This is a genomic window from uncultured Vagococcus sp. (assembly GCF_963518325.1).
Classification (GTDB): domain Bacteria; phylum Bacillota; class Bacilli; order Lactobacillales; family Vagococcaceae; genus Vagococcus_D.
Genome location: NZ_CAUQJB010000004.1, coordinates 173,015 through 288,357 on the forward strand (window position 1 = coordinate 173,015; position 115,343 = coordinate 288,357).

The following is a 115,343-nucleotide window of genomic DNA, read 5'->3' on the forward strand; positions in this document are numbered from 1 at the left end:
AGAAGGCTAAAGCCGAAATCTGAGCCAATGCATTGGCAATCGCGTATAAAATCATGAAGACATCGCCTACTCCATAAAAATTCCCCAAGCGCTGGAAAGCCTCATAAGCACCGTTCACCATTAAATCCTCAGGAATATGATTGGCATCAAACAACATGCCCATAGCGATTGAACCTAAGAGAGCGCATAAGGCCACCATTCCCGCCAAGAAAATCATCCCTTTTGGGAATTCCTTTGACGGATTTTTAGTATTGTTGACATAAGGTGAGATCTTTTCGCAACCACCTACAGCAAAAACCAACATCGATATCGTTGTCAAATACCCAAAGTTAAATTTAGGTATGTAGGTGGCAACAGATGTCATATTAGGTGTCGCCACCTCAGCCCCAGTCATGCCTGGAGCTGACACTGCTAAAATAATAAAGAGAATTGACATGACAAACATTGCTGTTCCAGCCATATTCCCAATCATTTTAAGTGTTGTTAATCCTTTCGACGCAATCCATAAAAATAATAAAAAAATGGCCAAACAAATCATCGAAATCTTAAAAGCCCCTACTGTTGTAACAAAAGAACCATTCCCTTTAAATAACCAGCTCAATGCCACTAAAATACCTTGGGGTTTTTGAGCTAAATACGGCACGTGAACTACCCAATAGGTCCAAGCTGCAAAAAAAGCTAACTTCTTGGTGGACGTTTCTTTAATCCACGATGATACGCCTCCGTTTGACTCCTTAAAGGTCGAGCCTAATTGCCCCACACTTAAGGCATAAGGAACGAAGTATAAAATCATGATTAAAATCCATGAAACAACAACGGTTAACCCTTGTTGAGCGTAGTTATTGACAACATTCCCCAATCCCCAAACCGAAACAAATGCCATTAAGGCGATGTTGTACCAACGTAATTGCTTTTCGTTCATCTTTTCCTCCTTTATGATAACTATTTTTTAATGCTATTCTTTCAAAGAATACTCCTCTTTATAAAGGTTGGTCAACGGCAGAATCGTCTTTTTAATTAATGTCTCATGGAATTAGCCTTGAGTTTTAATTTAGAGGTAGTTAACCTGCTTCTGGAAACTAACAATCGATTAGGAGGCTAATCATTAATTGATTAACCAACCTCTCACAGCAGTGTACGTACCTTTCCGTATACGACACTTCGGGAAAAACTGCTGTTTGGCTGCTGACTTCTACTTTATTTTCTCACTACGGCTAGATTCTCTATTGAATGGTCCTTTCGGTTTACCTATCTCTAATTGCTCATTCAGATAAAGTGATTTTCTTATTTTCTATCTTGCGCTTTCATGGTTACCATTTCAGGTCAGACACACATTTACCATCCCCCCTCGCTCCTTGTTATTTTCACAACTTATCCTCACTACTATGACTTCTGCTGACTCCTTGCCATTCATCTTAATGTCCACTAAGATTGTCATGAGCCGTCCACCGACTTCCCATCACCCTCGCAAGACATCCCCCGTATGCCGTCACAACTTTCACGTCATCTCATCTCTTGATTTACCCAACACATTTTTTTGACAGTTATTGAACTTTAGATTCTTTGGCAACCTCATCCATGTGCCTAGTCTCTTATCACGTTTCTGTTTGTAAGTGCAGAGTTTCGCCTTAGACTTCTTTTTATCAGATGTGTAGTCGACTTGCACCGCCTAGTTACTACCCATGCAAGGCACACAAAAAAAAAGAGACGTCATTTCTGACATCTTTTTTTTATCTATCGAACAATATCGATTATTTGATTATCAATAAATAACTCAACTTGTTTACGAGTAACAATCGGGCTATCTCCTAAGGTCGTATGAGCTAAAACACTACTAGCAGTTGCGAATTCGACCATTTTAGAAACTGGCTCGCCCTCTAAAACTGCTACAATAATTCCAGCTGCAAATGCGTCACCTGTCCCGACTCGATCAAGTACAAAAAGAGGGTATTCTTTAGAGTAAGCTAATCCATCTTGAGAATAAACAAAACCTGTTAGATATCGTTGATTGTCTCGATTTTTTCTCAGAGTCCCCACAAAATAGTCAATGCCATAGTCCTCCATAAAGGCTTGGGATAAATCTTCAAACCGGTCACTGCCTATTTCCCGGTCCACCTCTAGCAACTCTATTAAATCGCGTTTCGACCCAATCACGATATCAGCAAATGGCAATATCCGTTGGTACTGCTCCCGAAGCCACTGCCGATCATGACCTTTATTCAAGCTTGGACGATAATTAAAATCAAAACAAACTAGCTTACCCGATTGCTTGGCTTGCTCTGCCAAACGAAAAGCAGCTTCCCGAGTTTCTTCCGTTAAAATCAATGAAATTCCACAAATATGAATTAAATCATGATTTTCCAAAGCATTATCTATTTCAATAGTAGTCCATTGACTGATAGCAAATGAACTATGGATTCGATCGAGGTAGGTAACTTCTGCCGGACGATTACCAAAACCTTGTTCTAGAATGTAAATCCCCATATGCTGTCCGCCTTGTTTCACCAAATCGTCGAAAATGCCTAATTTACGAATTTCAGCTTTGGCTGCTTCACCAAGTCGGTTATCTGGTAATTGTGTCAGTAAACTTGTTTCATGACCAAAATGGCTAACCCCACTTAGAACATTTAATCCTGTGCCAGTAAAATTAAGTCGCGCATCTTTAGTTTGTTCTAACAACTGGTAATTATCCATGGCGATTCGCAGCATCACTTCACCAAAGGCTAACACTCTCTTTTTTGCCATCACTATCAATCCCTTAACCTAAGATTTTTTTAACGATATTATATAAGGTCGCAACATCCTCTGGTCGAGTATCTCCAGTTGTCGAATCAATAATCGAGCTATAGATGTGAGGAATGATTTTTTCCACACCCGCATCAACAGCAATTTGAACAATTTCTTCAAAGTTTTCTAAATCAATACCACCCGTAGGTTCCAAATAAAAATCATATTTGGCACAGGCTTCTGCTACGGCTATGTACTCTTCCTTATGAGCTAATCCGTTCATCGGAAAATACTTAATGGAGCTGCCACCCATGTCTTTTAACATTGCAATAGCAGTTTCAATACTGACTTCCCCAGCCGGTGTCTGGCTGCTCAATGGTCCTGTCGCTATATTAACGTAACCGACTTTCCCTGTTGGTGAGACCAAGCCGTTGACAATTGTTTCACTTTGACCAAGAAGCGCCCGTGACGGCCCTACACCTGTAAAAACCTGGTTAACATGCTGGGGCTGTAAGACACCAGAAAGGCGGGTCACCATATCACTTTGATTCGGGTCACCTGCTCCTAAACCAACTGACAAGGCGTTGTCAGTTGCTTCCTGATAAAGCTTCATATCCTCTATCGCCGCCATATCAGAGTCGTAATTCTTTGATAATACCCCTAAAATCACGTGCCCTTCAGCCGCTTTATAGCAAGCTGCTGCATTCTCCACGGAGTTTGCTAAAACATTTAAACTAATACGATTGTCATAATAATTTGGAGTTTTTTTCATCATTAATTCCCTCTTTCATCAATTCAGACTAATATTTCGTCTAATCTCGTTACAATTTGTGCCATTTCTTTTACATTAACTGAGCGAATATCAAATTCAATAATGCCATTATTAGCTCGATATTCACGCGTATAAACGGCTGGACTAGTTGCTTTCAATTGTTTAATGACTTCTTTAGCCGACAGCTTTCCTGAAACCATGACCTCAGCACGATAAATATCTCTTCCTGCCCCATCTTGAACTTCTTTCGCATCAATGTTAGGCAATTCGTTTAAAGCTCTTAAAAAGGGTGCTAAGCGTTCTCTCATGGATTCCCCCGTTTCTGATCCAAATGTGAGATAATCTTCAATTGCTTGAGTGAACCCAAGAATATTCTCTTTACCAATTTTCATGGATCGTCCGAGGCCTTTGCTTTGCAGCCGTACCCAGTCAATATAGTTTTTTTTGCCTACAACTAGACCTGAGCTGGGGCCTTCAATTGCCTTTGCCCCACTGTAGATGACCAAGTCTGCCCCAAGTTGGCTGTATCCCTGTAAATCCTCTTCCGCTGCCGCATCGACAATTAAAGGTAAAGCATGTTTATGAGCAACAGCCACAGCTTCAGCTACGGTCAACATACTCTTCTGAACCGTATGATGGCTTTTTATATAAAGAATTGCGGCTGTCTGATCAGTAATCATCATTTCGATATGTTCGGCTGCACACATATTAGCGTACCCCGCTTCCACCAACTGACCTCCACCTTGAGCAATCATTACATCTACACCTGTCCCATAATCTACATTATGACCTTTTGGTAAGATAATGTCTCGTTTTTCACCACGGTCAACATAGGGATGGTACAGATGAAATAAGTCACCACGACCAATTAAACCTGCAACACTTTGAGCAATTCCAGCAGAAGCACTTGAGACGATAACTGCATCCTCAGTTCCTAATAAATTAGCAATATAGGCTCCAGTTTTTTCAATTAAGTCGCCCATTTCATAAAAACGTTCGCCAGCTAAACGCTGAGCCTTTTGAACTCGCTCCGATACTTTTGAAACCCCTAGGATTGTCATTTTACCTGAGGCATTAATCACTTCTTTTAAATCGTATTTTTCGTAACTACTTAACGTCATAAACGATTCCTCCTACAATTGCTTTTTGTGGAATAATTCGCGTGTGGCTCACGCGTTGATTACCATTTGAATCCGTCAGTATTTTATCTTGTTTAGCGATATTAAAAATAGTCAAATCACCGTCAAATCCTTTAGCGACGTGCCCCTTTTTAGTTAAACGGAAAAACTCTGCTGGTTTAGCCGTCACTTTATCGATTAAATCTGGCAACTGATAGCCGACTTCTAATAATTTTTCAATGGTCGTGGCTAAATCATGTACGGGGCCATCTTCTCGATTGCGATGATAGATGTCAGTACTAATCGTCGCCGCAATCATCTCAGCCGCCAAAGCAACTTCCGCCACATGGAAATTAAAGCTATCCGTTCCATGACCAATATCAAAAATAACGCCTTTACGATAAGCATCCCAGACAAATGTTTTGATTTGATCATCGCTAGCCAAGATTCCATTTTCTTTGCCATTAAAACAATGAGTCACAATATCGCATCGGTCTAGTCGACTTAGAATTTCTGATAATTCTGGAGGTGCCGATCCTATATGAACCATCAAAGGCAAATCCCCATTGTCTTTTTGGATTTCCTTAGCCATTTCCAAGGGAATGATCCCATTATTGCCAACAACAGTTTTACTCATACGGGCTTTTAACCCAACAATAAAATCGGGATATTGACGCAAGGCCTGATGCACTAAATCATGATTAATCTTCGTCAAATCAGCCAGTTCATCCTGGGCAACAATCCCCCATTCAGAAATATTAATCAGAGCTAGAACATTGGTTTTAACTGATTTAGCCGATTGATAAAAATCACCGATATTTTTAGGTCCTGTGGAACCAGCGTCGATAACCGTTGTCACACCTTTGCTAATACCAATTTCATCGGGAAAATCATAATAAAGGCTCATTTTTTCATAGCAATGAACATGCCCATCAATCCAACCAGCTGATACATAGCTTTCCCCTGATAAATCTAAAACAACTACTGCTGCCCCTTCTAGCGTCTTATCAACAGCGACTATTACGCCATCTTTTATCGCAATTTCAATTTGTGACTCATCAATTAACTTGCCATTTTTTACGAGTAAATCATAAACCATCTAATCGCTCCTTCTATTTTAGACGGAATTTACTCCAAGGCAAGATAAAATCTAACATGACTAACTCGTCTTTTGTAATTGTTCCAACTAAATTTTTTCGTTTATCTGTATGCGGTTCTAACACTATTTGCAATTCATTTTTATATTTGCCAAAGTCATCATTTCCAATCACAACATCACCCCGTTTAAATGATGTTTGATTGTCATGGGGAGGATTTCCCATCTTGGCAAATCGCTTGCGAACTTCTGTCGATCGAATCACCTGGCTTGTTATGTCCCCCCGGCGAAAATGTTGACTCGTTTCAACAATTTCTTTTTCCACATCATTAGCTTCCGATGCATAATCAACCTTCAGCTCCAACTGATAAGGATTCACCTCGGCCATTGCTCGCAACTCTTCATCTGAAGCATAAGCGTTGCCGATTACCACATCGTCAATCAGACCAGTGGCAAACAGATGTTTTGTTTGAATCTCAATTGGCAAATGACGGTGCATTTCCAATGTTGGCAGTCCATCATTGATGTTCCAAGGACCTATTTCTCCCACTTGTGAATTAACGAAAGCCGCTGTTTTTAACCCCTGTTGTTTGAATCGTTCACTACATTTAACAAAAAAATCATAAGGAAGAGCCGTTCCTTCTTGAGGATAAAAATTGTGACACCCATATAAAAATGGCTTATTGGCTTGATAAGTTAAAATATTATCCAAGTAAGCCACATCATTGCTCATATTTAATTCAATTGCTAAACCAAAGGAATTAAAGGTCAGCATGGCTTCTTTATTCCCATCAAAGCCCACATCCAAGCGAATGCCATCTGCTCCTAATTCATGAAAAAAGCTTAAATCATCATATGAAATTGCCAAATCCTCAAAAATAGCAGGGGCAATATCTAAAATTGTTTCATAGCCCAAGCTTTTCGCCAGATTAATAATTCGTTGAAATTTGTCTCTGACTGCCGCTTTGCCATCTGTTACCTCTAACATACTCATAAAAATGCGTGAAAAACCAAGTTCTGCTGCTTTTTCCAGATAGCCTTTGTCTTGTTCAAAATCACTGTGATCTGGATAGATTGACACTCCTAAACGTCTTTTCATCCCTTCATTCTCCTATCTATGGCTTGTCGGTATCGAAATACCAAGTAACTAGCAATAAAAATTGTCCCCGCTCCACTAATAAATTTAAGCATCGGGGCCACAATGCCCACAACCGCTAAAATAGCAATTAACCCAATACTAATTAACATAACAAGAGGATACTTTTTTTTATCCATTACTTCCAAAAACCTCAATTTAATCGGACGTTTTTCTAAGAGATAAAGACTTCCTCCAAAAATTAGCATAAGAAAGATAAAACTCAAATAAGTCATCGTCGCCCTCCTTTTGTCCTGTTGGTCCGGTGTCCGCTATCGCTAAATGCTAAAGCATTAAGCTTGGTTTTTTAGTAATCAAGGTTATTGCATCAATACTAACTATTATACACTAAAACATTATAATTTTTACTAAGCATTTGCAAGAATTGCGGACTCTGCCTCAATTTCAAGTTGCTGTTTTTCAAAAGCTTTAAAAAATGGGTAATAAATCGCCAAACTAATAAAGAAATTAACAAAAACTAAAATTGCTGCTGCTATACTAAAATCAGTACTCATCCACGCCGCAATTGGCGATGGGATTGTAAAAGGCATCCGGTTGACCATCATTGGCACAATATTAGTAACCGTTAAGAAATAAGAAAGCGTTGTGGTCACAAGTGGGGCCACAATAAACGGAATTCCCAAAATTGGATTCATGACAATTGGTGCTCCGAAAATAACTGGTTCATTAATATTAAACAATCCTGGTAAAAATGATAAACGGCCTAAGCTTCTTAAGGAATCTGATTTGGAAAACATCATTAAAATCACTAAAGCTAGAGTCATACCAGCCCCACCTATCCAAACATACCACTGTAAGAATTGTTCAGTAAAAATATTAGGCATGTTGTGCGCATTGGCACCATCCGCAAAAGCCTCAATATTTTCAGCTATTGAAATATCCCAAAAGGGACGAATAACAGGTCCCATAATCGCTGGACCGTGAATTCCCAATACCCAGAAAAAAGTAATTAAGAAGACGGTTAGTAACCCACCAAACAAACTATTTCCCGCTAAAATATCTTTTGCTGGCATCAACAATGTACTTAAGAACGAACTGATATCAAAGTTTAAGATATAGCGAATAAACCAGAAAAATAAGATAACAACTGCTGTTGGCAGTAATGCAATAAAAGAATTGGATACTTCTGGCGGTACGCCTGGAGGCATTTTAATGGTGATATTACGTTTTTTCATAAAATTAAAAATTTCAACCGCAATAATTGCAGATACCATTGCACCAAATAAACCAGCCGCACTTAGGTTAGCAATATTCATGTAACGTCCAGCAGCAATAACATCTGGCACTTCCTCTAGGACTTGAACTGGCTTCACTGACGAAATTAAGAATGCCAATACTGCTAAGAACCCACTTGACATAGCGTCTAGACTGTAACTGTTAGCTAAGTTAGTCGCAATCCCATACGTAGCATATAAAGACATAATTCCCACTGTATAACGAAAGGGTGTATCTAGCAATGGTTTATAAGGCTCGATCATTGCCGCAATAGACGGAATGGGAAAATTCAGGAAAATCGTAAAAAATGACCCAACAATTATCAATGGCATAGTCGCGATTAACCCTTTCCTAATCGCCATCATATGTCTTTGTGAGCCGATAACGTTCGCAATTGGCATCACTTTTTCTTCTAAAAAATCCATTAATTTATTCATATTTTTGCTCTCCCTATGTTAAATTGTATTCTTTTATCCACGATATTTATAATAACATTATAATGTTTAAAAGTAAAATAAAAAAAGCAAAAAGTTTCCTTTTTGCTTTTTTTAAATTTCAAACTCAATTTCGTAGGGATGTATCTCCGTATTATACAAAGAAACGGAGACTTCAATCACTTGATCATCATCATTATAAGAGGTTCTAACTCGTTTCATCACATGAGTTTCTTCCGTCTCTAACAGATGTTTTTCCTCCGCCCCTAAAATACTGACTGAAAACTGATCTTCGAAATGATCAACTAGATAATCGTTTTCTGCCAGTATTCGATACATAGACGCCTTTTCAATTTTATCTTTCATCGCTTTAGTGACATTACCTGGTAAATAGTGATTAAAAATAATATAGGGAACCTGATTGATCAAATACATTCTCGTCACTTTTGTGGCACGATTCCCAAAAAAAGTGTAAAACTTATGATCGCTATCCAAGGTCACTTTTTCAATCTGAACAATTCTTTTTTCTAAAGACAACCCTTTTTTCTCTAAGATGGACGAAAAAGAATCCCCCTTTGAGAGTTTGTTGAACAAGCGATTGCTAATAACCGTTGTCCCTTTGCCACTTTTCTTTTCAACATAGCCTTGTAAGGCTAATACTTCTATGGCCTTACGGACCGTAATTTTGCTGACCTCAAACAAATTTTCAAAATCATTCTCTGTAGGCAACATCGTCCCCACTGGGTATACATTATTTTGAATGTCATTTTTAATTTGCTCGGCAATATCAACATAAAGCACACTTTTACGTTTCATAGTTTAACCTCATATCATCTGTTTTTTCTGCTACAACACCCAGACCTCATCTTCTATTATACAAAAAAAGAGAGAAATAATCTCTCTAAATTAATTATTTAATCAAATGATTCAGTGGATTCCACATGATCTTCAATGATTCGCTCAAGAATTTGGTTCTCAGACTGAATCACATCAAAATAAGCTGCTTTTTCCACTAAGTTCTCGTAATCAGCCGTCATAATTGTCACTCTTGGCTTCATCCATAAAAACCCTTGCCTTACTTTCACTCGCTCATTGATCATTTTACATTCATCCATCATAACAAATAATTCAATATCCTTGGTGGAATGTTTTAAACGATTGACTCGCTCACGTTCGTATTTCATTTCACTTTCATCAATCGTCATTCGCTCACTAATCACAATCAATCGTTGATTAATTTGCCACGTATGCTCCAAATAACGTGCTTTTTGATAAAGTTGATCATACTCTAAGACATCGATATGTTTCTTCTGGTACCAGTCTTCTTTACGTTCAACATAAGGGATTTCCCCCTCAATGACCGTTAAGCTATTTTCCGTTACTTGACGCTCTAAACGGCTCACAAGGTGCTCAAGTTTGTCTTTAGCCACCCGCATCCGCTCTTTTGAATCACGTTCACGTCGAAGCGCTTCTTCGTAATACAACGCCTGTTTGTTCAAATCAGTGGTTGTTGTTGATACTTCATATTGTTCCTGAAGAGCAACTGCCCGTTCATTCAATTCGCTGATTTCTTCCTGCAATTTTTCATTAGACGCTTTCAAGCGAGCTTGTTCAGCTCTCAAATAGTCATTTTCAACTTTTAATTTAGCTTCGTCATCTGTTAACCACTGGTCATCCTCATCGACTTCCTCAATCGTCACAAGTGGTTCTGACTCTTCAGCACGTTCGATAAAAATAGGTTCAGCACCTCTGGAAATTTCAACAACTGAATCAGCTTCAACTTCTGTCTGATCATCTGCCAATAGTTGGGACAGATCCAACCCATCTGTTCCTTCATTTTCGAATGGTGGTTGCTCTTCAACCACCTCCAAAATTGGCTCAATTTCTGTAGGGGCCAACTCCCACTCGTCTGGCAGGTCGGATTGTTCCTCATGTCTCACGCTGTCAGCTACTATATCGGATAAATCCTTTTCCCATGCCTCAATAATATCAATGCCTTCTGAAACCCCTTGTTGGATCAAAGATTGAGATAAGGTCGTTCCAAAAGGAAAACCTGACAGATTAATAACCAAAGGAATAAACTCGAAAGAATACTCCCCTTCCGATTCTGCTATTTTTTTACCAAGTGTCCACACCATTTGTGGGTAGTAACGAGTCAATTGATCTAAAAGCTCATCCCATGACAAATTGTCTTCTGTCAACCGAATTCTGACACTTTTCTCCAGAGAAACAGCTTGAAGAAGCTGAGTAAAGCGTTTCTCAACTTCTTCTCTAGGATATTTACTTTTAGGATTCGTTTTTAAGAATAGACTCTCGCATTTCTCTAATAATTTCAACAACGTATTTTCTTGAAAGAGAATGCTACCTTCCTCAAATGTTGGATGTTGGTAGACGGATACTTCAATTTTCTTGCTCACCAACTTCATCCTCTCGTCCTAAATCTGACTATTCAATGGACTGTCAATAATCAAGACTTGTCCTTCTGTTAGAATACTATCTTGTAAATTATTCCATTCGATTAATTTATTAATCGGAATCCCAACTTTTTTAGAGATATCCGTGATAGACTCATTTTTTTCAACGTAATGAGTTTTATCAGATTTTACTTGCTTGCCAGCAATCTTAAAGGTTTTGCTCTCGAATAAAACCGATGGTACAGCATTAGACATAGCCGTTCCCATTTGACTGACTTTTAATAAAGCCAATTGTTTCGTTTCTTTTTCAAGTTGCAATTCTTTTTTTAATTTAGTTTGTGCTAAAAGCGACTTTGTTGAAGCGGCAGTGGCAACTTTTACAGCTGTTGCTTGTTTATCGGTCACTTCTTTTTCAACATACTTTTCTCGTTTTACAACAATCAAACTTGCTGGTTCTAATTTGGCTTCTTCTGTCATTTTGTTCAATTCCTTAATACGACTCATGGTGACACCGTATTTTTTAGAAATATCCCATAATGTTTCATTTTCGGCTACTTTATGGCGAGTAACTTTCACTTTTGTTTTGACTTTTTCAAGATTATCAAAACGTTGTAAATCATACGTTTCAATCAAACCATTTAATTTTTGATTATAACGAGTATCAGTTGCATAACGACCCGTTAAGAATAAGGTAGCCTCCTGATAGGTTTTCGCTTCCGTTTTCCAAGTACCCTTATACAAAGGATTAGTAGAGCCTACCCCTTTAATTAAACGGGCGTAATCCTCAAGAGATTCTTTGTAACCAGGATATTTTCTAAATTCAGCAGTGATCGTATACATACTACCTTTGCCATCATCCTCTAGAGTCGGCATACCAACCGTTGCACCTTCGTACTTCCCTTTAATCCCAAACAGATTAAAGTTAGGTTCTCTAGCCAAGGTACTATTACCAGACGCACTTTCCAAAATTGCTTGAGCAATCATCACTGAGGCATAAATACCGTTCTTATCAGCTACCTGACTGGCATCCTTACCAATTTTGTCAATAAATTCTGACGTACTTTGATTCTTGCTGTACGTAATCGAACCATCTTTAATTGCGCTACCTGAGGATGAACTTGTACCAGTAGCCGTCGAGCTACCAGTGCTTGTAGACGTTGCGGGTTTCGAACTGCTGCCAGGAGCCGGCGCACTGCTTGACGGCGTCGTACTCGGTTTAGTTGAACTAGGCGGCGTTGTAGACGGCGACGTACTACTTGTTGGTGGTGTTGGCGTACTCGTACTTGGTTGTGTTGACGAACTTGTACTGGTACTCGGATCAGTAGACGATTGAGAACTGCTTTCGCTAGTCTCAGGAGGATTAGTCGAACTCTCAATCGGCGGCACCTCTACGGTACTTGTTTCACTTGTCAGCTCCGAACTCGATACAGCTGCCTTTGATGAAGATTCAGTTGTTGGATTGGCATATAGTTCTAAAGCCGGTGTCCCCGCAGAAATTACCAACATCCCTACACTTGCTTTTGCACCTATCTCTCGAAGTAACGCACCTTTTGTTTTTTTGTTCGACATATTATAAGTTCCTCTTTTCTCTAGTTCCTATTCACCACTGCTTTCGATGTCTGAAAGAATAGTTAATTTTCTCAATAATTCTTCAAATATCATTTCCGAATCGCTCTTAGTTGAGTATATTTTTTGATATAATGTGCGTGCATCTTGTGAAATATTTTGTAAATCACGTTCAGCATCACTGACAATGCGACGTGAATCAAAATTGGCTTGATCCACAATCTGACGAGCTTTCGATTTTGCTTCTAACATAACTTCAGCAATATCTTCTTTTGAAATCCCCTCATCCTCTTGAAGTGAAAGTTGTTCTTTAGATTTCGTTAACTCACTACGAAGCTCATTAATTTGATTTCTTAATGCTTCTTTCTCTTGCTCAAATTCAGGACTTGGCTGAGCTTCCGCTTGAACATTCAATAATTTCTCAGTTAACTGATCAATTTCTGTTTGCTTAACGTTTATTTCCCGTTGGAATTGACGAGCATTAGCTTCCGCTCTGGCGACACCATCGTTAGTTTGTTGAAGTTTAATGATTAATTCATTGTTTTCCTGACGACTCTTTTCTAATTCAGCTTGAATCGCAGCATTGTCTTCTTCCACTTGTTGGAAATGTTTTGGTAACGCTTGGACCGATGAAAATTTCAACGCCAATTCTTCTTTTTCAATTCTTAATTTTTCAAGCTCTTTATTCTTTTCTGCTAACTCTTTTTCTAGTTGGCTGTTATTTGACGAGCCTGATGATTTAGGACTTGATTTTTCTGGTTTATCATCCTCATCATCTTCGTAATAATAATCATCATAGTAATCATCATCATCATAATAATAATCATCATAATAATCGTCGGCTTTTTTTCTTTTTCTAAACACAGTCACTCCACCTCTCTAATAGTTAGCAACAAATCACATTGCTCGTTGTTCTAAATAGTTTTATTTAAATAACTCCATTTTTTTCATTTTTGCGGAAGTTATTTCCCTTGTGTATAGTTAAAACTCATGGAAAAAGAATAGTCTCTTGAAGTTCTTCACTAAAGGCAAGAAAACAAACAAATATCTTCACACAAAACCTATAAATACACACTTAAAATTATAGCATACCTATCTGATTATGCAACCTATTTTTAACTCTCACTATTTTAAACGGACCTTTTTAAAAGGAATATTAACATCCTCATATTAATTCGTCCTATGTTATTTTTTCTTATCCCTTAAGTCTCTTGATGATATTCCTTATAGACCTCTTGTTTTTTTAACCCTCTTAACTTAGCCACTTGCTTAATTGCCTCTTTTGAAGACTGTTGATTTTCAGTCATTTCCACTTCAATATGTTCCAAAACCGATAAGCCAGACCAGTCATTTTCTGATTCTGCAACGATTTCACCATCAAATCCTGCTACTAAAATACAGCACTCACCTTTGATTTCATTATCTTGTAAATAAGCCAAAATGTCTAACAAACTACCTCTAATATACTCCTCGTGAAGTTTAGTTAACTCTCGACAAAGGCTCCCCTGACGATCTTCCCCAAAGACCGCTACCATATTAGTAAAGGTTGCTTTTAATCGGTAAGGCGATTCATAAAAAATCAAGGTTTCTCGTTTCTCTTGCAAAGCCTCTAATTCTTTTAGTTGGAGATTTTTTTTACGACCTAAAAAGCCGTAAAAGGTAAACTTTTCTGCTGATAAACCCGAAGCAATCAGTGCAGTCACGCCGGCAGTTGCCCCTGGTAACGCCACCACTGGTAAATTGGCTTCAATACACGCCACCACTAACTCATGCCCCGGATCACTGATGGAAGGCATCCCTGCATCACTAACTTGAGCGATACTCTCACCTGCCAACAACCGCTCCACTAATTTAGGAATCCGCTCTTTATAATTGTGTTCATGAAAACTAATTTGAGGGGTTTCCACTTGGAAGTGATTCAATAATTTTTGAGTATTACGGGTATCCTCACTTGCAATAACCCCGACTTCTTTTAAAGTATCAATCGCTCTAAAGGTCATATCCTGCAAGTTACCTATAGGCGTTGGCACAAGGTAAAGAAGACCCGTTTCAATTGCTTTATCATAACTTTTCTGTTTGTTTATCATCGTTTTATTCCTTATATGTTATTAGTATACCCTGCATAATGCACAAATGGGTCTCAATTTTTACCGAAATAACTACTAAAAAGGAGACGGGAATCAGTTTTCCTACGTCTCCTACCTTTTAATCACTGGGACTAGATTACTTGCGCTCGCCATAAATGACATCTAAGCAAAACGCACATTCTTCATCATTATCACGTCTTGACCCATAACAGACATTACATACATGAAAACCATCTTCATATATTTTTTCTAAATTTAATCGCGATTTAGATAACTCTTGTTTTTCATCTGGACCGTTATTAATTGCTTCAATTTCAATTAAGCGGGCGCGCAAATGGCGGTTTTCAATATCCAAACTAACATTTTTTTCTGTTAATTCGTCAATAGCGTCTTTCATTGCGGTCAAACGTAACAAACTATTTTTGACTTCTGTCTCTAAATGACCAAATTCATCATACAATGTCCGTTTATCCATTAGATTCTTCCTTTTCAGCAAGGGCTTTTGCCTCTTGTTGTTTAGCAAATTCCTTTATTTCATCATAATCATAATCAACCGTTAATTCACGACCAAAAAGTCTTACTTTAATCACATGATCCAATAAATTTAGACCAATCACCTTGCCACGACCCTCTGGGGTCACAACTTCTTTACCATAGTCAGGTAATTCCCGTCTTGCTTCTTCATACATATCATTTTCATACTTTAAGCAACACATTAAGCGCCCACATAAGCCTGAAATTTTTGTTTGGTTCAAGGATAAATTTTGATCTTTCGCCATCTTAATCGACACTGGGATAAAATCACCTAAGAAAGTCGAACAACATAATTGACGACCGCAAGGACCAATTCCTCCTAAGATTTTAGCTTCATCCCGAACACCGATTTGTCGCAGTTCGATTCGTGTTTTAAAGATTGAGGCTAAATCCTTGACCAGCTCACGAAAATCAATCCGCCCCTCTGCTGTAAACTGGAAAACCATTTTAGAACGATCAAATGAATATTCCACTTGAATGAGTTTCATTTCCAACTCATGCTCTATAATCTTCTTCTTAGCAACCGTAAACGCCTCTCTAGCATCCGTTAGATTCTTTTCTTCTTTTTGAATATCTTCTGCGGAAGCCGTTTTTAAAATTGGTTTGAGCTCATCAGGTAAATCAGTTTTTTCAAATTCCTTTTTAGGAATTGCCACTAAACCAATTTGCTTACTTTGTTGCGTTTCAACCAATACTTTTTGATTATATGAATACTCCTCTTTACCAGGAGTAAAATAATATATATGGCCAGCAGGTCTAAATCTAACACCAACAACTTCTACCATTATGCCCTCCTTCTACCTAATAGGTTTGACCGACAAGCCTTTGACAACATCCTTAAGTTGTATAAATCAAACTGCTAATGAGCCTCCACCCTTGGTATCTGATACGACACTATTCCCTTAGTGGTTCTCGTTAGCCATCTAACAAATTAAGCGCCAGTTGTTCACAGACGTTTTGGAAACTGACATTCGCTTCCCATTTTCTGCGGCTAGCCAAGGTGTTTTCAACACCAGCCAATAACTTTTTACGCGACCATTTGCTTTTAACAGTCTGTGATTTAACACCTCTAATACTCTGAGATAACAACTGTCGCAGATGTATCAGCACTAAATCAAATAATAATGCCTGTTGAGATTTTTCTTTAAAGAGCTTTGTAACCTGTTGTTGAACAAAGACGAAAGCAAACGGATTGTCTTCCACTAAATAATTAACCCATTTAATAGACGTCTCTTTAGCTTCATTAAACCATTCCTGTTGATAAATTTCAATAGCTTTTTCAAGACTGTTAGTCAACTGAGACAATAGTTTGCCATCACTTTCGGCAATTCCCTGAGAGACTAACTCTAAAGCTAGCAGCTCCTCAGAGAGAGGTAAAAAGTGTAAGACTTGGCATCTAGACTGGATTGTTGGCAAGATACGCGCTCTCGCCGTTGTTAAAAATAAAATAACAATCTGACCGTCTGGTTCTTCAATAAACTTTAATAAACTATTAGCGGCACTGGTGGTCATTTTTTCAGCATCTTCAATGATTAAGACTTTTTGTTGCGTCTCCATCCCACTTTTCACGAAGACTTCTTTAATTTCTCTAATTTGATCCACTTTAATACTTTGACCGTCTGGCACAATCGTATTGACATCAGGATGTTCCCCTTGCACAATTCGCTGACAATTTAAGCACTCACCACAAGGTTGACCTATTTCAGCTAAACAAAAAATCCGCTGACTCAGCCATAGACTCATAGCAACTTTCCCCGTTCCCGCTTCACCTTCGAAAAGATAGGCATGAGCCAGACGATTTTTAGTGGCACTAGCGGCCAACTGCTTAAAGACAATCGGTTGTTTTTCTGCAATTGACATCTTAGAAACGGTGGAACCCTTCAACTGGCATCACGAAAACGGTGGCTCCGCCAACTTGTACCTCGATTGGATAAGACATATGACTGTCCATCGTTGCATCCAAACTAACTGGCGCTGTGACAAACTGTTCACGAGACTGACAAACATCCTTAATCAAGTCCAGAGCTTCATTAACCCGTTCATCTTCAATCCCGATAATAAAAGTGGTATTACCAGATTTCAAGAACCCACCTGTTGTGGATAATTTTGTTGCGCGTATATCCGCATCAATAAATTCATTTGATAAACGGTTACTGTCTTTATCTTGGACAATCGCTAAAATTAATTTCATCCTAATTCCTCCTTATGTTGAAGGCTTCCACCTTCACGTACTGTCACAGAATTTACTCCTAATGCTTTGACACTACCACCTAAAAGACTTGGGGAAAATGTTCTTTGATGGCGGCTAGACAATACGCAATGACTGTTTCCAATGATTCTCTGGCATCAATCATCACAATTCGTTCTTGATTTTCTTCCGCTATCTTTAAATAAGCATGTCGTACTCGCTGATGGAAGACAGGACTTTCTGTGTCCAAACGGTCTAAGTCCTGAGCTGAGCGCCCCTGTTTGATACGACTTAGCCCCGTGTCAGAATCCACATCCAAATACAATGTCAGATTCGGTTCAACCCCTTCAATTGCAAATTGATTAATTGAAGCCACAGCATCCATGCCAATCTTTCTGCCTGCCCCCTGATAGGCCAATGAACTGTCAACAAAACGATCACATAAAATCAATTTACCACTTTCAATAGCTGGGATGATTTTTTGCACTAAATGTTGTCGTCGAGCAGCTGCATATAATAAGGCTTCTGTTCGCTCGTCCATCTCCGTATTTTTCGGATCTAAAATGATCTGGCGGATTTTTTCGGCAATAGGAATGCCTCCTGGTTCTCGGGTCAAAACTAAAGGAATCCTTAGCTCTCTTTCAAGTAGCGGTCCCAACTCCTTAATGACACTCGTTTTACCTGCACCATCAGGCCCTTCTATTGTTATAAAAATACCATTCACTTAATCTGCCTCCATCATCTATCTACTGTCTATTTTACTTGATTCTTTTGGATGTGTCTAATCTCACGCTAAATCTCTCGTCGACCTTCAACAGCCTTTAGCAAAGTAATTTCATCAGCATACTCTATATCACTGCCGACTGATAACCCATGAGCCAAACGCGTCACTTTAATCCCCGCCGGTTTAATCAAACGGGAGAGATACATAGCCGTGGCTTCTCCTTCAGTAGTCGCATTAGTCGCGATAATCACTTCCTGGATTTCATCGTCATGAAGTCGTTTAATTAATGGTGCGATGTTGATATCATCAGGTCCCGTACCATCCATCGGTGATAGCACACCGTGCAAGACGTGATATTGACCACGATATTCCCGCATTTTTTCCATAGACATCACATCTTTTGGTTCTTCCACAACTAAAACAATACTCTTATCGCGACTGTTATCTTGACAAATTTCACAAGTTTCTTCTTCGGATATATTGCCACAAATCTCACAATAATGCAGATCTCGCTTGACACTAATCAAGGATTTGGCAAATTCATTGACATCCTCTTCTCGCATGTCTAGAGTAAAAAATGCTAAACGCGCCGCAGTTTTAGCACCTATCCCTGGTAATCTCATATAACTCTCTATTAATTTAGCGATTGGTGTTGGGTAATGCATCTAACCCCTTCTTTCTTTAAAGCATCTGACGCCTAGTGATTAGCTTTTGTTCTTTAGAAAAAAAAGGAAGTCGCCTTCCCGTTTTATCTTTAGAATCCCGGCATCCCTTTAGTGTATTTCCCCATAGTTGCTTCTGTTTCTTTTTCAATTTTGACTAAAGCGTCATTAACAGCCGTAATAATTAAATCTTGCATCATTTCCACATCATCTGGATCAACCACTTCTGGCCTAACCGTTAAATCAACCATTTTACGGTCTCCAGTAAAGGTGACTTCCACTAATTGATTGGCGGCTTCCCCTTTAAACTCTTTGGCGTTTAACTCGTCCTGAGCAACCACCATTTCTTTTTGCATCTTTTGTACTTGTTTCATCATGCCTTGCATATTTCCCATTCCACGCATCATTATTCTTCACTCCTAAATAGTTAGTTTTTCAATTAATCGTTAACCACTTCAACAACACTTTCGCCAAATAATTCAACGGCTTCATTAACCACCGTATTTTCATCTTCCTCAGGCGGAACGAGTTCCACTTCCCCTATAGGCAGAGCATCATTCGTCGAGTTAGCCATCATTTCATCTTGATGCTGACTCAAAAAGTCCCGTCTTAAGCCAGTCCAACTTTCTTTTGGAATACAAATCAATGTGGGCTGATACTGTAAAATACGATTAAAGGCTGAACGAACATTTTCTTGTAACTCCGCGTCTTCACTGGCACGTTGACAGACAATTTCATAATCAAATGACAGGACTAAACCAGTCTCACTGGCAGCCACTGGCTCACTGGCCTTTAACATGGCCCGCTGAGTGACCGTCAGCAGTTGTAGGACTTCTTCCCAGCCATCTTGGATTTGTTGCAACTGATCCCGAGTCGCTTCTCGCAAGACCTGATACACTCGCTCTGTTGGCAATCGATAGGTCGATTTCTTAGGAGTTGGCTTATTCCCGCCAGCTGGTTCCTTAGCTGGTCCATCTTTTTTTAAAGCCGCCAAGTCACTCGACAATCGCTCAACTTCTTGCTTCAATTCAGTAAGGGCCACAGAAGCCACTTCATTATTAGGCTCACTGGTGACCACAGATGCTCTGGGCTTTCTTAAGGTAGACAGCTTGACTGTCGCGACTTCCAAATAAATATTTGGGTGATTGGTAAAGCGAATCTCATTCTGAGTTTCACTTAATAGTTGAATATACTGGTAAATCGTCTCTGGGGCCAACTTCTCACCTAAAGCCTTAAAGCCTTCCGTCAGCTGACCACTTTGATTGACCAATAAGTTAGGCGCCTGTTTATACATCAATAAATCTCGGCAATACAAGAGCAAATCTTCTAAAAAGCGACTGCCTTCCTTGCCTTCACTTAACAACTTGTTTAAGACAACTAACCCTTCTTCAGTTTGGCCTTCAGTACAATGCTGAATAAAGGTGTCCATCATTTCAAAGGTTAAACTTCCTGTCACCTGAAGAGCGTCGTCAACGGTTAAGCGTTCCTCCCCAAACGACAAGGCCTGATCGAGAATACTTAAAGCATCCCGCATCCCACCTTCAGCCGCTCGAGCGACTACAAAAAGACTTTGCTCTTCATAGCTAATTTCCATACTTTGCAAAATTTCTGCCATATGATCGACAATATCCTGGGTACTGATCCGCTTAAAATCAAAGCGCTGAGTCCGAGAAATAATCGTTAAAGGAATCTTATGAGGTTCTGTTGTGGCTAGAATAAAAAGCACATTTTTCGGTGGCTCTTCCAAGGTTTTTAACAATGCGTTAAAAGCCCCTGTAGAAAGCATATGCACTTCATCGATAATATACACTTTATAATCAGCCTGAGTTGGGGCATATTTGACTTTTTCACGAATATCGCGAATTTCTTCCACACCATTATTACTGGCTGCATCAATTTCGATGACGTCATTTAACCGTCCTTCGGTAATTGCCTGGCAGGTTTCACACTCATTACAGGGCTCACCGTCTTGACTGTGTCGACAATTAATCGCTTTGGCAAAAATTTTAGCGGCACTGGTTTTACCGGTCCCACGAGGCCCTGTAAATAAATAGGCGTGAGAGGTTTTATTCTGAACTATCGCATTTTTGAGTGTTTGAGTAACCGTTTGTTGACCCACAATTGTGTCAAACCGTTGGGAACGCCACACTCTATATAAAGCTTGATACGTCATTTCTTCTGACTCCTCTCAAAAATCGCTAGTTCTCATTATACGTTAGAATCACTAAAATTTCCACTCTTTCATCAAAGTCATACACTGATTTAAGGAAGTCATTTTCAATACTTTATTCTTGGTTTCAGACTGTTCTGTGATACAATAAAATCAGAATTATTTGTTATTAGAAAAGCGACTCACCAAAGGCGACATGGCAACTTTGTCATTCCCTAACACAAACAAAAGGAGCGATTCGAATGGGATTAATTAAAGCAGCAACAAGTGCCGTAGGCGGAGGATTAGCCGATCAGTGGCTAGAGATTATTGAACCAGGTGACATGAGTGACCAAACCGTCATGACTGAAGGCGTTACGGTTCGCAAAGATGACCGTCGTGGTTCAAATAAAAAAGGCACAAGCAATGTCATCACAGACGGTTCTGTGATTCACGTTTACCCTAACATGATGATGTTATTAGTCGATGGTGGTAAGATTATCGATTATTCATCGGAAGAAGGTTATTACACTGTCAAAAACGACAAAGCTCCTTCTATGTTTGGCGGCAACTTAAAATCAGCGATTGCCGAATCTTTTGACCGTTTTAAATACGGCGGCGTGACACCACAAACACAAAAAGTCATCTATATTAACTTGCAAGAAATTAAAGGAATCAAATTCGGCACACCTACGCCGATAAACTACTTTGATAATTTTTACAATGCAGAACTCTTTCTAAGAGCCCATGGTAATTACTCGATTCGCATAACAGACCCTATTCTTTTTTACGCTGAAGCCATTCCTCGTAATAAGAGTAAAGTCGATATTGGCGAAATTAATGAACAATACTTATCTGAATTTTTAACAGCCTTGCAAACCTCCATTAACCAAATGTCGGCGGCTGGTGAACGAATCTCATTTGTCACCTCTAAGAGTACCGAACTCAGCAAATTTATGGCCACTGTTTTGGATGAAGAATGGCGAGCAAACAGGGGAATGGAGATTGCCTCAGTGGGCGTTGCCAGCATCTCTTACGATGATGAGTCAAAAGCACTGATCAACATGAGAAATAAAGGTGCCATGCTTGGAGACCCTAATATTCGTGAAGGATTCGTTCAAGGATCCATTGCCAGCGGAATTGAAGCAGCTGGTTCCAATGCTGCTGGTAGTACCACCGCCTTTATGGGCATGGGTGCCGGCATGAACGCAGGCGGCAGTTTTATGGGCCAAGCCAGTCAAACCAATCAACAACAAATGAAAGACCAAGCTGAAAAAGCGGCTCAAGCCGAAACAGCTGATACTTGGACTTGCCCAAAAGATGGTACTAAAAACACCGGAAAATTCTGTTCTGACTGTGGCGAAGCAAAACCAGCTCCAGCTACTTCAGGGATTCAAATGAAATGCAGCGCCTGTGGTGAGGTAGTCACAATCACCTCCGCTATGCCAAAATTCTGTCCAGAATGTGGTCAACCTTTCCAAGGTCTCCCTCTATAAGCAGAACACATACCCAAGCCCCAACTGATACATTTGAGCTGGGGCGGGTTAACCAATAAAGAAGGGAGTACTAGTATGAGTGAGGTTATTTCCCATAAGTGTCCCAACTGTGATGGGCCACTATTGTTTGACCCCAAAACCCAAAAATTCCACTGCGAATACTGTCTCAGTGTCTTTACTGAACCAGAAGTGGAAGCTTATGAAAAAAAACTAGCCGATTTAGGCCAAAGAAATGACTCAGTGACTAAACCTGAAACAACTGTAGTCCCTCCAGGTCCTGACGCCCACTCGGAAACAGATCAGCCGATTCCAGAAGATCAGCCGATGGATTTGTTTTCCTGTCCAAGCTGTGGAGCTGAAATTGTGACCGATACAACAACAGCCGCCACATATTGTTATTACTGTCACAATCCAGTCGTCTTAACTGGTCGTGTCAGTGGAAAATTTTTACCTCAGTCTGTCTTGCCCTTTGCCATTGAGAAAGACGAAGCAGTCACTCAGTTTTTAGCCTGGGCTCGCAAGAAAAAATTTATTCCTAAAGACTTTTTTAATAAAGACCAAGTGGAAATGTTAACCGGCATTTATTTCCCATACTGGGTGGTTGACGCCAAGTTAAGCGGCTCTTTAAGGGCCAATGCCAATTCAGTCACGGTCTGGCGAACTGGCGATTACGAATATACACAAACAAAAAAATATCGGGTCTATCGGGAAGGCAATATGACCTTTAAAGAACTAGTTAAAAACGCCTTACAAAAAAATGCCAAAGTCAAAATGGTCGAATCCGTACAGCCTTTTCCAATGGAAAAAGCCGTCCCATTTAAAACTCAATACCTATCCGGTTTTCAAGCTGAAAAACGAGATTTGGAATTCGAGACCTTGCAACAAGATATCCATAACGAGTTAAAACAATATAGCAGCCATTTATTACAAGACACCATTTCTGGCTACACCACTGTTTATAACAATCAAGTCAATCTGGACTTGGATGGTGAAACTCATCAATATGTCTTACTACCTGTTTGGTTGCTAACGTATCGCAATGATAACGGCACTGACGATTCAAAAAAACTTTACTATTTTGCGATGAATGGTCAATCAGGGAAACTTAGCGGCAAATTACCCGTTGATAAAACCAAATTAACTCTTTTCTCACTAGGTATTGGAGTTGCCGTCTTTCTACTTGTCCTGCTGGGAGGGTATTTTATATGAACTATTTACTGAAATCCTTTTGGGGAAGTTTAGCCATGTTAGCCTTATTAATCCTGATTAGTCCGGCAGTCCACGCCAGCGAGGAGATATTTGATCAAGCCAATCTATTCTCAGATAGCCAAAAAACTGATATCTCAGAGAAAATCGCTGTCTTTAAACAAAATACAGGGATGGACGGAATCGTCGTTACAACAAATGACGCCGGTGGCAAAACGGCTAAGGATTACGCCGATGATTTTTATGATGAACGACAGTTTGGCGTTGGCACAGATCGCAGTGGCTTTCTTTTCCTGATCGATATGGATAACCGAACCTATCATATTTCTACCAATGGAAAAATGAAGGAACTCTTAACAGAATCTCGTACGAAAAAAATGCTGGATAATGCAGAAGAAGACATGATCAATGGTGATTACCATCTCGCGGCATTAAGCATCTTAGATGATGCCATCAAGTACAGTGATCGCTATCAATATGACAGTGCCACTGGTGACTTTAAACGTGTCCGTAAACTAACACCAGTAAAAACCGTGATTGCAGTTGTTGGTGCTATTGTCGCTAGCATAGCTAGTTATTCTTCTGTTTATGGCACCTATAATTTAAAGCGATCCACTTACAAGTATTCTTATCGTGAGAAAGGCAATCTCAAGCTGAGTCAAAAAGAGGATCAACTGATTGATACCTTTACAACAACACGCCATATCCCCAAGCCTACTAATACTGGCGGTGGTGGTGGTGGCGGTGGTGGTGGCGGTCACGGCGGTGGCGGACGTAGCTTCTAACAAAAAAAGTTGAAGGAAGAGCTTGCTCTTCTTTCAACTTTTTTCGATTAAATGAACCATTGAGGCAACCTCTATATCTCATTCTCTCAGTTATCATGAGTAATGGTTTTACCTATTGACTTAGATAAATTCCCGAAGACCTTCCAGAAAAAAAAAGTGTCCTCAATCGCTTGAGAACACCGATAAATGATAATTTAATTCAGGCACATGATAAGACTTGATATGTGCTGCTTCCTTCCAGACCTGACACGCTTACCAAATCCATCATTGCCCTAGCCTTGCGGCAAATACTATTGTACCTTATTTTTTTCTTTATGGCTACCCTTTTGGTCATATTATTTTTATTATTAGTTTACCAACTCCGTGAAACCTCGAAATGATGGGCTTTTCCCTCTGCTTCCGTCACAATATCTTGCGGGAAATCCATGACTTTTAAAAGTTTTAAAGCATTTCGGGTTTTGGCTGGACCAGGATACAGCACATAATCAAATTCAATCCCCTCTGCTTCTGTCACCTTTTCTTCAAAATGAATGTTATCGCAAACCTCACTTAGCATTTCCGTTAATTCAATATCATGGGTAGCCACAAAACCTAAACTATTACTTTTAGCCAACCATTCCACTATCGAAGACGATGCAGAAATCCGCTCAATCGTATTAGTCCCTCGTAATATTTCATCGACAAAACAATAACAAGTTTGACCTTTTTTCACCTGCTGAATAATTCGCTTAACAGACTTAATTTCAGCCACAAAATAACTATCACCTTGAAAAAGATCATCTTCCAAAGCCATTGAACTAAGAACATGACCTGACTTCATTTCCCAAGACTTGGCACAAGCAAGACCAATTGTCTGACTTAAAATCGCATTTAGGGCGACTCCTTTAATGTAGGTGGACTTACCTGAGGCATTTGACCCCGTTACTAAAGTAGATCGATGCCAGTTAACTGGATTAACAACCGGCTCCCGCAACAAAGGATGATACATATCAACAGCCATTACTTGAGCAGTTGATGAAAATGTCGGTTGGCTCACATAAGGCATAATACTCTTAAAATTCAAAACAGCAATAGCCGCATCAATATTTCCAATAATTTCCAGAAGCTCAATCGCCTCTTGTTGGTTGCTATCTAATTTCTTTAACACCAGATTATAAGAAATAAATGGCAACATAAAAGCGATATTAAGGTATTCAAAAAATATTTCAGCCTCGGAATTGGCCTTGACCCGAAAAGCAAACCCCATAGTGGCGATTAACTTTAACTTTTTCGCTAAGCCTTGAAGAGATTCTTGGAAGGGCTGAGGAACCTTAGCAATATTAGCACTTTGAGCAATGAGGCAAACCAAGTAGTTCATACTCATCAATTCTCTTTGCAATACCTCTTTTTTTTGTAAATAAAAAACCACATTGATCAGTATCCCCACAATAGCCACTAGAACGAAAGGACCGATTTTCGTTATAAAAAATAACAAAAGCGAAACCAAAGGCAAGCCACCCAAAATATAATAGATCAAAGGGTTACCTAACTGATTTTCCCGTGGATTATTCAAATAATGCCAAACAAAATTTTTATCCCGCTTTCCCGCCCGCGCTAACTGATATTGCATATCAGCTCGCTCTTGGGGATGCTCAGAAAAATAGGCCATCAGCGACTCAAATTCTTCTCCTTCTTTGCCCTCCAAATTAAAACTACGCATTTTCTGATACAAACGCTCTGCTCCCACACTTGATTTTGTCCCATTCACTAATTCGAATACACGAATCATGTCTAAATCGTGCCAAGTGATATCATCCACTGAACTTTGACTTGGATTTAACTGATGATAAATCTGCCAAGCCTCTTTCAAACTTTCTTCTTTATCAAAGTTAGTTACCGGTGGCACCTTTTGCCACTCACGAGCCACTCGCTCTTTTAATAACAAGCGCTCACGGATGGATAAAAAAATAATCAAAACTATGACAAACCCCACTGCTCCGACCATAAACACAATTTCATTAGTCATTTAATCACCCTCCAGCTTTAAACGTTTTTTTTCTGCCCGTAACTCTTTAAAAAATGTGGTCAAGATATTGCCACATTCGCTTGCCAGTATGCCAGCTTCCACATAAGCCTGATGATTAAAACGAGAATCTTCTAATAAATTCAACAAAGTCCCTGCTGCTCCAGCTTTCGGATCAGTTGCCCCATAATAAACTTCGGCTACCCGTGATAAAATCAATGCGCCACCGCACATAGGGCAGGGCTCCAACGTGACAAATAACTGACAGTCTTCTAAACGCCAGTTAGCCAAATTCTGACAGGCCTGCTGAATCGCAGCCATCTCTGCGTGAGTGGTGGCATCCTGAGTCGTTTCACGTAAATTATGCCCTCGGCCGATGACCTCCCCTTGGTAGACTATCACCGCCCCAATTGGAACTTCCCTTAAAGCTCTGGCTTTTTCCGCCTCTTTTAGAGCCTCTCTCATAAATTTAAGTTTATCCCCTTCACTGACTGTTGATACTCGCTCCATATTTTTCCCCACTCCAGACCATATTTATTCTATTGTACCAAAAACTACTGAGAACGAGGAATAAATTTTTAATTGACCGAAAAGTTAAGACTCCCAATTCACCTTTTTATGCTGTCTCCTGAGAAATACTATGTTAAACTAACTATATACAACCTACATAAATGAAGGAAGCTAGGTAATTGATTCGCAACGATTCATTAGTGGGCTGATAAACTGTTGAAATGATTGGTGATAATATGGATAAACTACAATTGCAAGAGATTTATAACATTGGTGACGTGGTCCCCTCACCGATGGACAATGATCTTTATTTAAATATTCCCCTAGACGGTAACTGGTTAGCCTTACCAAAGGCTCAGCTAACTACTACGGAAATCAACCTATTAACCGCACTCTTTCTCGAAAAAAATGACGTGACCATCAATGATGAAAAACACCCTTGGTATGGTTTCTTGTTCGAAGGCAAGCCTATTGAAAACGTGGCAGGTTCTTATCGAATTATTCAGTTTAACTTAGTAAATCCCAACCAAAAACAATCGCGGAAAGAATGGCTAGACGCTTTTGTCAGCATGTTTAACAAAGTAGCTGATGCTTTTTTCCTAACGGAGTGTTACGGCATTATTGTCGAGGAAAAGAGCAAAAGTTCTTATTCCTTGGAAGAGTTAGAAGGAATCTTATTGACACTGGAAAGTGATTTCACCTTTAAAACAAAAGCCTTTCTTGGCAGTTTCCTCAATGTCAGCGATGGCTTTCCTCGTTTTTTTCAAGAAGAAAAACAAATATTTTTGGAAGAATTGCCTAATATCAAAAGTAAATCGGCTTTTTCACTGTCCCAAGTCGCCCTGCACTTCTTCACAAAAAACATGGTAAAAAAGAGCCTAATCATGCAAATATTCAAGAAAAAACTATCAATTGACAGTGAGATGCAAGACATCATCACCGCTTTATGGAACAACCAAGGAAATATCAGTTCCACCGCTAAAGAATTATTCATGCATCGAAACACACTGCAATACCGTTTAGAAAAATTCCACGAACAAACAGGCCTGTCCCTGAAAAGCATGGACGACCTTGTACTAAGTTACCTTTTAGTTGCCTAAAAAATAGCGATGTCACTCAATGTTAGAGTGACATCGCTATTTTTATGCAAATGATTCGACAAAATCAACTAAGTGTTTTTTGACATCTTCTGTTACTTCCCGCACATTTTTACCAGTCACACTAATTTTATTGCGACTGTCTTTGACCTTGCTTAAAATACCGACGACTGACTCAATTTCGGAATCTGATAAATCATCGACTATGCCAAGCAGTTTTTCACTACCGTCTAATTTGTCGTTAACAAACTTCTTAACCTTGTAACGATTTTGTGTTTCTTTCACCGTTTTAATCACTTTATCGGAGACAACGACAGCTAATGTCGTCCCAACAAGTGCCGTAACACTTAATCCAAGCAATAATTTTGTTGATGTTTTCATTTATTCAGCCCCTTTAATTAGTTTATGTAGTAATTATAACATTAAACACTTAAATCACCCACTAATCTCTTCTATTACCAAAGAGCATCACCAAACGTAACAATTGCAGCAAGGTTGAAATCGCTGCGGCTACATATGTTAAGGCAGCTGCCACAAGAACTTTACGAGCCATTGCCATTTCCTCGTCATCCAAGAAGTGATTACTTCTTAAAATAGCTAAAGCTCTGCGCGAAGCATTAAATTCAACTGGTAGTGTCACCACTTGAAACAGAAATGCTGCTGCAAAACAGATAATTCCAATATTTATCAACGTCTGACCGAAAAAGAGCCCGGCAATTATTAATGGCATGGAAACTGTCGTGCCAATATTTGCGACCGGCACAATGGCCGAACGTAATTTTAATGGAAAGTAACTACGGCTATCCTGAACCGCATGGCCACACTCGTGAGCGGCTACCCCAATCGCCGCCACTGAAGTCGAATCAGCCACGGTTTCGGATAAACTCAAGACCTTATTATGGGAATTATAGTTATCGGTTAAATCTCCAGAAATTTTCTGAACGGCCACACCGTCTACCTCAGCTGCTCGCAATATTAGTTGAGCAACCTGTGTTCCAGTGTATCCTTTTTTATTGCTATATGCTGCATACTTTTTGAATGTACTGTTAACATATGCTGATGCAGCCATTGACAGTCCCATTCCAATTAATACTAAAATGATTGTGCTATCAAAAAAACCAAATCCCATTGGCATAAACATCTTAATTAGCCCCCTTATTTCTTTCTATAATCTTAGTTTATCATGATTGTCTAAAACTTACTTGAAAAATGTGTGAAAGCTTTGCGAAATTATGTTTTTTATAGTCTGCTGTATGAAACTGCTAGAAACATATTTAATAACACCCTCTTAACTAATTTAACATTTGAATTAATTTTCCTTTGTCATTAATTAAGGTTTATTAATCAAAAAAAGAAACCTATTAAAGGTTCCTCAGACTAAATCTTTTTCACAAATTCTGACTTCAACTTCATTTGACCAAAACTACCGATGCGGCATTCAAGATTATGATCGGCATTATCTTTAGGATCAATCAATCTAATATTTTTAACCGTTGTACCCTGTTTAATCGCCGTTGAACTCCCTTTAACTTTTAAATCTTTCACTACTGTAATCGTGTCTCCGTCTTCTAAAACGTTGCCGTTAACGTCTTTCACGACTAACCCAGCTTCTTCTTCAAGAGGTTCATCGGCTGACCATTCATGGCCACACTCTGGACAGATAAATAAGCTGCGATCTTCATAAGCATAACTGGATTGACACTCAGGACAATTTGGTATAGACATTTTTTTTGCTCCTATTCATTAATCATTTTACTAGGAATAGCGTATCATATTTACAAGAAAATGCAAAATCCCTCCGAAAAATAATAAAATTTTTCTCATTTAATCCAAAAAAGATGCCTTTATTTTATCGATTATGAGAATAATGTTCTTCTATTTGAGCTTATTTTCACTGAAAAATAGAATTACCAGCGAAAATAAAAAAACACCGTAATAAAACCTTTTTTGTATAACATAGCTCTTTCAAATCTAGTTATATAACACATCTCTTAAAAGCAAAAAAATATCTTAGACAAATTATCCATAAAGAGCTTAGAAAGTCAGCAATAATCGTTCACTATACACCCTTTTTAAACGCCAACAACGATCAAAATTCTCGTTCATTTAAAGATTAATATTAACATTTCCCCCTTAAATAATGTTATACTTACAAAGTACGTGTTATTTTCATCAGCTCATTGCAGTAGTTTTAGCTCGTAAAACAGTCTATTTTTCTACTTATTCAATTAGCTTGATATAACACAGTTCCTGCATTGATTTTCTCATTAAATAACAGGATAACACATCAGTCTAAGGAGGATACCATGAGAGAACTACTCGACTCATCAACAAAAAGACGACTCGAAATCTTAGAGCAACTCAATCGCTCTTCGGATTGGATCAGCTCAAACGAACTAGCGAATACCAATAAAGCTTCTTTAAGAACTATCAACAGTGACGTCCATTTCTTAAAGGAAAATTGGTTTCCCCATCTAATTATCGAAACGTCAAAGAAAAACGGCGTTCGTTTAAGTACCCCACCAAGTAGTCATGCCTCGGTGGTATATAACAATGTAATTGAAAACTCAGAGGCTTTTCAGTTACTTGAAAAAATCTTTTTCAACCCAGACATCAACATTGAGGATTGGGAGGAAGAGATGTTTATTAGCGAGTCTTCCTTGTACCGTATTTCAAATCAATTAACCAATTCATTGTCTCATTATGACTTAGTCCTGCAGAAAAGACCCTGTCGAGTCGCGAATGAAAATGAATTGTACGTTCGTTATTTTTACACAACCTTTTTTTCAGAAGTATACGGCATTCACGATTGGCCTTTCGCCATTGACCGCCGCAAAACAGTTATTATGGCCAAAGAGATATTCGAAAAATCAGGTTATCAAGTGGATGAAACCATGCACTTGAATCTAGCTTATATTCTAGCGGTTAGTTTGGAACGGATTAGTCAAGGTTTTTATACGACGATCACCCATCCAGAACGAATAACAGATGTTCACAGAGCCAACTTCTACCAGGCTGAAGATAAAATCAATGACATTATTGCCGTTCTTGACTTGAGCCTTAACGATCAAGTTTTAGACGACATGATTAATTCGATCTATTTTATTAAAGCGTTAATGATCGATCAGATTGACATTCATTCATTAAAAGAAAAACTAGCCCGCTTTTTAGAATTGATTAAAGACGCTCTTGATTTAGAAATAGATGACCACAGTCGCCTTAATATCAAAAATGTCCTGACCTTTACTTACTTGGAGCACTTGATGTACCCTTTTGATGATTTCATCTTATTTGATCGTTATGAATTTAATGGAACAGCCATTCGCAATAATTTTCCAGCCTTTACGAAAGTTGTCGAAAAAGGACTAAAGGATATGGAAGAAGAAATGAACTTTCCTTGGTTAAGTCGATTTAAAAATAAGGTCATTTATTGGATCATGGTTAAGTGGAAAAGATTACCCACCATACTTGAAAATAAAAAAGAAAAAGCTAACTTGATGGTCTTCAGTGACTTAGGCGAAGAGCATGCAAATTTACTTGCAGAGATGATCATTAAAAACTTTGGTACCAAAGTTAAAATCAGTGTTTATCAGGGATCTATTATCTTTTTGGAAGATGAAGACCGCAGCCAGTTAGACGGATACGATTATTATGTCACAACCTTCTTTGAAGAAATTATACCGGCTGATAAAATTATTGTAGTCGATGCCATTCCTTCTGATCAGGATTGGGCTAAAATTCGTCGAGCCATTAACAAAATAAACAAAATTGACCCAGCAGTTTTAGATTACTTAAAAGCTAACACATAATCTGGAGAAGGAGCTGTTCTCTTGCAACTATTACCAAAAGAGCTAACCTTTGTGAATGCCATTTTGATCAATATCTCGGTAATTATCAGCACGATATTGTCATACTATTTTGTCTCTTTGCACTTAGGAACAAAAAAAGCACGGACAAACCTTTCCTTTGTCTCTGGCGATCTTTTCTCCAGAGAAAGGCTTGGTACCAATTTAGTAACGGGCCTCGCTCTAGGTGTTATTAGCTTTGTTTTATCCATCAATCGAATTCCCCTGTTTGGCGAGAGCAATGGCGTAGACATGCGATATGTAATGATATTTTTTGCGGTTCTTTACGGCTCAGACGTTTTAGGGATTATTACTTCGGTTACATTGATTGGCCTAAAATACTTTAGTTATGTCCACTCAATGCCTGCCATAACCTTTAACGAATACTTTAACAATCTAGTTTTTACCATTCTTTTGTTATCCCTTTGCATCTACATGCGTCATAAAAAAATATCTATATGGCCAGCAAACTTTCTGTTCCTATTTGTCTTTATGTTATTACGCTTATTTTTATTTTCATTTTACTTCGCGCCTTTTTTTCAGCTACGCAAACTAACAGAATTTGCTGTTTACCTCATTATGTACTCAGTCATTTTTATCGCTACCACCTTTATTATTAATGCAGCAGTCTCAGCTTCTCAATCCGTTCATGTTTATCGAACAGCAGCCATTTACGATGGCTTGACTGGTGTTTATAACAAAGAGTCCTTTCATTTCTTTTTAGATTATGTCGCGAATAATATATCAAAAAAAGAAAGTGGCAACTTGTCTTTGGCTGTCATTGATGTCGATAACTTTAAACAAGTCAACGATAACTTTGGTCACCCTGTCGGTGACTTAGCCCTTAAACATGTGGCTAAGATAATAAGTCAGGGACAAATTGAGTATCGGCACTATATTTGTCGAATTGGTGGCGATGAATTTGCGATCATCCACAATGAAACGCCTGAAGAAGCCGAAGCTTTTTTCAACCAAATATTTGAAAATTTGACCCAATCACCTTTTATCTTTGAAGACACGCTGATTGAGTTGGAAATTTCAGCTGGCTTAACCCATTTTGACATTGACCAACACTTTAACATCGAGCGAGCGTTTCAGGAAGCCGATGAAGCCCTTTATCAAGCCAAAAACAATGGTAAAAAACAATTGGTCATCACCCATAGTAAAGGTTAACGCTACTCGAATTAACAACCTTGATTTCAAAAATAATAAATAAGAAGCTGCGACAGCAGCTTCTTATTTATTATTTTTCTTGCGTATATTTATAAGCTGTTCCTAAAGAAATATTGCATTCTTCAGCAATTTGGCGCAAGGTGTATTTATTATTATTGTATAAGAACAGGATACGTTCGACCGTTTCTTCAGAAATTCTTGGACGACCACCAATTCGCCCATTTCGACGAGCTTCTTCCAAACCACGAGATGTTCTTTCACGAATAATCGCTTTTTCCATTTGTGCCATGCTTGTAATCATCGCTGTAAAGATTGAATCATCCAACTCTTTAAGGGCTTCATCTTTTTCTAAGACAATTAATTCAATCCCTTTTTCAGTTAACTCAGCAATAAAATCCGCTAATTGAATGATCGATTTACCAAGGCAAATTAATTCGAAGACGATTAACTTGTCCCCTGATGACAGTTCCTCAACTGCAGCCTCTAGTTCAACATGAGGGTGTGCAACTTGTTGTTGACCATCTGTTTCTAATACAATACGGTCACAACCATATTTCCCCAAACTTTCCAATTGTGACGACAAGTACCCTTTATCCTCGCTTGTATGTGCATATCCGATTGTTTCCATGATAATATCCCCCTATATTTTTATTAATTTAACGTTTTTTATAAATAGAACTTTTAATTTCCCTTACCACACTACTTAGTATAGGGAAAGAAATGGTACAATACTATGCCACTCTTTGCACATGATTATGAAATATCTGAAAATATGGGACTTTAAATAAACTAAGTACCTGTCACAGAAGGGTTTCGATGTATAATATCAATCTTTTCATAATGATATGCACTATTTGAAACCAGTCATTTTTATCACAATATTCTTAAATTAACTAGACTTACTTACTATTTTTTAGTAAAATAAGACTGGTTCAAACAAACAGAATGTGAGGAAAACAATGACAAAACTATTAGCAATTAAAGCACACCCTTTAACACCAAGAGAATCAAAATCAATGAAAGCTCTTGAACAATTTATTATGGCTTATGAAAAACAAAACGGTGAAAACACTGTTGAAATATTAGATGTTTTTGAATCGGATATCCCAGAAATCGATAATACTCTTTTATCCGCCTGGGGTTTACTGCGCACTGGAACAGATTTCTCCGCATTGACTGAGGCTCAACAATCGGCTGTAACTCGTTTTAATGCATTAACAGAGCAATTTTTAGCGGCAGATAAAATCGTCATTGCCAATGCTTTGTGGAACCTCAGCGTTCCCACGCGCTTAAAAGCATGGATTGACACGGTTAATGTGGCGGGTAAAACCTTTAAATATACTGAAAGTGGACCTGTTCCCTTAACAGAAGGAAAAAAAGTATTACATATTCAATCCAATGGCGGTGAATATGACGGCAAAGACTTTGCCTCTCAATACGTCAAGGGCATCATGAACTTTGTTGGCGTCAAAGACTACCATCAATTATTTATTGAAGGGGTAGATCACCATCCAGAGCGTGGTGAAGAAATTTTACAAACAGCCCTAGACAGTGCCGCTGCACTTGGCGCTTCCTTTTAATTAAACAAAAAAACTCTCTATTTTGTAGAGAGTTTTTTTGTTTAATTTTTAAATGAATGTATGGGTGCCGGAATCCGTCCACCACGTAAAATGAAATCAGTTGATCCATATTTATTAACTGCCATCACCGGTGCACGTCCAAGCAGCCCACCAAATTCGACCATCTCACCGACTTTTTTACCTTCAGCTGGAATTAGCCGTACTGCAGTTGTTTTATTATTAATCACACCAATTGCAGCTTCATCAGCGATCATCGCCGCAATCGTTTCAGCACTTGTTTCGCCCGGTACAGCAATCATGTCCAGTCCGACCGAACAAATCGCCGTCATCGCTTCTAACTTTTCTAAATTCAAGGCACCATTGTTCACAGCGTTAATCATGCCAATGTCCTCAGAAACTGGAATAAAGGCACCAGACAAGCCACCAACATGACCACAAGCCATAACGCCACCCTTTTTAACCGCATCATTTAATAAGGCTAAGGCTGCTGTTGTTCCATGGGTCCCCACTGATTCGAGACCCATTTCTTCCAGAATATGCGCCACTGAATCACCGACAGCAGGTGTCGGTGCCAAAGACAAATCAACAATCCCAAAAGGAACATTTAGTGCTTTCGAGGCTAGCTGACCAACTAATTGCCCGGTTCGGGTAATTTTAAAGGCTGTTTTCTTAATGGTTTCCGCTACCTCATCAAAACTTTCGCCTCGAACTTTCTCAAGGGCACGTTTCACCACCCCTGGACCACTGACCCCCACATTAATCACACAATCGCCTTCGCCAACTCCATGAAAGGCTCCTGCCATAAAGGGATTATCCTCAACAGCATTCGCAAAGACCACTAATTTCGCACACCCTAAATCCGACATCGCCGCTGTTTCTTTAATGACATAACCCATCTGGCGAACAGCATCCATGTTTATGCCAGACTTGGTACAGCCAATATTAACTGACGCACAAACCCGTTCCGTCTCTGCTAACGCCCGCGGAATCGAATTCATCAGCACGTCATCACCGGCAGAATAACCTTTTTGAACCAAGGCCGAAAACCCACCAATAAAGTTAACCCCAACTGCCTTGGCCGCTTCATCTAATGTTTTGGCATAAGCTACATAATTACTTTCCCCTGAAGCAGCCGCCACCATGGCAATAGGTGTCACAGAAATCCGCTTATTAATAATTGGTATGCCATATTCTTTTTCAATTTCTTCCGCCACCTCAACTAATCTAGCTGCCTTGGTAGTAATTTTATGATAAATTTTCTGACGAGCCTTTTCCTCATCACTTTCGATACAATCAAGAAGTGAAATTCCCATCGTAATCGTACGAATATCAAGTTTCTCTTCTTCAATCATGCGAATTGTTTCTAATATTTGATTGACTTCCATTATCTCGGACCTCCCTATTTTATAACTTATGCATGGTATTAAAAATCTCTTCACGTTGAACACTGATTTTAACTGCTAGCTTCTCGCCTAAGGTATTTAACTTTCCTTGAACCTCACTAAAACTTGAAGAGACACCCGTTAAGTCAATCATCATCATCATCGTAAAATTAGTTCCCATAATCGTTTGAGACACATCTAAAATATTGATATTTTCTGCCATTAACTCCTGGCTCACGTGAGCAATAATCCCTACTTTATCATTGCCTATTACTGTCAAAATTGCTTTCATCATAACCGCTCCTTTTTCTAATCATTGTATCACAGTTTTGCCACCGATTACTCATTTATAATGAATTAATCTTGAAAAATTTCAGAAACAACAGCTATACTTTCACACTAAATAAAAAATAGCTAGTATGGTGGGTTCATACCAGCTACAATTATGACCTGATTCTCACTTTAACGAAACGGATTATAAAAACGACCACCGTTATTCTTAATTAACCAAAAAGAGATCCCTAATAAACTGACAGCCACGACTATGGCCAAATAATCTCCTTTGCCATAAGACTGAGCCATATACCAGGTTCTTTTTTTATGTTTACCAAATCTTCGCAGTTCCATCGCCGTGCTAATCACCTCAATGCGCTCAATACTTGATAAAACCAAAGGAAAGACAATCGACAAGGTCCCCTTTAACCGCCTCAATAAAGATGCTTTTTTTGATAACTCCACACCACGAGCCTGTTGTGCCATGGATATATCAAAAAAATCCACTTGTACATCAGGTATATAACGGAGAGCCAAAGCAACAGCATAACTAATTTTATAACTGACCCCTAGCTTATTTAAACTAGCCGCAAATTCACTTGGGTTAGTCGTTAAAATAAAAATCAAGGCAATTGGAATGGAGCTGACATATTTAAGAAATAAGTTAAACTCATAAAACAACTGCTCCTGAGTTAAAGTAAAACGACCAACTCCTTCAAAAATAACATGTCTAGTCCCATAAATCGCCACTCCGTATTCCGGTGAAAAAAGATAGACAGCCAGGATATTTAAAAGTGAGAAGACCATGATGAACTTCACGACAAAGGAAATATCTGACCAACGAATCTTTGACCATTTAAACAAAACAATCGAAAATACACTCATAAAAACCAGAAAACGCGTATCATAAGTTGTCATCGTCGCAATTGACAATAAAATAAGAACAATTAATTTGGAAGCACCACTTAAACGATGGATAAAGGTCTGATTTGGAATGTACCCCAATAATTGAAATTGGTTCATTTTAATCTCGCCTCCCGATCGTAACTAATAAATTTTTCCGTAAAATTAATCGGATCCGCTAACCCTATGCGGGAAGCAAAACGAAACAGACTGGTTTCCTTTAAAGACGCCCGCTCAATTAACTGTGGGTTCGTTAAGACCTTAGTTGGCGTCGTATCGGCAATAACGTGCCCCTCGCCAATTACCAGTGCACGCTCTGTATATTCCAACATTAAATGCATATCATGAGTGACCATTCCCACCGTCACCCCTTGATCGCTTATCCTTTGGAGAAACTCCATCATTTCTGTATAATGACGTAAATCTTGTCCCGCTGTCGGTTCATCCAGTAAAATCATCTGAGGATTTAAGACCAAAATTGACGCAATCGTAACTCGCTTCTTTTGCCCAAAACTCAATGCCGAAATAGGCCAATTACGAAATTCATACAACCCACATACCTTTAAGATAGCAGCAACTCGTTCCTTAATCTCAGCTTCTGCCACGCCACGCAAAAGCAATCCTAAACCAACCTCATCCACAATCATTTTTTTAGAAATCATCTGATTGGGATTCTGCATCACAAAACCCACATAATCTGCCCGCTCTTTAATCGACTGTTTCATAAAATCTTGTCCTGACCAGGTCATCTCTCCTTGCGGTTGAATAAACCCACAGATAGCCTTGCATAACGTCGATTTCCCTGCCCCGTTTTTGCCGACAATACTTACCATTTCCCCTTGATACAAAGTGACAGATAAGTCATTAAACACTGGTTTTCCATTCTTGCCATATTTGAAGTTAAGGTCTTTAAGGCTTAGCAACGGCTTCTTACGACTTTCTGTAACAGGAAGAGAGACTGATGTGGACCAAGCTTCCATCGTCTCTCTGATAAAAGGGGCCTCAACTGACTCGAGGGAGTCCAGATCCGTGGTTTTCAGCAAATCAACACCTGCGTATTTCATGGCGCTGACATACAGGGGTTCACGAATTCCCACTCGTTCCAATAAATCAGACTGAAGTAATTGAATAGGAGGTAGGTCGGCAATTATCCGCCCCTCATCAAAAACTATCACACGATCCACATGACGATAAAGGACGTCTTCCAAACGATGTTCAACAATAACCACCGTAGTTTTGTTATCAGCACAAATCTCATCCAGTAATACCATCGATTCCTTCCCAGTTTTCGGGTCTAGATTTGCCAAGGGCTCATCTAGTAATAAGACTGGGATTTGATCAATTAAAACTCCGGCCATTGAAACTCGCTGCTTTTGCCCTCCAGAAAGCTCTTGAGGACGATGACTTAATAAGCTTTCTAAAGAAACGGTGGTCGCCATATCAAGGACCCGCTGTTTAATAACAGACTGCTCGACACATTCATTTTCTAAAGAAAATGCCACATCTTCCGCTACAGTTAACCCGATAAACTGACCGTCCGTGTCCTGTAAGACTGTGCCAACCTCAAAGGATAACTCTGCAATCTGACTGTTTTTAACAGATGTTCCATTTACAATCACCTCTCCAGTTAGCTCACCCTCATGAATGTGGGGAATCAATCCGTTAATACAATTGGCAAAGGTTGACTTGCCGCTGCCACTTGGTCCCACAACCAGAATTTTTTCACCTTGATTAATACTGACAGAAATATCATGCAAGGTCGGGCTTGACTGACTATGATATTGAAAGCTAACATTTTTAAACTGAATCAAAGGGTTCATTCAATCGACTCCATTATCTTAATATAAATATCTCCTTACTTAATTAGAAGGCTTGTTCTCTTGGTTTAACTGCCTAATCATCAGACCTAACAGAGTTCATCTAATATGAAAAGAAAGCTGAATGATGACCATTCAACTTCCTCTATTATAGCCTCTTACTCTTTCGTAAGGCTACCTTTTTTTGTTCGTGATTGAGCGTAAGCTTTCATCAGCAATGTACCGATCACTCCAACAGCAACGGTATTACTGATCCCAGCAATCACCCCTTGAGTAAAGACCTTATTGGCAGGTTCACTGTAAATTAAAATATCCAAGACCGGTGCCAATACAGACCAGACAGCTACATTAGCTACTGCTTGTAAGAGGTTAAAAGTAATCATGTTTTTTGTTGTAAACTCACCATGTTCCAAATCAAATCGCTTACCAATCCAGCCATAAGCAAACCCAACTGCCCCCGAACAAATAATCCAACTCCACCAAGCACCGTAAGTCGTTAAATCCTTAATCGTATGGCCGATAAAGCCGATTAGAAAGCCAGCTAATGGCCCAAATAAACTTGCCATCAGCGCTAAAAACGGGTAACTTGTTTCGATATTCGTGTTAGGAAATCCAGTTGGAATAACCACAAAACGGCCTAAAATAACAAAAACTGCCGCACCAATTCCCACCGCCACAATCGTCTTAACCGAAAACTCTTTTTTCATCCTTAAGCCCCTCCACATCCACTTAATTTTACCTTAATCTTCAAATATAACTTTTGGCGCTTTTCTAACTTGCAAGCTCCAGTCAATACCGGTGCCAATATGATATAACTTGGAGAAGGAATCCTGATTGACTGCGACACCCACATTGACAAGGGAATTAATATACACCAGCGGTTCTCCAATACTAACATCCGCAAATGATTTGGCAAACAATAAGATATTTTGATACACTTTATTTCCCTGATGATAAATTGTGACTTGTAAACTATCTCCTGGTTCAACGCCCACATCCTTTAAATAACTAGAAGGGATATTCGACCACAAAGAACCAAAGCGGACATCTAAAACATCAATACTGCCCGTTAAGATACTGCCATTTTTTTCTGCTTCAACTAAAGGTAAAGCTTTAATCGACTCAGCAGGAAGTAGCGCCCCTAACTCCTCAAACGTAATTTCGCCAACTGCCAAACGAGCACCATTATAAGCATAAATATCACGACCATGGAAAGTGTGGCTCTCTTCAGAGTGAGGCAAACGACTTTTCACCTCGTCTATGCCACGGATTTCCTCAATGCCCTCATAATGCATAATATGAGTAATTGAGCCATTATCTGGTGTAATAATATAATGCCCAGAACGGGTCTTGCAAACAATACTGCGGCGATTGCTCCCAACACCAGGGTCGACTACTGAAACAAAAACGGTGCCCTGAGGCCAATACTTCACCGTTTGATACAAACGATACGACGCCACCCAAATGTCATAAGGAGGGATGTCGTGAGTCAAATTTTCAACTCTAATCGTCGGATTAACTGTATGAGCAACACCATACATAGCACTTACAGCACCGTCCTCCAACCCAAAATCAGTTTGCAACACTAAACAATTACCCATCGTCCACTCTCCACATTATCATATTTTGTTAGAAATAATGTACCATATAAAAGCATCTCGTACAACTTTAATACCAACATTAACTCATTTTACCACTTCTTAATTTGTTTTTCACCCTTTTATCACAATTAAAGATTAAAGGTTCATTAGATTACCCTCCAAACACGAACGATAGGTTTCTTTACTAAGGAAACACGACTTAAGACTGAGGACAAGGATCAAAACATTGGCTATAGTTAATAAAAAAGGTCTTAACCTTTGATTTTTACTAAGGAGGACACCAAATGACAGCCATTGTTATCTCAAAAGCTCAAAAAGACACTATCCCAATTACCCAGGGCGCTTATCAATCAATTGATTTAATGAAGTATCTGGCAGCACTGATGGTGATTGGTGTTCATACGAAGCTTTTTATGCCTTTCAGTGACACCTTAAATTTTGCCTTTGCCAATGTTTTAGCCAGAATTGCCGTTCCCTTCTTTTTAATTACCTCTGCTTACTTTCTAAAGCGAGGGACGGACCATAAAATAAACTACTTAAGAACTTACTTACTGACCTTGCTAAAAGGATATTTACTTTGGAGCACTCTCTATCTCCCTATTGGCCTTAATTGGATTTCTGACCATTATGACCTGCCTTTTTATCTCTATCCAATTGCGTTAGTGGTCGGTCTTTTCTATGTGGGAACTTATTACCACCTCTGGTATATTCCCGCATTAATCATCGCTGTTTTAACCGTTAATTGGGTACTAAAAAAGACCAACTACCCAACACTTTTCGGACTTGCCCTCCTATTGTATGGCTTGGGCTCCCTGGAAACCTATTATGGCGTCATTAAAAACCCTACCTTGCTAGCAATCATCGATCACTACATGGCAACCTTCATTACTACCCGCAACGGTCTATTTTACGGAGTTATCTTCGTTGCCATCGGTTTCTTTTTATGGGACTATCAAGACAAACTTAAAGAGCTTCCCTATACAAAAGGATTAATCTTGTCAATCGCATTAATTACAGTGGAAGCCTGTTATATTTTTGATAAAACGCGCTTGGATATGAATTTTTTGCTGTCTTTAGTTCCCTTATCATTTTTTCTGTTTATCTTCTTAAAAGAAAAACTCCTGCCATTTAAAATAAATTCCTGTCGACTTCGTGATTACTCCAAACATTATTATTTCATTCACGCCTTTTTTCTCGTACTGCTTCCTCCTTTGGCCAAAATCATCGGTCTCAACGGACTCTGGAACAGCCAAGGTCTCCTGCGTTTTGCTTTAACCCTCTTTGCCACCCATTTAAGCTGTCTGCTGTTAATTTACTTGAAGCAGCAATCAACACTCCCGAAGCTTAATTCATTGTTAAAATACATGTAATCAAAAAAAGACCTGCCCTGAGCTTTGCGCCAGGTAAGCAGGTCTCTCATTGGGCCCCAACTTAGGTCCCTTTTCTTAAACTCTCAACGGCCACGTTTAGCCAACAACCGTCACTGCTTGCTTACTCAATAAATACGGACGTAAATAGCCGACCGTGTTCGATAAAGGCAAGACATCCTCACTTAACTTAATTGACAACACATGAATTAAATACTCTCTTCTTGTCTGAATTCTCTCCCACAACTCAGGATAGTTTGTCTGTAATTCTTCTCTTAAAGACTGATCTCCAATGGCCACACACTCTTCCATACTAGCACCGGCATACCCTGGAACACTGGGAATGATGTCCACTTGAAACATCATGCCACTCTTTAATGTGACTTGTGAACCAGCATAAATAGGACTACCTAGCCACTCCTCATCTGCTACAAAATGACCTGGATTTAGACTCCACCCATACTGACTCTTCGGTAAAACCTCTTCAATTGTTTGATACAACTGACCACCAGTTAAGCCAACCTTGATTGTTTCCAACCAAGTCATGACTCCTTTAGCATAAGGAAAAGCCACTCGTTCCAAATAATCCTGTTCCCCTTCTGGTAAATCACTCTGGTGTTTGGCTACATAACCAGCACGGCTTGATAAGCCTCCTTTAAAGGCCGTAGTTAAAGATACTCTGTCCCCTAACCGCATCTTTTTGTGTGTTGGATAAAGATTAGCCTTCTCAAATCGCTGACCTGTTGCCGCAATCGTCACCACTGAATGATTTTGACCCTCAGCCGAAAGCAAGGCCCCCAACTCGCTTTCTCTCTCGCCAACTTTAACCGCATTTAGCGCTGATAACATACAGGTTGAAGCCAAGTTAGCACCATACTCATAGTGGGCCAATTCATTGGCATTGGCTACCGTTCGAGCACCAATTGTCTCTCCGATAAATAACTCTGTTCCATTAACTAAGACCTCCTCACCCGATACCGTCTTTTCTAAAGCTCTGACCACATAATGAGGCAGATCAAATAATTTCTGGTTTCCTTGCAAAGAACTTTTGAATAACTTCCAACCGACTACTCCCACTTTCGAGGCCTGATCCACGCCTACTTCTTGGAAGATGTCTTCCAAGAGACGCTCACCATCCATTGGCTGATTGGGTAAGGAAAAATAGGGCACATGAATCACAGTATTTTCCAAACGGGCATAACTAGCCATCTTAACATTTTCGTTTCCTAATAACAGATAGGCTTGACCATCCGCTTTTAAGATCAGCAACGCTTCCTCGAAACGAGGGATAAATCCCGTTAAATACTCAAAATTAGACCCATGCTCCTTATCCCCATAGACAACTACCATATCCAATTGATTTTTGGCCATACCTGCTACAATCTTTTTCAACCGCTTGGCCATCGTCTCATCAGACAGTGTCACCTGATCCACCTTTGGAAATACAGTTGGTTCTGCTACTAACGACAATTCTACTTTCATACTAACACTCCTCACTTATGATTAAATCCACATTATATTGCGCCAGAACCATACAAAAATCAGTATCTGGTTGTTTATCAGTAATCAACACATCGATTTCTTGTAACCCACAGATTTTAAAGAATCCCTTTGTGTTCATTTTAGTATGATCAGCCAAAGCCACTACTTTCCGCCCCTGCTTAACCATTGCTCGTTTGACAAAACCTTCTTCTTCCGTATGAATGAACAGGCCCTTAGGCGACATGGCAAAAACACCTAATAAGGTAACGTCCGCCTTGTATTGCGATAATTTCTCAATGGTCTCTGCCCCGTAAAGAAATAATTGATCATTGTGCAACTGCCCTCCTACGACTGTTACCTGTTTGTTGTCTTGTTGAGAAAACAACATGGCATGGGTCAATGAGTTGGTAATCGGCTGGATTTTCTTTTTCCTCACCAAGGGAATCACTGCCTCCACCGTTGTCGAAGAATCAAAGATTACAGTGTTATTCTCTGCAATAAGCTTCTCTGCTTCATGAGCTAAAGACTCCTTGATTTCTTGCAAAGACGATGATCGATGAGAATAATCAAAAATCAACGCTTCTCGTGTTGCTAACATCGCCCCTCCATGAACCCGTTTAATGATTTCTTTATTTTCAAGCTTTATTAAATCACGACGAATCGTGTCTTTCGAAACATTGAGCGCTTGAGCCAAGTCATCAACAGTGGCCCTGTTCTCCCTCTCAATTATTTGAGTGATTGCTGTAAGTCTTTCTTCAATTAACACATGATCAACTCCCAGAATAAGGATAGCATGGAACATCACCGTTTGCAACAAAAAGCATTATTCAGTTTATTTTAAAAATAAAAATGCACAAAAACGCATAATTTCAATTTGCGCTAATAGTATCTAATCCCCCAAAAAACCACTGTACTTCCTAACTAATTTGCTTTACCATTAGTCTAATAAAGGAGTTAACTAAACTATCAGATAATCAGGAGGTTAACATGAAAATTGCTATTGTTGAAGATGACGAGTCGAATCGCCAAACCTTGCACCGACATATCTCGGACTATGCCCAAGAATATCGACTTTCCCTTACGGTAGATAGCTATCCTGACGGCATTGATTTTATTAAATCAGCTGTTGCTAACTACGACATCATTTACCTTGACATTGAAATGACAACACTGGATGGCTTAAAGACGGCCAAACAAATTCGCCAAACAAATGAACGCGTTATCATCGTATTTATCACGAACTTTATCGACTACGCTATGGAAGGCTATCAGGTTGATGCCAGTGATTTTTTACTTAAGCCTTTAACCTATTTCAATTTCAGCAAACACTTTAATAAACTAAATAAATTAATAAATCAGCGACACAATCAGTGTATCTCGGTCAAACGTAACGGCGGTATCCAAAAGCTATCACTAAAAGATATTTATTACATTGAGAGCCAAGGGCACTATTTACATTTCCACATGAAAGATGAAACGGTTTCAATTATTCACTCGATAAAAAAAATCGAAAGCAAACTATTGCCTGCCCATTTTTTTCGTTGTAATAATTATTATCTTATCAATTTAAGCCATGTTGAAAAACTAGAAGACAATCACGTTATTGTTAAAGGCCAGCGACTTCAATTTAGTCGTCCTCGAAAGAAAGCCTTTATTAACGCTTTAACCAGCTATATTGGAGGCACGATGTGATGTCTGAAATAATTCCAAGAATCCCACGTCTCTATACAGCTTTAGCCGAATCATTGGCTTGCTTGGTTTTTATTTGGCCCATGATCAAACGACATGCCCCTTCATACTGGCAAGCCCGTTTGTTAGTGATGACTGGTGGGCAATTGTTTTTACAGAGCTTAGTTAATGGCTGGCCCTGGTCTTGGTGGTTACCAGGGATGTACTTAAACGTTTTTTGGATGTTTCTAACCATCCGCTTCACTGCCACCTTATCTTTTAAACAAGCCATCTATCTTTGTGCAAAAGCCTTTATAGCTGCAGAATTTAGTACAACACTGGCTTGGCAATTTTATTATTTAATTTTCTGGTCCCCGGTAAATACTCAGAAACTTCCAGGCTATTTTTTCCTTCTCATATGTTTAGTTGTTATGTACCTCATTTTTTATCTTCTGGAAAAGAGAATTGGTCATGCCAATCTATTCTTGCCCCTTAAGAAAAAAGATATCTTTATCAGTATACTAACTGCTATTATCATCTTTACTATGAGTAACGTCAGTTTCTTAATTAGCGCAACCTATCCATTTGGGGATAATACTTCCCTTTTTGTTATTCGCACACTCGTCAATCTAAGCGGTATTTGCATCATCTACATGCAAGCTTATCAACGTTATGAAGCCTATTTAAAAGCGGAATTAGGCTCCATTAACCGAATCTTTCAATTACAATATGAACAGTATCTAGCTTACAAAGAAAGCAGTCAATACCTTAATCAAAAATTTCATGATTTAAAGCATCAAATTAACGTTATTCGCGAAGAAAGCAATGCAGATCAACGTCATCGCTATCTCAATCAGATGACCCAGAATCTCAATCAATTCGAAGCGACCATTACAACTGGAAATGGTAGTTTAGATACTATTCTGACTCGTAAAAACACTCAGTGTTTAGCTAACCAGATTAGCTTTACTTGCCTCGTTGACGGCCAACTGTTGAACTTTATGGATGTTATGGATATTTGTAGCATTTTCGGTAACGCCTTGGATAATGCTATTGAATCAGTTATGAAACTATCTGATCCTGCTAAACGTATTATCAATTTACGGCTCTTTAAACGTGCTCATTTTTTAATGATTGTTTTGGAAAATACTAATAGCGAGACCTTAACATTTAGTCAGGGATTGCCACAGACTACTAAGTCAAACACTCTAAATCACGGATATGGTTTAAAGAGTATGGCTTATATCGTTGAAAAATACCAAGGCAACCTTACGATTGACTGTGACGATGACTGGTTCAATTTGAAAATTTTAATCCCACTCAATTAAAAGGAGTCATCTTTGAACTCAAAGATGACTCCTTTTATTAATTTTGACGAGCTAATTCTTTTTTCTTTCTTAACTTCTTGCTATTAGTAAATGCCATCATACCGAATCCTAGTGTCCCTATCAACAAGACATTAAGCCCACTGTATAATAATATCCAATTCGGTACTTTAGTTTCCACGACGTCATATGCATGGCTGTTAACCATCGTATAAAGAATGTTGTGACTGGCCTTGCGCATGTTTTGCTGGCCCCAATTAGTAGCCGTCGTTTCCTTTTTTAGTTTCGTTGGCAATAAATACAAAACTAAGTCATTACCTGCCGCCAAACTTTGATCAATATTCATATATTGCGGTTTATAATAATCTGTAATGACGCTTCCTCTAAACCCCCACTCGTCACGTAATACCCGTTGCAATAACGCTTCAGATACGCCAACCCATTGAGCACCAAGCCGATTATAAGAAGACATAATTCCTCTAGTTTCGCCTTCCTTCACGGCAATCTCAAATGGTTTTAAATAAATTTCCCGCATGGATTGCTCAGTCGACCAAGTTGCTGCCCCAGTTGGATATTCATAGCGCTTAGTTTCCTGATCATACATGGCGAAATGCTTCATATAAGAGTAACTGCCCTTTTGACTGGCCCCTTTAACCACTTCCATTCCTATTTTGCCTGAAAGTAAACTATCCTCAGAAAAATACTCAAAGTTTCGGCCAGCAAATGGAGAACGATGAATGTTAACTCCTGGTAAATACAACCCCGTGATATTGGAGGCCTTAGCTTCATTTGCAATGGACTGGCCCATTTGATTCGCTATTTCTTGATTCCAAGTGGAAGCCATCACGACTTCACTAGTATACTGATTTCCCTGAGCACCACTGATTAAATGATTGATCCCTGCCGGACCATCACTGTCAAAGGTTGCTGGTTTCTTAATCGAGTTAATCGCCACCGTAGAGAATCCTCCATAAGAAATAAGCTTTTCCATATCCTTGACTGACAACTGTTCTAACAACTGCTCCCATTTAGGATCATCGAAAGCCACCCCTCTCAGCTCATATAATGTTAGACCATGCTTAGCTTTAACAATCGGTTTAGCCTCTTTATCTTCCTTAATAGAAAAATCTTGTAGGGCAGCCAACAACTCTTTAGACGCTTTTTTTGGTTTTGCCATCTCTGTTGGCAAAGTGCCTTCCCAATTCGAACGAGAAACATAAGTCACCTCTCCCAAATTATCATCGAACTGGTTCGTTGCCACAACCTGATCACTAGCTCGTTTATTCTCCTGATTGTAAACAATTGTTTTAGGGACAACATAACTTTTAGCCTCAATAACCTCATGGGCATTTCCCATCAATTTGATCTGATAATCCCCTTTTTCCAACACATAAGCCTGTTCTTTTTTATCGTCATAGCTAGCCATGTCTTCGACTGCCAGTTGAAGATTAACAGATTCACTTTCACCTGGATTAATCTTCTTAGTCTTAGCAAACCCTGCTAAAACTACGTGAGATTTCTCAATCCCACCAATTATATAAGGCGCCGTATAATAAAGCTGAACGACATTTTTCCCAGCTATTTTGCCAGTGTTTGTCACGTTGATCGTTAAACTGATGGTGGTATCAGTCGACTGATAGTCAGTGATTTCCTGCTGAAATTTACTGTAGGATAGCCCGTAACCAAATGGATATTGCACGGTTTCCCCATATAATTTTTCATCAGTCTGACCCGTTTGGTTATCTACAAAACGAGTCTCATAATATCGATAGCCTACGTAAATTCCTTCAGCATAATCAATGTACTTATAATGCCACGTCTCTTTTTTATTTTTAAAGTCTGAATTTTCATATGGAAACTCACCAATATTAAAATAAGATGGAGCACTTGTTGCATCATAAGCATAGGTATCCGCTAGTCTTCCAGAGGGATTGATTTCGCCTGACAAGGCTTTTCCCACAGCATTGAAGCCAACAGAACCTGGATTTCCAATCCACAGTGCTCCGGCAATTTTATCATCCTTTAAAAAACCTAATTCCATCGGATAAGAAGAGTTAATCAAGACAATCACCTTACCAAAATTTTCTTTCACTAAATGTAACATCGCCTCTTCATCATCTGTTAACTCCAAATAATGTTTCCCTGCTGACCCACCAGAATACCCTGCCATATCTGTCGTAATATCTGCACCTTCCCCACTATTACGCGAGAAAACTACTAAAGCAGTTTGGCTAAATTCTTTGGCATCAATGAGTAGACGCTCACTATACTCAGAGACGACTGGCTCATGGCTATTAAAATCACCACCGACTAACTTATGAATATTAATTTTTTCGCGAGGGACAAACCGATCATCATAAAATTTAGTCAAATCATCGTTAACCTTAAAACCAGCGTTTTCCAGCCCCTCTTGCAAATCCACATTATCATTCTCAGCGCCTCCCCCAGAGCCAGAACCGCCGTATACCACCGATCTCGAACTATAACCAAAAACATTGAGGTTTCCTTTTTCAAGAGGCAAAGCCTCTTTCTTATTTTCCAATAAGACAAGCCCTTCTGATTCAATCATTTCCGTCAAAGCAGAAGCTGACTGACGAGCTTCTGCTACCAAATGTTGATCAACTTGTTGCTTGGAAAATGAGGTGTTGATGATTAAAGAAAAATGATTAATGGCCAAGTTCAGTACCACAACAACTACTAGTAAAAAGGTCGTAATTGGAAATAGTACTTTACGGGTTAACTTTAATTTAATTATTCTGTATACGGAGAATGCTATCAGCACAACTACAACTGTGATCACAACCATCGTGATCATCGACACTAGTTGTTGAATATTAATCCCGTAACTTGGCGCCTTTTCTCCGGTTTTAGCCGCAAATACTTTTGCTGTAGAGAGCCACCCACTAATAAAAGACATCAGACAACATCCTCTTAGTTTTCTCTTGTTCATTTGTTTCATTTTCACAACATCCCTTCCGTAATGATACTAAAAAAGCGTTTGCATTTAATGTTATTTCCTTTATGACCTCCTCTGACATTTGTCTCTTACTACCAAAGTAAGTGTAACAACTCCCCTACGGGAAACGAAAGGATTATTCACAACCTGTCACAATCCCTTCATTTTTTGTCTATTTTCGGTTTAATTCAATATTCCCCCTTATCAACTTAGTAAAACTCCGTTATAATAAAAGAAATTAAACTAAAAGGAGACAAACTATGACCCATTCATTTGCTACTGAAATTAAAGCTTATACCCAAACAGACTCATTTAAACAGCTGAGTCAACTAGAAGAATTCACAGATATTGAAGCAATGCCAGGTGCAACTATTATGGAATTCTTGACGATGTTTTCAGATGCCATGTCTACCTTCGAGAAAAAAACATTAAAAAAGTGGGATGCTGACAGCCTGACAAAAGTCTTAACACATTGGTTACCTAAACACGCTGACTTGCCTAATCTGGAGGTCCCCCTATTTTTAGTCACTCTTAACTCATTTATTGCTTTCTTAGATGAGAAAAAAATAATCCCAGGACCTCCCTTATTAATGGCCGTTGCGAAATCGAGCCCTCTGATGCTGGCTCGGTCAGAAGATGAGAACTTTTGGAGTCCGAAAAAAAGAACTGAATTCGCAGAATTTTTAGCCTATATGGATGAAGAAATAGATGCCTTATTTGGAGATGAGTTTGGTTTATTAGATGAGTTAATGGAAGGAAATAAATCGCCAAATCCCCACCACAAACGAAATAATGTGGTCCCCCTGACTAATACTCCCAAGAAAAACAGCTTATGCTTTTGCGGTAGCGGAAAAAAATACGAAGACTGCCATGGCGATGATATACTCTTATAAAGAAAATGAACCCCTTAGACTAATAGCTAGCCTAACGGGTTCATCTTTATTTTAGTGCCTATGATTATTCAATTTTATCTTACCCAAGTTCCCTATTTGCATCAATTTTTCTCCGCTAGTAAATCAACTACCTCCTGCAAGACTGCTTCACCATTTAAGGTTTCATAATCTTCTTTGGCGATTAATTTGTAAGGAACAGCTTTCACCATGAGGTAATCCTTTAAGCGAGCCACTTCATACTTAGATTGGGGGCCAATTAACAAAGCATCTAACACTTGATGTTGAATGATCTGCTCCGCAATAATCGCCGGTGCAGAATAAATGTGAATCTTTAGGCCTTTGTTATCTGCGGTCATCTGCATATTTTTGACCAATAACCCCGTTGTAATCCCAGCAGTACAAATTAACAAAACCCTTTTATCTTGAGTCTCAGTCATTCCTTTCACCCCATCTATGAGATTTTTTTCTTTTTATTGTAAATATCCAAAACAACTGCCAAAAGTAAAATTAAACCTTTAATCGCTTGCTGCCAGTCAACACCAATTCCTAGAATCGACATGCCGTTATTTAGAACGCCCATTACCAGCCCACCAACAATTGCGCCCATTACCGTTCCGATTCCACCAGAGGTTGAGGCGCCACCAAAGTAAACAGCTGCCATGGCATCCAACTCCATAGACACTCCCGCTTGTGGTGTGGCCGCATTAAGCCGTGCCGCTAATATCAAACCAGCCAAAGCAGCCATGGCTCCCATATTAACAAAAACTAAAAAGGTTATTTTTTTCGTTTTAATCCCTGATAATTCTGCCGCTTTACGGTTACCGCCTGTGGCATAAATCTGACGGCCGGCAACTGTTTTATTAGTCAAGAAGCCGTAGACTGCCACAATCACACCCAAAAGAATCAAAATAATAGGATAACCTTGGTAAGAGGCAAAAATATAGGTGACCACTAACACGACTAGAGCAGTAAATATGCTTTTAAACAAAAAGGCGTTTATCGACTCCACTTCAAATAAATTTTTTTGACGTTTATCTCGAGCTCGCCATTGGCCAATAATCAGCAAAGCCGCTAGAAGAGCACCAATGACCATTGTGATGTAATGAAGATGCTCTCCACCTATTACATCAGGTAAATAACCTGTGGAAATTTTCTGAAAAGCAGTTGGAAACGGGGCCAGAGATTGACCTCCTAAGACAACTTGGGTTAACCCACGAAACATCAATAGTCCGGCCAAGGACACAATAAAGGCGGGAATACCTACATATGCCACCCAAAAACCTTGCCAAGCACCAATAACAGCTCCCATTAGCAAGCAAATGGGGACGGCTAGTAAGGGGCTCATTTTAAAGTTAACCATTAAATAGCCGGCAATCGCCCCTACAAAAGCCATAACAGAGCCGACCGATAAATCCACATGACCTAACAAAACAACTAGCAACATGCCAGCTGATAAGACTAAAATATGACTGTTTTGCAAAACTAGGTTGGTAATGTTTAATGGTCGCCAAAAAATCCCATCCGTTAATAATTGAAAGGCTACTAACAAGAAGACTAAAATAATGACCATACTGTATTTACTAAATATTTCAACAGCCTTCTCTTTAAGGCCAATTGTGACTTGTTTTTTTTCCCGTCTTTGCTCCATTTACTTAGCACCTTCCTTTTCAGCAGTCATCAGACTCATCAGTCCCTCTTGATTGGCCTCTGCACGTAAGACCTCGCCTGTCATTTGTCCTTCATTCATCGTATAAATCCGATCACACATGCCAATAATTTCCGGTAATTCAGATGAAATAATGCACACCGCCTTACCTGCTGCTGCCATTTCTTCAATTATCGTATATATTTCATATTTGGCTCCAACATCTATCCCACGAGTTGGCTCATCCAAGAATAAAATATCCGGTTCCGTCATCAACCATTTTGCCAGAACGACTTTTTGCTGATTGCCACCACTTAAACTGCCAACATTTTGAAAAACGGAATTCGTTTTAGTGCGCATCCGTTTCCGGTAGTCCTCGGCCACCGTCACTTCTTTTTCTTTGTCTAAGACTCCCTGATGACTAATTTTATTTAGACTAGCTAAGGTGGTATTCTCACGAATATCCATTAGTAAATTTAATCCCAAGGCTTTGCGATCCTCAGAGACATAAGCTAAACCATTTTCGATAGCCTTGGGCACGTCTTTGACCGAAATCTCCTTGCCTTCTTTTAACACACAACCAGAAATATGGCTACCATAAGAGTGACCAAAAAGACTCATGGCAAATTCGGTCCGCCCCGCTCCCATCAAACCAGCAATGCCAACAATTTCCCCTCGACGAATTGAGAAATTTATTCCTTTATTCACTAAGCGAGTGTTATCAATGGGGTGATAGACAGTCCAATCCTTTACTTCGAAATAAGTCTCACCAATATCAGGAACACGCTCAGGATAACGGTTAGTCAATTCACGGCCCACCATGCCACGAATAATCCGTTCTTCAGACAACTCATCATTGTCTAAGGTTTCAATCGTTTGACCGTCCCGCAAGATCGTAATTCGGTCAGACACACTGACAATCTCATTTAATTTGTGGGAAATGATGATTGACGTAATCCCTTGTCGTTTAAACTCCTCAATCAAGCTAAGTAAATTGGCACTCTCTTCCTCATTAAGAGCCGCCGTTGGCTCATCAAGAATCAGCAATTGAACCGATTTTGAAAAGGCCTTAGCGATTTCGACTAATTGCTGCTGCCCTACGCCAATTTGGGAAACTAAGGTATTTGGATTCACTCTTAATCCCACAGTCTTCAATAAATTTTCCGTCTTCTTTTCCGTTAAATTCCAGTCAATCACCCCGTGATTAGCTTGTTCGTTTCCTAAAAAGATATTTTCTTTGACAGAAAGATAAGGGCTTAAAGCCAGTTCCTGATGAATAATCACGATCCCCTTAGCCTCACTATCCCGAATATCTTTAAATTGACAGACATCGTTATTATAACGAATCTCACCTTGATACTGATCATAAGGGTACAGCCCACTTAAGACATTCATCAAAGTTGACTTTCCTGCACCATTTTCACCACATAAAGCATGAACTTCTCCCCGCTTGATTTGTAAATTAACATCATTTAAAGCACGAATACCCGAAAACTCTTTGACAATATGTTTCATCTCTAAAATATAATCAGCCATGTTCCTCTCCTTTACTTGAATTGCCTTTTGATCAAAGGTGGGCTGGAACTTATGTTGCGTTCACAGCCCACTTGTCCCTCTATTTTGCTAAGTCTGCTTCAGAATAATAATCTGTTTCAATTAACTCGACTTTATAGTTTTCTTTATCAACAGAAACTGGATTAGCTAAGTTTGTAGGCACGACTTTTTCACCGTTATCATAGGTTTCCGTATCATTAACAGGGACTTCTTTCTCCGTTAACAGTGCTTCAATCATGTCAATCGTATTCTTAGCCAGAACACGTGTATCCTTAAAAATTGTTTGGGTTTGTTCCCCAGCAATGATCGACTTGACCCCCGCAACCGTCGCATCTTGGCCAGTTGTCACAGGCAAAGGTTTATCACTATCCCCATAACCAACACCTTTAAGCGACGATATAATCCCCAAACTGATCGGATCATATGGCGACAGTACCGCATCCAATTTTTTATCCGAATAATTGGCACTTAGTAAGTTATCCATCCGGGCTTGAGCCGTTGAACCATCCCAGCGCAAGGTTGCGATCTGGTTAAAGTTGGTTTGCCCTGAAGGAATGACCAGTTGCTTACTGTCAATATAAGGTTGGAAGACTGACATGACGCCATTATAATTAATTAGCGCATTATTATCATCAGGAGAGCCACCAAATAACTCAATGTTAAAAGGCCCCTTCCCTCCTTTTAAATCCAACTTATCTTCTATATAAGAAGCCTGCAAAACGCCAACCCCAAAATTATCAAATGTTGAATAATAATCAACATAAGGTGAATTCATCAATAAACGATCATAGGCAATAATTTTAATATTCTCTTTATGGGCTTTGTCCAAGACATCTGTAAGAGCTGATCCATCGATGGAGGCAATGACAATAACGTCTACGCCTTTAGTAATCATGTTTTCAATTTGAGCCACTTGGTTTTCTACTTTATCCTCGCCATACTGCAAATCCGTTTTATAACCTAATTTCTCTAATTCATCCACCATATTATTACCGTCACCTATCCACCGCTCTGCTGATTTAGTTGGCATGGCAATGCCAATATACCCTTTCGACTCTCCTTTACTATTGCCCCCGCCACTACAAGCAGTTAAGAGCAATCCTGCCATAATCGCCAGCGCCAGCGTAATTCCTCGTTTCAACTGTTTCTTCACCATTCATTCCTCCCATTATCTGTTAAGATTAAGTTGCCTTTCTATTAACACCCTTAGAATAACAAGTATTCGCAACCGTTTCCATAGGGTTTGTTTTGAATTAGCTTGATTATTTTATTAATCGCTTACAGTCATTTTACAAATCTTGATTTTTTTTTGAATTCATTGATATTCTTTCGAATCACTCCAAAGCACATGAAAGCGGTTTTTAATCCTCACTATATTTGTTACAATGAGGCTGTAACAAGCATTTACCATGGGACCACTAACTAACAACTCATCATAAAGGAAGTGACTTAATGAAGAATAAACTAGTGAGCCTATTGTTCCTCCTATGGCTCCTGATCACTTTAGTTGCCTGCAAACCAAAAGAACCTACCGTTCAAAATAACATTGTCATCGGCTTTTCTCAATCTGGAACAGAAAGCTCATGGCGCAAAGCCCACACAACCTCTATTTTAGATGGTCTGAAAAAAAATAAGTATCAAGTCATCTATCGCAACGGCTTAATGGATCAAGAACGGCAGATTCAGGACATTCGCTCCTTTATTGCTTATCGTGTCGATATGATTGTCTTTACGCCATTGACGAAAGATGGCTGGGAACCCGTCCTTAAAGAAGCTGAACAAGCCGGTATTGACGTCATTTTAGTTGACCGAGATATTAACTCGGCTAGCAGTGACCTCTACCTGTCTCATATCGGCCCCAGTTTTAAAGCTGAAGGCAATCGTGCCGGCATTTACGTGAACAACTACTTTAAAGAGCAGCCTGAGCGGAAGATAAACGTTTTAGAGTTAAGTGGGTTAACGAGTGCGTCTCCTACAACCTTACGTAGTGACGGATTTCGGGAAGCCATTGGCCGCGAACAAAACATTACCGTCATCCAAACAGTCTATGGCGATTACACCAGAAATAAGGGCAAAGAAGTCATTCGCAATCTAATTAAGCACAATCAATTAAAGGAAATCGATGTGCTATTCAGCCATAACGACGAGATGACATTAGGGGCTTTGGATGCGCTGAAAGAGACCGCTATTCAGCCTGGAAAAGACTTGATTATCGTGACAATTGACGGACAGGAAAATATCATTGAAGAACTGCGAGCCGGCCGAGTCAATTGTGTCGTAGAATGCAATCCCCAAGCCGGCTATTACGTTGCCAGAGCCATTGAACGCCGGTTAGACGGTGATAATAAGCAAATTCCCCATGAGATTTATATGCCCGAAACCGTCTTCTCTGATCAGGGCGACCTTGATTCTATTCCAACTCGAAATTATTAAGAAAGGGGTCTCTATGTTAACCTCTAAAAGTATCCGACAAATTTTCCAACGCCAAAGTACCTTGATTCTGATTGTGGCTATTTTGCCCTTAATATTTAATACCATCTTTTATACTAAACAGCTTTATATGTATCAAAAAGTTGTTGAAAACATTAATGCAGCCAATGACATTTCTTCCATTGTTAAAGATGAAATCCCCGTCAAAATGCGCGATCTGGCTTACGGTCAAACAAATGCCAATAGCCCCGAAGCGGCAAATATCTTACTCAACGTTCGCAATGATATTAAAGAAATCGAAAAAAATACAACCACAGGTGGCGAAACTAGCATTCTCGAAGTGACTTATCGAACTCTGGATACCATTCAAACTTATTTAGATGACATGATTGATAATCTCCAGACAGAACAACCTGTGGCAGAAAATGAGGCTGTTCTGGCCCAGATTGATTCGGTTAATCAACTATTGGATGATGTCCTACAAGATTTTGTCAAAGTAGAAATCGAATTGGCTAGCCAGAAAAATGAACAAATCGCCACCTCCGTCGCTACGCTCCTTAAAGTCCAAGTGGCGATTTTTATTATCATTCTGTTTTTTATCGGTTGGACCAAATACTCGTTAAACAAGCACGTCCAACAACCGATTGATACCTTAGTCAACATGGCAGATAATTTATCAAAAGGCGACTTAACTTATCGAGCGGCTGCCACTGAGGTCTCAGAACTAAATGTCCTAACAACCAGCATGAACCGCATGGCCAGTGATTTGGACCGCTTGATGACTGACAATGCCGAAAAGCAATACCATTTAGCCCAAAGCGAGTTAAGAGTACTTCAAGCTCAGATCACTCCTCATTTTATTTACAATACTTTGGACGCTATCATCACTCTGACAGAACAAGGAGATATGCCACGGGTTAAAGAAACCATCTATGCACTGTCTGACTTTTTCAGAATCTCTCTTAGTCGAGGCAAGGATTGGATTAGTGTTGAAAAAGAGGCCCGCCATGTCAGTGATTATTTAACTATTTTAAAAACCCGCTACGGTGAAAGTTTAATGCCAATCATCAACGTGCCAGATTCCCTTTACCAATACGACGTTTTAAAAATGATTTTACAGCCACTAGTTGAAAATGCGGTCTATCACGGGACAAAATTCGTCAGGCGACAAGGTATTGTCGAATTAATAGGCGACCATGATTGCGATTTCCTCTATTTTCAAATTAAAGATAACGGCATTGGTATGACGCCAGAGACCTTGCAGGAAGTCAAAGATGAATTGGCAAAAGGCATCGACACCGATTTTGAGGAAGGCTACGGTCTTTACAATGTCAACAAACGGATCTTGCTTTATTACGGCAGCACAGCCCACTTATCAGTCGAAAGTACTTATCGAAAAGGAACCATTATGACCATAAAAGTGCCAAAAGTTAGTCAGGAACTTACAGAAGGAAGTTGACCATATGTATAAAGTTTTTATCGTAGAAGACGAACATTTAATTCGCGAAAATTTAAGAAAACTATTACTCTCTTACAGCGAGACCTATCCGGTCAGTTTTGCCGGTGAAGCCGCAGACGGAGAACTGGGTTTAGCCGCTATGTTGGATGTCAAACCAGATATCTTAATCACGGACATTCGCATGCCTTTTATGGACGGTTTAACCCTTGCCAAAGAAGCAAAAAAGAGTTTACCTTGGATCAAAGTTATTTTTATCAGTGGCTTTGATGACTTTGACTACGCAAAATCTGCGATTCAACTAGGAGCCGAAGAATACTTATTAAAACCGATCAAAGAAGAAGAACTACAAGAAACCCTCAACAATCTCATTACTAAATTGGACAGCCAAAAAGAATTGACCACTACTAATAATGATCAACCCAATAGATTCATTTTTGAGCTTCAAAAAAACCATTTTTTAAATGGCATATTCAAAGGAGAACTGGCTATTCAAGACGTGATTCAGGAATCCCAACACTTTAATCGCAACTTATTAGGCAATAAATTTACCGTCTTGTTAGCCACCAATAAATACGACGCTGACTTTGCCGATTATAATCGTTTTTCCGACTACTTAAACTTGCTTTTCGGCGAAGATCCGGCCATTATTTTTTCTAGCATCTCATCTGAATACATTAAGTTTCTAGTATTTCAACCCGATAAACAACAACTTCTTGAAAAATGCTATCAAATCGCCAATACCTTAATTCACGAATTAGAGCAAGACGATACTTATAACATTGTCGTGGCCTTTGGAAATGTCGTGGAACGCATCAGTGAAATTAAACAGGCCTTTCAAATCACCGAACACTTGATTCAGACTTACGGTAGCCTACGAACAGAAAAAATCATCAGTTACGAAGACGATATTTTAGACGGGGAAGTCTCACCAACCAATCCTTTTAAACTTGATATAGCGGATAAAATTGCCTCACTTGATCCCACAAAAATCGAAACCTTTATTTATGAGTTAAGTGGGATTCCCAATGACACAGAGGAACGGAATCGACTTTACCGCTTTTTTGTCTTAATTGAGCTGGTCAACTTAGTTCAAAAAAAAGAACCTCATCTAAGGGAAATCGATTTGGTACAATTGAGCAATATCGAATATTTATCGGCTGTTGCCACGACTATCGATCAGTTTCAATTATTAGCCACTTCCCTTGTGACCCATTTAAATGAGCATCAGATTAATCCTAAGATGGTGAAATACCACAGTGTTATTCAGAAAGCACTGACTTTTATTCATCATCATTTTACCGATCCAGATATCTCACTAAACACAGTGGCAAATGAAGTGGCTTTAAGTCCCGCTCATTTCAGCACCATCTTTTCCCAAGCCATGGACATTACCTTTATTGAATATTTAACCAATGCACGACTTAATCACGCAAAAAAATTGTTGAAAGAAACGGATGACCGTCTAGGAACCATCGCTTTCGCCATCGGTTACAATGACCCTAATTATTTTAGCTACCTATTCAAAAAGAAAGTCTCTATTTCGCCCAAAGAGTACCGCAATCAAATCAACCAATAAAAGAGGACAGAGGACTGATGACGACCCTCTGCCCCTTTTTTTCTTATTAACTAGCTCACTGTCACAATATCTGTTGCCCACTCTTTATAAAAACCCTGATCATTTGACACCAGTAAAACTGGTCCTTGATAACGAATCAGCGCTTCTTTTAAGACCCGCTTGGTTTCAACATCTAGATGAGTGGTCGGGTCATCTAACAGTAAAAAATTACTGGGAGTTAAAGCAAAGACAGCCAAACGAACCTTTGCCTGCTCTCCTCCACTTAAAGTACTCACTGCCTGATCCACATGATGGGATTGGACCCCCACCCTTACTAACTCCTTTCTGATGTCCTCAATGGCTAACTTAGGATGAGCTTCTGCCACAATCTGAAGCGGCGACAAACGATCATCACGCCAAGCTGACACTTGTTGATAATAACTAATTGCAGCTTGAGGTGATAACTTAATGTCCCCCTTTAGAACAGGTATATCTCCTAGGATTGTTCGCAGTAGAGCTGTCTTACCTATGCCACTGGCACCCGTCACCACCAGCTTGCTCTTATTGCTTAAGTGGAGATTAATTTCAGATAATAATGCCTGATCATAACCCACTGACAAGTTCATAGTTTCCAATACCTGTTGTGACCGGTTAATCTTCTCGTTAAACTCAATTCGAATGGCTTTTTTGACCTGTAAGGGTTCCAGCTTATCCATTCGTCCCAATTGTTTCCTACGCCCCTGAGCCATCTTAGTGTTGATACCCGCAATGTTTTTACGAATAAAAGCCTCCGTTTCTTTAATTTTCTTTTGCTCTGCTTCAAATTGACGGGTATAATCGGTCACTAAATGTTGTTTCTGCCTTAAAAAATCCTGATAGCTCCCCTTATACTTTTTAATCACACCAAAATCGATATCGCAAATCGTCGTTGAAATCTCCTGTAAAAACAATTCATCATGAGAAATAACCACAAATGCACCAGAAAATTGTTGTAAATAAGTCACCAGCCATTTTCGGTGAGGCTCATCTAAATAATTGGTTGGTTCATCCAATAACAAAACATCTGGCTGAGTCAACAATAACTTGCCCAAGATAACTTTTGTCCGCTGACCTTCATTTAGATCGGCAATCTGAGTCTCCAATCCCAAATTTAATAACCCTAGGCCCTTAAGGGTTTGTTGCACCAGACTGTCTATCTCATAAAAGCCACGACTTTCCAATTGAACTTGATAAGTTGCCGCCTGATCCAAATAATCAACAGAACCCCTTTCAGCACTTTTTGTGTATAAATCTAACATGGCCTTTTCCAAGTCAAATAATTCAGCAAAGACCTCGTAAAGATAATCTTGGACCGTCAAACTAACGTCGATTTCTGCGAATTGATTGAGATAGCCATAATTGATCCCTTTTTGCCATCGAACCATTCCTTCATCAGACATAATTGATCCTTTCATTATTTTCATTAATGTGCTTTTACCGGCGCCATTTTTACCAACCAAACCGATATGTTCACCCTTAAATAATTTAAATTCAGCTTCTTTATACAACGTATGGTCACCAAAAGAATGCGTTATATTTGTCAATGTTAGTAATCCCATTTCTCATTTCTCTCCTTCTTAATAAATCAACACACAAAAAAGCAGAGGTGACCTATTGGCCATCCTCTGCTTTTATCTGAAAAATAAAACACAAAGGACCTAAGACAATGCCGTGTCTTAGATCCTTCATCTAATTATTCTTCAGATAATCATCACTAAATAAGGCTAGCTTTCTAGCCCTTTTAACGATCATTAGCTGATGAATAAGAGAAATCCACGATTTCTCCATTAGGCTCCGTACAACACTTCATCCGATAAAGTTGTAGGGAGCTGAAATTCGATATAAATAAACAAAAACCCAGTTTCATTGTGAGCACCTTCCTTAAAAAGTACTATAACACAGTGATTTTTTGAAATCAACGTATCAACTATTAGCAAAATGTCAAGAATTACTCACCTATTTCTCATCAATTGAACCATTCAACAGCCAGCACTGCTCATTCACTTCTGTTTAAAATAGCTACTAAAAACCAATTTTTGTGCCATAGTTCGGTAACAAAAAAACAATCAATTTCCAAGTAATCAGGAAATTGATTGTTTTTACAGCACTCGTAATCCTTACAATATTGGTGAAAACAACCGGGAAATCTGTTGCTTAAAGATTAACCAGGCAGACATCGCTTTGACGGTTTCCGTGGTCATTTCTGATGATACTTCCATATCTTTCTCAAAAATGTCTGACAACTCTTTGACAATGGTTTCATCGTACAAAACCGCACTGGCTTCAAAATTCAGCTTATAGCTGCGAATATCCTGATTGGCCGATCCCACGATACATGTATCATGATCCATAATCAAGGTTTTAGCGTGCATAAACCCACCTTCATAGACTTGTATCTCAATGTTTTCTTTAATTAACTGCCGAGCATAGTATTGAGTCGCTCGATAGATAAATGGATGATCTGGTTTATCAGGAATCATAATCTTAACATCCACACCTGAGCGAGCTGCTATTTTCAAAGCGGCTAACACACTGTCATCTGGAACCAAATAAGGCGTTTGAATCCAGACCCGCTTTTTGGCCGTAGTAATCAACTTAATAAAAGCCAACTTAATCTGTTCATGTTCATTGTTTGGACCACTGGCAATGATTTGGATGGGAGTCTCTCCCTCCTCAACTAAATCTTTGGCATCAAAAAAATAGTCTTCTTTATACTGCAATTGATCCACAGGAGAGGTGGAGACATTCCAGTCCATCAAAAAACGGATTTGTAGCAAGGAAGCTACGGGACCGTGCATCCGCAAGTGAGTATCTCGCCAATAACCAAATTTTTTCGTTACCCCTGCATACTGATTGGCCACATTAAAGCCGCCAGTATAACTAACCTTACCATCAATGACCACAATTTTACGGTGATCATGATAGTTTAAACGCAATTTCAGTAAGGCACGTTGTGAGGTGATAAACGTTTGAACCAAACCACCTCGACGACGTAACTCAGCAAAATCCTTATTTTTAGTGCCAAGAGAGCCGTAAGCGTCATACAATAATCGAACTTCTACCCCTTGGCTGGCTTTTTCCTCTAACAATTTTAAAATACTCATGCCGAGCTCATCAGTCACAAAGGCATAATATTCAATATGGATCGAATGGGTCGCAGCGTTGATGTCTTCTTTCATTCGCGCAAACTTTTCAGCCCCATCTGTGATGATTTCCACCTTATTCTGACGAGTAATTGGCATATTATTTAGAGAGGAAAAGAAGGCAAGAAAATTCGGATCCACCTCTTGAGAATGTTCATGCTCATACAGCCGGGTTCCCGATTCCTGAAAAGCCTTAAATTTTTCCAATTCATCAAAATCATTTTTTTGCAACTGAAACATTCGTTTGTCACCTAAGCCACGGCCAAAAAATAAATAAATCGCAAAACCAATGACTGGCAAACTAATTAACACTAACAACCAAGCCCAGATAGCCGCCACATCCCGCGGTTTCATTAAAACGGTAATAACCGCAATCACGGCGTTAATCACATATATTGCTGTAATAATACTTATTATCATCCTTGCTCCTCCAAATATAGTCTACCTCTTGAGTATAAGGGTTATTCACGATTTGGTCTAGTTTGAACCTACTGTTTTTACATCCTACTGCTATTTTCTCCCGCTAGCGACCAAACACCCTTTTCAACTCTTTAAGCTTACTTTAAGTTCCAACCGATAAAGTAGGGGCAGTTAAGTAACCAATACCAAATCAGGAGGTACCCCTATGTCAATCACTCTTTTAATTCCTGCACTCGAACCAACCGATAACTTTCTCCGTCTTTTAACCGGCTTGCGCCAATTGACTGATGACCCTATTCTGATTGTCGATGACGGCAGTGGACCAGCTTATCAAGCTCTCTTTCTAGAACTAGCAAAAATCGACAATACCACCATTCTTTACCATCAAACTAACCTTGGCAAAGGAGCAGCTCTTAAAACGGGATTGGCCTACCATCTGGCACATTTCCCATTCTCGGCCGGTGTGGTCACAGCTGATTCAGATGGTCAACATAGCCCAAGGGATATTGTCGCCCTGTCCCGTCTTATTCGACCTAATGAGAGAGTCTTGGTCCTGGGCTCCCGCCACTTCATACGGAAACAGACGCCAGTCAAAAGTTACTGGGGCAACCGCTTGACTTCAGCCGTTTTTTACGGCGTATCCGGCATTAGTTGCCATGATACCCAGACAGGTTTAAGAGGTTTGCCACAAATCATTATTCCAGACATATTGGAGATTCCAGGTAGCCGCTTCGAATATGAGATGAACGTCTTACTCAATCTAACTAAGAATCAAATTGTGATTCATGAAATGCCCATTGAGACCATTTACTTAGATCATAATTCCGGGAGTCACTTTCGGGTCATCCGTGACTCAGTAAGAATTTACCAGCCGATCCTCAGCTACATCCTATCATCCATTAGCTCAGCTGGACTCGATATTTTGCTGTTCACCTTACTGATAAAAGTGATGTTTACCAATCACAGCTGGGCCTCCTTACTTTTAGCCACTACCTTCGCCCGAGTTTTATCCGGCTGCTTCAATTTTTACCTGAATCGCCAAGTCGTTTTCAAAAGTCAAGGAACACTCCACAGAGAAGCTGGTAAATATTTCCTGCTCTTCTGTAGTCAACTACTCCTGAGCTGGTTGTTACTCCAAGGTTTTTCACAATTTTCGACTCATCTGATTCCCTTAAAAATCGCCATTGATTTTTCACTTTTTTGTTTAAGCTTTATTATTCAAAGGCGACTGGTCTTTCGCTAAACTAACTGGAGGTATACCATGATACACTTATATAAATGGCTCAAAAGCCCCTTCCGACTGGGAGTTATTTACAGTCTCTGCTTAATCTTAAGTATCGGCTACGTCTTGCTAGATACCTTTGTCATTCCCAAGGAACTAGTCACTACAACTGCCAATGCTGACAGTCGTACTGCCACCAGCCAACCAACTGATGGCAACTCAGCAGGTAATACGACAATTACCGATACCAGTTATCAAGATGACCATCTCTCAATCAACATTACCACGGAACGGTCTCATGACACCACCTTTTACGTAGTAGACATTCAAGTCAGCAGTCCTGACTACTTAAAAACCGCCTTTGCTCAAGGCAGTTATGGACGAAACATTAAAGAAACAACTTCAACAATCGCCGAAGAACAAGACGCCATACTTGCCATAAATGGAGACTATTATGGTTTCCGCGATACTGGTTACGTTCTGAGAAACGGCCAAACTTATCGGGACACGCCTTGGGAAGGAACAGATGCCTTGGTCATTGATCAAGCTGGTAATTTTACGACTTACAACGAAGATGAGACCCGTTTATCCGATATAACCACTTCTCAACAGGTTGAACACGTTCTTTCATTTGGGCCTACACTAGTTAAAAGTGGACAGATTGCTATCTCACCCACTACTGAAGTCGCTCAATCTAAAAATAGTAACCCCCGGACAGCTATCGGACAAATTGATGACTTACACTACCTTATGATTGTCTCTGACGGACGAACCGATGAGAGTGAAGGTCTCTCTCTCTATCAATTGGCAGAAGAATTTGCCACTCGGAATGCCACCCTTGCTTACAACTTAGACGGAGGCGGTTCTTCAACCCTTTGGTTTAACGGCCAAGTCATCAACACTCCGACAGATGGTCGCCAAAGTAGCGAACGAGCCGTCAGTGACATTGTGTATATCGGCTATTAATCTATAAAGGAGCCCTACTATGAATCTAAAAAAACAAAGTCTGATCTATGTCATTGCCAGTTTAGGGTTGATTGCTACCAATTATGTCTACAGCCTTTTCAGTCATGGCGTCAGCTCTGAGTCCATGAGCGGTATGTGGCATTATACCGCCATAATGGCGATTATGTCAGGGGCCCTTGGACTTCTTAATCACAGTCAATCGACGAGCCAATTACGCCTAACGGCTTTTCTGATAAATTGTGGCGTTGCTGCCCTTGTCAGTGGCCTCCTATTAAAGGGGATCGTGGAAATCGCTGGAACTAACTCCGACTATATCCCGTATTTCCAGTATAGCGGTTGGGCACTGATTGTTAGTGGCACTATCCTTGGCTGCTACCAATTATTACAAACAAAAAAGCATCATTAGTGGTATTAATAGGACAACTGGTATAAGATGCTTATAATGACTTACTAAATATTAGCAATCTACTAAGGAGAAAGAAAGTGAAAAAAACTGTTTCAAAAAAAGGGAAACGAAATCGGTTAATCGCCGTTTCTCTTCTCTTACTGACCATCGGATTTAGTACTTCCCATGTCTGGCAAAAAGTAACAGGTAGGGAAGTGCTGAAAACGAGCAATTCAGCCGCTGATTCCCCAAAAGAAACGACTAAAAATAATAATACAAGTGCTCAGTTAGATGTGCCACTCATTAACCAGCTGGACGCCCCTAGTCTATTTAATGGCTGTGAAATAGCCAGCCTCGCCATGATGCTAAATTATGCCGAGATTGAAGTCACAAAAAATGAACTAGCAGACGCCATTCCCAAGGTGGCTTATCTCGATGCAGATGGTCATTACGGAGACCCTAACAACGGGTTCGTTGGCGATATTTATGGCATTGACATCGGCTACAGCGTCTATCATACACCGATTTATGAACTAGCAAAACAATACGCAACGGACAAACAAGTCGTTGATTTAACTGGCGAAAAATTCAGTCAAATTCTTCAACAACTTACTGCTGGCAACCCAGTCTGGGTCATTACCACGGTCCCAATGAGTGCTACTAAAGATATGGAAACATGGCAAACAGCCAATGGCACTGTCGACATCAGCTGGAACGTTCACAGCGTACTAGTAACTGGTTTTAGCACAGCTTCAGTATATGTTAATGATCCTTATGGTGAAAAAAATAAGGAAGTCAATCGAGATGATTTTGAAGCTGCCTGGACCCAAATGGGTAGCCAAGCCGTTGTCATTCAATAGTAAACACCATATAAAAATGGCAAAAATCAGCTTAACCGATTTTTGCCATTTTTCACATTGACCGAAGTTTCTTCACTGCTGGACCGACGGATTCTCTAATTATCAACCCATGTTCAATATAGACCTGTCTCTCAGCCACTTCTTTTTTTATCAATTTGTAGACATTCTTAGCCGCTTCATAGCCAATTTTTTCCATATTTTGAGAAATGCTAGATAGTTTAGGCACCAAATATTCATTCAAAATAATATCATCAAAGCCGATAATCGAGATATCTTCCGGAATGGACAATCCCAATTCCCCCACCGCTTTCATCGCCCCAATTGCCATTAAATCACTGGCGCAAAAAAGGGCCGTTAGCTGAGGTTGATTGATTAATAAATCACGGGCAATTTCCACGGCAATTTTTTCATTAAAATTAGCGTACTGGACGTAATTTTCAGTCAATGGAATCTGATGCTTCTTCAAAGCATTGACGTAGCCCGTCTCACGATCGATGCTGACTGCCGCTTCCCGACGTCCATTAATCATGCCGATATGCTGGTGCCCCTGATCAATCAAATAAGCAACGGCCTCTGTTGAGGCCTTAACATTATCAATCGAAATACTGCAAATACTCTCTTTATCCGCCCACATATCAATTAAGGCAACTGGCAACTGACTTTCCAAAATCTCTTTATAATAAGGATCATTAACTTTCAACCCTTGTACAACAGCCCCCGTAATCGCTTTTTCATTACAAAACTCACGAAAACTCTTTTTCCCCTGCTTAATCCTGGAAGTAGCAAAAAAAACAAATTCAATTTGATGCTCCTCGGTGTAATCATAAACACCTGATAAAACTTCCATGGCCATGGTACTTTTTCGATTCATTTCAAAATCATTTAAAATTAAGGCAATGGTCACCTGAGTCTTCGAGGCCAAGGATCTGGCTGCCGTATTCGGTAAATAATCCATCTCTTTCGCTATTTTCATAATGCGATTTTTCGTCGCCTCGCTAATATCCGTATAACCATTAAAGACACGCGATACTGTTGCAATTGAGACTCCTGCTTCTTTGGCAACGTCTTTAATTGTCACTCTCATATCCCATAGCCTCCTTTTTCAATTAAATCATTCTTTCAGCCAACCACTCACACCATCTGCAAGTCCCTAGTTAGTCGTAGATACTCACTATTTTATCACAGATAAGTTAGAGGCGGGCAATTTTTCGCCCCCGAGCCATCCCTCTCACCATCAAATTTTAATGGAAGTAACATTATTTTTCCCCATCCATTCGAACCCCTTGCAAGAAGTATTTATTAAAGATAATGTAAATCAAAATAATCGGTAAAATCGTAATCACACTGGCTGCCATCGTATGATCCCAACGTACGCCACCATTTTGTCCTTGAAAGGTTTGTAAGCCAAGGGTCAAGGTATACTTACTTGGAGTTGAAATATACAACATCGGCTTCATAAATTCATTCCAAAATCCCATAAAAACAAACACTCCTTGAGTGGCGATCGACGGTCTGGCCAAAGGCATCACAATCCTAAAAAAGACTTGGAAACGCCCGAGGCCGTCAATTGCCGCTGCTTCTTCTACATCTTTCGGAAAGGATAAAAAGAATTGACGCATCATAAAGATATTCCCGATATTAATTGCCGCCGGAATAATCAAGGCACCAAAGGTATCAAGCATGCCTAATTTCATTAATATTAAGTAATTAGGAATTAACAACACTTGAGCCGGTACCATCATTAAAGCCAAAAAACCATAATAAATTCGTTGACGCCCCGGAAAGGACAATCGTGCCAAAGAGTAACCTGCCATCGTATTAAGAAAGATGTTAATCACCGTTCCAATACTGGCCACAATAACAGAGTTAATAAACCACTTAACAAATAAGGAGGAACGCCCAAAAATATAATCATAGTTTGCTAAAGTAAACTGCTTCGGCCATAAACTTAAATCCCCACCGACAATCTCCTCAGAGGTTTTAAACGACGCCGCAACCGCCCACAAGAAAGGATAAAGAGTAGCGCAGGCGTAGATAATTAACACCACATACAGCAGTATTTTTAATATTTTTCCCTTTTTCATCTTAACCTTCCTTTCCAGAGTTTAATTTTTCAGCTAATAAAGAGACTGTAAAAATAATAATCGCCAAAACAACCGCCAATGAAGCGGCATAGCCCATTGAGTTCATTTGACCAAAAGCGTACTGATAAATCATTAAGGCAATCGTTAAGGTGGAATTACTTGGCCCCCCTGAACCTCCTGAGAAAATATAAGCCTGATCAAACATTTGAAACGTCCCAATAATCCCTGTTAATAAGGCATAAGTAGTGATTGGCCTCAAATAAGGAATCGTCACATAACGCAGCTTATCTAAAGAAGATGCTCCGTCTATCTCTGCCGCCTCATAAAGTGCTTTTGGTAAATCAACTAAAGAAGCTAAATAAATCGTCATATAGACTGGCACCGTTGACCAGATATTCATAACCATGATCACTTTCAGGGAATAGGCTGGATTTTCTAAAAAGTTAATTGCCTCATGATAGAAACCTAGAGACATAAAGAACTCATTAATTGGTCCGTATATATTAAAAATAAACATAAAGATAATGGTCAAGGCTGAGCTTGACGTCAAAGTTGGCAAGAAATAAACTAACCGAAAAACCTTCTTCCCTTTGACCCCATCACTGCTCAATATATAGGCAATCACTAAAGCAAAAAACGTTTGTAATGGCACAACTACCATGGCAAAACTAGCCGTGTTTTTTAAAGCGATTAAAGCACGCTTATCTTGAAACATTCTCAGATAATTATCAAATCCCTTAAAAGAAAAACTATTTGAAAAGAGATTAACATCATTAAATGATAAATAAATCGCAAAGATTACCGATAACACAAAAAATATCACCGCAATCATAATAGCTGGAGATAAAAATAAATAAGCCTGAACTATTTCCTGCCATTCCCGCTTGGTTTTCTTACGTTTGACTGACCGCTTTTCCATCGTAAACCTCCTACTTGAAAAATGAATAGGCTGAGACTCACTCCCAGCCTATTGACCCATTAGTTACTTGCTTCAATATCTGTATTGGCTTGCTCATCGGCCTTGGCCATCGCTTCTTTAAAGGATAATGACCCATCCAATGCTTTCGGCACAAAGTTTTTATAAGCCGTGTCAATGGTCGTTAAGCTCACCCCTTTTTGCCAAGGTGTGGCATATTCCCAAGCTTCCAAATGAACATTCAAATCAGCATTATCAGTTATTTTAGTCGTTTCTGCCACATCTTGACGACTTGGCAATGTCCCTGTTCCTTCTACCCAAAGGGCCATGCCCTCTGTTCCCGTTGCATATTGAATCCACTTATCAGCTAACTCACTGTTCTTGGTTCCCGCGTATTTACCCCAACCAACAGAAAACATCATGGAGCCTTGATCCTCTTTATAAGTAGGCATTTCTCTAACTGTAAACTTAATTTTTTTGTACTCATCTTTCAAGGTTTGGTAAACCCAATTCCCTTCATCCATAATGGCCAGTTTACCAGCCCCAAAAGCCTCGCCATTCCATCCCATGCCAATCTCCTGTGGAGTCACAAATGCTTTAGTATTTACTAATTCTTTCAAAATTGATAAGTTATCAACAATTTTAGCATTAGCTAAATCAGCCAAGCCATCCTTCGTCTCAATGGATAGATCACCACGCTGAGCAAGATGCAAATTACGGGCCATCTCAGGATTGTAACTCATGGCAAATACTTTCCCTTTCCCATAGACCTCATCAATCTTCTTCTGGAAATCTGGTAACCAAGAGACTAAGTTTTCAAACGATTTCGGTACGTCGTCAACAGAAACACCAGTTTTTTCAAAAACATCTGTATTAAAATACAAGGCTAACGTTGATAAATCTTTTGGAACTGCATATAACTTGTCATCTGTAGAGAAGGTCTCAACCAACTTATCGTAAAACTTGTCACTAGCCATCTTCTCCTTATCCAGCTCCATCAACGCACCATTTTCCGAGAAAAACGGATACATTGAAGCGTCTACATAAAAAGCATCCGGCGCTGTCTTTCCAATCAAATCAGCTTGAATTTGCGTATTGTACTCGGTATAGACTTTTTTCTCAATCTTAGCCCCTGTCTCTTTTTCAAACTGGCTAATCAACTTGCTTAACGATTGTTCTTCAGACTCATTTCCACCCCAGACACCAATTTTTAATGTGTCCCCAGTAAAATCTGTCTTTTCTGCTCCACTTCCCTGGTCCTTGCCACCACAAGCAACCAAACTCAAGACCGCCACACCTAAAAGTAAACTCATTCCCAATGCTTTTAATTTCCTCTTCATCGAATATTCCTCCTAATATAATAGTGTTATAACGCCTCTAGTTTCCAACTGTCGAAAAATCGAAAACTAGAGACATCGGTAAAACAATTCCAACAGATAATTCTTAGCAAAAAGTGGTCCGTTCAGCATCCTTTAGCTGAACCGTTAATGTTTGTCCTTGATCGTTTAGCAAGAACTGGCTAAACGACGATGTTAACTTAAAGAAATAGTCACCGAATCAAGGACTGTATACTCACATCCACGAGTCGTAAAGGTAACTGGACTAATTTGATTTTTATTGGTAACAATCAGCTCGTCTGTCGTCACCAACATTTCCAGTTCATTTTGATGCCAGAAGATACTGTAACGCAGTTCTTGCCAAGCTTTAGGTAAATGAGGATTAATACGCAGTTGGCCATCTAACGCACGAACACCGCCAAAACCAAAGACCGTCATCAACCAAATACCACCTAATGAAGCGGCATGAATCCCTTCATCAGAAGAGGTCATAGCTGGCCCCATATCAATATTAGTCGCTTCTTTAAACAAGTCATAAGACAACTCAATCTCACCTAAATCCGCAGCTAAGGCACTGTGAGTCGAAAGGGATAAGGATGAATCATGCATGGTTTTAGGCTCATAATAATGCCAGTTTGCCAATTTAACTTCCTCTGAAAAAAGATGTTCAAATAAGTAAATAAGTAACAAAACATCTGCCTGCTTAGTAATTTGCATGTTATTCACTTGTTCTAAATTGTATTTATGGAACAAGGTTCCGACTTGCTCATCTTGCTTGTATGACTCTAAGGGAATTATTTTTTTGCTTAAATAAGTGTCATCCTGCGGAATAACCAGATCCTGATTTGGTTCTGGAATAACTAATTTATCCACCTTCGCGAGCCACTCAGGATAAACCCGTTCCAAGGCCAACTTTTGAGACAAGAAGTCAAAAAGCACTGGTTTCGATTTCTTCAGCTCTTCATAAATACCAATCGCTTTTTGAATGTTCCATTTTGCCGTATAGTTAGTAAAGGCATTATTATCCACATGCTCCTTATACTCATCTGGACCAATCACTTCATTAATATGATATGTCTCAGTTGCCTCGTCCCACTCCAGACGACTCGCCCAAAACTTAGCCGTATCCAAAATAATCTCATAGCCTTTGGTTTCCAAGAATCCCTGATCGCCAACTGCTTCCACATACTGATTAACTCCGTAAGCTACATCACTCGTAATGTGCTGTTCGATAAATCCAGACCATATTTTGGTGGCTTTTCCTGTCACAATATCAGCAGCCCCCCAAACGGGTGTCGTTTCACCATCTTCAATCCAAGCAGACTCCCAGGGGAATTGTGCCCCTTCGTAGCCATTTTCTTCAGCTTTACGATGAGCTCCCTGTAACCCGTGATAACGAAATTCCAGCAATCCTCGGGCAATCTCCGGATGAGTGTAGGTAAAATAAGGCAACATAAAAATCTCCGTGTCCCAAAAAGTGTGTCCCTTATAGCCTTCACCAGACAAGCCCTTAGCCCCAATATTCATGCGATTATCATGGGCAGGTGTCATCACATGTAAATGATACTTAGCGAAATTAAGTGCCACTTGATCCTGATGATTACTTGAGGTAATCGTAATTGGGGCAATCCGCCAAACCTTTCGATTCCAAGCTTCAGCTGACTCTGCCAACAATCGATCAAAGCCTTTTTCTTCCGCCTCTTTTAACTCACTTAACCCCTTGGCTTCAATTGCTTTTAGCCCTTGGCCCTCATGTTCCAAATCACGGCTCGTATGAATCGTTGACACTTTTTCAATTGTCAGCTCTTGCCCCTCTTCCAGACTTAGCCAGTACTTATTGTAAATTTGACGCCGGCGCATCTCAATCCGTGATTTTAATTGATCTGAGGCCACAGAAAAATGATGGACAGTAGTCTGAACCACATCAATAGCCGATTGCGTGGTCTCTGAGGTCATTTGCATAAACCGACCTTCAAACAGGTGTTTTTCCCCTTCTGAAAAATGTTGTGAGCCACTATTGGTTTGCTGACCGTCTATACCCGAAACAAGTTCCAAGTCAATGGGATTGCCCAAGGCTTTAATGATGACTTTCTGACCCATTAAATGCCGTTGATCCATTGAGATAAAGCGACTAAATTGAAAGGAAACCACTTTTCCACCAGGTGTTCGCCAGGTAAAGGAACGACTTAACTCCCCCGTCTTAAGATTTAATCGCCGCGTATAATCACTAATCTTGCCTTGAGTTAAATCCAACCAGTCCTGATCCACTTTAATTTTCATCTGAATCAAATCAGGAAGATTAGGCAATTCGGTTACTTCCTGTTCATCAAATTTGTTGAAAGTCCCAGCGACAAAGGTATTTCTCACTTCATTTAAATAGTTTTCTTCTGTGGTACCACGTTGGCCCATATAGCCATTTCCCAAACACATAATCGACTCATACTTGCCTAACCACTCAGGGTTAAAAAAAGACTCTTCAATTATCCAAGAAGTTTCCTCGGGTAGTCTAACACTTGAATTCATACAGTAACTCTCCTAACTAAAACGTTTTAGTAACCATTAAAAAAAATTAGCGTTGATAGAAATAATGATTGGACCGCAATGCTGTCACAATTAAACCAGCCAATAACAAACCAATAATCAAGATGATCTTTAGTTGAAGCACCAATGCTCCCACTGTAAAAAACAAACTAAACCAGCCAAACTCTCTTAATAACTCTTTAGCATCATAATGTTTGCGATGGCGAAAGGCAATGATATAACAGGCCATCAACATAACAAGTGATGCTAAAACCAAGCTGGTTGTATTCAAATTAGCTAAGCCATTTTTGGCTAGAGGGTCTACTGCTACTGCCACTACGCTCATTTCAGCTCTCCTTCCAAGGCCATTCGCTCTAGGATTACCTCTGATTCTCCAAGATAATCATGAAGGGCTTTGCCTTTCATTTTTAACACCACCACACTAAGAAGCACGAAGACAGGACCTACGTAAGGTAAAAAATATAACAATTTCGCGGCCTCCCTCATCCCTTTCTTAACCAGAGGTGCTTTCACTCCGTCCTGATAAACTGTCACCATTCTACCAAGCTTCTTACCTAAAGTTCGCTTGAAACTATCTGAAAAAAGAATGTTATACGCAACAAACATTGCTTGTCCATATAAGTCACTGACTTTAAAGGGGATATCAAACACCAGGACGCAAATTGCTAGGACCGGAAGATAGACCAACACAAGATCAATCAAAAAACTTAAGGTTCGCAAGATAAAATTTTGCCAACTCATTTCTGTCAACTCCTTTCAGCGAAAACCTTTTCGGTATATGAGTCAAATTATAGCACGTTTAAAATCAAAATCAACCATTTTTTTATTTTTCGACTTGTAAAATATTTTTTTATCAGGTATTATTCAATTTAACAAAAACGTTTTAGGAGGAATAATTACATGTTTAAAGCAATTGCCTTTGATCTAGATGGTGTCATTACCGATACTGCCAACTATCATTACCAAGCTTGGAAAGCCCTAGGAAAAGACTTAGGAATTTCGATTGACCGCCAGTTTAACGAGGAACTAAAAGGGATTTCCCGAATGGCCTCCCTAGAAAAAATATTAGCCTTTGGAAACAAAGAGAACCAGCTTTCTGACACGCAAAAAAAGGAGCTGGCTGCTAAAAAAAATGCTCATTACTTATCACTCATCAAAAAGATTTCTCCAAAAGATATCTTACCGGGAATTAGTGATTTACTAGTAGAACTGAAAGAAGCCAAGATTCAACTAGTGATCGCCTCTGCCAGTAAAAATGCACCCATTATCTTAGATGGTTTAGGTATCAAAGACTATTTTGACGCAATCATTGACCCAGATAGCCTGGCAAATGGCAAGCCCGATCCAGAGATCTTCACGCGGTCTGCTGAAGTTCTCGGTCTATCTCCCAGCGACTTAATAGGAATTGAGGATTCTGCAGCTGGCATTCAAAGTATTAATGGAGCCAACATGTTTTCAGTCGGCGTAGGCGATGCCACATCTATGAGAGAAGCCGATAGTCGCCTTCCTTCTACGGCTGGACTTTCCCTTGATTACCTAATCCGCGTATTTAACTAGCTACTACCAGTAACGCCCTCACTCCTGCAAAGAGTTGGGGCGTCTCTTCGATTTCCACAAAACTAATTATTCCCCCTTCTAAAGACTATGGTAAAATATAACTATATACAAATGGTGCCCTTTAGTTGGCCAAATCATCACAACCTATCCTTTTAGTCAGCCGAATTAAGAACCAAATGTCTCGTAATGATGAGGGGTTATACCGACCTGCCTGAACGATTAGCAGATTCTATAATCCTTCCTAACCTGTCAATTATCGGATTAAAAACCACACTTAGGAGAACACAACATGGAACTATTTTTCAAACGACTCATTCAACGCAAAGAACAACTAAGCCGCTTAGAAAACCAAGTCTTAGAATATATGATGGAACACCCTAGGGAGGTTGTCGAATCCACTTTGGAAGAACTTTCAAAAAAAATCTACGCCTCTACTGCTACCATCAGTCGAACCTGTAAAGCCCTTGGCTATTCAGGTTATCAGGAATTGCGCATCGTCTTAACCCAATACGTCTCACGAAAACCAACAGAACCAAAGGTCATTAGCGAAGACTCGCCAATCAATGGGACCAGTCAGCGAGTTTTACGTGAAGTCACAGGAACTCTGAACCAATTAGCAACCTTTGATTTAGATAAAGCCATGAAAATGATTCAAGATAGTCGCACGATTGAATTTATTGGGGTTGGCGCCTCTTACACCAACTGCGTCGAAGCTGCCCGTAAACTGACCTTTGCTGGACGTCCCAGTAACGCCCGTGAAGACTGGGATGAGCTACGAGCAGTCGCTCAAGCCATGACTTCTGCTGATTTGGCGGTAGTTGTCTCTTACAGTGGCGAAACCTTGCACATCATGGAATATACGACCATTCTAACTAATAATCAGGTGCCTATTTTAGCCATTACTGGTGATACCCACAATACCTTAGCCCAGCGAGCCACGCTCAACTGCCCCGTCACGATTGAAACACGTTACTTGGACACCCTTGACCTCAGTTCACGAGTGCCATTAAGCCTGGGACTAGAGTACATCGTTCACGCCTATATCTTGGAAAGTCACGGGCTGTAAACTCATACAGAAAATGTAACACCATTCTTAATACCCCAGACTCATTGTGAAAGCGAAATCAGAGGAGTACACTGGGGTTATCAATTTAGGAATAGTTTTCCTAGAAAAAAATGGAGTGAATCGAATGAAGAAAAAGCAGTCCTTTTGGGAATTTTTTCAAGGTTTAGGCAAGACGTTTATGTTACCGATTGCATTGTTAGCCTGCATGGGGTTATTTTTAGGGATTGGTAGTGCCTTTACCTCACCTACTACCCTTGATGTTTTACCTTTTTTAAATCAGGAATGGTTACAAGTAACCTTCCAATTTATGTCGACGATTGGTGGTTTTGCTTTTACGTATCTGCCAATTATGTTCGCCATGGCAATTCCTCTAGGTCTTGTCCGCTATGAAAAAGGCGTTGCCGCCTTCTCTGGATTTGTCGGCTTCGTTGTGATGAACTTATCCATTAATTTTTATTTAACCCTTAACAATCGAATTGTTGAAGCAGACCAAGTGAAAGAAGTTGGTCAAAGTTTTGTCATGGGGATTCAAACCATCGAAATGGGTGTACTAGGTGGCATTATCGTGGGGATTATCGTTTACTTACTCCACAATAAATTTTATGATATTGTATTGCCCGATGCCTTTGCCTTCTTCGGCGGCTCACGGTTTGTCCCAATTATCTCGGCCGTTGCATTAGGAATTACTGGTCTGATCATCCCCCTTATCTGGCCTATCTTTGCGATTGCCATTACTGGCATCGGTCAATTAATTCAAAAATCTGGCGTTTTTGGTCCCATGCTTTTCGGGACAGGGGAACGGATTCTTTTGCCATTCGGCCTTCACCACATCTTAGTCGCCATGATCCGCTTTACTGAAGCTGGTGGCACGCAAATTGTCGATGGGGAAACCGTCTCTGGCGCGCTCAATATCTTTTATGCACAATTAGCTAGCGGTGAACCCATTAGTCCCGCAGCTACCGCCTTCCTGTCACAAGGAAAAATGCCAACCTTCATGTTTGGTTTACCAGCCGCTGCCTTAGCTATGTATCGGACAGCACGTCCTGAAAACCGTCGCATGGTTAAAGGCTTACTATTATCCGGCGTATTCGCCACATTTGTAACAGGAATTACCGAACCAATTGAGTTCCTCTTCCTATTTGCAGCACCTTTATTGTATGCCTTCCATGCCATTATGACCGGCTTAGGCTTTATGGTCATGGCCATTTTAGGCGTCACTATTGGCAATACTGATGGTGGTATCTTAGACTTTATCATCTTTGGCGTTCTTCAAGGGACAGATACGAAATGGTATCTAGTCTTAATCGTAGGAGCCATTTGGTTCGCAATTTATTACAGCGTCTTTACCTTTGCGATTAAAAAATTCAACATCAACACACCTGGACGTGAAAAACAAGACATCCAAGTCAGCGATGACGAAGCTGCCTTTAAGAAAAAAGGCAAGTACGATAACGAAGGCATTCTGATGGCTCTTGGCGGCAAAACAAATATCGATTCATTGGATAACTGTATCACCCGATTACGTCTAGTCGTCTCTGATATGAGTCTAGTACAAGAAGCCGAACTAAAACAATTAGGCGCATTAGGAGTCGTTAAATTAGACGATCACAATGTTCAAGTTATTATCGGTAGCCAAGTTGCCAGTGTTAAAAATGCCATCGAACGCATGATGGAATAAAGGAAGAGATAATAGTGAAAAACAAATTTGATAAAGTAACCAACCGACTAGGAACGTTTTGTACACAGTGGGACTATATCGAAGATCGTTTTGGCGAAAAAAAACTTTTACCTTTTTCCGTCTCCGATACCGATTTTAGCGTCCCTGTCGAAATAACTGACAGTCTGAAAAAACGCATGGAACACGACATCTTTGGCTACACCCGATGGAATCACCACACCTTTAAAGACGCCGTTCTTCATTGGTACGACAGCCGTTTTCATTGCCAATTAAACAGTGACTGGCTAGTTTACAGCCCATCTGTCATTTATTCCATTAGTCAATTAATCAACAGTCAATCTCAGGAAGGCGATGGGGTCTTAATTCAGACCCCTGCCTACGACGCATTTTACAAAACCATTAACGCCAATAATCGACAAGTGATTGAAAATCCATTAAGCTATGAAAATGGTCACTATGAGATTGATTTTGCTTTATTAGACACCCAACTTGCCGTTCCAACAACTAAAATACTCTTACTTTGTAGCCCCCACAATCCCACAGGTCGAGTATGGCGCAAAGAAGAACTAGAGCAACTCATTGAGTTGTGCCATAAACATCATGTCTTTCTGATTTCTGATGATATTCACATGGACGTGTTGCGTCAAGGACAACAGCACATTCCTTTGACCGAATTAAGTACAAACAAGATGGCCATCTGCACGTCAGCCAGTAAAACCTTTAATATACCAGGGCTGATTTTCTCTTACGTTATCATCCCCGATCCAGCTGTCAGAGAGACTTTTTTAAGACAATTAAAAGAAAAAGACGGCCTCTCATCCAGCAGTATCTTTGGCATGTACGCCACTGTGGAAGCTTACAATCACTGCAACTACTGGGTGGATGAACTAAATGAGTATATCGATTCTAACTTCACGGTTGTCGAAGACTATTTAGAGACACATTTACCAACCATCACCCTAGCTCATAGTGAAGCCACCTACTTGGCCTGGTTAGATGTTAGCCAACTGCCATACACTAGCGAACAACTCCAACAAGCCCTCATTACCATTGGAAAAGTCGCAATTATGCCAGGTGCCACCTATGGAACGACTGGTGAACATTTCTTGCGCTTAAACCTTGGCTGCTCTCAGACTAAATTATTGGATGGCTTAAGCCGACTGAAAAAAGCAGTTGATTATTTGAACACTCAACATTAGCTAAGGTAGACACCGTCTAGAATCTAGCGGAAGTGATTTATATATCCAAAAAGTCATTGAATGTACCTTTTGGTCATTCAATGACTTTTTTGTCCTAAAAAAAAAAGCCAGCCTCCTCTTAAATAAACTAAGATTGAATATGTCAATCAGACATTTCTATCTAAAAATCGTCGGCCATAGCGATATATCTATCGCGCGAACAGATTGGCACATAACTATTCCAGTTAGTTGTAAAAAAGTATGAACAGTGACATTCAAAAAAACGCATTGCGCAGTGCTAAATAGTAAGGACAATCCAATGAGCTACTAACACTACCCTTTGATTGAGTGTAAGATTAGCTCCCTCTCTATGTGATATCCAGAAACCAATCGGAAGCGTTTAATTCCTCAATGGCCACCCTTACGTTTCCCATCATCTTTAGCCCTTTCATTCATCCAATCTAACTAATCTATTTAAAACCATTGAATCAACTGTAGACACGGGGATTCGATGGTTTTAATATAATGGCATTCAGACTTTTCCAGTTGTCTTTTAACTAATGTGTCGTCCGAATAGCTTTTCACTTCCGCCAAAAGCACTACTGGATTGCCCGTTTCTCCTAGGAGCCAATTCGCCCTTTGTTAACGAATTTATTTTGCACTATCACATCAATCCCCACCATCATTTCTCATTCTGTTTCCTCTTGCCTACTTTTAGCTAGCCAATTCACCCATAAAGCCGTCTCATACTAGCCTTTCTAACTCAATTGGGCAACCAAAATCATGACCATCATTCCCACGCAAATTAGACTATACACTATCATCCCGGGATTCAAAAATAACTCTCGAGTAGGGACTTGATTATTTGGCGTGACATTCTCTTTTAAGAAACCAAATTCTTTCTTACGAATCATCTGAACCATCATCACCACAAAACCGCTAATTACGAGTAATAGCCACACACTTAAAATACTAATCCCAATGGTGTTTGTGCCGACCAGCATCGGTAAAAAACCACTGATAAAATTAAACATAATGTGAAACAAGATGGGGTAAAGAATATTGCCAGTCTGCCAAAGCAATCCCCCTAAGACAATCCCCAAAACCGTGGCGTATAAACTCTGACTAATATTCTGATGAAACAAGCCAAAACACACACTGCTCACAATGATAAAATTCTTCTTTCCGAAAGAGGCTAACAATTTGTAAAACAACTGTCTAAATAGAAGCTCCTCAATAATAGGTGCTAAAATAACTACGATGACCAAGTTCTGAATAAGACCTAGTTGAGAAATGCTTTCTCCAGCCACATTACCATTTTTACCTGTAAACTGCATGAACAACACATTAAAACTAAGATTAATAAAAGACGACGCTCCGATTGCTAAGATGGATAGCCTTAGCCATTCTTTGACTGTCGGAGAAGCTTTTTTTGATAAGGTTGCTCGTGACATCTGTCGTGTTAACCATAACAGTAGTGGCACACCAATCAGATACATCCCAATGTAACTTGACATCATTCCCCCAATCACGCCTGAAAATATTCCCGGGGCAAGACTCATCAATCCAACTGAGACTACCTGTCCCAATAAAACAATAAGCGTTAAGCCAAACCCAATGTGACTCATTTCTTTCTTTTCCATGACACAACACCTCCTGATTTTGAGCCCACTACCAATGCTCTTCGTTCTGATTCCCGAATATCGCAGTATGAGTAGACCTTCTTAAACTAAAGTAACGCTTTCCATTTTTATTTTAAAATAATTAGCTCGGTAAAAGGACTTTCCAACCTAAACGGTCATTTTTTCATCTTAAACTGTCAGCCCGATCTCAAAATAAGCGGAAGAACCCCCACAAGTGGCCATTCTTCCGCTTAAACAAGTGTTACTTATTCTGTTGTCCGACTAGGATTTGCAAAGGAGATCGCATCCAAATAACCTTTTTCGTTGGCTTTAATCGTCGCATTATAGGTTGATTTATCCGGTTTTTTAATACCTGTCACCAACGTTTCGTTACCTTCCAACAATTCTTTTAAATTTTTTTTCGTTAATTTTTTTTGTCTAAAATGATTGGCCATGGTGTACTTGCAGTTCGGATAGCTACCACACCCATAAAATTCACCTTTCGATACCATGGAACCGCCACATTTTGGACACTTGCCAACCACCGTTCGCTTCGACTTATACTTGGACTTAAACCCTTCTTTTACTTCATACGAAGAAAAATCCACACGGTCAACTTGACTGGGAACTGCCTCAATTAAGTGAGTGATAAATTTCTGAATATTAGCCAGGAAAATATCCGCGTCTCCTTCTTTGCGACCGATTTTCTTTAAATAAGTTTCCCACTTAGCCGTCATTTCAGCACTGGCCAGCAACGGTTCACTTTCAATCGCCAGACACAAAACCTTGCCCTTTTCCGTCACAATCAAATTGTTTTTTTGTGCTTGAATATAGTCCCGATTTTTAATGGTTTCAATAATCGACGCTCGGGTAGCTTCTGTACCAATTCCTTCAATTTCCTTGAGCATCTCTTGAGCCTTTTCATCATCGACTGTCTTACCAGCTGTTTTCATAGCCGTGATTAGCGTTCCTTCAGTATAAGGCTTCGGTGGCTGTGTTTCTTTTTCCACTAAGCGAATATTCGCTAAAATTGTCTCACCCGTTACGACCTTTGGCAATAAAACAGTTTTCTCTTTTTTATCTTCTTTTCCAAATAATTGCTTCCACCCTTGGACCGTTGGCACTTGCCCCTTAGTTTTAAATAGCAACTCAGCGACTTTCGTGTCAATCACTGTCTCTAAATACTCATAATCCGGTAAAAACATGGCAACCGTGGTTTTGGCAATCAACGTATAAATTTTTTGTTGCAAAGGAGGCAACTTACTAAAACGCTCCTTGCTAGGAACTTGCTTCGTCAAAATAATCCCGTGATGCTCTTGGACTTTTTTATCGTCCACATAACGCTTGCGAGGCTGAGTTTGAGGGGTCTCATAATCAATTCCCAAAAAAGATTTATAAGTCGGCAGTTTATCCTTTAGATAATTGAATTCATTCATCGTAATATAAGGTGTGTCAGTCCGTGGATAGGTCAAAAGCTTGGCCTCGTACAAACTCTGAACCGCCTTTAAGGTGTCACTGGCACTGGCTTTAAAAAGCTGATTAGCCTTACTTTGCAAGCTGCTCAATGAGTACAACATGGGACTGCTGGTCCTTTTGTCCCGCTTTTCAACATTAGCAATCACTCCATCTTGGACGCCTACTATCGCCTGTTTACTGGCTAAAAATGCCAATACATCCTCACTGGTTTTAAACTGTTTGGCGGGGCTTAGACTCCCCTTAAAAATACCACCTGCCGCTTTAATGTCACTTTCCACCTCAAAATAAGGTGTTTTCTTAAAGTTTTCAATTTCCAACTGTCGTTTATAAATCAGATAAAGAGTCGGGGTTTGCACACGGCCTAAAGAAAAGACCCCTTGGATGCCTTTTTTCTGCAAAGCCAAACTATACAAGGGACTACCATTCATCCCGATTAACCAATCACTGATTTGCCGAGCCCGCGCCTCCTGATAATAGGGAATGTAATCCAGCCCTTCCCTTAACTCACCAAAACCTTGACGAATTGATTCCTTCTCTAAACTGTTAATCCATAATCGTTTATACGATTTATTTTTTTTATAAGCATTGGCTTTAATAATGATCGACCAGGCAATGTTTTCCCCCTCACGGTCACTATCCGTTGCCACAATGATCGTCGTAGCCGCCTTTAATAAATCCGCCACAATCTTAAACTGCTTTTTCTTGTCCTTCGGCACCACAAAATCATACTTGGCAGGAAAAATCGGCAAATTCGCCAAATTCCATTTGCTCCACTTGTCTTCATAATGCCCCGGTGGTGCCAGTTCAACCAAATGACCAAACCCAAAGGTGATAAACGTTTCTTCTTGAAACAGATCATCTGTTATGGCAAAATAACCATCTTTTTTAACAGACCGTTGAAAGGCTCCTGCATAAGCCAATGCTTGGCTAGGTTTTTCAGCCAGAATTACGATACTCATTTTCTTACACTCCTCGTTGCGTTTTACATCATCCACAACCCCTACGATTAAAGGATTTCCTAGTTATTATACCATAAAGCCCCTCAAAAAAATCGACACCCCCTAACGGACATGCCAATGATTAAATCAGATAAACAAATAGACTAGCTCATCTGTCAATAAAGGCCAACAACTAAAAATGATAGGTCACACCTGTCAGTTCTTCCGAAATTTGCCACAGTCTTTCAGACACCTGTTGATTGTCTAACTCGTCAATAATCCTATCCTGTTTTGGGTAGCCTCTGCGCTTTTTTTTACCATCTGGGCCAATATACTCGCCGCCTGTCACGCTTGCATCAGTCGCCGCATAAAGCGTAGGTAAAGCGCCCATATTAGCCGGTTGACTCACACGATTTTGTAAAAATCGCAAAAATGGATTGGCTGTTTTCCCTGAGCCACGTGAAAAAAGATTAGACTGGGAAAAGCCTGGGTGACAAGTTAAACTAATTGTTTCCAGTTGATTAGCAGTTAATTGACGTTGCAGCTCTCTGGCAAACAACATATTAGCTAATTTACTTTGTCCATAAAACTCAATTGCCTTATAGCCTTTCCGGCCATCCAAATTATCAAAATCAATCTTAGCGTGATGAGCCGCTAAACTACTGATAGTTACCACTCTTGAATGAGGGGTAACCTTGAGACGGTCCAACAACAAGCCTGTTAAAGCAAAATGACCTAGGTGGTTAGCTCCGAATTGTGATTCAAACCCATCTTGTGTCAATTGAAGAGGCAGAATCATAATCCCTGCATTATTAATTAGTACATCCAAGCGCAGATATTGCGCCTTAAACTCACTAGCAAAACGTTGAACACTTGCCAAATCAGCCAAATCCACTAACATCATCCTCACCTTCGCCTGAGGAACACCTGATAGTATCTTTTGGACAGCCAACTTGCCTTTACGACTATTACGCACAGCTAGAATCACCGTCGCTCCTTTTTCTGCTAATACCCAAGCCGTTTCATAACCGATCCCACTACTAGCCCCTGTCACAATGATCACTCGATCTGTTTGATCGGATATTTGATCAGTTGTCCATCTTTTACGCATTTTTTTCACGTCACTTTCATAAAACACTATCTCTATCTTAACTGCTACCCTTTATGATAGCAATAAAAAAAAATGACTGGAAGCGTTAGCTCCAGCCATTTCATTGTTCACTATTTTATTCAGCGACAGTTGTTTCGCCAGTAACTGACGCACCATCTTTATCTAATACTGCTGAATCTTTGTATTCAGCTTTTTCAAAGACAATGTTACCATCTACTTTAGCAGCATCTAAAACAAAGCCATTCGCTTTAACTTCGATATCACCTTTGACAGTACCGTGAACGATGTTAAAGTTTTCTGATTCAACAATAACTTTTGGTGCAGTAATTGTGTACTCATCTGTCACTTTACGATCGTCATCTTGAGCGTATAAAGCTAGTTTACGATAGATGTCACCTGATGTTTCACCTTTATCATGGAATTCACCAGCTACAGTTAGGTCCTTATCAAAGGTCACGTCACCAGTTACTGCTACAATCCAATTTCCATCGGCACTTAAAGCTTTTTCAATCACATCTGCTTTATCACTAATAGACGCACCAGTTACCACATCTTCAGAAGATGTGCTCTCTTTAGTTACCTCTGATGAAGAAGCACTTGAGCTTTCAGAAGTTCCTTTATCCGGACTACATGCAGCAAGACCTCCTCCTACAACTAATAAAGTGGCAGCTAATGTAACAATCTTGACATATTTCATTGAAATTCTCCTAACGTTATTTTATTTAACATCAGAATTATACTATATTTTTCATGATAATAGTAGTAATATCATTTAGACTCTCTAAAATGTCCAATTACTTTATCAATTTATCTGATAAGTTGTATTTTTTTAAAATACGTACACAAAAAAATATAATCGATATTTAACTTAAAAAATCATTTTGTGTTATTAAATATGAACTATTTTTCATATTAACTCAAAAAAACCTTGAACATGACGCTTAAGAGAACCCCTTGCGTTAATCCTCGTACCCATTTGGCTTAGCTGAATGCCATTTCCAGGCGCTCTCAATAATATCTTTCAGATTCGTGTAATGGGGTTGCCATTGTAATAACGCCGTCACTTTTTGACTTGAAGCAACCAAACGCTTGGAATCACCGGCTCTTCTTGCCACAAACTCAAATGGAATTTCTTGATGGGTATACTGCTCCACACTTTTAATAATCTCAAACACTGAAAAACCTGTGGAGCTCCCAACATTAAAGATGTCACTGACATTATTTGTTAAAATATAAGCCATCGCTAGTATATGAGCGTTGGCAATATCCATCACATGAACAAAATCGCGAACCGTTGTTCCGTCAGGCGTCTCATAATCATTGCCGAATATTTTAGCAGCCACTCTTTTCTTACTCGCCACTTCTAGAATAACTGGAATCAAATGGGTTTCAGGGGAATGATCTTCGCCGATCAATCCTGACATCTCAGCTCCTGCCACATTAAAATAACGAAGTGCCACGTAGTTAATCCCGTAGGCTTTACGAGACCACTCCATGATCCTTTCCATCATCACTTTACTTTCACCATAGGGATTCTGAGGGTTAGTATCCGCCAGTTCAGAAATAATTTCCACATCTGTTTCCCCATAAACAGCTGCACTTGAAGAAAAGACGATATGCTTAACGCCGCATTCATTCATGGTTTCCAATAGTGTTACTAAACCTGAGACATTATTGTTGAAATAGTTTAGTGGTTCTGTCATCGACTCTCCTGCTAAAGTATCCCCTGCAAAATGAATCACACCGTCGATTGACGCATCCCTTAAAATAGCTTGCAACACCTCTTTATCCCTGATATCTCCTTCGATAAAAACAGCTTGAGGATTGACCGCTTTCTTATGGCCTGTTTGTAAATTATCCAAGACAATGACTTGATGGCCCCCATTAATTAACGCCAATACCGTATGTGAACCAACGTAACCAGCGCCACCTGTGACTAACACTTTCATTCCTCTTACCTCCCTTTACTTTAGTTCCTTTAGTCTATGGCAGTAGACAGCTCCGGTCAATTAAATAACGGTCTTGTGATGTTTTATTAAGCTTTTCTTTAGTAAATTGTCACTGGATTTTACTAAGCTATAGTGAGTGCCTGCTGAAGCAAGTGGAACATCTCCTTGTAAGAGAAATAGCCTTCTCTTCGTCTTCGGCCAAAACGCTGCGACTTCTTGATTTTAAAATCATCCCAACTTTCCCGCCGACTTAAGATAAGGTTTTGTCTGGCTTAAGCTTTCCTTTATCATAGCGCCACAAGACTTTATCCTGCTAGAATTAGTTTAGCAAACCAAGATCACCACGGCCAATCGAGATATCAGAAATACGCTCTCTTTTGCCCTATACTAATAAAAAGTCTACAACTCCGAAAATCACCACACTTTTTTTAACATCATTTTATTGTTGACTAGAATGTGATTCTTCTTGTCGCCTAATCCCATGACACTAAAAAACACAAACTCTGCATCCCTTAAAAAATCGCTGAAATCATCCGCATAATGGCCGATCCGATAAATGACAACCGAAAGAAAAAGAGATAGACAAAAAACAAGACAGCCGGTATAGCCGCAACCCAGGATTTCATTCTGTATTTCCACCTTGATCTAGCATAGGACACATTATTTTTCGTCAACTTAAATTTCTCCGTATAAGTCATTTCCAACATATCATAATATCGAATATAGACAGGGTTAAAAATGTTGAAAGGTTGAACCCCAATAAAAAAAGTAATGCCTCGTTTTTGCGAGGTTAAATTTCGCGAATGCTTTTTTGAAAATTTTAATTGCTCCTTTGGAATATAATAATAATTGCTATCCTCAGACAATTCAGCTAGGCTCGTGAATGCTTCCTCATCTTCCATAAAGCGAGGCAATGTCTTGTATCGATTCACAACAAACCCGATACTTCCCAAAATTAGCACCATACTCATTCCGACTATACTTTTTGACGCGCCAACATAAAACAACATGCCAGCAACAACCAACAAAATGGTCAACCCCATTAACATTTTCTGATAATACCTTTTATAAATTGTCTCAATCGTTCTCTTATAATAAGCAAAATCATGAATCATACTCTCTTTATCCATTCTCTCCATCCTTTACATTCGGAAACCAATCTTTGGTGATAGCTGCTAATCAACTAGCACTTGAATAACAGATCCGATTTTTCTTCAATCCAATTTTTAATTCTTATGTCTTCCACCGATAAGGGGGATTTTAATAAAAATACCTGTCAGCTGATCGATCAGTAAATAACTCCCTTACTCCGACTCATAACCTACTTCACAATCAATCCAACCATGGCCGCCACTAAAATAATGCCCATAAATACCTTACACCCCTTAAAAAGATAACACCAACTCCGTTAATGGTTAATTTTCCATTTTCTTGCCAGCCAACTCCACGATCTCAAAAAAAACCGTTAACTCCCCCTCACTCAAGGCTTCCAAAGGCAGACAAATTCCTACCATCTCAGCTGTCATTAAATAGAGTGTCTGTTTGCTCATAAAAATCGACTGAATAGCCGTCCAATTGAAGTGTTCTTTAGTATAACCCTCGTATGAAACGCAAACGCCTTCTCCATCAACTGTCACTTTTTGAGGGCCTAAAATCCGCTCATCATTAGAATTCTTTAATTGAAGAAAACAAATCATCACAGCCATTAAATAAAAGCTAATAAAGATAACGACCAATTGCATAATTTTCGCGAGGATGTCAACATTTTTCATTTGTATGGCGTTAAACATCGTACCAATAAAAAGAGCCACTACCATGGTAACTAATAGTTTAAACGGAAATGACATTTCCCCTATTTTCTTTCTGAATAAGCGAACACTTAGATAATGACTAATCAGAGTCAATGATTGAGCCGAGTGTTGAAACTTAATGCTCATCAGTTTTTCCAACGCCTTTCCCCCTTTTTTAGTCAGGCTTGCGTTTTAAGTTGCTACTTCCATAGAAAATAACGCCCTGTCAGTCACATCGCCCTCCCTTTTGCCCTCTATCTCATAGTTCAGATTGCTCTGGATGTATAGGGTTCTTCAAACCGTTACTACCTTTACTACAGGAAGTTAAATCAATCTTTTGTCTGCTTTCGCTACAACCGAACTCCCACCTGCTTTTTTTCTAAAAAAAAATGTCTATAATCCCATATACAAAGATACACCCCAAAACAAGCCTTTTTCATCTTATTCTCTCAATTGATGCGCCTTCATATCAAGAGAACAGCTGCGTTTCAGGAGCTGTGGAGTCGCACTATAGTTATTCGTTTTTTTGGCAGCCTCCTTCTATTATTATCAAAGACTTCACTTAAGTACAGATGGTTTCGTCGCAATTTTTATCCAGTTGGGAACTAAAATTGCAACAAACAGCTCTTGCTTTTTTTCAACAAATGTATTAGAAAAACACGTACTTGACAGTTGGCGAGTGACACTCCCTCCTGTTAAGACGTGTTTCAAAAAAAGTCAGTTTCATTCTAGTTCCTCAGTGGGCACAATTCCCCTATCCTCGTTGTTCTAACTGTTGAATATACTCATTAGCTTCCATCGTTAACCACCGCTGATAAGACAGATTTTTTTCAGCTTCTACCAGAGCCTGATTCTTTTCCGCCAGTTCTTCTTTAAAAAGCATGATCATTTCCGCCATAATCCGCTGTAGCTCTTCAACGGCTTTGATCTCAACCTCAGACATCTTTCCCACTTCCTTTTATTTTATAATAAACCGTTCACTCGTTTGTAATAATTTAAATGCAACTGTGACGTCCAACTGATAATTTGAACCTGCTTGTATCGTAAACGTTCAAAGATACTCACGATGTGATTAACATCCTCACCCAATACTTGTAAGCTAGCAATCACAACCACATCTAGTGCGTTCAACTTTTCCATAAGCACTTCTAATTCTTCACGACCAACAGACTCTCTATTTTCAATAAAAATTTCCTGACAGTCATAATCCCCCATTATTTTTAATTGTTCATTCGTAGGAAGGGGCACTTCTCTTCTAACATACCCGTATATTGCCATTCTTTCCCTCCTAACCTGCGATAACAGCTAACTTATCTCACCGATTCTCGTGTCTGACACGGAGCGTCCTGATGGATGTACTTATAAACACTTCCTAGCGAAACATCACATTCCGCTGCTATTTTACGCATGGCCCACTTTTTATCATGATACAAATAATAAATCCGTTCAACCTTCTTTTGGCCTATTGTAGGACGGCCAATCGTCTGGCCAATTTCACGTGACAACTGAATTTGCTGTTTTGTTCGTTCACTTCTGCAAGCAAAGTCGGTTTCCACTAATAAATGAAGTAACTCATAAAAACCATAGACTTCTTGACTGTCCAATTGGTCATCAAGACTGATTAACTGAACGTGCTTATTACGACAACTTTCAACAATTGTGTTAAAATCCTTAAATTTTTTTCCAAAGACCTTTAAATTTGTTACAACCAGCACGTCCCCTTTTTTTAGAACAGCCAATAAGGCATCCAGTTCTCTGAACTCCCGTAAGGAGTGTGACTCTAAAAAGACTTCATCACACCCATAAGATAAAATTCCTGTTAATTGTTCTTTTTCACTTGTTGGAAATCCTTTTCTAACATACCCATATGTCGTCATCTGTCGTTTCCCCCTTTTTTATTGTCATCCCCTTGATTTACGATTAATTCTGCTTATTATGATTACTTCCCTCCCCCCTCTTTAATAAGCATCCTCTGGCTCTTTATCCCGTTCCTCCTTTTCTTTCATAATGGAACCATAAGGAGGATGAGCCAATACATCTTGCAGTTCCACACTAATTTCAGCTAATTCTTTTAACGTCAAGTAAACTACCACTGGCAATTTAACCCGTCTTGTCAAGCGCTTATGACAAGCCTGAGATAATAGGTGTTCTTCCCCGTCGTTTTCTAAAAACGGATTGACCACATGCTGATATTTAAACTCATACCAACCATCTGGATCATCTTGACGATAGCGACGCCACACCCAATTAAGCTCCATCACAGCGCGTTTTAATTGTTTGTATTCTTCATAAGAAAGTATCTTCATTTTCATCCTCGTTAGTCTTCTTACCTCAACTTTCTCTTATGACCTGCCAAAACCCTTTAACTATTTTTACTTAATCAAATTGATATACTTATGAACGGTTCCTAAAGAAACACCACATTCATCAGAGATTTCACGAATGGTTTTTTTCTGTGATAAATGAATATACTGAATTTTTTCAATGGTTTTTTTTGTAATCGTCGGCCGCCCACCCACAATTCCTTTTTGATGAGCCACTCGCAAGCCACGGCGAGTTCGCCGACTAACAACTTCTTTTTCATTAATCGCCAACTCATATAATAACGCTAAATATTGCTCATCAGACCTTAGTTCTTTCTTAATAAAATGAATGCGAATCGGTTCTTCCTTGATCATCTCCAACAAGCGAGCCACTTGTGTCAATTGAAGCCCCATACTTGAAAAACTAACCAAGACAATTTGATTTTGTTTATTCGCCGTTAAGAATTTCTCAAACTCACGAAATTCATTTTGTGAATCGCGAAGTTGAACCACGTCTTCACACTCCCCTGTTCCATAAAGGAGTGACAACTCCTCAGCTGACCCTGTTTTGGCTGTGTATCCTATTACCATAATCATTTTCCACCTTTCCATTTATCCCTCAGAACTTTGATTAAGATCGAGTATCCGTTACCAGTTTAAAACGACTAGCCGACCCATGAAATACAGTTGTTTCAGCCCCTTCCAAAGGGCTAAAATAGCCTTCAAAATCACTAAAAACCACTTCTGCTAGCTGCAACTCATTAAACGGTGAACAAACCACAATGTCATCAATGATAACTTCAATTTTTTTTAACTGATGAGCCGTTAAGGCAACAATCATTTTAGTCCCAATTCTAGGTTCTTCTTTCCCTGTTTTGTTTTGTTCACCATAAACCGGCAATAACTTAACCAAAATAAACTTGCCTCCATTAAGAATCATTTGATCATTAAATTTAATATCCTTTATACTTAGCATCCACTTGCTCCTTCTTGAATTATGACAGGCTTCCTCAAAGGCCTGATAGACTCCTGAGGAAAGCCACACTTTTATTTCTCGTTAATCAACTGGTTTTACATCATTCCACGTGTCCTTATTGTTCCAAATAGCTTCCTTTTTATCACCATTATTATCCTTGTATGTCACGGCTATCTTATTTCTGGCTTGATTTAACGGTATTTCAAGAATTTTGGTTTCCACGACTGGGCTGTCTTTTACAGTAAATGTTTTATACGCCTCACCATCAATATAGACGGTGAACGAGGCCACATTAGCATAGTAGACATGCAACTGATCGTTCACCATGGACAGGTAAATGGCATTATCCAGTTTAGGTTTGAGATAGATGGTCAACCAAAAGTCCGTACTCAAATGACTGTCAATGGTGATGGTCTGTTTCTTTTCAGCTTCTTTATGAGGATCATCCTTCGTCGTTAGGACATAGCCCGCCACTTCATAAAAGCCCAGATTAAGTGGCGTAACCCCAAAGGTTTCTGTTTCCTCTTCCAGCAGCAACTCAATTGGCGTAAAACTAACGATCTGGCTATTGACACCTGACTCAATTTTTTTGGTCACTTTATTAGTAGAATGGTCATGACTTTCAATTCGGACCGTTCCTTGATTAGGAACCGCCACTTTATTCGATTGCTCCAAAATAAGTTGTCTGACATTAAGAGCAGTCGCTCGCCGGCGATAGACCAATTTGCCTTCCTGATAACGACTGCCAATCACATAAGCCAACCCCCGATCGGTACCATCCATATTCGTGGCCTTAACAAATTCATATAAGGGAATCCCTTTAGGTTCAACCTGCTGTTGATTGCCAATTCGCAATGCTTGATCATAGATCACATCCCCTTGGACTAAAGGCTGTCCTTTTTCATCATAGGCCTTTAATGCCACTTTTTGAGGAATCGGCGCTTCCCAGGACAAGTCCGTCAGCTCTTCTTTTTCCAGTTGATTGCCATACTGAGAAAATTCCACATAGTAGCCTTGATTACTACCTCCTAAGTGGTTAAAAGGAATATCATTGAACCATTTGTTTTTAAACGCAAAAATCATCGCATTTTCCGTCCCACCACTATTATTTGGTTCATTAGCGACTGCCGACCCACTGTTCGTCTTTCTGACCCACCCATCATAGATTCCTGCAGGTGCCTTTCCTCCGCCATCGAAGGTCGGTTTATCCAGATAAGTAATCCCTGACTCTGGACCATTGCTCCAATACCAATGACCTTTCCCACTGTCATACAAGGTTTCAGGAATACTCCTCTCGTCGTTTACTAAAGAGTTAACCGCTGACGTTTTAGTCAAGCGAGTGCCTCCTAGCCAGCCTGGTTTTTTCGCAATATTGTTATAAATAAAATCATGCTCCTCAGAAGTTGTCACTGTTGCCAGATAACCCGTCAAATTCTTATAAGACTGTTTTTTAGCCTCGTTATAAGCTTGTGGCCACGTCATGGTCTTATTTAAAAAGGTGTAATAATGCGGCACACCCTGATCATCAGTCCATGAGGTATAAACTTTTTCATGGAATATCAACCTAATACTGCCACTTTGATTAACAGGTTCTTTTAACGAAATTCGGAGCGCTTTAATAAACCCATCAATGGTTGCCAGATTATTTTTCCCCTCCATGGCAAAAGTAAATGAGCGGAACCCTTCTCGTTCGCTATTTTCAAAAGAAAACCAACCAGTCGGTAGGGTTAAACTACTAAAATTTTTAATCTCTCCCTCCTTAGGAATCAGTATTTCCAATGATTGCATCTTATTGTCAATATAGTTATCCAGCTTCAAGTTGACTATTTTAGCTTCATCCTTGGTTCGTTCGATCTCAAAGTCAACGTATTGAATCAACTCATCAATCGGATGGCTGGCAATCTCCCCTACATTATTGGCACGATCAACGGCTAGGAGGTGTAAGTACTTATTAGCCCCTTTTTCCCCAGGTACAGTAAAGTTCGTTTCCGTTGTATAAGTCAGTGAATCATCATCCGGGGCCACATAAGCAGCGTATTTTCCTTTGTCGATTCGACCAAAGGAATCCTTGTACCCTTCCACCTTGTTTTTTAAATTAGACGTAGGCGAATCAGTTATTTCATAAAAATACCCAGCAATATTACTAAGGATGACTTCTTTCACCGTGTCAGATTTTTTGACTCCCGCATTTTTCGTGTTGGCATCGATGTACCACTGATACTCTTTGCCGCGGTCAACGGCATCTGTTTTAATAGTCAAGGCCCCATTCTGTCCCGCTCTAATTACCGGTTTACTAGGTTTATCCGGCCCAAGATCATCTTTGACCGTTTGATCACTGGCAAAGGTATCAAGGGACACTTGAGCCAAATTATACAATGAGTTGACTAAAATCTTCATTTCATCCTGAGTGGACTGACCGTTAGAATGTCCCGTCTGAATTAATCCTAAATTATCTTTAGTTAATAAATAATGATTGTTGGTCCCATAGGTGCTATCATTAACCAAATTGCCCCCAGAACCTGCACTGGTTACACCAAAAGGCGCCTTAAATTCAAGCCACTTAGTATTGGTATTAACCCCTGACATCTGAGCAGCTGAGTGGGCAAAAGGAATGGTTAACTCTACACTATTAGCCAGTTCATGAGGGTATTTCATCAAATAGCCATTATTAGTGACCACAACCTTGCTACTTCCCATTCGCAATTCCTTTTTCCACGGATTATTGGTCCCCGTTGAATAAGTCGTTATCCCTAAATAGGTCTTAAAGGTATCAAAATTGGTTAGAGCCGACCAAATCGTATCATGTCCAAAAAGTACCCCACGTCCTGAATCCATAAATTTCTTTGTCTCATCCCGACTGGTAGCATTCAAATCGCGACTGTTATTTGAATCCCAAGTTCCAAACATCAACACATCATAAGTGTAATCACCCTTGGCATTAATCAACGCCCCCTTAGGGTTACTGTTGTATGTTGCCATTGAGATTGACGTCACTTTAATCAGCCCAAGTCCAATCGCTGGATTATCCATCCATTTTTTTAGGGTGTTGGATGCCGCGTTATCTGGGTAAATATTTAACACCTTAACCTCTTTACCAAAATTAACCGATCGATTTTCCCAGCTTACGCCTTGGTCTTCCGATTGATACAACTGATACCCCCCCTGACTTAGATTAGGAACATCATCCCATTTTAAGTCAGCATAATTTTTCTTTGCGGTTGGATCCCACTTATTATCAGCCGTAAGTCTAAACTCCCCTTTTTTAATCACTGTGGAGGCCGTCAACTTACTAAAAAAAGTCTGATAGACCAGCACCCCCATTACTGCTAAAGCTGCCAAACCAACAAGTATTCCCAATTTTTTTAGATGCTTTTTTTGACGATGACTACTAACTCGTCTTTTCCTCTGATACATTTTACACACCTCTTCCGCTCATTTTATTTCTCCCCTTGACTGCCGTCACTTAAAGGTTGGCCCGTTTCGAAATGGGACAAGTAATACATATTCAAACTAATCGTAGCGGAATAAGCAAAACTCCCTTCACCGATTGAATCTGGATTATGGCGATAAGTCACCTGAGTGACCTTTGTAAAGCGATCATCATTTTCCAACTTTTCAATAAAGCTCAATAAGTTAGGCTCCGTATCGCCAATAACATCAAAGCTCATAACCAGACTTCGTATCTGGTTATCACTCATTTCAGGACTCCCTTCTACCACCTCTGGAAAAAAAGGCTTATCCTCAAAAGTTATATGCTGCAAGGAGACGGTGTTTTTTTGAGCCAATCCCTGAAAATAATCTGCTAGAGACATGCCGTTTGGAATCTTCGGAGTCTCTGTTACCATGGACGTTTCCAACAAAGCAGGTAAATTTATTAATTCGTCCACCTTGATTTGTTCATTTTGAATCTCGCCACTTAAACTCACAATTTGTTTTTTTAATTCTCCAACTTTTGCCGCCTTAGGCTGAATCAAAATACCCCAAAAAAGCATCGCCATTCCAATAATTGCTATTCCAAGTAAAACAGAAATAATCATATGCTTTTTGGAAAATGAAATTTTAGTCATCTTCAGTCTTCTCCGATCTGGCTGTTAGTGGGACTTCATCTCTTTTTAAACGAAGCGTATACTCCGATTCCGAATAATCAGCTTCTTTCGTAGTGGACATTGGCTTACAATCATAGACCCACTCAATTTTTTCAATTGCCTCTTTAAATCTATCACCACCATTATAAAAATCGCCTCTGATTCTTAAAGTCAAGGTCGGCAGCAATTTTGAACCATCTTCCGCTAATACTTCTTGTAAATTCTGTTCAAGGGGTTCATCTAAGAATAAGTCGTAAGATAACAAAGTGACTTCAACGCTTTTCGCCACCTCACTAAAGGTCGTCATAACAGATGCTGCTAATCGCTGTTCCGCCTTTAAACCAACCACAGCCTCTTGTAAATCAATTAACTGAGATTGCTGTAATTCCTTTACTTTTTTTTCAAGCGTGACTTTTTCCATTCGCTGGTTAGCTACCTGACCAGTGAATTTGGTAACATTTAATTGATACACTAAAAAGAGAAATATCAGAATAAGAATGGTCATTATTGCCGCGAATCCTGATACAATTAACATAATGTCAATCGCTCTATTTTTGATTAATTTATCCGGTAATAAATTAATATTCATTCTAAACCTCTTTCATAGATAGTCCTGCTGCCAATAAGAAGCGATCTGGAACGTCTTCTTGCCCACTCTTCAAAGGCGAGCTTAAGGCTTTAACAGGCAACTGATTACGGTGTTGAATGACCGTCTCTGCCTCCTTGGTCAGAAAGGGATGACCACCAACCAAATAGATTTGCGACAGTGTTTTGCCATAAGAGATTTCTGTTGTAAAATAATCCGCAATATTTTGAATCGTCATCCCCAGCCCATCTAGCCCTTCTAACTCAACTGAAGTTGAAAACTCCATTTTAGATGAGTCATTTTTTTCAATGTATTTCCAATTAACCTGATTATAATTTTCGTATTGAACATAGACTGGCACAAACTTTTCAAAAATTGTGATCGTCGCCGCTCCCCCATTAAGTTCCACCAGTAAAAAGTTTTGCGACCAATTGATTCGCTTCTGAAAAACTCGGCCATAAGCCAAGGAACTGGCATCGACCCCGATTAGTTGACCGCCACTCTTTTTAATTGTATCGCCAATTTTTTCCAAAAAGGGCTCTGAGGTGACCACGACCGACACATTCCCATCAATCAGCATTTGATTTTTTTTAACTAAAATAGATTTCACCTTATCTGGTGATCGCTTTTTTTTCTTCCTTGATTTTTTACTTTCTTCATGCTCATAAACCAGCAAATCAAAAATGGGCTGATCAAAAGGCAAGGGAATTGATTCCCCCAGCTCAAAAAACAAATACTCACGAACTTCCTTTTCCGATTTCATCTTTTCCACAGGAACCTGTCTAATCAGTAGTTTAGAATTAGGCGTCGCTATGACTATTTCAGAATTTTTAAGATGAGCCTTGCGATAGATTTCTTTTAAAGAGTTAACAAATTGTTCCGAATTCCGCAATTTATCCCCTTTGAAAAAAGAGCCGTTATTGACAATTTCCCCATAGACCCATTTGCTATTTTTTTGCACACAATATCGGATAACATTCTTATCAATATCAATCCCGATCCCACGATGCTTTCTTTTTTTCATCTTTACCCCTACCTTCTAAACAATAATTCTATAAACTGCTGGTACTGGCCAGTCCCATACTGATAAACCAGTAATGTCCCAATCCCAATAAATGGACCAAAGGGAATCAATTTTGATTGCTTTTGCTTCACTAAAAATGAGCCTACGTAAAAGATGAGAGCCACAACAGACGCCACAAACAAACTAACCATCACTTGAATCGGTCCAATAAATATGCCAATTACTGCAAACAATTTAATATCCCCTCCCCCCATGGCCTGCCCCTTAACTAAGGTCAATACATACAGAGGTAAAAAACCCACCAGAAAACCAGCAAAAGGGTACCACCAATAATCTGTCTGTGGAATCAAAAACCGCTCAATCAAAGCGAGAATAAAAAAGGGCAGTAATACTTTATTAGGAATAAGACGATACTTAATATCTGAAACGGCAATAATCAACAAAAGTGATATCATCGTTAAACTCACAATTGTCTCTGGTGTCAGCTGTAATAAAACAGCTGACATCACAAACAGTACCCCTGTTAAGACTTCAAAGAGAGGTGCCTGAACACCAATCTTTGACGAACAGTAATGACATTTCCCTTTTAACATTAAATAGGAAATACCCGGAATCAGTTGCCAGGCAGCCAGCTGATGCTGGCAAGTATCACAATGTGACCGACCTGACAGTGTTTCCTTTTTAGGTACACGATAGCCTACTACCATGAAAAAGGAGCCTAGACACATTCCTATAATGAAGATGTAAAAATAGATGATTATTTTCGGAACCAGTCCTAACACACTCATACAAAAACTCCTATCATAGTTTTAACCTTTAGGTATTCAAATACTAGTTTTGAGCAAATAAATTCCCAGTTGCACCATCACGAGTTAATTCTTTAATGTATTTAGAATCTGCTCCTGCTGTTAGTGAACCTACATCTAGACTATCTTTATTGCCAGCTTTAAAAGTCGCTGCTGGAACATACATCGTCAACTTTCCTTTAGCATCGACTTTAAACACAATCGCTGTAGCTTTAGATGAATCAAGTGTTGTATCAAATAACCCTTCAGTTACTACGTCAGTCAATGTAAACGAACTTGCTCCAGTAGCCAAAAGATCTTGAACTTGAAACATTTTACCTGCGTCATAGGCACTTTTCACTTCTGAAACAGCGCCATCCTCTCTAGATCGTTGAATAACCCCGCCAATCGCTAAAGCACCAATCCCCATAATAATCGCTAAGATAACGACAGTTGCTAACAGCTCAACCATTGTCAATCCACGCTCATCCTTCAATATACGATTAAATCTGTTTTCCTTTGTTTCTTGTAAAGTCATAATAGTTGTCATTCTTTCTTCCTCCTGAAAATCTCTTTTATATTTTTATCTATATTATCTAGAAGTCTAGGTTTCTAGTTAATAACTACTTTAGCAAGGGCCTTACCCTTGTACTGCTCCATACATCGCAAACATCGGTAGCATTATAGCTGCTACGATAAATCCAACAATGCCACAAATCAATAGCAACACCAGTGGTTCGATAATTGTCTTAATTCGCTTGGTAGACTCATCGACTTCTCTTTCATAAATCACACTTAATTTTTCCAACATGTCTTCCAGTGAACCTGTACTCTCACCAACCTTGACCATCTGGGTAGCTAACAAGGGGACTGCGTGACTATTTGAAAAAACATGACTTAACCTTCCACCTTGTGACACTTCAACTTCGCACTGTTGCACCATTTGTTTAATAAACGTATTCTTGACGACTTCCCCACTCATTTCCAAGGCTTTAACCATTGGAACTGAACTTGCTAACAATGATGATAAAGTGGTCATGAAGACCGAAAAGTTATTCTTTTGAATTAACTCGCCAAATCCTGGTATCCGTAACATAAACGAATCATATCGTAAGCGAAAAACCGCATTTCGTTTACCAAAAAACAACCCCAAAGCAATGGCAAGGATCACGAAAACTACCATAATTCCCTTTGTTTGTAAAAAGTCACTGATTGTCATTGTCATTTTGGTGATAGCCGGCAATTCCGCATCGAAATCTTCAAAAACTGTCACAAACATCGGCACAATCGAAACCATTAAAAAGATTCCCACTGCGATTGACGCAATCAACATCATAATTGGGTAAATCATGGCGGTCACCACACTACTGCGGTTAGCAGATGATTTTTCATAATAATCCGCCATTTTTTTTAAGTTACTTTCCAGTGAGCCTGACACTTCTGCTACGGCAATCACGTTGATCAGCAGAGGCGGAAAGGCATTTGGATGTCTTTTATAACTGTCAGACAGGGTTGACCCATTCTCTAAATCCTGGGTCACCTCGTTTAAGACCTTTTTAAAGTTTTTATCTCGTTGTTGTTCTTCCAGCATATTCGACGCTTCCAAAACCGTTATGCCCGCATTGATTAAGGTGGAAAACTGCTGCAAATAACCGACCAACAACTTAGGCTTCACACCAGAAAATAAATTAATCTCCTTGTTGGCAAAGGTTTCTTCCTGTTCCACCACCGATAGAGGTTTAATATGCTTTTTCTTCAATAATTGATTAGCTTCCATCATCGAACTGGCTTGAATCGTTCCCCTAGAGGTTTCACCTGAATATTTTTTTCCTTGATAAGCAAAAGTTGCCATTAAGCACCACCTCCATCATCCAAAATGCCAGAGGCCACATCGGCATCGACACGTCCTGCTTGTGATAATTGTGTCACCGAGGTGCTCATGGTATGCATCCCTTCTGCTTTGCCCATCAACAACATATTAGTAATTTGATGGGTTTTACCTGACCGGATAATACTGGCAATCCCCTTGGAATTCACTAACATTTCAGTGGCCGCCACCCGACCATCGCCATCCATCGTTGGCAACAAGCGCTGAGACAAGATACCGATCAACGCTCCGGCCAACTGTGTCCGCACCTGAGATTGTTGCTCTGCGGGAAAGACATCGACAATCCGCTCAATGGTGGAAGGTGCACTGGAGGTGTGCAAGGTGCCTAAAACCAAGTGACCTGTTTCCGCCGCAGTTAAGGCAATCGAAATTGTGTCGAAGTCCCGCATTTCACCGACTAAAATCACATCAGGATCCTGACGTAAAGCAGCTCGTAAGCCATTGGCAAAGGATTCGGTGTCTCGACCAATTTCTCGCTGGGATATAATGCTCTTTTTATGCTTGTGCAAGTACTCCACTGGATCTTCTAACGTTAAAATATGGGTTTTTTTGGTTTCATTTAAATAATCCAGCATCGCTGCTAGTGTCGTTGATTTACCAGAACCTGTAGGCCCCGTTACTAAAAACAACCCCTGATTTTTTTGAATCATACTGCGTAAAACTTCTGGCATCCCAAGTGAACTTAAATTAGGGATGTCAATCGGAATCTGTCTTAAGGCAATCGCTACCGTATCCATCTGTCTAAAGACATTGACCCGAAAGCGGCTAATATCCTTTAGCTCATAAGCCAAGTCCACTTCCCCCAACTCACCGTATTCCCGCCACTGCTTGTCAGTACAAATCACCCTAGCAATGGCTTCAATCTCTGGTGAAGAAAGCATCGATGTTCCTTCAATTCCTTGTAAGGCACCATGTAAACGGAACATCGGGGGCAATCCTTCCACTAAATGAATATCCGACACCTTCTGTTCAACAGCCCGCCGTAACCACTCTTCAATTCTCCCTTTAGCCTGAGTAAGGTTCAGCGCTTCTTCTGGTGCTAAGAGCACCGTTTCACTGCTTCGACTTCTCTTACGGGGCTTTTTACGCACTTCACTCATCTGTCCTCCCCCTTTCTAGGCATCTTCAGCCACTACTTTTACGAGTTCCTCAACGGTCGTTTCACCAGCTCTGACTTTATCCAAGCCATCATCAATCAAAAATCGCATCGTTTGTTCCGTCACATAATGAAACAAGTCATCGTTAGTTGCCTGATTCGTAACCATCCGTCTTAGCTCCGCTGTCATCATCAACAATTCTTGAATGGCAATCCGTCCCTGATAGCCAGAGTAACCACACTTAGCGCAACCCTTCCCCTTCGCCAACATACTCTCAAAGCAGCCATGCTCTTCCAGAAAAATTCGTTCCTGATCTGTCACCTTCACCTTGGTTTTGCAACTGGTGCAGACTTTCTTAACTAACCGTTGAGCCAACACCCCTTCCAGTGCATTAGCTACTAGAAAACTATCCACTTCCATATCTATCAACCGATTTATCGTCCCCACTGAATCATTAGTATGAAGCGTCGACAACACCAAATGGCCGGTCATTGAGGCCCGAATAGCAATTTCCGCTGTTTCTTTGTCCCGAATCTCCCCAACCATCACAATGTTAGGATCCTGCCGTAGTATACTTCTCAACCCACTTGCAAAGGTTAAACCGATACTGCTGTTAACCGCTACCTGATTGATCCCTTCCAACTGAAATTCCACTGGATCCTCAACGGTAATAATATTGACTTCCGACGTATTTAATTCTTGCAAGGCGGCATACAAGGTAGAGGATTTTCCCGACCCTGTTGGTCCTGTTACCAAAATGATGCCATGAGGTTGCTTTAATAATTTTCTGAAATTTTGTAGTAACGTTTCCTCAAATTTAAATTCATCCAAACTGCGAATCCCAATGGTTCGATCTAAGATCCGAATAACGATTTTTTCACCATGAATCGTTGGTAGAATGGAGACCCGCAAATCCACTACCCGACCGCCATTACTTAACATGGCCCGACCATCCTGTGGCAGGCGAGTCTCAGTAATATCTAAAGAAGAAATAATTTTTAATCGTGAGGTAACCGCCTGTTGACTATTTTTAGGCAATCGTTTTAATTCACGCATCTCCCCATCCACCCTGATTCTGACCGCCAAATACTTCTCCTGAGGGTCAAAATGAATATCGCTAGCCCGACGATCAACGGCATCTTGTAACAAGGCATTGACCGTTTTAATGACAGGCGAATCCTCATTTCCCAGACCACTTTGAACCACTGCCGCCTGTTCAAACTCCTGTCCAGCAAATAATTGCTCAATATTCAAATCAGAGGGATAATCTCGAACAATTAACTGCTGAATATCTCCCTGATCCACTTGAACAGGCTCAATCATTAAGCCCGTAATAATACGTAACTCATTCAATACTGAAAAATTTTTAGGTTGGCTCATGGCCACAGTTAAGCGATCCTCTTCCTGTTTCAAAGGGAAGACATTGTACTGCTTCGCAAAACTCCGAGGAATCAGCTCAAGAAGATGCTTGTCCAGTACGGCATTAAACAAATCAGGCCCGCTACTTTGACTCTCACTGGAAGCATGACGCTTTTTTCTTCTTGAATTCGTTGACTTTCTTGATCGCTCCCGCTGGCTCACCCTATCATCTCCTTCTAATAAACAAGACTTTCCACATAATCAAAGGTGCGGTTTATCACCTGACTGGATCCTCTATTAGCCGTGTTGGTTGGGTCAATAATTACCACTTGACCATCTGAGACCGTCTGTTTCTTCGCCTCATCTAGACTAGTCACTGAGGTCAGTCCAATCCCTTTTTTAGCTAACTCTTTTTTTAACGACTCTGCATCCTTTTGGCTGTAAGGTTCTATAATAACTTTGCCTTTTAAGAGTCCTTTAGCACTTGCTTCTTCAATAAACCGAGTATCAAATAACATATTTTCTGGCAATAGTTTCAAAGACAAGTAAGAACCTTGAGCCACTTCTAAATGAAACGGCTCCACACCTGTGATGCCCAACTCCATCTTGGCACCTTCTTTTAAGATAATTTGATTCCACGAAGCCTCATCGTCATAAAAAGAAGTAAACACCTCAGAATCTTTTTTCTCACTACTGTTTTTAGGGTACTCACTATAAGATTTTCGCCGGGTGGTTTTCACCGAATCGATAAAACTGAGACCCTTGACTGTTAACAACGTACCGCTACCTTCCAAGACCATACTGGAAGGTTGTTGAGGCTGATTGTCGCTAAAATAAGAAAAGGATAAATTATCCGGGCCTTTTTCCATAAGGACATTGGTCAATAAAAAATTGCCATCAACTTCAATTTTTCGTGAATCATTGACAGTCGAGCTAATCCCGTTTTGACTAACAGGTCCGGCATATAAACTACCACTCGAAAGCACCATGGCCCCATCAAGAAACTCATTCCAGTTTTTTGCTTTAGGATCCTGAGTCTCGGCACTTGTCCCATAGTGAGCAAATGATAATTGATTGGCCTCTAGTTGATTCGTTACACTAATTTGGCCCTTAGAAAATAATACCCCTTGAGACGATTTCCCATTTTTCTCTGAATGAGTGCCGTTAATCAATAAATTAGTCGTTTGAAACTCTTTAACAGCTAACACCAAGTTTGACTGAGGAACAGGCAACTCAATAATCGTTCCAGTTGCTGCCTTGACCCTATCCACTTGAATATAAGAACTAAGTTGGGGATTTTTTAGCGAATTACGCAAGGACAATAAATTTCCCGTTTGAAGCTCACTGTCATTGTTGCCCTTCATTTTTGGTCCATACTCAACAAGAAAGGAACCAGCAAAACGCAAATTCCCAATTTTTTTATCCCCCGTTGAAAAATCAAGGGCACTACCATCTGTCATGTCCACGATTTGTTCCGCTAAATCACCATACAGGGGGCGAGTCTGACTGCTATAACCAGAGTAATCAAAAAGCTTGACCCTTCCCTCTTGATAACGATAAAGTTGATCCATTTTTTTTAACCACTCATCCGCAGAAATGTATTGACCGCTGTCACTCAAATAGTAGGAATAAAAAACATTCCGCCAAGTATCCACCGCCTGAATCGTCTCATTAACATCAACTTCTTCCCACTGAACATCATAAACATAATTAGACTTCATCTTGGAAGTGGTCTCCCCATCCCGCTGTTTCTCAGTCACTTCCACCGTTAAAGGGAAGACTAACTGGATATTCGTCCGACTATCGCCGACCTTATAGGTATCCTTAGCCCAGCCAAAGGTCCCCGCTCCCTCATCTAATTTATAAGGATCCGCTTTTACCACTTGAATCTTCGTGGCATCATAGGAGACCTGATAAGAAAACTGTTTAGTCGCCCCTATATTTTGACCCTTAATCGCCTTAAACATCTCAGGCGAGACCCATTGATTGACCAATTGCTTTAACTTCGTCTCATCGTTTCCCAATTCAATCCCAACAATCGCCGTTGCCATCTTTTCTTCCATGACATCTTTAATTTTTTTTGTCCCTTTTTGCATGGCATATTCGCTAACATCTTTACTTTGCTTAAAGGTATCGACCCGATCAACTTGTGAGAAAGCTCGCATAGCAAGTAAAAAAATCGCTCCGACAATCACACTGGCTAAAATAATGGCTCCTAATGCGTAAATTAAAGCATAGCCTGATTCCTCTTTTCCTTTACCATCTACCATTACCAGGCGCCTCCCCTTTTGCTTTCTGATCATCCCGATAACTGCAGACAAATTGCCGACTATAACGAACCTTCTTTTTATGATCTGCTAATAATTTTTCCAAATCCCACACACCATTACTCCCGTAATAAGGAGCAAAATTGATGGACTCCTGATAAAACAGAATAATTCCACTCGTTTGAATCGTAAACGTATCTCGGTAATTAGATGTCCCATAGCTGGTCTTTCGTTGATCATTTTCATTCTTTTGCAACAGTACTTTTATCTTGATATTGTTATCTTTAATCCCATAGCTATCTGACTTTTGATTGGCATTATCATTAATATCTGTTAGAAAAATCGGGTTAACCCCGTCCTCAAAGGGTTTATTGACCTCAGAGTCTGTTTGATTGCCCTTTGTCATACGAATAATATGGGTTTCTTTCCAACTGATTTTGCCATTAAATTTACCAAAGTAATTTGCATCTTCATACACCTCAGGAGTTCGACTGATTTTTTCTATTTTAGCAATCATCATATTAGCTGTCTGTTGAAACTCCACCTGTTGGCCCTGTATGGTAGATGCCTTAGAAATACTAAACAACACACTTGAAAGCAGGATAGCTACTAAGCCAAAAATGGCCAGTGCTCCCAAGACTTCAATTAAACTCAAGCCACGTTCGTCTTTTAGCAACCCCATCACCCATCCTCTCACGAATCGACCACCCAGTTTAAAATTGTCGACGTCAATAACCCGCCAGTTTTCTTATCGTAAATCAAGATAGTTAAATTAACCCCTTCTCTTCGGGGGCTATACCCTACGGTCTGATCTGGAATGGTCACTTGAACCTCAACTAAAAATGTAGACGTCCCTTGTGTCCCATCGATGTACTCCCCAATATAAAGTTGATTAACATCAGACCGAAGCTTTTCAGGTAAAAAAGCAGCTTCCGTTGGATGATAAGTGACCTTTTTCGTAAAGTCACCACGATCACCGTCCACTTCTTTGACTTCGACTTCGCCATATAACGGTAAAGAGGACTCCTTTTGGATACCTGAATTGTCCAAAATAAGGTGATTACGACGCGCTTTCTGCTTGTCAGTTAAGGTTTTGCCAGCGTCTGCTTGAACCAGCACATAATTGTTTAAATTGGCAATATCCTGTATCTGACCTTTATAAAGCAACCATTCCTTGATGTCCTCTCTAACGAAAGCAGCTCCTTCTTTTCGTTTTGTCAATTGAATAGCCAAAGAATTTTGATGTATCAAAGTCGCCAATAACATAAAACAGCTGCCGAGAAGAATAACCGCTACAATAATTTCAATTAAAGAAAAGCCCTTTTGATCTTTAATTAGACGATGAATAGATTGATTCATATCACAGCTCCTTCATGATTAGCCCGTCCTATTTTTCCTAAGGGAAGGTCGTTTTTTTTTATGACTTTCCACCTTGTTAAGTTGCCGTGTTAGCTTTTCCTGTTTTTTGTTAAGCGACAGCAGTCAAAAACTATGGACGACCAAGATAAAACTAACACCAATCGTTATGCCAAAAAATGCGACTGTCATCTTCTCACCCTAACTTACGGTATCTCAATTTCCCCAAAATCATTATCTTTATAGGCCCAGTGATAGACTGACACTTTCTCCTGGGAAACTGGCTGAATATAAAAAGTTACCCAAAATTCCGAAATTGTCGACACATCGACTGGTTCAAAAGAAACCACACTTTCTGATACTCGATGGCCCGTTTCCGCCGGCGTCACCACATACCCCATTAATTGATAATTCATCGGAATCATCGGCTTAAACTCAAATAACGAATAGGCCTTTTGATACTTAATAATAGAGGTCTCAAACCTTCCTTGATTCGTTTCAAAGGATGACATCGCCAGATGAAACACCTGACCATCCTGACCGACTTGATTACGACTAATAAACGACCCAAACCCTTTTTTAGGAATAACTAATGATGAATTTGACTGATCGATGACCTGGCGAATATGAACCACTACTTTGCGATTCCCATAAATTAATTGGCCTTCTTGATAAGTATTAGTGATGCCGTAAACGAGGGAATGCTCCGTCCCATCTAAATTAATTGCCTTAATAAACTCATAAAGATCGATATCTGGCAGGTTTACGGTCTGATTTTGGCCAATTCGTAAGGTCTGATCCAGGAGCACCTCCCCAGCAAGTTTGTTTCCTTCTTCATCATAAGCAATCAAACTAACCTTCTGCGGTACATCCGCTTCCCAGCAGACATCGGTTAATTCCTGAGTTTCTTTTTGGTTGCCATATTCGGAAAACTCCACGTAGTAGCCCTCGTTCCATCCAGGGGTCACATTAGTTGAATATAAGTCGTTCCAAAATTTACTACCGGATTTGGCAAACTGTAAGATATATTCAGCAGACGTTCCATCAGTCCAACGATTGTTTGGCTCAGCCCCCTGCCAGGCAGAATAAACACCTGCCACTGGGCCACTCGAACTTGAAGTTGGTGTATTATAAAAGACAGTGCCCGCTTCAGGTCCATTTGCCCAATACCATTTAGAAGCAGTATCTAAGTCAATATCGTAATCTTGATTTTGATTAGATGAGAGAACCCCTTCATCATTTAGTTTTTTCCCAGATTGGTACAACATTCGCGTGCCACCTTTTTCGACTCTCTTGCTCTCCTCTTATTAGACGTGCTTGGCCTATGCCTCTTTTTTCCTTTGCCATCATTTCTTATCTGAGAAGGATGCGTCGATGAGCGTTTCCTTTTTCGCTTGTGCTGTGTCGCCACGCAGTCTCCCCTCCCTCATAGGCTTCAACTTCTTAGTTGAGCTTGAAAAAATCCCTCGTAAATCGAATATCGCGACTAACTTATCCTCGTAAAACAACTTTTATTTGAACGTTTCCTCTCTTCGCCAACCTTGCTTAACTAAGGTACCACTAACTTGTCACTGATTTAATGGCCACAACTTAAGTTCAATTGCCTGTTTTCAAACCTTTTTAAGTGACATTTGACTAATTTTTATGTAATCTATGGGAGAGGTGCTTTTCTCCAAATAGCACAGTTATCGCATTATTTAGTCATCTAAGAGCATTCCCCAATTTCTCTTACCATTTCTAATAGATGTGTCTTGTTTTATAGAAAAACAAGACACACGCAAAAAAAGCCGTATGGGCCACCAGTTAACTCACTGGTTTGACGGCTTCCAAGACGGCGTTTATTATGTTATTCATCTCAACCCTTCAACTAAAGATGCCCCTAACTCAGAGACGGTTTGTCTCCTATTAGCGTTTAAATACAAAAGTTAACGAACGGATGTTTTTTGAACTAAATTGATAAAAGATAAGATGATTTTATCTAATATTTTTTTTAAAACGAGGTAATTTGTTGAATCGCTGCTTGTTTCTCCGAAAAGAAGGTAGTCGTATAAATATCCAAAGTTGTTTTGATTGAACTGTGGCCCATTAAAGCACTGACCGCCGCAATATTAACCCCCATCTCCACACATCTCGTAGCAAAGGTATGACGCAATGAATGAAAAGAAATGCCTGTCCAGCCAAACTGACTGATGATCTCTTTAAAATGGCGATCGACTGCTCTCGGTTCCAAAGGGCGCCCGCCTAGTTCCATCACATAAGAACAAGAAGACGCCACATAGCGTTTTTTTAATGAGAGCAATAAAGTAGCCGACAGTGGGATAACCCGCTGAGAATGGCTAGTTTTAGGGCTATTTTCGGTAATAAATGTACCTGTTCCCGCTTTTTTGATAATTCGCTGACGAGTACGTTGGACTGATAAATAGCCTTCTTCAAAATTAATATCTTCCCATTTTAACCCGCAGACCTCGCCAATTCTCATACCTGTTTCCAACGCCAATAAAATCGGAAAGCCTTTCTTGGAGTCTAGAGATACCTTGACTAATTTTTGTTGCTGCACTCGGGACAAGGCCTTGGTTTTACTAGCTTCAACTTTAGGCAAGTGACAGCCCTCACAGGGATTGTCAACTCTATAATGTTGTTTTTTCGCCATTTCCAACCCAGACTGAACCAATCTAAAAATCACTCGAATCGACGATGGTGATAGAATTCCTTCAATATTTTTGACCCAATCTTCCATATCTTGTTGAGTCAGTTTAACTAACTTTCGATGCCCAATCACTGGAAAGACGTAGGTGTGAAGCTTATGGTAATAACTGGCATAGGTACTTTGCTTAACCCCTGATGCAATATGATGCCTTAACCAAAATTCAAACCATTCACTAATCGTGCCATAATAGGCAGTAACGCCTATATCAAACTGATCATCCGCTCGTTGGCGAATGATTTTTTCTTTGACTTCTTTATACGATTCGCCATAAATATAGCCGTAATACAGCGTCTTATTTTCTTTTCTTCCTTTAGGATATCGACCTTCCCATCGGCCATCCTTCCTTTTATAAATATTCAACCCTCGTTTTGACATTGCTATTCACTCCTTAAATCTGACGGCGAAACTGACGGCGTTTAAAAACACCCGTCTGTCAAGCCAGATACTGTGTTAAAGGCTGATCTCCAAACGTTGGCAGAGGGGTAGCTTAGCTCAAGCTAACAAAGCCACCCTTCATTTAATTAATTTATGATAGAAAAGGGCTTGACAAATAGTTTCAAAAAAACTATCCTATAAGAAGAGCCCATATGCTCTAGCAAAAATCTTGTTTTTCTATAAAACAAGATTTTTTTTATTACCCATAGAGGTGATATCCCAATTCTCTCACACTGTGCTCCCTTACGTTTCATTCATCCTTTTTAGTTCCCACAAGTACCATTCCTTATTTTCACTCTTACACAAGCTCCCCGATGACAGCTGATCAATCTTTTGACCTGCTCAGACTTCAACTGACTTTCATCCTATTTCTTAGCACACTCAAAAACAAACTAACGCTTATCATTCTTATAGCGATTACATTTCCCCTTTTAGTTATTATTTCCTTATGATTATCAAGTAAGTTATCCATAACAAGCACGGAGCAACTTTATCTACTTTTTATCCACCTAAAAATAGACAAACTAGCAAGTTACTAATTGTTAAAAAGTGCACAATTGAGCAGATAAAACTAAAAAGGCGAGTCTTTATGAACTTTTACTGAACACATCACTGATAGTTAAAATAGCCCGAAATAAATAACAGAATAATAATCGTTTTATGAATATTTCCATATAAATTTCAGCTTACCTTAATGAAATTATCATGTCAAGTTTGCTTGTAAATTTTTGGGAAGAAAGAAAAAAAAGGAAAAAAAAAACCTTCAAATAATTGTCTCTTATTTGAAGGTTTTTTTTATGAACTTAAAAGTCATCAAGTTATATTAAGATCACAGATTTTTCTATGGACAGAAAATCGCAAACTAGCAATAGCACTTCTCTTTCAATATAACTAATTCATCAACCAAACTAAATAATTTCTCTATTTCGTTTGACTCATTTCGTACATGTCACGATACAACTCACAGGTTTCAAACAGACAATCATGGTCTCCTTCAGCTATGATACTGCCCTCATTAAAAACGATAATGTTATCTGACAAGTATTTAGCACTCGCTAATCGATGAGTAATTACTAAACTAACTTTATCTGAAATTAATTCTTTATAGTTTGAAAATATTTCAGTTTCCGCAATAGGGTCTAATGAGGCATTTGGTTCATCGAGAATAATCATCGATGATTCTCTAAACAGTGCCCTTGCAATGCCAACCTTTATCCACTGTCCACCAGATAATTGTGTGCCGCCTTCGAACCAATATCCTAATTGCCTGTCTAAACCACCTAGTTGCTCACTACTTACCCCTACAAGCTCCAAACAATGTCTAATTTTAGGGTCATTGTTGGCTTCAGTTAAGTTACTTAAACCAACATTTTCCCTCAAAGGTAATTCATACTTGGCAAATTCTTGAAATAATACCCCAATCTTTTTTTGATAACTCTTAATCGAAATTTCTCTTAAATCAATGCCATTTACAAATATTTTTCCAGTGTATTCCGTATAGAACCCTGCAATTAATTTTAGCAAGGTGGACTTGCCAGATCCATTAAGCCCAACGATTGAAATAGCTTCTCCCCGATTAGCTACTAAATTAACATTTTTTAAGGCAAAGTCGTCTGATTGATGATAGCGAAATGAAACATCCCTTACTTCAATTTTATTGATTTCATTCACTTCAATTTTGTTATTTTTATCTTGTTTTTTTTCACTTTTTATAGCAAAAAAATCAAACAAATAAGTTAAATCCAAGGTTTCTTTTTCTAAGGTAATAAACTCCTGAGCTAGCGTGTCCATTGACGACTTTATTAGTGTCATACAATTGATATTAATCACAAAATTTCCCACTAAAATTCGTTTTATTTTAATATCGTAGACACAGATTGCCATACTCATTCCTACAACCAAGACATCCAATACAGCTAAAATACTTTCAGAACGAATATATTTCTTCATAATCGTCTTGTCCTGATCAATAAAAAACTTTGATAATCGAGTAAATTTATCGATAAAAAAATCATACGTATCAAATAACTGCAATTCTTTAAAGGCAAAATCACTTGTCAGTAAGTATTGGTAATACCATTTCTCTCTTTCTTGGGTTGTTCTCGCTTTATGGACGGCATATGTTTCCTTACTGTATTTTGATAAAACGATAATTTTAGTAACAGATAAAAGAACAATAATTAGAAGAAGCCACCACCTCCATAAAATAAGAATGGCTGAATTAGAGAGAATAACCATGATCGTTTTTAACAAACTCATCAACAACTGAACATGGCCAAAAACCACCTCACCAGTTTGTGTTTGCGCCCTCTGAATCACATTGTAAGTCTCGACATTTTCAAAATCTCTTAAAGACAATTTTTTAGTCTTCTCTAGCATCTCAACCTCAATATACAACGTCATTTTTTTACTAATTTTAAATGAATTATAATTATCCAATTGATTAACCAAATAATTAAAAAAAGTTAACACGATCAGAAGGAAAATCCATTTAAAAACCTCGACTATTTCAAAGGAACCTATTAGCACTAAGTTGATGATTTTTTGCATCAGAATAAGATTTAGACTTGGAAAAATACCGAGAAACAATTGAAAAATCACCAAGACTACTAGTCCTTTAGAATCAACTTTTTTGACAAGTGACAGACTTTTAAGCGATGTCAGCACTAATTCTTTTTTTGGTATGTCATCCATGGCTTCCACCTCATTCTTTAGCTAATAGGGTTACGAACTATTCCACTAAGAAAATAACGCTAGCGAAAAGCTTCTTCCGCCAACGCTATTTCTTTTTCTAGGATCTCCGATTCGTGCTGACTGCAATACTATAATTTGCATTCAAATTCACAGTTCCTTGACAGCCGCACCCACATCTACTACAAGAGTCACTACCACGAGCAGCCGAGAATGAGCGATTACACATACACGCTCTTGGTGCGATACCACCACCACTTTCAACACTTCTTCCGATTGGGTTAATCAAGTTCATAATCTCACCTCCCTTTCTACCAGCTTCAAACGATTGTCAGCCTTTAAATTTATTCTTAATTTCAATTCCCCCGATAGGTGCCAATTGAAATAAAAATACACTAACCCATGACGATATGATTTAAATAGTCCAAACTTTCTGGATCTTCCTCCAAAATTTGATGGTACTGACCTAATGCTCTTTCAAGTTGGAACCTTTGAGATTCGCAGAGCTCATTCTTATAATCTAGCCTAAAATTAGATTCGTCATAGCTATCTGTATAACATAGACCGCACATGCTGACTGCCCAGCAGTCGTTACAGGATTTGACAGACTGAGTCATATAATCCTCAATGTATTTTTCTCGAACATACTCAAGATCTATGCCTTTTTCCACATTCCCTAATTTAGGTGACTCGCCAATTCGTTCACATAGCTTAAACTCCCCGTCAACTGTCACATATAGTCTCCTGCTGCCAGGAATGCAACACCCATTAAAACTATAGTTATCTACCGGTTCTTCTGTCAATCTCCTATTATGGATCCGATACATATCATCCGTTGACCGCTTACTCGTAAATAATTTAGATGACTCATCCACGTCTTTTATCACTTTGCGGTTATTCCAATCACCAAGTGGATCATAAAGAATTAGCTCTTCTTCTCCCTCAGCTAAATCTATGGCGTCTTCTTTAGGTATATTGGTTAGTCCCTCTTGATCTCTCCCGTATGTGGCGTAGGTCACGTTTTTCTCAGCACCTTGAGGAATCCAAGGATTTTCATCAAAAAATGCTTGAATTTTATCAAACTTTTCAATCGAGTATGGTCGGTTCAATACCATACTAAAAGACATCCTATTTTCGGCATCATCTCCAAAGGCGTTAACAATCGTTTTTAACCCTTGATAAACTTGTTGGAAGCTTCCTTTTCCATTTTGGTAAACCCGGTATTCATCGTGAATATCCTCTGGACCGTCTAAACTACATACAACATAGAAATCATCAATGGCTGCGATATATTCAGCAACTTCCTCAGTCATTAAAACCAAGTTAGTTGTCACTGAAAATATAAGTCGCCGGTCAGCTAACTGTTCTTGTGCATACGTCACGCATTTTTTTAATAAATCAAACTCCAACAAGGGTTCACCACCATAAAAGGTCAGTGAAAAGGTCTCTCCAGCATGTTCCTTGCCATAATCAATGGCTTTCTTAGCCGTTTCAAACGTCATTGTTTTAGTCCCAAATCCTCGAAACGTACAGTTCATCTCGCCATAGATGCAATAAGAACAACGCAAATTACATTTTTCAGTTAGTTCTAATGTGATTAATTGTAAATCCGATGTAATGGATTCTTCAAGTTGATATAAGTGAGGACTATCAAACTTCGTGACGGCCTTTGCTTGCAAAATATTTTCTTGTAAGATAATTTGCTTAAAGTCTTCAAGTTCCCCTATTGCTTCTATCTCTATGCCATATTGAGTTACAAGTGTTCGAACAGGAATATAACTCTTTTGACTTTCCCAAATCTTTAAGATCCCGTATAGATTATCATTACTCTCAAAAATCTTTCCAGTGCCAGTATCATAAAAGTATTTTTTGGATTTTGTGTTAAAGACTTTCCCCACCTGATAGTAACTCCTTTGTAAAAATAACTGTGAAAAAAAATAGTCTAACTCATCTAATAAGACTTCATTAACCGTTTCATTCATCCTACCCCTCCTTAGATTCCTTTATATGATTAATGATAATCATTAAATCATGTGAAGTCTTGAACCTGAGCTTAAGTTTATCTTAAAAAAAGCTTAACCGACTCAATCATAAAAAAATAATCGTTATAGGTACGAAACAAGACAAAAAAGTGTCATTTTTCACAATAAATAAGCCGAACGATAAAACATCGCGCAGCTTCACCTTATTTTATGCTGAGACAACTTGATTATAGGGCAATTTAATCTTGACAGTGGTCCTCTCCTCATTACTTTCAGCAATGATGTCGCCATGATGGGCTTCAATAATCTGTTTAGCGATGGCTAAACCAAGGCCAACACCTCCCGTTTTCGTCGAACGAGAATAATCTGTCCTGTAAAACTTCTCAAAAATATGTTTTAACTGGTACTCTGTCAATGGCTGACATTCATTCGAAATAGACACCACCACTCTATCTTGAGAGAGTTCCACTTTAACACCAACTTCACTGCTTCCACTCCCATAGACAATAGCATTTTTCAGGACATTATTGAAGACCCTTGACAGTTGTTCAGCATCACCTAAAATTGAAACATTCACATGATTAGTCACAACTATCCCTTGCTGTTTTTCCTCAATTAAAGGATAAAATTCTTCAATAACTTGATATAAAAGCATGTTCAAATTAAACGAAGTTTGATTCAGTGTTAAGCTATGTAAATTGTATCGACTGATTTCAAAAAATTGTTCTGTTAACTGCTCTAGCCTCTCAGCTTTTTCCAGAGCAATCGAAAGATACTTGATTAACAGCTCATCAGTCAACTCTTGTGTATCTTTGATCAAGTTTAAATATCCAATAACAGAAGCTAAGGGTGTCTTCAAATCGTGAGCTAAATAAGTAATCAAGTCATGTTTTTGCTGAGTCTCTTTCCTTATTTCTCCCTGTTGAATTTCCGAATTATTTCTAATTTTTAACAACTCAAAAGCTATTTCCGAGTATTCATTCGGAAAAAAATTTTCGTTTATTTGGTTATTCTCAAAAAAAACGGGAATCCGCTGGGAAATAAATTCAATCGTCTCTTTTTCTCGTTTTTTATTAATGTGTTTAGCAACTAAAAATATGAGAACAATCATCAATATTAGCATTGACAAGCACATAATTTGAAAAAAAAATTTAAATGCAGGCCAGTTAAACTCCTTCATTTCTACCCCAGAGCCCTGTCCTTCATAAATAGTAACAAAGGTTTCTTCAGCCCAACTGCCTAACAGTGGGTTACCATAAAAACTAAACCAGTAAAAACCTCCCAATAATAATACACAGACTCCCCCAATAACGATACCCTTTTTACGCATCGATCACATACCCCACTCCCCACACGGTCTTAATATAACCTTTCTCTCCCTCTTGTTTTTTCATCTTTTGTCTTATATGCCTAATGTGAACCATCACTGTATTATTTGACGTGTCATAATACTTTTCTTCCCAAACATTCTGAAAAATCACCTCAGAATTAATAACAACCCCTCGATTGCTCAGTAACAGCAATAAGATATTAAATTCTTTTGGTGTCAGATCAATTTTTTGGTTATCGATGGTCACGTCGTAACTGTTACAATTGAGTGTAATCCCTTCGAATTGAATAAAAGTCTGTTGGGCCGTTTTTAAGGTATTATCATTGTACTCGATATACCGTCTTAAATTAGCTTTAACTCTGGCTACTAGTTCAAGAGGTTTAAAGGGTTTTGTGATATAATCATCTGCCCCACAATTCAACCCTTGTATTTTATCAAGTTCGCTATCTTTAGCAGTCAAAAATAGTATCGGACATTTATTCGAACCACGAATCTGTCTACATATATCAAACCCACACATGTCTGGCAACATGATGTCTAAAATTGCCAGATCAGGGGTTTCTTTGTTAAGTAGTTCTAATGCTTCTTCTCCTGTATAAGCTACCCTTACTTCATATTTTTCGACTGCTAAATACAGTTCAATCAAATCCGCAATTTCTTTTTCATCTTCAACAATTAGAATTTTTTCTACCATCACACACCTCTTCCGTAAACGTTATCATCTTAATCAATTGTATCCTATATTCGAACAACCATCAATTTAAAATGACTCCTAACAATAAGTTTTTCCCACTCCCTATTCAAGTTTAACGATCACCACTTTAGTTGCCATAAATTTACTTCCCGCTTCAGAACCATACAAATAAATAGTGTCATCTACTACTAAATCTGACTTACTACCTTTTTCCAAACGACCGTCTTTCATGTTTTTAATAATCAGTTTCTTAAACTCGGTTTTTTCCGTAAACTCAACTACCGCTTGGTCTTCTCCTTTATTAGTATATGCTACAGTTTCACCTTCCTCCTCACCATCCCCTTCTAAAATAGTCGCTTTACTAATTGTCATCCCATTGGCTGTCAGTTCGTTAATATTACCTGACAAATCGGCATTTTCTATTTCACTATCAATATCATTTGCTTCATTCGGGGTTTCTTTTTCATTTGTTTTCCCTGCCTGATTATTGGGGACATCAACGGCTTCTGGAGTGGCTTCCTTTCCCCCACAAGCTGTTATTACCGTTAATGTTGTAACAATCATTAGCCATAGCCATTTTTTCCCACGTTTAGTCATTTTACATTCTCCTTTTATCGTTTATTCATATCTCAACGCTTCAATTGGACTTAATTT

General features: G+C 39.5%; 105 protein-coding genes and 1 other RNA gene (2 of these 106 running past the window's edge). 22 read left to right on the plus strand and 84 right to left on the minus strand.

Annotated elements, in window-relative coordinates; genetic code table 11:
• The 21 genes from RWN13_RS05630 to dnaX form a co-directional block, all read right to left on the minus strand.
• Positions 1–922: the 5' portion of an amino acid permease gene (locus tag RWN13_RS05630; RefSeq protein WP_314061355.1), read on the minus strand. Its footprint begins 521 nt before the window's first position; only the first 922 of its 1,443 coding nucleotides appear in the window; its start codon is at positions 920–922; its stop codon lies off the left edge, out of view.
• 812 nt (positions 923–1,734) lie between these two features.
• Positions 1,735–2,745, minus strand: a complete 1,011-nt coding sequence (locus RWN13_RS05635) for a sugar kinase (protein WP_314061358.1) — start codon at positions 2,743–2,745, stop codon at positions 1,735–1,737.
• A 13-nt stretch (positions 2,746–2,758) separates the two neighbouring features.
• A complete protein-coding gene (locus tag RWN13_RS05640; RefSeq protein WP_314061569.1) occupies positions 2,759–3,499 on the minus strand; it encodes a 2-dehydro-3-deoxy-phosphogluconate aldolase in 741 nt (246 codons plus the stop codon).
• A gap of 23 nt (positions 3,500–3,522) precedes the next feature.
• Positions 3,523–4,620, minus strand: a complete 1,098-nt coding sequence (locus tag RWN13_RS05645) for a DgaE family pyridoxal phosphate-dependent ammonia lyase (RefSeq protein ID WP_314061361.1) — start codon at positions 4,618–4,620, stop codon at positions 3,523–3,525.
• The gene (locus RWN13_RS05650; protein ID WP_314061365.1) at positions 4,607–5,716 is read right to left on the minus strand and encodes an amidohydrolase/deacetylase family metallohydrolase; all 1,110 of its coding nucleotides are present in this window, start codon (positions 5,714–5,716) and stop codon (positions 4,607–4,609) included. Before RWN13_RS05650 ends, RWN13_RS05645 begins: the two co-directional genes overlap by 14 nt.
• 13 nt (positions 5,717–5,729) lie before the next feature.
• Positions 5,730–6,812 carry a MupG family TIM beta-alpha barrel fold protein gene (locus tag RWN13_RS05655; protein WP_314061366.1) on the minus strand — a complete coding sequence of 361 codons (1,083 nt, stop codon included), beginning with the start codon at positions 6,810–6,812 and terminating at the stop codon, positions 5,730–5,732.
• The gene (locus RWN13_RS05660; RefSeq protein ID WP_314061368.1) at positions 6,809–7,084 is read right to left on the minus strand and encodes a hypothetical protein; all 276 of its coding nucleotides are present in this window, start codon (positions 7,082–7,084) and stop codon (positions 6,809–6,811) included. Before RWN13_RS05660 ends, RWN13_RS05655 begins: the two co-directional genes overlap by 4 nt.
• Positions 7,085–7,216: 132 nt before the next feature.
• Positions 7,217–8,521, minus strand: a complete 1,305-nt coding sequence (locus RWN13_RS05665) for a PTS transporter subunit EIIC (protein WP_314061374.1) — start codon at positions 8,519–8,521, stop codon at positions 7,217–7,219.
• 111 nt (positions 8,522–8,632) lie between these two features.
• The gene (locus tag RWN13_RS05670; RefSeq protein ID WP_314061376.1) at positions 8,633–9,334 is read right to left on the minus strand and encodes a GntR family transcriptional regulator; all 702 of its coding nucleotides are present in this window, start codon (positions 9,332–9,334) and stop codon (positions 8,633–8,635) included.
• Positions 9,335–9,432: 98 nt separating this feature from the next.
• Positions 9,433–10,935, minus strand: a complete 1,503-nt coding sequence (locus tag RWN13_RS05675) for a hypothetical protein (protein WP_314061378.1) — start codon at positions 10,933–10,935, stop codon at positions 9,433–9,435.
• Positions 10,936–10,953: 18 nt separating this feature from the next.
• Entirely contained in the window at positions 10,954–12,501 is a 1,548-nt protein-coding gene (locus tag RWN13_RS05680) for a glucosaminidase domain-containing protein (protein ID WP_314061381.1), read from the minus strand.
• 27 nt (positions 12,502–12,528) lie between these two features.
• Positions 12,529–13,362, minus strand: coding sequence for a hypothetical protein (locus RWN13_RS05685; RefSeq protein ID WP_314061384.1), 834 nt, complete (start codon positions 13,360–13,362; stop codon positions 12,529–12,531).
• Positions 13,363–13,700: 338 nt separating this feature from the next.
• A complete protein-coding gene (gene rsmI / locus RWN13_RS05690) occupies positions 13,701–14,582 on the minus strand; it encodes a 16S rRNA (cytidine(1402)-2'-O)-methyltransferase (protein ID WP_314061571.1) in 882 nt (293 codons plus the stop codon).
• Between the two features lie 139 nt (positions 14,583–14,721).
• Positions 14,722–15,060, minus strand: a complete 339-nt coding sequence (locus RWN13_RS05695; RefSeq protein ID WP_314061386.1) for a DNA replication initiation control protein YabA — start codon at positions 15,058–15,060, stop codon at positions 14,722–14,724.
• On the minus strand, positions 15,053–15,904 hold the full coding sequence (locus RWN13_RS05700) for a stage 0 sporulation family protein (protein ID WP_314061388.1): 852 nt from the start codon (positions 15,902–15,904) through the stop codon (positions 15,053–15,055). The genes RWN13_RS05695 and RWN13_RS05700 overlap by 8 nt, the downstream gene beginning before the upstream one ends.
• 130 nt (positions 15,905–16,034) lie before the next feature.
• Complete coding sequence (holB, locus tag RWN13_RS05705) at positions 16,035–16,979, minus strand: DNA polymerase III subunit delta' (RefSeq protein ID WP_314061391.1); 945 nt, start codon at positions 16,977–16,979, stop codon at positions 16,035–16,037.
• Between the two features lies 1 nt (position 16,980).
• A complete protein-coding gene (locus RWN13_RS05710) occupies positions 16,981–17,310 on the minus strand; it encodes a cyclic-di-AMP receptor (RefSeq protein WP_314061393.1) in 330 nt (109 codons plus the stop codon).
• 79 nt (positions 17,311–17,389) lie between these two features.
• The gene (tmk, locus tag RWN13_RS05715; protein ID WP_314061396.1) at positions 17,390–18,031 is read right to left on the minus strand and encodes a dTMP kinase; all 642 of its coding nucleotides are present in this window, start codon (positions 18,029–18,031) and stop codon (positions 17,390–17,392) included.
• Between the two features lie 68 nt (positions 18,032–18,099).
• The gene (gene recR / locus RWN13_RS05720; protein ID WP_314061399.1) at positions 18,100–18,696 is read right to left on the minus strand and encodes a recombination mediator RecR; all 597 of its coding nucleotides are present in this window, start codon (positions 18,694–18,696) and stop codon (positions 18,100–18,102) included.
• 89 nt (positions 18,697–18,785) lie between these two features.
• On the minus strand, positions 18,786–19,100 hold the full coding sequence (locus tag RWN13_RS05725; RefSeq protein ID WP_314061402.1) for a YbaB/EbfC family nucleoid-associated protein: 315 nt from the start codon (positions 19,098–19,100) through the stop codon (positions 18,786–18,788).
• A 32-nt stretch (positions 19,101–19,132) separates the two neighbouring features.
• Entirely contained in the window at positions 19,133–20,866 is a 1,734-nt protein-coding gene (gene dnaX / locus RWN13_RS05730) for a DNA polymerase III subunit gamma/tau (protein WP_314061404.1), read from the minus strand.
• A 239-nt stretch (positions 20,867–21,105) separates the two neighbouring features.
• Between dnaX and RWN13_RS05735 the strand changes: the two genes are divergently transcribed.
• The 3 genes from RWN13_RS05735 (at position 21,106) to RWN13_RS05745 (ending at position 24,329) form a co-directional block, all read left to right on the plus strand.
• Positions 21,106–22,338, plus strand: coding sequence for an SPFH domain-containing protein (locus tag RWN13_RS05735; RefSeq protein WP_314061406.1), 1,233 nt, complete (start codon positions 21,106–21,108; stop codon positions 22,336–22,338).
• 75 nt (positions 22,339–22,413) lie between these two features.
• Positions 22,414–23,547, plus strand: a complete 1,134-nt coding sequence (locus RWN13_RS05740) for a TFIIB-type zinc ribbon-containing protein (RefSeq protein ID WP_314061408.1) — start codon at positions 22,414–22,416, stop codon at positions 23,545–23,547.
• A complete protein-coding gene (locus RWN13_RS05745) occupies positions 23,544–24,329 on the plus strand; it encodes a TPM domain-containing protein (RefSeq protein ID WP_314061410.1) in 786 nt (261 codons plus the stop codon). Before RWN13_RS05740 ends, RWN13_RS05745 begins: the two co-directional genes overlap by 4 nt.
• Before the next feature lie 192 nt (positions 24,330–24,521).
• On the opposite strand, the gene ffs is transcribed toward RWN13_RS05745, so the two are convergent.
• The 3 genes from ffs to tadA form a co-directional block, all read right to left on the minus strand.
• An RNA gene (gene ffs / locus RWN13_RS05750) (signal recognition particle sRNA small type) lies at positions 24,522–24,608 on the minus strand.
• A 73-nt stretch (positions 24,609–24,681) separates the two neighbouring features.
• Positions 24,682–26,334, minus strand: a complete 1,653-nt coding sequence (locus tag RWN13_RS05755; RefSeq protein ID WP_314061411.1) for a MutS-related protein — start codon at positions 26,332–26,334, stop codon at positions 24,682–24,684.
• A complete protein-coding gene (gene tadA, locus RWN13_RS05760) occupies positions 26,335–26,841 on the minus strand; it encodes a tRNA adenosine(34) deaminase TadA (protein WP_314061414.1) in 507 nt (168 codons plus the stop codon).
• Positions 26,842–27,077: 236 nt separating this feature from the next.
• Here tadA and RWN13_RS05765 point away from each other — a divergent pair, with 236 nt between their 5' ends.
• Positions 27,078–27,941, plus strand: coding sequence for a helix-turn-helix domain-containing protein (locus RWN13_RS05765; RefSeq protein WP_314061417.1), 864 nt, complete (start codon positions 27,078–27,080; stop codon positions 27,939–27,941).
• Between the two features lie 42 nt (positions 27,942–27,983).
• Here RWN13_RS05765 and RWN13_RS05770 read toward each other — a convergent pair whose 3' ends face one another.
• The 3 genes from RWN13_RS05770 to RWN13_RS05780 form a co-directional block, all read right to left on the minus strand.
• Positions 27,984–28,319 carry a hypothetical protein gene (locus tag RWN13_RS05770; protein ID WP_314061421.1) on the minus strand — a complete coding sequence of 112 codons (336 nt, stop codon included), beginning with the start codon at positions 28,317–28,319 and terminating at the stop codon, positions 27,984–27,986.
• 61 nt (positions 28,320–28,380) lie between these two features.
• Positions 28,381–29,073 carry a zinc metallopeptidase gene (locus RWN13_RS05775; RefSeq protein WP_314061573.1) on the minus strand — a complete coding sequence of 231 codons (693 nt, stop codon included), beginning with the start codon at positions 29,071–29,073 and terminating at the stop codon, positions 28,381–28,383.
• Positions 29,074–29,315: 242 nt separating this feature from the next.
• Positions 29,316–29,663 carry a zinc ribbon domain-containing protein YjdM gene (locus RWN13_RS05780; protein WP_314061422.1) on the minus strand — a complete coding sequence of 116 codons (348 nt, stop codon included), beginning with the start codon at positions 29,661–29,663 and terminating at the stop codon, positions 29,316–29,318.
• 581 nt (positions 29,664–30,244) lie between these two features.
• Here RWN13_RS05780 and RWN13_RS05785 point away from each other — a divergent pair.
• Positions 30,245–31,747 (plus strand): helix-turn-helix domain-containing protein, encoded by a 1,503-nt coding sequence (locus tag RWN13_RS05785; RefSeq protein ID WP_314061428.1) that lies wholly within the window; start codon positions 30,245–30,247, stop codon positions 31,745–31,747.
• Positions 31,748–31,768: 21 nt separating this feature from the next.
• Complete coding sequence (locus RWN13_RS05790; protein WP_314061431.1) at positions 31,769–32,956, plus strand: GGDEF domain-containing protein; 1,188 nt, start codon at positions 31,769–31,771, stop codon at positions 32,954–32,956.
• 70 nt (positions 32,957–33,026) lie between these two features.
• Here the strand turns inward: RWN13_RS05790 and RWN13_RS05795 are convergent, their stop codons facing one another.
• On the minus strand, positions 33,027–33,584 hold the full coding sequence (locus tag RWN13_RS05795; RefSeq protein ID WP_314061432.1) for a recombinase family protein: 558 nt from the start codon (positions 33,582–33,584) through the stop codon (positions 33,027–33,029).
• Between the two features lie 331 nt (positions 33,585–33,915).
• Between RWN13_RS05795 and RWN13_RS05800 the strand changes: the two genes are divergently transcribed.
• Positions 33,916–34,536: an FMN-dependent NADH-azoreductase gene (locus tag RWN13_RS05800; RefSeq protein ID WP_314061435.1), complete on the plus strand. Its 621-nt coding sequence runs from the start codon at positions 33,916–33,918 to the stop codon at positions 34,534–34,536.
• 41 nt (positions 34,537–34,577) lie between these two features.
• Here RWN13_RS05800 and RWN13_RS05805 read toward each other — a convergent pair whose 3' ends face one another.
• From RWN13_RS05805 to RWN13_RS05830, 6 genes are all read right to left on the minus strand, one after another.
• Positions 34,578–35,921, minus strand: a complete 1,344-nt coding sequence (locus RWN13_RS05805) for a PFL family protein (RefSeq protein WP_314061438.1) — start codon at positions 35,919–35,921, stop codon at positions 34,578–34,580.
• 19 nt (positions 35,922–35,940) lie between these two features.
• Positions 35,941–36,210 carry an ACT domain-containing protein gene (locus RWN13_RS05810; protein WP_314061574.1) on the minus strand — a complete coding sequence of 90 codons (270 nt, stop codon included), beginning with the start codon at positions 36,208–36,210 and terminating at the stop codon, positions 35,941–35,943.
• 170 nt (positions 36,211–36,380) lie between these two features.
• Positions 36,381–37,214, minus strand: coding sequence for an energy-coupling factor transporter transmembrane component T (locus tag RWN13_RS05815; RefSeq protein ID WP_314061441.1), 834 nt, complete (start codon positions 37,212–37,214; stop codon positions 36,381–36,383).
• Positions 37,211–38,914 (minus strand): ABC transporter ATP-binding protein, encoded by a 1,704-nt coding sequence (locus RWN13_RS05820; RefSeq protein WP_314061443.1) that lies wholly within the window; start codon positions 38,912–38,914, stop codon positions 37,211–37,213. Before RWN13_RS05820 ends, RWN13_RS05815 begins: the two co-directional genes overlap by 4 nt.
• A 155-nt stretch (positions 38,915–39,069) precedes the next feature.
• Positions 39,070–39,618, minus strand: coding sequence for an ECF-type riboflavin transporter substrate-binding protein (locus tag RWN13_RS05825; RefSeq protein ID WP_314061444.1), 549 nt, complete (start codon positions 39,616–39,618; stop codon positions 39,070–39,072).
• Positions 39,619–39,651: 33 nt separating this feature from the next.
• Positions 39,652–40,512 carry an S-adenosyl-l-methionine hydroxide adenosyltransferase family protein gene (locus tag RWN13_RS05830; protein WP_314061445.1) on the minus strand — a complete coding sequence of 287 codons (861 nt, stop codon included), beginning with the start codon at positions 40,510–40,512 and terminating at the stop codon, positions 39,652–39,654.
• Between the two features lie 284 nt (positions 40,513–40,796).
• Here RWN13_RS05830 and RWN13_RS05835 point away from each other — a divergent pair, with 284 nt between their 5' ends.
• Positions 40,797–41,882, plus strand: coding sequence for an acyltransferase (locus tag RWN13_RS05835; protein ID WP_314061447.1), 1,086 nt, complete (start codon positions 40,797–40,799; stop codon positions 41,880–41,882).
• A gap of 96 nt (positions 41,883–41,978) precedes the next feature.
• On the opposite strand, the gene RWN13_RS05840 is transcribed toward RWN13_RS05835, so the two are convergent.
• Together RWN13_RS05840 and RWN13_RS05845 are read right to left on the minus strand one after the other, a co-directional pair.
• The gene (locus RWN13_RS05840) at positions 41,979–43,361 is read right to left on the minus strand and encodes a M24 family metallopeptidase (protein ID WP_314061449.1); all 1,383 of its coding nucleotides are present in this window, start codon (positions 43,359–43,361) and stop codon (positions 41,979–41,981) included.
• Between the two features lies 1 nt (position 43,362).
• The gene (locus tag RWN13_RS05845; protein ID WP_314061451.1) at positions 43,363–44,127 is read right to left on the minus strand and encodes a DeoR/GlpR family DNA-binding transcription regulator; all 765 of its coding nucleotides are present in this window, start codon (positions 44,125–44,127) and stop codon (positions 43,363–43,365) included.
• 221 nt (positions 44,128–44,348) lie between these two features.
• Here RWN13_RS05845 and RWN13_RS05850 point away from each other — a divergent pair, with 221 nt between their 5' ends.
• A complete protein-coding gene (locus tag RWN13_RS05850; RefSeq protein ID WP_314061454.1) occupies positions 44,349–45,053 on the plus strand; it encodes a LytTR family DNA-binding domain-containing protein in 705 nt (234 codons plus the stop codon).
• Positions 45,053–46,357 carry a GHKL domain-containing protein gene (locus tag RWN13_RS05855; protein ID WP_314061457.1) on the plus strand — a complete coding sequence of 435 codons (1,305 nt, stop codon included), beginning with the start codon at positions 45,053–45,055 and terminating at the stop codon, positions 46,355–46,357. The genes RWN13_RS05850 and RWN13_RS05855 overlap by 1 nt, the downstream gene beginning before the upstream one ends.
• Positions 46,358–46,394: 37 nt before the next feature.
• Here RWN13_RS05855 and RWN13_RS05860 read toward each other — a convergent pair whose 3' ends face one another.
• Entirely contained in the window at positions 46,395–49,271 is a 2,877-nt protein-coding gene (locus RWN13_RS05860; protein ID WP_314061459.1) for a glycoside hydrolase family 3 N-terminal domain-containing protein, read from the minus strand.
• 299 nt (positions 49,272–49,570) lie between these two features.
• Between RWN13_RS05860 and RWN13_RS05865 the strand changes: the two genes are divergently transcribed.
• Positions 49,571–50,203 (plus strand): SEC-C domain-containing protein, encoded by a 633-nt coding sequence (locus tag RWN13_RS05865; RefSeq protein ID WP_314061462.1) that lies wholly within the window; start codon positions 49,571–49,573, stop codon positions 50,201–50,203.
• 101 nt (positions 50,204–50,304) lie between these two features.
• On the opposite strand, the gene RWN13_RS05870 is transcribed toward RWN13_RS05865, so the two are convergent.
• The 4 genes from RWN13_RS05870 to chvE form a co-directional block, all read right to left on the minus strand.
• The gene (locus tag RWN13_RS05870; protein ID WP_314061465.1) at positions 50,305–50,640 is read right to left on the minus strand and encodes a PTS sugar transporter subunit IIB; all 336 of its coding nucleotides are present in this window, start codon (positions 50,638–50,640) and stop codon (positions 50,305–50,307) included.
• Positions 50,641–50,654: 14 nt separating this feature from the next.
• On the minus strand, positions 50,655–51,851 hold the full coding sequence (gene mmsB, locus RWN13_RS05875) for a multiple monosaccharide ABC transporter permease (RefSeq protein ID WP_314061466.1): 1,197 nt from the start codon (positions 51,849–51,851) through the stop codon (positions 50,655–50,657).
• Positions 51,852–53,384, minus strand: coding sequence for a multiple monosaccharide ABC transporter ATP-binding protein (mmsA, locus tag RWN13_RS05880; protein ID WP_314061467.1), 1,533 nt, complete (start codon positions 53,382–53,384; stop codon positions 51,852–51,854).
• Between the two features lie 79 nt (positions 53,385–53,463).
• Entirely contained in the window at positions 53,464–54,510 is a 1,047-nt protein-coding gene (gene chvE, locus RWN13_RS05885; RefSeq protein WP_399553639.1) for a multiple monosaccharide ABC transporter substrate-binding protein, read from the minus strand.
• A gap of 344 nt (positions 54,511–54,854) precedes the next feature.
• Here chvE and RWN13_RS05890 point away from each other — a divergent pair, with 344 nt between their 5' ends.
• The 3 genes from RWN13_RS05890 to RWN13_RS05900 are packed head-to-tail and all read left to right on the plus strand — an operon-like array spanning position 54,855 to position 58,867.
• The gene (locus RWN13_RS05890; protein ID WP_314061471.1) at positions 54,855–55,835 is read left to right on the plus strand and encodes an ABC transporter substrate-binding protein; all 981 of its coding nucleotides are present in this window, start codon (positions 54,855–54,857) and stop codon (positions 55,833–55,835) included.
• Positions 55,836–55,848: 13 nt separating this feature from the next.
• Entirely contained in the window at positions 55,849–57,291 is a 1,443-nt protein-coding gene (locus RWN13_RS05895; protein ID WP_314061473.1) for a histidine kinase, read from the plus strand.
• 4 nt (positions 57,292–57,295) lie between these two features.
• The gene (locus tag RWN13_RS05900) at positions 57,296–58,867 is read left to right on the plus strand and encodes a response regulator (protein ID WP_314061474.1); all 1,572 of its coding nucleotides are present in this window, start codon (positions 57,296–57,298) and stop codon (positions 58,865–58,867) included.
• Positions 58,868–58,917: 50 nt separating this feature from the next.
• Here RWN13_RS05900 and RWN13_RS05905 read toward each other — a convergent pair whose 3' ends face one another.
• Together RWN13_RS05905 and cls are read right to left on the minus strand one after the other, a co-directional pair.
• A complete protein-coding gene (locus RWN13_RS05905) occupies positions 58,918–60,444 on the minus strand; it encodes an ABC-F family ATP-binding cassette domain-containing protein (protein ID WP_314061477.1) in 1,527 nt (508 codons plus the stop codon).
• Between the two features lie 558 nt (positions 60,445–61,002).
• Entirely contained in the window at positions 61,003–62,448 is a 1,446-nt protein-coding gene (gene cls, locus RWN13_RS05910; protein WP_314061479.1) for a cardiolipin synthase, read from the minus strand.
• Positions 62,449–62,653: 205 nt separating this feature from the next.
• On the opposite strand from cls, the gene RWN13_RS05915 reads away from it, so the two are divergent.
• From RWN13_RS05915 to RWN13_RS05930, 4 genes are all read left to right on the plus strand, one after another.
• Complete coding sequence (locus RWN13_RS05915; protein ID WP_314061480.1) at positions 62,654–63,691, plus strand: GtrA family protein; 1,038 nt, start codon at positions 62,654–62,656, stop codon at positions 63,689–63,691.
• A gap of 18 nt (positions 63,692–63,709) precedes the next feature.
• Positions 63,710–64,636: a phosphodiester glycosidase family protein gene (locus RWN13_RS05920; protein ID WP_314061481.1), complete on the plus strand. Its 927-nt coding sequence runs from the start codon at positions 63,710–63,712 to the stop codon at positions 64,634–64,636.
• 19 nt (positions 64,637–64,655) lie between these two features.
• On the plus strand, positions 64,656–65,042 hold the full coding sequence (locus tag RWN13_RS05925) for a hypothetical protein (protein ID WP_314061483.1): 387 nt from the start codon (positions 64,656–64,658) through the stop codon (positions 65,040–65,042).
• Between the two features lie 77 nt (positions 65,043–65,119).
• On the plus strand, positions 65,120–65,881 hold the full coding sequence (locus RWN13_RS05930; RefSeq protein ID WP_314061486.1) for a C39 family peptidase: 762 nt from the start codon (positions 65,120–65,122) through the stop codon (positions 65,879–65,881).
• A gap of 52 nt (positions 65,882–65,933) precedes the next feature.
• On the opposite strand, the gene RWN13_RS05935 is transcribed toward RWN13_RS05930, so the two are convergent.
• The 7 genes from RWN13_RS05935 to RWN13_RS05965 form a co-directional block, all read right to left on the minus strand.
• Entirely contained in the window at positions 65,934–66,965 is a 1,032-nt protein-coding gene (locus RWN13_RS05935; RefSeq protein WP_314061489.1) for a LacI family DNA-binding transcriptional regulator, read from the minus strand.
• Between the two features lie 172 nt (positions 66,966–67,137).
• The gene (locus tag RWN13_RS05940) at positions 67,138–67,965 is read right to left on the minus strand and encodes a carbohydrate ABC transporter permease (protein ID WP_314061492.1); all 828 of its coding nucleotides are present in this window, start codon (positions 67,963–67,965) and stop codon (positions 67,138–67,140) included.
• A gap of 1 nt (position 67,966) precedes the next feature.
• The gene (locus tag RWN13_RS05945) at positions 67,967–68,884 is read right to left on the minus strand and encodes a sugar ABC transporter permease (protein ID WP_314061494.1); all 918 of its coding nucleotides are present in this window, start codon (positions 68,882–68,884) and stop codon (positions 67,967–67,969) included.
• A 59-nt stretch (positions 68,885–68,943) separates the two neighbouring features.
• A complete protein-coding gene (locus RWN13_RS05950; protein WP_314061496.1) occupies positions 68,944–70,221 on the minus strand; it encodes an extracellular solute-binding protein in 1,278 nt (425 codons plus the stop codon).
• 192 nt (positions 70,222–70,413) lie between these two features.
• On the minus strand, positions 70,414–72,741 hold the full coding sequence (locus RWN13_RS05955) for a glycosyl hydrolase family 65 protein (protein WP_314061497.1): 2,328 nt from the start codon (positions 72,739–72,741) through the stop codon (positions 70,414–70,416).
• A 46-nt stretch (positions 72,742–72,787) separates the two neighbouring features.
• Positions 72,788–73,084: a hypothetical protein gene (locus tag RWN13_RS05960; protein ID WP_314061498.1), complete on the minus strand. Its 297-nt coding sequence runs from the start codon at positions 73,082–73,084 to the stop codon at positions 72,788–72,790.
• Entirely contained in the window at positions 73,081–73,500 is a 420-nt protein-coding gene (locus RWN13_RS05965; protein WP_314061501.1) for an RDD family protein, read from the minus strand. Before RWN13_RS05965 ends, RWN13_RS05960 begins: the two co-directional genes overlap by 4 nt.
• 159 nt (positions 73,501–73,659) lie before the next feature.
• On the opposite strand from RWN13_RS05965, the gene pgmB reads away from it, so the two are divergent.
• The 4 genes from pgmB (at position 73,660) to RWN13_RS05985 (ending at position 78,259) form a co-directional block, all read left to right on the plus strand.
• Complete coding sequence (gene pgmB, locus RWN13_RS05970) at positions 73,660–74,316, plus strand: beta-phosphoglucomutase (RefSeq protein WP_314061504.1); 657 nt, start codon at positions 73,660–73,662, stop codon at positions 74,314–74,316.
• A gap of 289 nt (positions 74,317–74,605) precedes the next feature.
• Positions 74,606–75,382 (plus strand): MurR/RpiR family transcriptional regulator, encoded by a 777-nt coding sequence (locus RWN13_RS05975; protein ID WP_314061506.1) that lies wholly within the window; start codon positions 74,606–74,608, stop codon positions 75,380–75,382.
• Between the two features lie 124 nt (positions 75,383–75,506).
• Positions 75,507–77,060, plus strand: coding sequence for a maltose/glucose-specific PTS transporter subunit IIBC (gene malX / locus RWN13_RS05980; protein WP_399553635.1), 1,554 nt, complete (start codon positions 75,507–75,509; stop codon positions 77,058–77,060).
• Between the two features lie 11 nt (positions 77,061–77,071).
• Complete coding sequence (locus RWN13_RS05985) at positions 77,072–78,259, plus strand: MalY/PatB family protein (protein ID WP_314061576.1); 1,188 nt, start codon at positions 77,072–77,074, stop codon at positions 78,257–78,259.
• 737 nt (positions 78,260–78,996) lie between these two features.
• Here RWN13_RS05985 and RWN13_RS05990 read toward each other — a convergent pair.
• The 34 genes from RWN13_RS05990 to RWN13_RS06155 form a co-directional block, all read right to left on the minus strand.
• A complete protein-coding gene (locus tag RWN13_RS05990; protein ID WP_314061510.1) occupies positions 78,997–79,881 on the minus strand; it encodes a type II CAAX endopeptidase family protein in 885 nt (294 codons plus the stop codon).
• 245 nt (positions 79,882–80,126) lie between these two features.
• Complete coding sequence (locus RWN13_RS05995) at positions 80,127–82,295, minus strand: DNA topoisomerase 3 (RefSeq protein WP_314061511.1); 2,169 nt, start codon at positions 82,293–82,295, stop codon at positions 80,127–80,129.
• A 172-nt stretch (positions 82,296–82,467) separates the two neighbouring features.
• On the minus strand, positions 82,468–83,385 hold the full coding sequence (locus RWN13_RS06000) for an oxidoreductase (RefSeq protein ID WP_314061512.1): 918 nt from the start codon (positions 83,383–83,385) through the stop codon (positions 82,468–82,470).
• A 115-nt stretch (positions 83,386–83,500) separates the two neighbouring features.
• Entirely contained in the window at positions 83,501–84,082 is a 582-nt protein-coding gene (locus tag RWN13_RS06005) for a polymer-forming cytoskeletal protein (protein WP_314061513.1), read from the minus strand.
• 262 nt (positions 84,083–84,344) lie between these two features.
• Positions 84,345–85,334: a UDP-glucose 4-epimerase GalE gene (gene galE / locus RWN13_RS06010; RefSeq protein WP_314061515.1), complete on the minus strand. Its 990-nt coding sequence runs from the start codon at positions 85,332–85,334 to the stop codon at positions 84,345–84,347.
• 512 nt (positions 85,335–85,846) lie between these two features.
• Positions 85,847–86,464: a hypothetical protein gene (locus tag RWN13_RS06015; RefSeq protein WP_314061516.1), complete on the minus strand. Its 618-nt coding sequence runs from the start codon at positions 86,462–86,464 to the stop codon at positions 85,847–85,849.
• A gap of 285 nt (positions 86,465–86,749) precedes the next feature.
• A complete protein-coding gene (locus tag RWN13_RS06020) occupies positions 86,750–87,283 on the minus strand; it encodes a hypothetical protein (RefSeq protein ID WP_314061518.1) in 534 nt (177 codons plus the stop codon).
• A 595-nt stretch (positions 87,284–87,878) separates the two neighbouring features.
• The gene (locus RWN13_RS06025; RefSeq protein WP_314061519.1) at positions 87,879–88,067 is read right to left on the minus strand and encodes a hypothetical protein; all 189 of its coding nucleotides are present in this window, start codon (positions 88,065–88,067) and stop codon (positions 87,879–87,881) included.
• Between the two features lie 20 nt (positions 88,068–88,087).
• Positions 88,088–88,402, minus strand: coding sequence for a recombinase family protein (locus RWN13_RS06030; protein WP_314061521.1), 315 nt, complete (start codon positions 88,400–88,402; stop codon positions 88,088–88,090).
• Between the two features lie 32 nt (positions 88,403–88,434).
• Positions 88,435–89,001: a recombinase family protein gene (locus tag RWN13_RS06035; RefSeq protein WP_314061522.1), complete on the minus strand. Its 567-nt coding sequence runs from the start codon at positions 88,999–89,001 to the stop codon at positions 88,435–88,437.
• 81 nt (positions 89,002–89,082) lie between these two features.
• Complete coding sequence (locus tag RWN13_RS06040) at positions 89,083–89,436, minus strand: hypothetical protein (RefSeq protein WP_314061523.1); 354 nt, start codon at positions 89,434–89,436, stop codon at positions 89,083–89,085.
• Positions 89,437–89,496: 60 nt separating this feature from the next.
• Positions 89,497–90,018: a hypothetical protein gene (locus RWN13_RS06045; protein WP_314061524.1), complete on the minus strand. Its 522-nt coding sequence runs from the start codon at positions 90,016–90,018 to the stop codon at positions 89,497–89,499.
• A gap of 40 nt (positions 90,019–90,058) precedes the next feature.
• On the minus strand, positions 90,059–90,403 hold the full coding sequence (locus RWN13_RS06050) for a hypothetical protein (protein WP_314061525.1): 345 nt from the start codon (positions 90,401–90,403) through the stop codon (positions 90,059–90,061).
• Between the two features lie 81 nt (positions 90,404–90,484).
• Complete coding sequence (locus tag RWN13_RS06055) at positions 90,485–93,817, minus strand: hypothetical protein (protein WP_314061527.1); 3,333 nt, start codon at positions 93,815–93,817, stop codon at positions 90,485–90,487.
• A 23-nt stretch (positions 93,818–93,840) separates the two neighbouring features.
• The gene (locus tag RWN13_RS06060; RefSeq protein ID WP_314061529.1) at positions 93,841–94,470 is read right to left on the minus strand and encodes a hypothetical protein; all 630 of its coding nucleotides are present in this window, start codon (positions 94,468–94,470) and stop codon (positions 93,841–93,843) included.
• A complete protein-coding gene (locus RWN13_RS06065) occupies positions 94,463–95,077 on the minus strand; it encodes a hypothetical protein (protein ID WP_314061530.1) in 615 nt (204 codons plus the stop codon). Before RWN13_RS06065 ends, RWN13_RS06060 begins: the two co-directional genes overlap by 8 nt.
• A gap of 1 nt (position 95,078) precedes the next feature.
• Positions 95,079–96,098, minus strand: coding sequence for a hypothetical protein (pilM, locus tag RWN13_RS06070; RefSeq protein ID WP_314061531.1), 1,020 nt, complete (start codon positions 96,096–96,098; stop codon positions 95,079–95,081).
• An 8-nt stretch (positions 96,099–96,106) separates the two neighbouring features.
• Positions 96,107–96,886, minus strand: a complete 780-nt coding sequence (locus RWN13_RS06075; protein ID WP_314061532.1) for a prepilin peptidase — start codon at positions 96,884–96,886, stop codon at positions 96,107–96,109.
• Positions 96,887–96,929: 43 nt separating this feature from the next.
• Positions 96,930–97,433 carry a type II secretion system protein gene (locus RWN13_RS06080; RefSeq protein WP_314061533.1) on the minus strand — a complete coding sequence of 168 codons (504 nt, stop codon included), beginning with the start codon at positions 97,431–97,433 and terminating at the stop codon, positions 96,930–96,932.
• Positions 97,434–97,523: 90 nt separating this feature from the next.
• The gene (locus RWN13_RS06085; protein WP_314061534.1) at positions 97,524–98,735 is read right to left on the minus strand and encodes a type II secretion system F family protein; all 1,212 of its coding nucleotides are present in this window, start codon (positions 98,733–98,735) and stop codon (positions 97,524–97,526) included.
• Positions 98,735–99,871, minus strand: coding sequence for a type IV pilus twitching motility protein PilT (locus RWN13_RS06090; protein ID WP_314061535.1), 1,137 nt, complete (start codon positions 99,869–99,871; stop codon positions 98,735–98,737). The genes RWN13_RS06085 and RWN13_RS06090 overlap by 1 nt, the downstream gene beginning before the upstream one ends.
• A gap of 15 nt (positions 99,872–99,886) precedes the next feature.
• Positions 99,887–101,449, minus strand: a complete 1,563-nt coding sequence (locus RWN13_RS06095; protein WP_314061537.1) for an ATPase, T2SS/T4P/T4SS family — start codon at positions 101,447–101,449, stop codon at positions 99,887–99,889.
• Positions 101,450–101,463: 14 nt separating this feature from the next.
• Positions 101,464–103,497 carry a hypothetical protein gene (locus RWN13_RS06100; protein ID WP_314061538.1) on the minus strand — a complete coding sequence of 678 codons (2,034 nt, stop codon included), beginning with the start codon at positions 103,495–103,497 and terminating at the stop codon, positions 101,464–101,466.
• Positions 103,484–104,191, minus strand: coding sequence for a prepilin-type N-terminal cleavage/methylation domain-containing protein (locus RWN13_RS06105; RefSeq protein ID WP_314061539.1), 708 nt, complete (start codon positions 104,189–104,191; stop codon positions 103,484–103,486). The genes RWN13_RS06100 and RWN13_RS06105 overlap by 14 nt, the downstream gene beginning before the upstream one ends.
• Positions 104,188–104,853 carry a prepilin-type N-terminal cleavage/methylation domain-containing protein gene (locus RWN13_RS06110; protein ID WP_314061540.1) on the minus strand — a complete coding sequence of 222 codons (666 nt, stop codon included), beginning with the start codon at positions 104,851–104,853 and terminating at the stop codon, positions 104,188–104,190. Before RWN13_RS06110 ends, RWN13_RS06105 begins: the two co-directional genes overlap by 4 nt.
• 203 nt (positions 104,854–105,056) lie before the next feature.
• Positions 105,057–106,118, minus strand: coding sequence for a hypothetical protein (locus RWN13_RS06115; protein ID WP_314061541.1), 1,062 nt, complete (start codon positions 106,116–106,118; stop codon positions 105,057–105,059).
• Between the two features lie 722 nt (positions 106,119–106,840).
• Entirely contained in the window at positions 106,841–107,932 is a 1,092-nt protein-coding gene (locus RWN13_RS06120; protein ID WP_314061542.1) for a tyrosine-type recombinase/integrase, read from the minus strand.
• Positions 107,933–108,913: 981 nt separating this feature from the next.
• Entirely contained in the window at positions 108,914–110,686 is a 1,773-nt protein-coding gene (locus RWN13_RS06125) for an ABC transporter ATP-binding protein (RefSeq protein WP_314061543.1), read from the minus strand.
• 97 nt (positions 110,687–110,783) lie between these two features.
• Positions 110,784–110,978, minus strand: a complete 195-nt coding sequence (locus RWN13_RS06130) for an Apre_1838 family putative sactipeptide bacteriocin (RefSeq protein WP_314061545.1) — start codon at positions 110,976–110,978, stop codon at positions 110,784–110,786.
• 100 nt (positions 110,979–111,078) lie between these two features.
• Positions 111,079–112,665, minus strand: coding sequence for a radical SAM protein (locus RWN13_RS06135; protein ID WP_314061546.1), 1,587 nt, complete (start codon positions 112,663–112,665; stop codon positions 111,079–111,081).
• A 208-nt stretch (positions 112,666–112,873) separates the two neighbouring features.
• Positions 112,874–113,995, minus strand: coding sequence for a HAMP domain-containing sensor histidine kinase (locus tag RWN13_RS06140; RefSeq protein WP_314061548.1), 1,122 nt, complete (start codon positions 113,993–113,995; stop codon positions 112,874–112,876).
• The gene (locus tag RWN13_RS06145) at positions 113,988–114,689 is read right to left on the minus strand and encodes a response regulator transcription factor (RefSeq protein WP_314061550.1); all 702 of its coding nucleotides are present in this window, start codon (positions 114,687–114,689) and stop codon (positions 113,988–113,990) included. Before RWN13_RS06145 ends, RWN13_RS06140 begins: the two co-directional genes overlap by 8 nt.
• Positions 114,690–114,791: 102 nt before the next feature.
• Positions 114,792–115,286 carry a hypothetical protein gene (locus tag RWN13_RS06150; protein WP_314061552.1) on the minus strand — a complete coding sequence of 165 codons (495 nt, stop codon included), beginning with the start codon at positions 115,284–115,286 and terminating at the stop codon, positions 114,792–114,794.
• 21 nt (positions 115,287–115,307) lie between these two features.
• A protein-coding gene (locus RWN13_RS06155; RefSeq protein ID WP_314061553.1) for an ABC transporter permease crosses the window boundary here: on the minus strand, positions 115,308–115,343 show its final stretch. The gene runs 1,173 nt beyond the window's last position; only the last 36 of its 1,209 coding nucleotides appear in the window; its start codon lies beyond the right edge, outside the window; it ends in the stop codon at positions 115,308–115,310.

Bases quoted from the DNA above. Each gene is read 5' to 3' on its own strand.
- RWN13_RS06035 (WP_314061522.1), bottom strand. From the start codon at position 89,001: ATGACGACATATGGGTATGTTAGAAAAGGATTTCCAACAAGTGAAAAA.
- RWN13_RS05955 (WP_314061497.1), bottom strand. From the start codon at position 72,741: ATGAATTCAAGTGTTAGACTACCCGAGGAAACTTCTTGGATAATTGAA.
- RWN13_RS05950 (WP_314061496.1), bottom strand. From the start codon at position 70,221: ATGAAGAGGAAATTAAAAGCATTGGGAATGAGTTTACTTTTAGGTGTG.
- RWN13_RS05775 (WP_314061573.1), bottom strand. From the start codon at position 29,073: ATGCCAATGGGATTTGGTTTTTTTGATAGCACAATCATTTTAGTATTA.
- RWN13_RS06055 (WP_314061527.1), bottom strand. From the start codon at position 93,817: ATGTATCAGAGGAAAAGACGAGTTAGTAGTCATCGTCAAAAAAAGCAT.
- RWN13_RS06000 (WP_314061512.1), bottom strand. From the start codon at position 83,385: ATGCGTAAAAGATGGACAACTGATCAAATATCCGATCAAACAGATCGA.
- RWN13_RS05680 (WP_314061381.1), bottom strand. From the start codon at position 12,501: ATGTCGAACAAAAAAACAAAAGGTGCGTTACTTCGAGAGATAGGTGCA.
- RWN13_RS06065 (WP_314061530.1), bottom strand. From the start codon at position 95,077: ATGAATATTAATTTATTACCGGATAAATTAATCAAAAATAGAGCGATT.
- RWN13_RS06145 (WP_314061550.1), bottom strand. From the start codon at position 114,689: ATGGTAGAAAAAATTCTAATTGTTGAAGATGAAAAAGAAATTGCGGAT.
- malX (WP_399553635.1), top strand. From the start codon at position 75,507: ATGAAGAAAAAGCAGTCCTTTTGGGAATTTTTTCAAGGTTTAGGCAAG.
- mmsA (WP_314061467.1), bottom strand. From the start codon at position 53,384: ATGGCTGATTATATTTTAGAGATGAAACATATTGTCAAAGAGTTTTCG.
- RWN13_RS06140 (WP_314061548.1), bottom strand. From the start codon at position 113,995: ATGCGTAAAAAGGGTATCGTTATTGGGGGAGTCTGTGTATTATTATTG.
- RWN13_RS05695 (WP_314061386.1), bottom strand. From the start codon at position 15,060: ATGGATAAACGGACATTGTATGATGAATTTGGTCATTTAGAGACAGAA.
- RWN13_RS05900 (WP_314061474.1), top strand. From the start codon at position 57,296: ATGTATAAAGTTTTTATCGTAGAAGACGAACATTTAATTCGCGAAAAT.
- RWN13_RS06115 (WP_314061541.1), bottom strand. From the start codon at position 106,118: ATGTTGTACCAATCTGGGAAAAAACTAAATGATGAAGGGGTTCTCTCA.
- RWN13_RS06015 (WP_314061516.1), bottom strand. From the start codon at position 86,464: ATGGATAAAGAGAGTATGATTCATGATTTTGCTTATTATAAGAGAACG.
- mmsB (WP_314061466.1), bottom strand. From the start codon at position 51,851: ATGGAGCAAAGACGGGAAAAAAAACAAGTCACAATTGGCCTTAAAGAG.
- RWN13_RS06085 (WP_314061534.1), bottom strand. From the start codon at position 98,735: ATGGCAACTTTTGCTTATCAAGGAAAAAAATATTCAGGTGAAACCTCT.
- RWN13_RS06100 (WP_314061538.1), bottom strand. From the start codon at position 103,497: ATGGTAGATGGTAAAGGAAAAGAGGAATCAGGCTATGCTTTAATTTAC.
- chvE (WP_399553639.1), bottom strand. From the start codon at position 54,510: ATGGCAGGATTGCTCTTAACTGCTTGTAGTGGCGGGGGCAATAGTAAA.
- pgmB (WP_314061504.1), top strand. From the start codon at position 73,660: ATGTTTAAAGCAATTGCCTTTGATCTAGATGGTGTCATTACCGATACT.
- RWN13_RS05915 (WP_314061480.1), top strand. From the start codon at position 62,654: ATGTCAATCACTCTTTTAATTCCTGCACTCGAACCAACCGATAACTTT.
- RWN13_RS05795 (WP_314061432.1), bottom strand. From the start codon at position 33,584: ATGGAAACAATCGGATATGCACATACAAGCGAGGATAAAGGGTACTTG.
- RWN13_RS05650 (WP_314061365.1), bottom strand. From the start codon at position 5,716: ATGGTTTATGATTTACTCGTAAAAAATGGCAAGTTAATTGATGAGTCA.
- RWN13_RS05860 (WP_314061459.1), bottom strand. From the start codon at position 49,271: ATGTCTTTTATTAGTGGGTGGCTCTCTACAGCAAAAGTATTTGCGGCT.
- RWN13_RS06045 (WP_314061524.1), bottom strand. From the start codon at position 90,018: ATGGTAATAGGATACACAGCCAAAACAGGGTCAGCTGAGGAGTTGTCA.
- RWN13_RS05645 (WP_314061361.1), bottom strand. From the start codon at position 4,620: ATGACGTTAAGTAGTTACGAAAAATACGATTTAAAAGAAGTGATTAAT.
- RWN13_RS05995 (WP_314061511.1), bottom strand. From the start codon at position 82,295: ATGAGTATCGTAATTCTGGCTGAAAAACCTAGCCAAGCATTGGCTTAT.
- RWN13_RS05635 (WP_314061358.1), bottom strand. From the start codon at position 2,745: ATGGCAAAAAAGAGAGTGTTAGCCTTTGGTGAAGTGATGCTGCGAATC.
- RWN13_RS05925 (WP_314061483.1), top strand. From the start codon at position 64,656: ATGAATCTAAAAAAACAAAGTCTGATCTATGTCATTGCCAGTTTAGGG.
- RWN13_RS06110 (WP_314061540.1), bottom strand. From the start codon at position 104,853: ATGAATCAATCTATTCATCGTCTAATTAAAGATCAAAAGGGCTTTTCT.
- galE (WP_314061515.1), bottom strand. From the start codon at position 85,334: ATGAAAGTGTTAGTCACAGGTGGCGCTGGTTACGTTGGTTCACATACG.
- RWN13_RS05640 (WP_314061569.1), bottom strand. From the start codon at position 3,499: ATGAAAAAAACTCCAAATTATTATGACAATCGTATTAGTTTAAATGTT.
- RWN13_RS05855 (WP_314061457.1), top strand. From the start codon at position 45,053: ATGTCTGAAATAATTCCAAGAATCCCACGTCTCTATACAGCTTTAGCC.
- RWN13_RS05990 (WP_314061510.1), bottom strand. From the start codon at position 79,881: ATGGAAAAGAAAGAAATGAGTCACATTGGGTTTGGCTTAACGCTTATT.
- RWN13_RS06080 (WP_314061533.1), bottom strand. From the start codon at position 97,433: ATGACAACTATTATGACTTTACAAGAAACAAAGGAAAACAGATTTAAT.
- RWN13_RS05810 (WP_314061574.1), bottom strand. From the start codon at position 36,210: ATGAAAGCAATTTTGACAGTAATAGGCAATGATAAAGTAGGGATTATT.
- RWN13_RS06125 (WP_314061543.1), bottom strand. From the start codon at position 110,686: ATGGATGACATACCAAAAAAAGAATTAGTGCTGACATCGCTTAAAAGT.
- RWN13_RS05840 (WP_314061449.1), bottom strand. From the start codon at position 43,361: ATGAAAGTAGAATTGTCGTTAGTAGCAGAACCAACTGTATTTCCAAAG.
- dnaX (WP_314061404.1), bottom strand. From the start codon at position 20,866: ATGACGTATCAAGCTTTATATAGAGTGTGGCGTTCCCAACGGTTTGAC.
- RWN13_RS05975 (WP_314061506.1), top strand. From the start codon at position 74,606: ATGGAACTATTTTTCAAACGACTCATTCAACGCAAAGAACAACTAAGC.
- RWN13_RS05870 (WP_314061465.1), bottom strand. From the start codon at position 50,640: ATGACTGAGACTCAAGATAAAAGGGTTTTGTTAATTTGTACTGCTGGG.
- RWN13_RS05835 (WP_314061447.1), top strand. From the start codon at position 40,797: ATGACAGCCATTGTTATCTCAAAAGCTCAAAAAGACACTATCCCAATT.
- recR (WP_314061399.1), bottom strand. From the start codon at position 18,696: ATGCATTACCCAACACCAATCGCTAAATTAATAGAGAGTTATATGAGA.
- RWN13_RS05945 (WP_314061494.1), bottom strand. From the start codon at position 68,884: ATGGAAAAGCGGTCAGTCAAACGTAAGAAAACCAAGCGGGAATGGCAG.
- RWN13_RS05710 (WP_314061393.1), bottom strand. From the start codon at position 17,310: ATGAAATTAATTTTAGCGATTGTCCAAGATAAAGACAGTAACCGTTTA.
- RWN13_RS05820 (WP_314061443.1), bottom strand. From the start codon at position 38,914: ATGAACCCTTTGATTCAGTTTAAAAATGTTAGCTTTCAATATCATAGT.
- RWN13_RS05670 (WP_314061376.1), bottom strand. From the start codon at position 9,334: ATGAAACGTAAAAGTGTGCTTTATGTTGATATTGCCGAGCAAATTAAA.
- holB (WP_314061391.1), bottom strand. From the start codon at position 16,979: ATGTCAATTGCAGAAAAACAACCGATTGTCTTTAAGCAGTTGGCCGCT.
- RWN13_RS05940 (WP_314061492.1), bottom strand. From the start codon at position 67,965: ATGAAAAAGGGAAAAATATTAAAAATACTGCTGTATGTGGTGTTAATT.
- RWN13_RS06130 (WP_314061545.1), bottom strand. From the start codon at position 110,978: ATGAACTTGATTAACCCAATCGGAAGAAGTGTTGAAAGTGGTGGTGGT.
- RWN13_RS06040 (WP_314061523.1), bottom strand. From the start codon at position 89,436: ATGAAAATGAAGATACTTTCTTATGAAGAATACAAACAATTAAAACGC.
- RWN13_RS05785 (WP_314061428.1), top strand. From the start codon at position 30,245: ATGAGAGAACTACTCGACTCATCAACAAAAAGACGACTCGAAATCTTA.
- RWN13_RS05965 (WP_314061501.1), bottom strand. From the start codon at position 73,500: ATGAGTTGGCAAAATTTTATCTTGCGAACCTTAAGTTTTTTGATTGAT.
- RWN13_RS06005 (WP_314061513.1), bottom strand. From the start codon at position 84,082: ATGAAATATGTCAAGATTGTTACATTAGCTGCCACTTTATTAGTTGTA.
- RWN13_RS05815 (WP_314061441.1), bottom strand. From the start codon at position 37,214: ATGAACCAATTTCAATTATTGGGGTACATTCCAAATCAGACCTTTATC.
- RWN13_RS05895 (WP_314061473.1), top strand. From the start codon at position 55,849: ATGTTAACCTCTAAAAGTATCCGACAAATTTTCCAACGCCAAAGTACC.
- RWN13_RS05700 (WP_314061388.1), bottom strand. From the start codon at position 15,904: ATGGTAGAAGTTGTTGGTGTTAGATTTAGACCTGCTGGCCATATATAT.
- RWN13_RS05745 (WP_314061410.1), top strand. From the start codon at position 23,544: ATGAACTATTTACTGAAATCCTTTTGGGGAAGTTTAGCCATGTTAGCC.
- RWN13_RS05660 (WP_314061368.1), bottom strand. From the start codon at position 7,084: ATGACTTATTTGAGTTTTATCTTTCTTATGCTAATTTTTGGAGGAAGT.
- RWN13_RS05755 (WP_314061411.1), bottom strand. From the start codon at position 26,334: ATGACTAATGAAATTGTGTTTATGGTCGGAGCAGTGGGGTTTGTCATA.
- RWN13_RS06135 (WP_314061546.1), bottom strand. From the start codon at position 112,665: ATGAATGAAACGGTTAATGAAGTCTTATTAGATGAGTTAGACTATTTT.
- RWN13_RS06050 (WP_314061525.1), bottom strand. From the start codon at position 90,403: ATGCTAAGTATAAAGGATATTAAATTTAATGATCAAATGATTCTTAAT.
- RWN13_RS05800 (WP_314061435.1), top strand. From the start codon at position 33,916: ATGACAAAACTATTAGCAATTAAAGCACACCCTTTAACACCAAGAGAA.
- RWN13_RS05740 (WP_314061408.1), top strand. From the start codon at position 22,414: ATGAGTGAGGTTATTTCCCATAAGTGTCCCAACTGTGATGGGCCACTA.
- RWN13_RS06060 (WP_314061529.1), bottom strand. From the start codon at position 94,470: ATGACTAAAATTTCATTTTCCAAAAAGCATATGATTATTTCTGTTTTA.
- RWN13_RS05905 (WP_314061477.1), bottom strand. From the start codon at position 60,444: ATGGGATTACTAACATTGACAAATATAACGCATTCTTTTGGTGACCAT.
- RWN13_RS05890 (WP_314061471.1), top strand. From the start codon at position 54,855: ATGAAGAATAAACTAGTGAGCCTATTGTTCCTCCTATGGCTCCTGATC.
- RWN13_RS05765 (WP_314061417.1), top strand. From the start codon at position 27,078: ATGGATAAACTACAATTGCAAGAGATTTATAACATTGGTGACGTGGTC.
- RWN13_RS05920 (WP_314061481.1), top strand. From the start codon at position 63,710: ATGATACACTTATATAAATGGCTCAAAAGCCCCTTCCGACTGGGAGTT.
- RWN13_RS05805 (WP_314061438.1), bottom strand. From the start codon at position 35,921: ATGGAAGTCAATCAAATATTAGAAACAATTCGCATGATTGAAGAAGAG.
- tadA (WP_314061414.1), bottom strand. From the start codon at position 26,841: ATGGAGCGAGTATCAACAGTCAGTGAAGGGGATAAACTTAAATTTATG.
- RWN13_RS05850 (WP_314061454.1), top strand. From the start codon at position 44,349: ATGAAAATTGCTATTGTTGAAGATGACGAGTCGAATCGCCAAACCTTG.
- RWN13_RS05935 (WP_314061489.1), bottom strand. From the start codon at position 66,965: ATGAGAGTGACAATTAAAGACGTTGCCAAAGAAGCAGGAGTCTCAATT.
- RWN13_RS05825 (WP_314061444.1), bottom strand. From the start codon at position 39,618: ATGAAAAAAGAGTTTTCGGTTAAGACGATTGTGGCGGTGGGAATTGGT.
- pilM (WP_314061531.1), bottom strand. From the start codon at position 96,098: ATGAAAAAAAGAAAGCATCGTGGGATCGGGATTGATATTGATAAGAAT.
- RWN13_RS06120 (WP_314061542.1), bottom strand. From the start codon at position 107,932: ATGTCAAAACGAGGGTTGAATATTTATAAAAGGAAGGATGGCCGATGG.
- RWN13_RS05655 (WP_314061366.1), bottom strand. From the start codon at position 6,812: ATGAAAAGACGTTTAGGAGTGTCAATCTATCCAGATCACAGTGATTTT.
- RWN13_RS05865 (WP_314061462.1), top strand. From the start codon at position 49,571: ATGACCCATTCATTTGCTACTGAAATTAAAGCTTATACCCAAACAGAC.
- RWN13_RS05725 (WP_314061402.1), bottom strand. From the start codon at position 19,100: ATGATGCGTGGAATGGGAAATATGCAAGGCATGATGAAACAAGTACAA.
- RWN13_RS05770 (WP_314061421.1), bottom strand. From the start codon at position 28,319: ATGAAAACATCAACAAAATTATTGCTTGGATTAAGTGTTACGGCACTT.
- RWN13_RS06150 (WP_314061552.1), bottom strand. From the start codon at position 115,286: ATGACTAAACGTGGGAAAAAATGGCTATGGCTAATGATTGTTACAACA.
- RWN13_RS06025 (WP_314061519.1), bottom strand. From the start codon at position 88,067: ATGTCTGAGGTTGAGATCAAAGCCGTTGAAGAGCTACAGCGGATTATG.
- RWN13_RS06075 (WP_314061532.1), bottom strand. From the start codon at position 96,886: ATGAGTGTGTTAGGACTGGTTCCGAAAATAATCATCTATTTTTACATC.
- RWN13_RS05830 (WP_314061445.1), bottom strand. From the start codon at position 40,512: ATGGGTAATTGTTTAGTGTTGCAAACTGATTTTGGGTTGGAGGACGGT.
- RWN13_RS06090 (WP_314061535.1), bottom strand. From the start codon at position 99,871: ATGAGTGAAGTGCGTAAAAAGCCCCGTAAGAGAAGTCGAAGCAGTGAA.
- RWN13_RS05780 (WP_314061422.1), bottom strand. From the start codon at position 29,663: ATGTCTATACCAAATTGTCCTGAGTGTCAATCCAGTTATGCTTATGAA.
- cls (WP_314061479.1), bottom strand. From the start codon at position 62,448: ATGATAATAAGTATTATTACAGCAATATATGTGATTAACGCCGTGATT.
- RWN13_RS06030 (WP_314061521.1), bottom strand. From the start codon at position 88,402: ATGGCAATATACGGGTATGTTAGAAGAGAAGTGCCCCTTCCTACGAAT.
- RWN13_RS05960 (WP_314061498.1), bottom strand. From the start codon at position 73,084: ATGAGCGTAGTGGCAGTAGCAGTAGACCCTCTAGCCAAAAATGGCTTA.
- RWN13_RS05665 (WP_314061374.1), bottom strand. From the start codon at position 8,521: ATGAATAAATTAATGGATTTTTTAGAAGAAAAAGTGATGCCAATTGCG.
- RWN13_RS05735 (WP_314061406.1), top strand. From the start codon at position 21,106: ATGGGATTAATTAAAGCAGCAACAAGTGCCGTAGGCGGAGGATTAGCC.